We start from the raw sequence: 115,343 nt of genomic DNA on the forward strand, positions 1-115,343 counted from the left end.
TGCTGACGGAAGAAACCAGCTTCAAAGCTGGGATCAAAAGAAAGCAGAAAAAAGCGAACCGTAGCAACAGCTACCTTTCGCAAGTCCTTGCAGGGCAAGGGGTTTCGTAATCTTTCCCTGACGGCATTACCCTTGCTAACGAAATTCAAAACCACACTGAACACGGTGTGCTTTTTGATGGCTTTTACGATGAGCGTTCTTCCGACAGATTGCCAAATTCTGCTTACCCTATTAAAGGGGCAGTTGACCACGCTCTTGAGCGAGCCAAAAAAGGGGAAGTGGATTATGTCTATATCGCAATGCCAATGCACGCAAAAGAACGTATAGCATCGCTTCTTAACCAATTCTCAGACACCACCGCAAATACGTATCTGATTCCCGACTTCTTTACCTATAACCTTTTGCATTCTCGTTGGGCACAAATCGGCCAAGTTCAAACGCTCAGCGTGTTTGATACACCATTTGCTGGAATTTCTTCCTGGGTAAAACGGTTTGAAGACATCTTGTTTTCGAGCATTATTTTAGCCTTGATCTCTCCAGTCCTGCTCACCATTGCGATTGGCATTAAGCTGACCTCTAAAGGTCCGGTCATTTTTAAACAGCATCGTTACGGCCTCGATGGACGCAAGATTGAAGTATGGAAATTCCGTTCAATGACCACTATGGATCAAGGCCCTCACGTGAAACAGGCGACAAAGAACGACCCACGCATTACGCCTTTTGGTGGTTTTCTGCGTCGCACCTCTTTGGACGAACTGCCTCAATTTATCAATGTACTGCAAGGGACCATGTCTATTGTTGGTCCACGTCCTCATGCCGTGGCACACAATGAAGAGTATCGCCAGATTGTTGACCGCTACATGCTACGTCACAAAGTAAAACCGGGCATTACTGGCTGGGCGCAAATTAATGGCTATCGCGGCGAAACAGACACCTTAGAAAAAATGGAAAAGAGAGTCGAGTTTGATTTGGATTACATCCACCACTGGTCTGTTTGGATGGACATCAAAATCATCTTCATGACCGTTTTCAAAGGGTTCACTGGTGCTAACGCTTACTAAGGTTGAGATTATGAAGAAACTGACAATGGCAATAGCATTGAGTCTGTTTTCAACTGGCTTACTCGCAGAACCGATGGCTTACCAAACCGAGTCTGGCATTGAGTTTATTCCCCTCGTAAGAACTTTCTACGAGGGCGATGACAACATCAACAAAGCGGAGGAATCCGGCAATGTAGAATCGGTCAATATTTGGGGTATAGAGCCAAGCTTATTAGCACGTATAGAAAGGAATCGCTATCGCGCAGATATTTTGTACAAGTTGAAAGCAGGTTTTTCATCCGATGACCGCAACGACTTCGACGATCATACCTTTCAGTTTTCCAACTTTTTTGAGTTCAATCATCGTCATCGTTTAGTGGTTGATTATCGTTTTCGCGCCCAGCATGAAATTAGAGGGGAAGACATTACCGAAGGTAATGGTAGCGCAATAGACTCACCAATTGAGTTCAACCGTAACGATATCAAAACCAATTATGTCTTTGGCTCTAACGGTGCAAAAGGCAGACTCGAATTCGGTTTAGGCTACAGTGATAAAACCTATCAAAACTACCGTGACGGCTTGCCTGGGCGCACAAACGCTAAAACAAAATACAACGATTTTCGAGCTCCCAATGCACACTTGGAATTCTATTTAAGGGCGACGCCAAGAACCTATTGGTTAGTTGGGACAAAACAAATAGTAACCGACTATCAGCACCGAAATTCTGCGCAGCCTTCCAAAGATAATAGCACCAGTTTCTATTACACCGGTGCCGAATGGGAAGTAACGGGAAAAACCAAAGGCATCGCTCGACTCGGTTATCAAATCAAAGATTTTGACAGCGCTCAACGAGATACATTTAAAGGCTTCAGTTGGGATATCGGCTTTGAATGGCTGCCTCAAGAACAAACTCTAGTCAGCGTGAAAACCACTCAAGCGGCAGTTAACCCAGATCAAGATGGCGATTACAACCTACAAACTCGTTATCGACTGAACCTCAAGCACGATTGGAATAGTTACCTTGCAACTCGCTTAGGTGCTATTTATCAACAAGATGACTATACGGGGATCACCAGAAACGACGATCGCTACACCCTATCTTTTGGTATCGATTATCAAATTAAACGCTGGATACAGCTGCAAGCCGACTGGCAATACCAAGATAAAACCTCTAACCGACCAGGTTATAGCTTCGAACAGAACATTTGGACTTTAAGCGCACAGTTTTCTCTGTAAAAAGGATTATTAATGAAGGCATTCATCACATTCATGAGTGTAGCGTTGTTGCTATTTAGCACTTTGGTCAACGCTGACTCAAACGAGGAAGATTACTTACTCGACACGGGCGATACCATTTCCGTGCAGGTCTACGGTGAAGAAGATCTTACGATTAAAAATATTCTAATAACGTCAGATGGCTATTTTGATTACCCCTACCTTGGCCGAATCAAAGCAATCAAAAAAACACCGAAACAACTCAAGTACGAAATAGAAACGGGCTTAAAAGGCGATTATCTCATCAACCCAAAAGTGATGGTCACCATCAATAACTTTCGTCTGTTTTATGTCAATGGCGAAGTCAGGAAACCAGGTGGATTTGAATATCGACCAGGATTAACTATCGAAAAGGCCATCGCTTTAGCTGGTGGCTTGACCGACCGAGCCTCACGCAAAGGCATTAACCTCACCAAACATAAAACGGGTCAAACGATGGAAGGGGTCAGTATGCACCGCAACGTGGAACCTGGTGACATTGTATTTATTGACCAGAGCTTCTTTTAAGTGACAGGGAATCAAATGAACGGGACTCATCCAAATAATCTCCAGATGAACAAAGTAGAACTGATTCGTTTTGGTCATCACTTTAAAGCGATTAAAAAGAATTGGCTAAGCATCGCAGCTTTCACGCTTCTGTTTTCATTAACTTGTACTTGGTATATCTACTCCAAAGCATCGATATACCAAGCTACAGCAACGCTACTCATCCAAGAAGAGCAAAAAAGCGCCCTTTCAATCGAGGAAGTATATGGCGTCGACACGACAAAAAAAGAGTACTTTCAAACGCAAATCGCTATTTTAAAATCGAATCATATCGCAGATAAGGTCATTAGAGAGCTGAACCTAACTCAACTACCGGAGTTCACACGCTCAGGTGGATTAAATCAAAAGATCGACCAAATAAAGTCGATCCCTTTTGTTCAAGACCTACTGAATGTGGCACCAAGCCCAAAAGAAACTGCCCAGTTTTCAGAGTCCTATTATCAAGCGCTTCAAGCTTTCAGAAGTAAACTCGATATTGAGCCAGTACGTAACACCCAATTAGTCAGAATTCGCTTTCGTTCTACCGATCCTAAGCTTGCAACGACAATCGCTAACGCGGTCGGCCAAGCCTACATTGACGCAAATTTTGAAGCCAAATTGGTCGTTACACAAAATGCGGCCACTTGGTTGACAAATAACTCACAAAAATTGGAGGAGCGATTACGTAACTCTGAGCAAGCGCTGCAAGAGTTCTTGTTAAAAGAAGGGTTGATCGATATAAACGGTATTGATGAAATTTACGCCAATGAGCTAGAAGAACTCACTCGCAAGCTAAATATCGCTGTTAATAAGCGCATTGAAGCGCAGACGTTAATCCAACTGTTAAGACGTAAATCTTCACAAAGTTTAGACAGCTTGCTGTCAATTGATGAATTCGCTAATCAAGCGCAGATCCGCGACCTAAAATTATCGGAAGCCCAAGCAGCCAAAAATCTCTCTGAGCTGGCACAGCGCTACGGCCCCAAGCATGACCGAATGATTCAGGCGAAAGCGCAGCTTGCTGAAATTCAAGCAAGAACCCAGCAACTCATTCGTGACATTTCCTTTAGCAAACAACAAGACCTTCTTGCTGCAAAAGCGCAAGAGGACATGATTAGAGCAGAACTCGATAACAAAAAGGCCGATTTCCAATCGTTAGGGTCACAAAAAGCGCGTTACGAACAGTTAAAACGCGAGGTTGAATCCAATAAGGCACTCTATGAAGCGTTCTTAAATCGTGAGAAAGAGACCAACGCCACCAGCGACTACAAAAATGTCACTGCACGTTTTACTGACAAAGCCATCATCCCTCTATTTCCGGTAGCACCGCAACGAATCAAACTGGTACTGATTGCCACATTTTTTGGCTTTGCCATTGCTTGCGCTCTGGTCATCATCTTAGAAACGATGCGAGAAGTTATCCGAAGCACAGCCGATGTGCAGGAAAAACTTGGTGTTACGTGTTTAGGTGTGATTCCTATGGTCAAAAAACGCAATTTGCGTAAAAACGGCGTCAGTTATACCGCATATTTAGATGATGAAGAAAAGCTATTTAGTGAAGCTTGCCGCTCCGTCAGAACCTCGCTTCTGCTCAGATTAACCAACACGAAGCAAAAGATATTGCCCTTTACCTCTGCTATTCCAGAAGAAGGAAAAACATCGACCAGTATCAATATGGCGGTGTCGTTTTCAAAAATGGAAAAGGTATTGATCATCGACTGCGATTTACGCCGACCTTCCATCGCAAAACGGTTTGGTATTGCTGAATCAAGCCCAGGCTTAACGCATATCCTGACTATGGATACGCCAATCAAAGATTGTGTTACACATATAAAAGAAGCCAACTTAGATGTATTACCAGCAGGCCTAATTCCGCCAAACCCACAGGAACTGCTAGCTTCTGATCGCTTTAAAAAGTTGCTCGAACATTTTCAAAATAAGTATGACCGGATCATTATCGATACACCGCCCCTACTGTCAGTGAGTGATGCACTTATTCTTGGTCAGTATGCCAATGGTCTGATTACCGTCATTCGCTCAGAATCGACAAAATCATCACTGGTTAACCTTGCGTTATCTAAACAAATACAACACTCAGTTCCATCTCTTGGCGTCTTAATCACACAAGCCAAGACTAAGGAAGGAGAAACGCTTTATGTCCAGAAATACGCCTACTAACTCAAACGCATCTTGGTACCAAACGTTGAAAAGCCAAGAACAACCGGTATTGATCTATCAAATGGGCAAAGTAGGTTCGAGTGCATTAGAGCATTCCATTCCTAACTCGGTTCACTTGCACGATCTCATGACTGTCGATGCGAAAAAACAGATATCCCCTGTCAGAGCGCAATTGCATAAACCTCAGATCAACGCGTTAAAGCGACGACTAAAGCGCATAGCGATGAGCCGTATGTTAAGGCGCAAGAAAAAAGTTCGAATTATCTCACTGGTGCGTGAACCGATCGGACGAAATGTTTCAATGTTCTTTCAAGCACTTCCGTTTTGGATGGCGGACAAATACCTAAAAGATGATAGCGCAATCCGTACTGAACGCCCGCAGTTACTCCAAGAGGCATTTGATAAGCACATGAATCATCAATATGCGCTGCAGTGGTTTGACAACGAAATCAAACAACTAACAGGGATTGATGTGTTTAACGAACCTTTTAATCACGAAGTAGGCTATCAAACATACCACAACAACAACTTCTCACTATTGGTCATTCGAAGTGACAAGCTAGCGAAGGCTAACTCCGCAGTTGAAGACTTTTTAGGTTACCCCGTGGATGTTGTCTATGAAAATCAATCAGACAACAAATGGTACTCGCCACTAATGAAAGAATTCAAAACGCAATTTCAACCTACGCCCGAGTACGTTGAAGAAATGCTGAATTCTAAATTGACGAAGCACTTTTTCTCAAATGCAGAAATCACCGACCTTAAACAGCAATATCTGACCAATTAATCATGAAAACCAAGATTCTACATATTATTAATGATCTTTCTCAGAACGGCGGTGCTCAAAAGTTCTTAGTCGACCTTGTTTTAGAACATAAGCCTGAATACGAAATCAAAATTTTGGTCTTGTGTGATGAAAATGATTACTTACCAATGCTATCCGCCAAAGGGATAGAGTGTTTTAACTGGCGCACTTTGTCATTGAGTGAGAAATTCTCTTTGCTGCGTTGGCCGCATGTCGTTCACGGGCACCTCTACCCTTCCATTTACCTAGCGCTATTGGCAGTAGGTAAAAAACGAATCCAGACTGAGCACTGTTCTTACAACCGTCGACGTGACTATCCGCTGTTTAAGTTCATGGAGTACGTCTTATATTGGGGCCACGACTTGACGGTCAGTATTAGTGAAAAAGTACAAGATGAACTGGTGAAGTTCATGCCTCGCTACCAACATAAATATCACGTGGTGCACAATGGCGTTGATTTAAAAAGGTTTTCTATGACGCCAAGATACGCCAGCCACCTAATCGACAAACCAGTTATCAAGATTGGAATGGTGGGCCGACTTCATCAACATAAAGATCATGAAACGCTTATCCAAGCACTTGTCCATTTACCGAGACGATACGAGCTCCATCTTGCTGGAGATGGCGAAAAAAAATCGTCACTGCAAGCGTTGGCAACAAAGCTAAACGTCACGCAACGTGTTCACTTTCATGGGGTAGTTTCTGATGTTCCAGCGTTTTTGAACGACATGGACATTTACGTGCAATCATCGCATGTCGAAGGCTTTGGCTTGGCGGCGGTTGAGGCCATGGCAGCAGGCTTACCCGTATTATCATCGGACGTACCCGGCTTGGATGACATCACCGGACGTGCCGAATATTTATTTCAGGTTGGTAACTCAAATGAGCTGAGCCAGAAAGTGCTCCAGCTGTGTGAAAGTGTTGAGCGGTATGACGCTGCAAGTCAATACTCAGTCAATAGGGCCTCTCTCTACACCATCGATAAATTTCGTGAAGGTTACTATGGAATCTACCAGCAGCTTTGCGCCAACAAATAGTTCCGCGCCATCGAGCCACCGAGCCTCATGGTTTGCGGCATGCCTACTGGCATTATTCTTTATTCCCATGAAGTTTCGTGCTGGAGGAGTTGCACTAGCACCTTCAGACATCCTAAGTCTTTTGTCCATTGGTTTTACTGCATTAGTGGTATTGGAAGGAAAAGCTGAAAAACTCATGCATCCCTGCATGGGGTTCCTTGTACTGTTCACTGGGTATGTGTTCTTAAATGGCCTGCTAAATCGCGTCCCCTTAATGCCGCTAGTTATAGAAACCGTGCAATGGCTGGCGATTCTCTGCTTGCTTAGCCTAATGTACGCCTATGGCGTGTTTGATGATGAAAGGGTTATGGTTTATTTCACTTACCTGCTGTTTTTGATCTGCACGCTCGTTGCCTTATGGCACTTTGCTCAGGGATATCAAAGCGGGTTTAAGTTACTCGGAGTGAGTAAATACGGGTTCGGTGTACTTTGCTCACTACTATACCTTTATCGGGATAAAATTCGCGCTTTCCACCTTTTGATGCTCGTCGCTTTGATATTACTGGTGTTGTCGCAAGAAAGAAAAGCACTACTTGGTTTTTGTCTGCTTTTCTTCTTTGACCAGCTGCTCGTAAAAAACCTGATGAGAAAATCGCTTAATGAAACGTACACGTGGACGATTTTATTAGCCTTAAGCTTCATTGTGTTTACTGCAATCACAACCACACTCTACGTTGGATTTGAAACGCTAGCGGACACATTGGAAATAACCCAAGAAGACGTCTTATTTGCCAACCAAAGTGAAGCACGCTGGGTATCGAATCTTCATAGAAAGCTATTACTTGCCAATGGGCTAGATATTTTACTTCAACACCCGGTGTTAGGTGTCGGCGCGAAAATGTTACCCAACTTTATGATCAGTTACTTTAACTATGATGAGCTGGCGATCTACACCCACAACTTTGTGTTAGATACCGCAATTGAATACGGGTTGCTCGGTATCGCCCTATTATTTGGTGGTTATTTTCTTTTTATTCGCTTTTGCTTCCGTAGTCTCAATGACAACAGAAAAAGCCTCTTACTCGCGATATACGCCCTCATCATGGTGTTCTTCGTTGCGGTAAATACCACCATCATTTTAATACTCTTATTACCCGTCATGATAAGCATGAGCCGCGAGTCAAAGGTCAACACCATTGCTCATACTTTTCCGGTAAACCATCACCACGAATTTGAATAATCAAGGATAGGATAGATGAAGTATTCAATCTCTCGACAATTTGAAAAGAACCGAGAACTCCAAGCTGACAATTTTGTTTTAGTTTACCAAATGGGCAAAGTTGGCTCATCGTCAATTGAGCACACGCTGGGAGAAAGAAATATCCCAAGCTATCACATCCACACCTTTGATGATCACGAAGAATTTCACATGTATCACAATAAAAAAGACGTGAGTAAATTTTTCGATTTCAAAAACCGTGCGCTCTACCGCTTAGTGCTCAAGCAACGAAAACGTATCTTACAAAAACGCGAACAGATCAAAATCGTCACACTGGTCCGTGATCCAATCGCAACTGTCTTTTCTCGTTTCTTTCAAGACCTCCATTTGCAATTTATCGAAGGCAAAAAGAATGATGCAATTCACCGAGATATGGCAGTCACGTATCAGCACCTCGAACATTGTTTCGATAACTATATCAATCTCAACTATTTTGCGAACTGGTTCGACAACGAGTTAAAGCGTAATTTCAATATCGATGTGATGCGCCAAGAACTGGACAACACTCAACCTTTCTTCACATTCAAGAACGAGCAAGCCAACGTCATGCTAATCAAATGCGAAAAGCTAAGCTCTCTCGATAAAGAAATTGGTGAGTTTCTCGGGCTGCAAGACTTCGTGCTGAAAAACAGCAATGAAGCGAAAAACAAGTGGTACTCCAATATCCACCAGCACTTTAAGCATCACTACGACTTTTCAAAGCTGTTCTATATGTACGATCTTCCCTTATATCGCCACGTTTATTCAGAACAAGAACGTGATGCTTTCAAGCATAAATGGATGCAGACATCAGGAACAAAATCATCATGAAAAAAGTGCTCCATATTACAGAAGCCTTCGGAGGTGGCGTTCAAACCGCCCTCTATAGTTATGCTCACTCCTCTCGAGATGAGCCCTATCAACATTTTTTGCTAGCCAGAGCTCGAGAAAACGACTTAACCAATGAAAACAACCATCATATTTTCACACAGACCAAATGGGTGGAAGGCGGCTTACTTCAATTTGTTCGCGATGCAAACCACATGATTGCATCACTTGCGCCTGACGTTGTGCATTTGCACTCGAGTAAAGCGGGATTTCTCGGGCGATTTCTAAAACTTGGCAAGGCACGCTTGGTTTATACGCCGCACTGTTATGCTTTCGAACGTGAAGATATCTCCGAATTCGCGCGCCAGCTCTATAAAGCGCTAGAGAAAGTAAAACTAAGCAAAATTGATGTGGTGGCAGGCTGTAGCCAACGAGAATGTGACTTGGCGATTAGTATTGGCGCGAAACGTGCTGAACTGCTCAACAACTACGTGTCCTATCAAAGTGAAGAGCGTTTATTGCGAAACAGACAAGAAGCGCTGCGACTTGTTGTGCTTGGTCGTGTCGCGCCCCAAAAGGATCCGCAATTTCTCATCGACACATTGCAACACCTTAATCGATATGCGCTTAACCGCCCATTAGATATCACTTGGATAGGTGGCGGTGACCACACACTCGAACAAAAATTGCGTACAGAAAATGTGGATGTGACTGGCATGTTGCCTCGTGATGAAGTGGTTAAAAAGCTCAAGGGTTCAGACCTTTACTTACATACTGCAGCATGGGAAGGGATGCCGTTAACTATTCTAGAAGCAGCCAAATTACATCTTCCTATGGTGATTCGAACTATCGGCGCGACCCAAGATCTAAACTACCCATTTTTAGCGCTAACACCTGAAGAAATGGCCAAGCAGATCGCGCACTGTGTCAATCATTATGATGAAATTGATTTTTGCCAATATACAACAGCGTTAAACGACGCCTTCAGTGAAGAAAAACAGCGCCTCGCACTCAATAATATTTACGGTTAAATACCTCTATGTTTCACACTATTCAACAAAAATTACTGTTGATGCCCAGCGGTAAAAAAAGCTTGCTATCTACTGGATTGAAAACCGCAATCACGCGTGTGTTGAGTGCGCTATTTGCTTTTTTACTGACACTGATTGTATCGAAGGCCAGTGACGCTTCGACTTCCGGTCAATTTTTCTTTTTATTCAACCTAGTCTCACTACTCGCGATCGTTTCTCAGCTAGGTTTTGATGTCTCATTAGTTCGCTACAATGCGATCGCCTTTAACAACAAAGAGACACTTCAACAAAGCCACAACTATAAAACGGCACTTTATCGAAGTATGGCGTTTTGCTTGCTAGCCATTGCCGTTTTGTTGGTAGGATTTAATCTGTTTCCTGAACAGCTAAACCAGACCCAATCGCCAATGCATGCGATTACTTTAGGCTTGTTCTGCATACCGTTTTTGGTGCTTGCACAGACCAACAGTCGTGTGCTTCAAGCATGTAGAAAGATCGTGTCATCACTGTTTGCTTTACAGCTTGGCGTGAGTATGTTGATGGTCTTTTTTGTCTTTGGCTTGGACTATATCGGTCAGCAAAATATCAACAATCTGATGACCGCACTGCTTCTGGCGAGTATGAGCGTCGCGGTAATATCCAGTGTTAATTGGCTAGGTTCAGGTCAGTATCAGACATCGGCTTTCGTACCAAACAAAAAAATGATCGCTTCTGCCAAGCAAGTCTGGATTGGCAGTATCTTCACGAACGTTCTTCAATGGGGAAGCCTTGTCATTGCGGGCTTTTTTATCTCAACAGCGGAACTCGGTCTATTAGCTGCAGCTCAACGTACATCACTACTGATTGGCTTTGTGCTGATTACCATTAACTTTGTGGTCGCCCCTATGTTTGCCTCTCTCTACAAAGAACGCCAAATGATCAAACTGCAAAGCCTGAGCCGTTTAGCTTGCCGAGCCAACGTTGGTTTGGCCATTGTGCCCGTGATTATTTGCACTCTATTCCCAGAGTTTGTGATGCGGTTTTTTGGTGAAGAGTTTCTTGCTGCTGCGCCACTGTTAGTCGTCCTGTCTTTAGGGCAGTTAGTCAATGTTGCGACTGGCTCTGTAGGGTTTTTATTACTCATGAGCGGTCACGAAAGAACCATGAAATACATTACAATTTCCTCCGGCACAATCTCTATCTGCTTGCTCATTGCGCTTTGCCAAACGTTCGGTGTTATTGGTGCAGCATGGGCGATGGCAATTGGCATGGCAATTCAGAATCTAGCAGCGTTGTACTTTGTAAAACGTTACTTAGGCTTCTTTCCAATAGGTTAATTATGGTTTCAATACTGACACGGATGAGTTTTGTTTTCGTTCTGGTGCTTACGGCTTCACTCTCTTTATGGAAAAGCTCTGACTTACACCATGCCACTTACCTGCAAATGGAAACCTACTTAGGTGGATCGAGTACGCTTCACTTTACCTTCAGTTTATTGATCGGCTTTTTATCGGTCTTCACCTTCCCCTCTTTGGTAAGCTCAAGTAAAGCCGACGTCTTTGGCATCCGCCTTTTGCTACTGCTGTTGGCTATCGTTTCAATGGAAGAAATAAGCCAACTTTTTATTCCAAGTCGCTCATTTAGTTTCGATGATCTCAGTACCAACTGGATAGGCATTATCTTGGGTTACTTTAGTGCCAAGTTGATTCGCGTCCTGCGCACTCGCTCGTTCTCTTGAAATAAGCACCTCAAGGTTATTTGGGTATATAATTACGCCAAACAATCAGACTAACGAGTACATCATGTCATCCCACCCAACCAAGATTACCTTTTTTGAATTCTTAACCCCGTTGATCACATCAGGCAAAAAAACGATTACGATTCGAGATGAATCAGAAAGTCACTACGTTCCAAATACAGAGGTCGAAGTTTTTACGCTAGAGACGGATCGTAAAGTCTGCAACATCAAAATACGCTCTGTAGAACCACTCAACTTTGAAGATATCAATGAGTTTCATGCTGAACAAGAAGCCATCGAACTGCCAAAACTCAAGCAGTTAATTCGAGAAATCTACCCAAACACCGACACGCTATTTGTGATTGAGTACGAGCTAATCAAATAACCCACAACAAAAACTAGACGACTGGTCTAATTCATTCTATAGTACGCTTCATGAACGCAAAGACGAACGACACACGCCAACATATTCTCGACGTCGGATACGAGTTAATCGTAAACCGAGGGTTTACGAGTGTTGGCCTTTCAGAGCTTTTAAAAAAGGCCGCGGTGCCGAAAGGCTCGTTTTATCATTACTTCAAATCCAAAGAACAATTTGGTGAAGCGATGATTCAAGACTACTTTACTAAGTATTTTGAGCGTTTAAACGCACGCTTTACCAATACCGATCTGAATGGCTACCAACGCCTAATGAGCTACTTTGAAGAAATGGTCAAAGTAGAAGACGACGTATGTAATGCGAACAAATGTTTGTTGGTCAAGTTAAGTGCGGAAGTCTCCGATCTCTCAGAGTCCATGCGTCTAGCGTTACGCCAAGGTGCAGACAAAACCATTCAAGCAATGGCGGATTGCATTGACGTAGGCATTCAAGATGGCTCTATCCCAAATGGTGACAGTGCTTTATTGGCAAGGCAGATATACTACCTTTGGAACGGCGCAAGCTTGCTGAACAAACTGTATCAAGATCAGGCAGCATTAACGCAAAGTCTGACCTATACTCAACATCTACTGCAAAACACGCGAACTTGCCCATAGTAGGTAGCGTAAAAGTAAGATGAACACCCTACATGTGTTTCACAGTTGGTAATAACTCCTGTGATTGCACAATACACCTTCCCGCTCTATGAGCGGGATATTTTGAAATCAAAACTAGACGACCGGTCTAATCAATAAGTGAGATAAATATGACTAACGCAACAAATCGCAGAATCGTACTCGCGTCACGTCCCCATGGTGCACCAACAAAAGAAAACTTTCGTCTAGAAGAAGTGGCGAAACCGACTCCTCAAGATGGTGAGATGCTACTGAGAACCGTTTATTTATCTCTCGACCCATACATGCGCGGTCGCATGAGCGATGCCGAGTCATACGCCGATCCTGTTGCGGTTGATGACGTAATGATCGCTGGCACAGTTTGTCAGGTAGAAGCATCGAACCACCCAGATTATGAAGCGGGTGAATGGGTTCTTGCATACACTGTTGGCTGGCAAGACTACGCGCTCTCAACTGGTGAGATGGTAATTAAACTAGGCAAAGAACCACAAAACCCATCATACGCTCTAGGTGTTGCTGGCATGCCAGGTTTTACCGCGTATATGGGCTTGCTCGATATCGGTCAACCAAAACCAGGTGAAACCATTGTGGTAGCAGCCGCGACAGGCCCTGTGGGCGCGACCGTTGGTCAAATTGGCAAAATCAAAGGTTGCCGAGTTGTTGGTATTGCAGGCGGAGAAGAAAAGTGCCGTTACGCCAAAGAAGTCCTTGGCTTCGATGAATGTATCGATCACAAAGCTGACGACTTTGCAGAACAGTTGAAAAACGCCTGTGATCAAGGTATCGATGTTTACTTCGAAAACGTAGGTGGCAAAGTATTCGAAGCTGTAATGCCACTTCTGAATACCAGCGCACGTATCCCACTTTGTGGTTTGATTTCTCAGTACAACGCAACAGAACTGCCTGAAGGTACCGACCATCTTCCATTATTAATGGGTAAGCTGCTGACTAAACGAATCAAGGTGCAAGGCTTCATCATTTTTGATGACTACGGACATCGTTACGGTGAATTTGCGCAAGATATTAATCAATGGTTGGCAGAAGAAAAGATCCAATACCGTGAACATCTAGTACAAGGACTGGAGAATGCACCAGAAGCATTTATCGGTCTGTTGGAAGGTAAGAACTTCGGCAAGCTTGTAGTACAGATTAACGACCCATTATAAGGAAGGGATAAATAAATGATTAAACTTCACCATCTCAATCAGTCTCGCTCAAAGCGCATCATTTGGTTACTTGAAGAGCTAAATGTGGATTACGAAATCATGCCTTATGTTCGTGACAAAGTGACCTTCATGGCACCGCCTGAGCTAAAGAGCGTTCATCCGCTCGGTAAATCGCCCCTGCTTGAAGATGATGGCGAGTTCATCATTGAATCTGGCGCGATGACCGAATATTTGATTGAGAAGTACAGTGATGGTGCGTTGGCTCCTGAGCGTGGGACGAAGGCGCACACTGAGTACCTGCAATGGATGCACTTTGCTGAAAGTTCAGCAATCTTACCAATGTTGTTAAAAATCTTTATTAGCAAAGAGCCAAACGAAACTCAATTTCTATCAGGCTATGCTGACAAAGAAGCGATGAACGTTCTGGGTTATTTCGAGCAATCGCTAGAAGGCAAAACTTACCTAGTAGAAGAACGTTTAACTGGCGCAGACATCATGATGTCATTTATTGTCGAGCTCGTGCATAAGTTCGGTTTGGCTGGTCACTTCCCGAATATTGAGCGTTATGGAAAACAACTCGCAACGCATCCAGCGTTTGAAAAAGCTGAGCAAATTGAAGTGAAGTACTCCTAATCATTCCGCCCCTTTGATGTTCAATAAAGCGATATCAAAGGGGCGATTTCCGACGTTAGCCTTGTCAACAAAGCGCAATTCATGCAAATGCCAGCGTGCTCTTTTTACCCTTTTCGCCAATACGTTAATAAACCAATCATAAAAATCAGCTAAGAATTTGATTCTAAGTTACTTTTCATCATCGTTCCCACCTATTGAATTGATAAGCAGTATCAGTTTTTGCTTCCAGCTTTTCCGTAATAATCTTCTCTTCAGTTGCTAAGGTATTGATCCCTGGAGGGGAAGAAAAATGACAAATAAGAAATTAACCACCGCCGCAGGCTGTCCTGTCGCCCATAATCAAAATGTGATGACTGCAGGTCCTCGTGGTCCCCAACTACTGCAAGACGTTTGGTTCCTTGAAAAACTGGCACACTTTGATCGTGAAGTGATTCCTGAGCGTCGTATGCACGCCAAAGGCTCAGGCGCTTACGGCACCTTTACTGTGACTCATGATATCACCAAATACACGCGCGCGAAGATCTTCTCGGAGATTGGTAAAAAGACCGAACTATTTGCTCGCTTTACCACCGTTGCGGGGGAGCGCGGTGCCGCCGATGCAGAGCGCGACATCCGTGGTTTTGCGCTAAAGTTTTACACCGAAGAAGGCAACTGGGACTTGGTTGGTAACAACACGCCAGTGTTCTTCCTCCGTGATCCACTAAAATTTCCAGATCTAAACCACGCGGTGAAACGCGATCCACGCACCAACATGCGCAGCTCGACAAACAACTGGGATTTTTGGACATCACTACCAGAAGCATTCCACCAAGTTACGATCGTTATGAGTGATCGTGGTATTCCAGCGTCTTACCGTCATATGCACGGCTTCGGTAGCCACACATTCAGCTTTATCAACGCAGAAAACGAACGTTACTGGGTGAAATTCCACTTTAAAACTCAGCAAGGCATCAAAAACCTGACTGACCAAGAAGCAGAAGCGATCGTAGGTAAAGACCGCGAAAGCCATCACCGTGACCTTTACGAAGCGATTGAGCGTCAAGACTTCCCTAAATGGAAGATGTACGTACAGATCATGCCTGAGCTAGAAGCGGATGAAGTGAACTTTAACCCGTTCGATCTAACAAAAGTATGGTCACAAAAAGATTATCCATTGATCCCAGTAGGCGAGTTTGAACTGAACCGTAACCCAGAAAATTTCTATGCGGAAGTTGAGCAATCCGCGTTTAACCCGGCAGCTATCGTTCCTGGAATTGGCTTCTCACCAGACAAAATGCTGCAAGGCCGTCTGTTTGCATACGGAGACGCGCAGCGTTACCGCCTAGGTGTAAACCATCACCAAATTCCAGTTAACACGCCTCGTTGTCCGGTACACAGCTACCACCGCGATGGCGCAATGCGCGTTGATGGCAACTTTGGTTCCACACTAGGTTACGAGCCAAACTACAAACAAGAATGGGCAGAGCAACCAGATTACTCTGAGCCACCTCTACGCATCAACGGCAATGCTGATCATTACGATCACCGTGTAGACGAAGACTACTTCAGCCAAGCGGGTGACCTATTCCGTCTTATGAGCGAAGAACAGCGTCAAACTCTATTCGACAACACCGCTCGTGCAATGGATGGTGTGCCAGACTTCATCAAAGAACGTCACGTTAACCACGCCTACCAAGCGGACGAAGCTTACGGCAAAGGCCTTGAGATTGCGCTAGGCTTAAACAAGTAAACGGACACTGCACCAGCAAATGCTGTGATAAGAAGACATAAAAAAGGAGGTGCCCCACAAAGCACCTCCTAATTCAAGTTCGTTAATCACACACTAATGTTCAAGGGGAGCGATCATGATCAACTTAAATTTCTTCAAGCTCTTTGATACCAAAGAACTGTTTATCTACTACTGATTCTTAGCAACGGCTTTAATCAGAACAGACGTATCCATGCGGCCTAAACCATCGCGTTGAAGGTCAGCGTATTGCTCATCCACTTTCTTAGTCAGTGGAAGCTCTAGACCCACTCGCTCTGCTTCTTGCAGACAGAAGCCTAAGTCTTTGCGCATCCAATCAATCGCGAATCCAAAATCAAACTTATCTTCCGCCATCGTCTTGGCGCGGTTTTCCATTTGCCATGACCCTGCAGCACCGTGCTTGAGTGTTTCAACTACTTGTTCAATATCCAAACCGGATTTCTGCGCGAGTAACAACGCTTCGCTCAAGCCTTGAAGCACGCCACCAATACAGATTTGGTTTACCATCTTACAACGTTGACCTTGGCCATTTTCACCCAGAAGCGTCATTTGCTTTGCATATACGTCCATCGCTGGAGACACACGATCAAAAATGTCCTGCTCGCCACCACACATGATGGTTAGTACACCGTTTTCTGCGCCTGCTTGACCACCAGATACCGGAGCATCAATGAAGTGATTGCCATATTTGGTACAAGCATCGGCCAATTCAACAGCTAAATCAGCGGAAGTCGTGGTGTGATCAACCAGTACTGCGCCTGCTTTTAGACCGACTAGAATGCCTTCTTCACCGTATACAACGCTACGCACGTCATCGTCATTACCGACACAAGTAAATACGATATCGCAACCCTCTGCCGCATCTCGCGGTGTCTCACACGCAATGCCGTTGTATTCTGCAGCCCATTTATCAGCTTTGGCTTTGGTGCGGTTGTATACTTTGGTTTCATATCCCGCTTTGCTCAAATAGCCCGCCATTGGGTAACCCATAACACCCAAACCAATAAATGCTACTCGTTGTTTTTCCATTGCACGCTTCCCTTAGTTCACCTGACTGAAATGTTTTGTAACATGCTACTAAAGAATTGAAAACATTACTCGTAATTTATCCTTCACTCGCGGCACAAATAAAAGCGAACCGCGATGTTGGAGTAAATACCAAAAGCATTCATCAGGGTCATCGAGGAGACATTTCTCAGAAGTTAAATGTTAAGACACTCTACGAGCTTGCAACAAAGCCGTGGCGTTCAACATGGCATCCTTGGTACTGACATCCAAGACTTGGATTTTTCGAAAGCGTTCCGGTTCTTTAATCGCCACATCGTGAGCAAAAATCACAAACTTGGCTTTCTCGATGTCTTTCTCGGTAATTCGGTTGATGACGCCATTCGCGCCTTGGGTTTCGACTTTAATCTTAATGCCGAGTGCACACGCTGCTTTTTCCAATGACTTCGCCGCTAAGAACGTATGTGCCACACCTGATGGACAAGATGTGACCGCCAAAACATCCGCCTCACCTTCGCCTTGAACGGAGCCATATACTTGAGAATGACCAGTGTAACTCTCATCTTCGGTGATGGTTTTCTTTAGTGCAATCACGATCAACGCGGTGGTAACAGAACCAGCAATCGTGCCGATGATGTAACCAATTTTTCCATCCACAACAGGGAGAACAATCCAACCGCCCCACGGTGCATGGTTCATTACGTGGAACATAAAGCCAATCACGTTACCGACAATGCCACCCGCCACAATAGCGGGTAACACTCGTGCAGGGTCGCCAGCGGCAAAAGGAATCGCACCTTCGCTGATGCCGATCATCCCCATAATACCTGCGGCTTTCCCCGCTTCGCGTTCATCTCGCTTGAATTTACTCGGCGCCAAAAACGTGGCTAGTGCCATACCCAATGGCGGCGTACAAATCGCAATACCGACCCCGCCCATCAACCATGGTTGCGTGTTCACTTGGGTTTGAGCAAACAACGTCGCCACTTTGTTAATTGGGCCGCCCATATCAAACGCGGTCATTGCCCCAAGCACAGTTCCGAGCATTACTTTGCCTGAGCCCGCCATGCCCGTCAGCACTTCGTTCATGGTGGTCATTGCGCTGGCAATCGGAGCACCTATCACCCACATCACCGCGCCGCAAGTAACAAACGTACCGACTAGCGGATAAATAAAGATCGAGCCAAGCGAACTCATGCTGTCTGGTAGCCGAATTTTCTTTAATAGCCAAACGACAAAGCCAGCAAAAAAGCCGACCACAATTGCACCTAAAAAACCCGTATTGTAATGACTGACCGCAATCCAAGATCCAATCATACCCGGCGCAAGGCCCGGCTTGTCGGCAATGGAATAAGCAATGTAACCGCCAAGCACGGCAGTAAACAATGTCAGGCCAGCAATCCCCATTTGGGCAATATCGGCCAGAATGCCCTCTTGTGGTACACCACCGTGACCAGAGATCATCACCGACAATGACAACAACACACCGCCCGCAACGATAAACGGGATCATGTGGGATGTGCCAAACAGAAGGTGCTCTTTAATGCGACCAAGTTTTTGCGCCCAAGGGCTCAGGGGTTCTGATGCAAATTCTAAAGAAGTTGGGAGAAATTCATTGGATTGGGTTTGAATATCAGTCAACATCTCAAGCGCTTCTTCTCGCGATTGAGCCTGTTTGAGCTTTTCAACAAAGCCGTCTTCGATAATTTTGGTGGAAATTTGTGCCAATACTTCAATGTGATGATGATCATCACCATCTGGGGACGCCAGCATGAACAACACATCGGACAGCTCGCCATCTTCGGCGCCATAATCAATCCCATTACGGCTGATCCCGACCGCGACAGCCGGTTTCGCTACAGCATCACTTTTGGCATGAGGGATCGCAATACCATCATCAAATCCTGTGTTACCGATCTCTTCTCGTTTCCAGATATCTGCCAAGAACTGGCTTTGACTATTGAGCTTGCCGGCGGCCTCTAGCATCTCGACCAGCTCTTTGAGCGCTTCATCTTTGGTTTGAGCTTTTAGATCTAAACATATCGTTTCCAGCTCAATTAGGTTTGTGATGTCCATTGTTTTACCTTCCAATATTCACGCTCGAATATATACCCAAGTGAGTTTGAGATACAGGATCCCCCTGGCTCGTATGCGTTCCTACTCATTTTATTTGGGCATAGATTAACCAGTGCCTCCCCTTTGATATATAGGACTAAAAGTGCATTAACTGGATTAATGTAACATGAGATTCAAACTGTGATAGAGCTCTTGCGTTAATCCAGCTCAAATCAATTCAATCTGCGGTGGCTGTGCTAATATCCACAAAAAATAAAATGGATAGAACATGAAAATCGTAGCGGTGACAGCATGCCCTACAGGCATCGCTCATACTTATATGGCAGCAGATGCACTAATGAAAGCTGCGCCAAAACATAACGTGCAAATTAAAGTAGAAACGCAAGGTGCGATGGGGATAGAAAATCAGCTCACTCCTCACGATATCGCTCAAGCGGATCGGGTTTTGATCGTGTCGGATATTGAGATAGAACAACCAGGCCGATTCGAAGGGACGCGCAAAATTCAAATCCCCATTGAAGAGGTTTTGCTGAACGTCGACAAAGTATTCCTCGTCCACTGCCGCGACTAAATTTGCAGATGAACGAATACCAAATCACCTTTTTCGTCGATAATGCAAATGCCAGTGCGCACCTTGCTCAGCCACTCAATCGAGTGGCAAAGAAGTTCAAAAGTACCTTACATATCATTAATGTAACGCAAAATCGTGTTGCGGAACTCACCAAGTCCGTGGCGATTTTGCAAGCAGGTCTACAACAAGGTGATTTGTGTCAAATCACAGCGATTGGCATTGACGCAGAGCTGGCCTGCTTCGTCATCAAAGACATGATTGCTGAGCACTTTACTGTGGTGGGATCTCATATCAACTATGAGTTTTCTAGCCAACTGGCCGAGCGTTTACCACAAATTTGCCCACCTTGTGAAATCAAATGGCACTACGCCAAAGCGCATACCGAGCTCACCAAGTTTGAATGCCTTAAAGGATTGGCTCAGCTGATCCACCCCATTCATCCCGACGAACTGATTCTTGCTTTTATTAAACGCGAAGAACGTTCATCAACTTGCGTGACTCCGGGGATCGCTCTCCCACATGTGATGTTTTCAGGTGTTGACCACATTTCCATTGCCGTTATTGCAAATGAAAAGTCGATGGATTGGGCTTCAAAGATGGGTGATGTTCATCTGGCTATAGCACTGGTGATGCCAGAAAGGCCGACCCGAGATCAGATCATTGCGGCTACTAACCTCACACGAAATCTGCTTACCGATCAAATGGCGGAACGCCTACTACTAACAAAAAGCAGCGTCGACTTACAAGCGCTGCTGATGTACGCCATGTCGAGGCTGCTCGCCTAAACTTCTCTATGATTTACGCTCTCTGACTGAAGGCTTAAATCGAACCGCGATATTCCGTCGGCGTTCTACCTGTACGGTTCTTAAATACTCGGCAGAAATAGTTCACGTCTTTAAATCCACAGCGCACTGACACGTCATTGAGTTTGAAGTTGTATTTCTTGAGCATAAACTTCGCGCGATCCACACGTACCCAAGTAATGTAGTCTGCCAAGGTCATGTGCCCCTGCTGACGGAACAAGCGCGACAAATGGTTCGAGGAAATACTGAATCTCGACGCAATGCTGTCACGCGTGATTGGGCGATGGAAGTTCTCTTGAATGTAGATGCAGATCCCTTGATAGAGATCTTGCACACGGCTATGTGACTGCTGCTCGACTGGCGCATCCAACATCGTCTTCGCGTATTGCAGCAATGCTTGCAGTAAAAGCTCATCCATTGGTTTTTTAGTATTCTCACGAGCCAGTGAGCTCAACGCTTCTAAGATGTTATCTATCGCAAATCCTGAGCGCGTTTGGATGCTATGCTTTTGAATATCGTAAAAGTTTGCCTCACCTTTGCGTTTGCTCACCAAACTCAACCCAAGTTGTCGACGCCCAAACAAAATACTTAACACTGAGCAATCGGTATCCCAGTCTGGTTTATTCCAACAGTTAGGTGGAATAAATATCGCGTCGCCTTTTTTAGCAACGATGTGCGTTACTTTTCGATCATGACTTTCCATTTCATTAATATATTCCCCATCCAGAACTAACTCTAGGCGAGGGAAATTAACTTGATAGCTAAATTCAGGCGGCGTATGAAAATCTCCTGCAAACCAAATATCATGAAATGGCTCTCTTTCATTTAATACAGCTGAAATTAAATCATGAAAAATCATTGTCTCACACTCTATATATGCATCAATGATGCTATTTACTATAGATATACACCGGACTGGACTTTTGTGCTATTGAGCAAAATCACGCTTCCATTTTAATGTTACAAAAATCCAGTTAACGCATCAAATCTCCAGTAACAAAAACTCTATCAACAACACTCAATCCCTTTTCAAGTGGGAGCGAGGCCACATTTCACTTATCGTTTAGCTTCTTATCCATCATGTCACAGATATGCAGCTAGATTTGTCCAGTGAACGATCTAAATCACACTATAGTGAGTCGGTTACAATCCTCCAGTAAATGCATTTTTTCTTCACTACAGTCTTTTTCTCACTAATTTAAAAATATCCCTGAAATAAAAATTATATTTATAGGGGTTCGACAATGATCACCAAACTAATAAATGAAGACTTAATTAATCTTGATCTTAAAGCGTCTTCAAAAGAAGACGTATTTAAAGAACTGGTTGCCGTTCTTCATGCCCAAGGTCGTATTTCTGACCAAACACAATTTCTTGCAGATATAAAAGCACGTGAAGAATTAGGAAATACTGGATTTGAAGATGGCGTGGCAATTCCACACGCGAAAAGCACAGCTGTGATTGAACCAGCGGTTGTGATCGGCGTAAGCAAATCAGGTATCGAATACGGCGCGGAAGACGGCTTGCCTTCAAAACTGTTCTTCATGATAGCTTCTCCAGACGGTGGCGATAACCACCATATCGAAGTACTTGCAGAACTGTCTTCAAAACTGATTGAAGATGGTTTCATCGATGCGTTCTTAGGCGCAACAAACAGCCACGACGCACTGGCACTCCTTCTTGCTAAAGAAGAACCGCAACCAGTGACAGACGCACCAGCAAACCAAGGCTTCATCATTGGTGTGACTGGTTGTCCTGCGGGCGTTGCGCACACTTACCTAGCAGCAGAAGCGTTAGAGAAAGGTGCAGCGGCGATGGGTTACGAAATCAAGGTTGAAACGAACGGTTCAATCGGTGTGAAAAACAGCCCAACCGCAGAAGAAATCGAGCGTGCAGATGCAATCATCGTGGCATGTGACAAACAAGTCGACATGAACCGCTTCGCGGGCAAACGCGTGGTTAAAACCAACGTAAAAGCCCCAATCCGCGATGCTCAAGGACTGATTAATGAAGCGTTAAACGCACCGACGTACCAAGCTGAGTCCAATGGCAATACGCAAGCATCGGTTGCCGACAAAGCTTCTCAAGCTCGTTCTGACTTATATCGCTACTTGATGAACGGCGTATCACACATGATCCCATTCGTCGTAACGGGTGGTCTGTTGATTGCCCTTGCTCTTGCCGTCGGTGGTCAGCCAAGTGAAGCGGGCATGGCGATTCCTGAAGGCAGCATGTGGAACCAAATCCTCAATGTCGGTGTGGTTGCCTTTACGCTGATGATCCCAATCCTTGCCGGTTACATTGCTTACGCGATTGCTGACCGCCCAGCTCTAGCTCCTGGCTTGATCGGTGGTTGGATTGCAAACAACGGTTCTTTCTACGGCGCAGACGCTGGTACAGGCTTTATCGGTGCCATCATCGCAGGTCTGCTTGTGGGTTACTTCGTGAAGTGGATTACGTCGATTAACTACCACAAATTCATCCAACCTTTGGTGCCAATCATGATCGCACCAATCACAGGTTCGCTATTCATCGCAGGTCTATTCATCTTCGTTATCGGCGCGCCAATCGCAAGCCTAATGGACGGTCTGACTGCGCTACTAACTAGCATGAGTACAGGTAACGTCGTTCTACTGGGTATCGTACTTGGTGGTATGGCTGGCTTCGATATGGGTGGTCCATTCAACAAGGTCGCATTCCTATTCTCTGTGGGCATGATTGCGAGCGGTCAAACTCAATTTATGGGTGCGATGGCGTGTGCAATCCCTGTTGCACCTCTAGGCATGTCACTGGCAACGGCGTTTGGTCGTAAGTTCGAACTGTTCGAAGAATCAGAAACCGAAGCAGGTAAAGCAGCAGGTGCAATGGGTCTGGTTGGTATCTCTGAGGGTGCTATTCCATTCGCGGCGCAAGATCCAATGTCAGTGATTCCTGCAAACGTACTTGGCTCAATGGTAGCAGCAGTAATGGCGTTCTCATTCGGCATTACCAACAGTGTTGCTCACGGCGGTCCAGTTGTCGCTCTACTTGGTGCGATGAACCACCCAGTACTTGCTCTGATTTGTATGGCAGCTGGCGCAGTAGTTACCGCAGTAACGTGTGTAACTCTGAAGAAAGTTCGCAAAGCAAAAATGATGCAAGCAGCCGCTTAATCACCCCTACCCCAAATGGCTCCTATGGCTTGGGCAATGTCGCCCAAGCCATGATTTTCTCTCATGGTGACACTCTATGTCTGATTTAACGATGTCCGATACACAAACGATTCAAACTCAAGCTAAGCATCCGATGTTTTTCCTGATGAACAACGTGATTCAAAACTACGCTTGGGGCAGTACTACTTCTGTTAACCAACTGTTTGGCATTGAAAACCCAACGGGCGAACCACAAGCCGAAGTATGGATGGGCGCGCATCCAAACGGTTGCTCAGTGGTGATGGTAAACGGTGAAGAGACCAAACTCTCTTCACTGATTGCTCAAGACATGAACGCCTTTCTGAGTGAAGAAGTCGCAAACCGTTTTGGTGAACTTCCATACCTGTTTAAAGTACTTGCCGCTGAGAAAGCGCTGTCGATTCAGGTTCACCCAAACAAACAACAAGCAGAGCTAGGCTTTGCACTGGAAGAAAAACAAGGCATTCCCCTAACCGCTGCAAACCGTAACTACAAAGATCCAAACCACAAACCAGAATTGGTTTACGCGCTAACCGAATACCAAGCGATGAATGGCTTCCGCCCAACAAGTGAAATCATCAGCTTCTTCTCTGAGCTGGCGATTCCTGAGCTGCAAGGCTTGGTGGGTGACCTTATCGCAAACCAAACGCCAACGGGCTTAGCGACCTTCTTCTCCGGTCTACTGTCACTAGAAGGCGAACAGAAAGAGATGGCGTTGACGGTGCTATTGGCACAAGCTCGCATCACCGACTTACCTCTGTTCAACCTGATCTTGGAGTTAGAAACGCAATACCCGGGTGACATTGGTTTGTTTGCGCCCTTGCTACTCAACGTCATCACGCTGAAACCAGGCGAAGCGATGTTCTTGAATGCAGAAACGCCACACGCGTACTTGAAAGGTACGGGGCTTGAGATCATGGCGAACTCAGACAACGTGCTACGTGCCGGTTTAACGCCGAAGTATATGGACGTAAAAGAACTCGTTGCATGCACACGCTTCGAAGAAAAGCCATTCGACACTCTACTGCTTGCGCCAATCGAAAACGACGACATGTTGGAATACCCAATTCCCGTCGACGATTTCAAATTCGCGATTGTAAAACAAGCCAACCAACGAACGCTTGATGTAAGAACCGCAGAAATCCTGTTGCCGCTAGATTCCCCGCTCGTGATTACACACGCAAATGGTGAAACGTGTGTAGTAGATAAAGGCCAATCTGTTTTCATCCCAGCTTACGCCAAACAATACAGTTTGAATTGCGAAGGTCGTGTGGCGCGGGCTTACAGTTAATATCGCTGATTAAGTTTGCATGTCGTTACTGCCAATAAGCAAAAAAGAGCAGAGAAACGTCTCTGCTCTTTTACTTAATATGCGCTTTTCCCGATAAATTCACGCAATAATCAAATTGTCTAGAAAGGTTTACTGCTTAGCGTGGAACATCGCTTGTCCACTTTTATCTTTATTCGACCAAAAGTTAATATTGAACTGTGCATCATCGCTCATTTCAATACGATGCCAATACTGTGGCGGGCTTGTCGCGAACTGACCTGCGTTGATCACGACGACCATTTCAGGCTCTGTCGTGAATTCATCAGCAAAACCATAGTAGGTGACTTGCCCCTCCATTACGCATAACTGCCCAAACACGCCTTCGGCTGTGTTGTGATGAGTTAGAAGAGCAGGAGGCACACTGCCTTTGGTGAAAAATGGCGTCGAACGTTGAACCGTCCAGTCTTTCGGAATACGAAGATGTGATATGGTTATCCCCTCTTTGAATATAAAATTGTGCCTCTTGAAGCGAGTTACGATTGCGCGACTTGAGACAGTTCACGCAGTAACGGAAAAGCCTGAGCCACTTGCTCGCCCGTCACAACAAACCCAGTCAATATGCTTTGTTCATTTTCAGCTTTTGCCACGATGCCAGATTGAGAAATCTGCACATTCCAATTCGCGACAGCACTGAAGTCCCCGGCAAGCTGAATTGGGTAACTCGGCGTTTTGACTTTTACCATCATTGGCGGCAACTTCAATTGCGCTTCCTGCCCAAGCAACTGCTTACCTAAAACATTAGCGCTCAACACGATTGGCTGAAGGTATGGAAGCATGCGCCCTTGTATCTCGGCGCAATCGCCCAGAGCGAATACATTGTTCGCAGAAGTCTGCAGCTTAGCGTCGACAGCAATGCCTTTCCCAACCTCTAGTCCACAAGCATTCGCTAATTGAGTGTTTGAACGCAAGCCAGCGGCAGAAATCACTACATCAATCTCGCTCACTTCACCGCTGTTCAAAGTAGCTACCAACGAATCGGCGGTACGATTCACCTCAACAACCCCATTTCCCAACGCCAATTGAATGCCTTGCTGCTTAAGTTGGCTTTCCAGAGGCAACGCCACAAACTCAGGAATAAGATTGGCAAGCAAGCGTTGGTTTGATTCAACCACCGTAACGGCTTTACCGCTGCTCGCAATATCCATTGCAATCTCAACGCCAATCAAACCACCACCGATAACCATTACGCGCTTTGCTTGACTGACTCTCTCTTCTGCGAGCTGATACTCTTGTAACGAATTGAGCGTTAGGACATCGCCAGAAGCATCACCTCGCATTGGAGGAACAAAAGCTTTCGCGCCCGTTGCAAAAACCAGTTTAGAGTACGCATAAACTTGTCCATCGGCTACCACTTGTTGGGCTTGCGTATCCACACTCTCAATTTTAGTGTGGGTTAATAACTCGATATGGTGCTCTTGGGCAAACGCTTCTCCCGTTGTTACTACCAGATCCCTCGCGGTCTGTTTTCTACTGAACACATGGCTCAAATCGGGCTTGTTATACTCCGCACCGTCATCAGCGGTGAATACTTGAATTGACACCTGTGCATCCATTCGACGCACAGTTTTAACCAGTTGATAGGCAGCAAAGCCACTGCCTATGATTACAATTGGTGCTTGCATCACAGCTCCTTACCCCTTGAACTCAACAAATACATCTTTACCCAAGTGACACTCCGGGCAAAGGAAGTAATCCGGAACGTCTGACCACGTGGTACCCGGTTCAATTCCTTGGTTAGGCTCACCCTGAGCAGGGTCATACACCCAGTTACAAACGGTGCAAATCATGCACTGGCAATCTGATGGATGTGCTTCTGAGCTTGGATTAATAAGCTCCCTTTCGACCACTGCTGGCGTTTCTACTTGTACAACGGGCTGTGATCGAACTTGCGGTGCAGACGCAGCCATCATCGGAGCCGTAACAGGACTTGTTAGTGGATGTTTCGCCCACAGTTTCGCGATGCTCTTGCCATGTTCACGACACTCACGCATCGCTTTACCATCTGGTCGCCATTTGGTTTTCAGGCTGACTGCCGTTTCAAAACCCGCATCGGTCAACCGTGCGTGGATACGGTCTACCGCACCACCATTCCAACCGTAGCTACCAAAGGCAGCGGCTTTCTTGGCTTTAAAGCGCAGACCGGTAATTTCTTCTAGCATGCCTGCGATCTTCGGCATCATGACGTTATTCATGGTAGATGAACCAACCAATATGCCTTTTGAGCGGAACACATTGGCGAGAATTTCATTCTTATCGTGCTTAGACACATTGAAGACTTTAACTGCGACACCCGGGTCAACATCGTGGATGCCCTGTGCAATCGCGTCCGCCATCATTCGGGTATTGTTCGACATAGAATCGTAGAAGATGGTAATACGATCTTCTTGGTAGTTATCCGCCCACTCTAGATACTGTTCGATGATTTGGACTGGGTTATCGCGCCACACAATACCGTGTGAAGTTGCAATCATGTCGACAGGTAAGTTGAAGCTCAACACTTCTTTGATTTTAGCGGTTACCAAGCTGCTGAATGGCGTTAAGATGTTGGAGTAGTAACGCAGACATTGTTCCATCAACTCATTTTGATCCACTTCATCATTAAACAAACGCTCATCACAATAATGCTGTCCAAAGGCGTCATTACTAAACAGCACCGCATCGCCGGTTAAGTAAGTCATCATACTGTCAGGCCAGTGCAACATCGGCGCTTCCACAAATACCAATTGTTTACCGTTGCCAATATCAATGCTGTCGCCCGTTTTTACCGTTTTAAAGTTCCATTCGGGATGGTGGTGATGACCCACAATCGAATCAATCGCCGCTTCTGTACAGTAAATTGGCGTGTTCGGAATCTTCTCCATCAATGCAGACAATGCGCCTGAGTGATCTTCTTCAGCATGATTTACTACGATAAAGTCGATAGACTTAAGGTCGATTTCCATTTCTAAATTTTGGATGAATTGTTGACTGAATCGATGATCGACCGTATCAATCAATACGGTTTTCTCTTCACGAATTAGATAACTGTTGTAGCTGGTACCTTTTGTCATTTTGTATTCTGTACCGTGGAAGTCTTGAACTTCCCAATCGCGTTGACCTACCCAGTGGATATTGTTTTTTACGTGAATTGTCATAATTACTACCTTGAATGACGGGATAAACAAAAATAATTTCTTCTTGTGTTGCACTGGGCATGCCAACTTTTAATTGCTATATATTTCAATAATTTAATTAAAACACAACCTTAACAACTGTCATTAAGACACAGTTGAAAATTGTCATTAAGACACTACAATAGTCATATTGACACAATTGGTATTGGCTATGACTTCTTTAATCGCGCAATGGCTACACATCACGCAAGACCTAAATTCAGCGCTCACTCGGCAAGCTCGATTTGATACCTTATTAACAACGATTCGCGAGATATTAAAATGTGATGCTTCTGCTCTTCTTTTGTATGAAGATCAGCACTTTAAGCCGCTGGCTATCAATGGCTTAGCAAAGGAAGTATTGGGACGCCGTTTTTCTATAAACCAACACCCGAGATTGGAAGCCATTGCACGCGCTGGCGATATCGTACGGTTTCCATCGAATAGCGACTTACCCGATCCCTATGACGGGTTAATTCCGAACCACGACGACAATCTGCACGTTCATTCATGTATTGGTCTCCCTTTGTTGATCGACGATCAATTGATTGGCGCGATCACTATTGATGCCTTCGACCCGAATCAGTTCGATGGTTTACTCAATCAAGAACTACGCTTTGTAAGTGCGTTAGCCGCGGGGGGCTTGCACACTGCTCTACTACTGGAGCAGTTAGAAACACAAGCAAGCTTGCCACGTGAGTCTTACACTGAGAAACGCACCTTGAGCAACGAAATCATTGGCAAATCGGCTGGGATGAAAGCACTTCAAGAGCAAATCGATGCGGTGGCAGATACCGAGCTATCAGTGTTGATAATGGGTGAAACAGGGGTTGGTAAAGAGCTCGTCGCAAACGCAATTCATCATCGCTCTCACCGAGCCAATAATACCTTGGTGTATTTAAACTGTGCCGCGTTACCTGAGTCTGTCGCAGAGAGTGAGCTTTTTGGTCATATCAAAGGTGCTTTTACTGGTGCTATCAGTAATCGCAAGGGTAAGTTCGAACAAGCAGATGGTGGCACACTGTTTTTGGATGAAGTTGGCGAACTGTCGTTAGAACTGCAAGCTAAGTTACTTCGAGCTCTCCAATACGGCGACATCCAACGTGTGGGTGATGACCGCCATATTCGAGTCAATACGCGCATTGTGGCGGCAACGAACCGTGTTCTGCATGAAGAAGTAAAAGCTGGCCGTTTCAGAGCAGATTTGTACCACCGTTTGAGTGTATTCCCTCTTCATGTTCCCCCACTTCGTGAACGTGAAGACGATGTCGTGCTACTGGCTGGTTTCTTTGCAGAGCAACTACGCAGCAAGTTGGGGCTGAACAGTGTTCGACTCTCTCCCACTCTAGTTCAAGCACTTAAAGATTACTCTTGGCCGGGCAACGTGCGTGAACTGGAACACGTCATCAAACGAGCGGGCGTGCTTGCCAAAGCTAGAACTCAATCGCTGGATATCGAATTGGTGGAACAAGATTTCGATATCAAAGCGTCGAACAATCAGCCCATCACTGAAGAGCCAGGTATACCTAGCTCTTCATTTGAACTGTCAGACGCTGGTTTAAAGCAAGCCACTGACACCTTCCAAAAAGCCATGATTCTAAAAGCACTAGAGCAGAATCAAGGAAACTGGGCTGCAACAGCACGTCAGTTAGAACTCGATAATGGTAATTTACACCGCTTAGCCAAACGGCTAGGTATAAAGTAAAAAAGGATACGGACGGTTTGAATTCCACAAGAAAATCTATCTCGCTTATGTCAAAATGCCCCATCACAATCGAAAAGTCTGTAATGTAATGAACTACCAAGCTGCTATTTTTGATATGGATGGTTTGCTCCTTGATACTGAGCGCGTCTGTATGCGTATTTTCCAAGAAGCATGTGAAGTCCAAAAACTTCCGTTTTATGAAGATGTTTACCTGTCGATCATTGGTCGCAATGCGGCAGGTATTGAAGCAATTTTCCGCAAAGCCTACGGTGAGAACCTAGACCGCCTGCATCATGAATGGCGTACTCGTTACAATGCTGTCGTCAAACACCAAGCCATCCCAGTGAAAAATGGTGTTGTTGAGCTGCTAGAATGGCTGAAAGCACAAGGCTTACCAATCGCAGTAGCGACTTCTACGGCAAAAGAGGTGGCGAAAATCAAACTGGAATTAGCGGGTTTGAGTAAGTACTTCGACAACCTCACCACAGGCTGCGAGGTAAACCACGGCAAACCCGATCCAGAAATCTATTTGCTGGCAGCGAATCGTCTGGATGTAGAACCAAGCCAATGTTTGGCCTTTGAAGATTCCAATAACGGTGTTCGCGCAGCCGTGGCAGCGAATATGGTTACTTATCAGATTCCGGATTTAGTTGAACCTTGCGAAGAGGTAAAACAATTTGGTCATTCCATCGTGCCGTCATTACATGAAGCGTTAGATGCGTTGAAGCAAAATCGCTAAACGTAAACTGCCGCTCTAACTGTTAAAGCTCAGCAATTTGGCTGAGCTTTTTTATGCTTGAGCCTCTCCTCTCACCTTCTCTAATCTACTTCTAATAAATGCCAAGATACTGCTCCAAAGCTTAATAAGATAGACCTTATCTCTGTACGGGGCGTGTTCCTTTCTTTTTTGATTTACCTCACGCCATCGCATGAAATAGGGCCTATGAGTGATCAAATAGTGGAACTAACCAGTACAACTTTGCAACAAAACGTCAATATACCGCTTGAAGCACGTTTTTCGAGTGAAAATTGGCTGATAATGAGAACTATTGGATGAGATTAATCCAAGTCAGCCCAAAATATAAAATGGAGAGTGTTATATGTCTTTACGTTTATTAGCAGCAACCTTCGCATTAGTAGGAATGAGCTTTGGTGCCCAAGCCAGTGCCGAGTGTGAAGTGTCCCTAGATGCTAACGATATGATGCAGTTTTCTACTAAAACACTGAGCGTTCCAGCCACTTGTAAAGAAGTAAAACTGACGCTAAACCACACAGGTAAAATGCCTGCACAATCAATGGGTCACAACGTCGTTATCGCAGATACCGCTAATCTACAAGCAGTAGGTACGGACGGCATGGCAGCAGGTGCAGAAAACAATTACGTGAAGCCAAATGACGACCGTGTATACGCTCACACAAAAGTGATTGGCGGCGGTGAAAGCACCAGCATTACTTTCAGCACTGAAAAAATGAAAGCTGGTGGCGACTACTCATTCTTCTGCTCGTTCCCTGGTCACTGGGCGATCATGCAGGGTAAATTTGAGTTCAAATAAGAGCTAACAAAGTCAAAACAAGACTCACTATAGGGAAGCCATCGCTTCCCTTTTTATTGCACCTTAGTTAAGCACGTCGATGGATAATCTCATCCAAAGGTACAGGCCTTGCTAAGTAAAACCCTTGAACTTTATCAACCCCACTTGACCGCACAAAGTCATAGTCAGACTGCGTTTCCACCCCTTCCGCTACGACCTCGCAATTTGCAATATGTCCTAACTTAGCAACCAATCGATACAGTTGCCGTCCACGATGATCGTTAGCGTCCAATAGCAGCGATCTGTCTAGCTTAATCTTGTTAAATGGATACTTGAACAAATGAGGAAACGATGCGTAGCCCGTACCAAAATCATCCATTGTGATACGAACTCCCATACTCTGTAGAGCTTTCATGGTGTTAGTTAAAGAAACTTCATTGTCTAATACGGCTTCTTCAGTAATTTCAATTTCAAGCCATTCAGCCGGGATTCCAAAATAGACCAACCTGCCTTGTAAATGCTGAACAAAATCCACTTGTTGAATGGTAGCAACAGAAACATTAATGGCCACTCTTCGCTGCTCAGATAATCCCATTTCCTTCATATCCGACAACACCTTTTCGAGTACTAATTTATCGAGCAGTGGCATGGCATCTAACCGGTGAAAATCTTCAATAAACGTTGGTGAAAGTAAGTTTCCATCTTCATCTTTATATCGAATAAGCGCTTCGTAAGAATACTGTTCCGCATCCTTTGTTGAATGCTGCTTTTGATAAAACATCACCAACTCGCCTTCACGAAGAATGGAAGTTAAACGCTTCTGCGCGGATGACTTGCTGATACTCGATGTGTTCGCATCTTTCACACTACTGAGTAGTGATTTAAATAGGGATTGTTCTAAACCATTGTAAGTATTACTTACACCAAGCTGCCCCACATATTTGCCTGCATAGGCTAGATAAAAAGGTCGATAAATTAGTACACCAATCGCAATCACCACCAGTTGAAGTATCGCCCCCTGGACCTGATGCCCCATTGCAACATAACCACTCAACAGAGGCGGTGTCATCCAGTTCACAATATTTTCAACAGGCGCAATTAAGCCGGAAGCAATTGCGCAGTAGGTGATGATAAAACTTACCAGCGGCACTAATACAAATGGGACGACCAGAATAGGATTAAAGATGATAGGCAACCCAAATAGCAGCACTTCATTGATGTTGAACATCACCAATGGTGCTGCCGCTAACGCCAGTAAAATATGATTGCGCTCTTTAGCGAACAATAACAGACACAGGAGTAAACTAATGCTATTCCCTGACCCGCCCATGGATAAAAATGCGTCGTAAAAACCTTGGCTAATGACGTTAAGCGACGCTTCGCCTGTTTGCCAAGCAGCCATGTTGGCTTCGGTCGCAGCGTATATTTGCTGCTTGATAGCAAACAACATGTTGTGACCATTAATGCCCGCCGCTCCTAATAAGCTCAAGATGGATTGATAAAATAATCCTCCTGTGAACGTCAGCGGATCAAAGTTAAGTCCAGCCACTGTTGTAGTAAAAGCATCCATCACCGCTGCGGTGACATGAGATAAGCTAACCGCAAATAAAACGAATACGAAAAAATGTAAGACATCTTTAAAAAGACGAGAAGAGAAGTCCATTGCTTGAGGATCAAGCAGCTCAATTCGGAAACTTTTACAATAAACGTATGACACCGTTGCACTAAAGAGTGCTAATAACGGGTTATTCGGCAACATGTAATTACTAGAAAGGCTGTCATTCTCTATTGAAATTAAATAGAACATGACCAACGAATAAATGATGATAATCGCGCTCGACACGTTCACTTTATGCGATAAATAGTAACCAGCCACAATGCAAAACGCTGTGGGATATAAGTTGATTAAAATATCAGAAAGATGGAACAATAACTGAGAAGCCTCTGACACCCCTAGGATTCTAGAAGCGTGACCAAGAAAGATGGCAAGTGCGTTAGATAGCGTCAGCGGTAACAGCAATAAGGCAATAGATGCGAGATCAGTAAGATAAGATTTAGATCCAAGTCGCCATTTATCTGTAAATACCGTTAGACGATGAAAGGGATCAAATACGCGTTCACGACGAGTGTGCATGGTGAGTTCTTATATTAAGTAATAATCATCGGCTGCGAAATAGGCAGCCGTAAATGCAACGGCCAGACTCAGTAACGTATTATTTGGTGGATAATTTTTAGTGTTTCTATTGGCTAAAACAATAGTTTGAATTGCCAGTCATAGCGCAAAGATGTCGCAAGTGCAATTTAACGATTATATACCCCTTGATCCAATGAGATTATTATCCTTAACGATAAAAGCCATACCAAGCATCTCGATATGGCTATCGTTAAAACTGATGTATATACCCAAATGACTTCAAGAAGGAGGCTTCGGTGACACGCCCTTAACGAGCGAGTTGATTTGGCTCACATACACTGTGAACGATTTTTGATTTAGCACGAGTAGAACTTCAAGTCGTTGTCTCGTCTGTAAAACAAATCATTTAATCCCGTGTAGCTCTTTCCAGTTTCCTGGATGAACCACATAGCCGAACAGGGCATGCCCACCATAAACCAGCTCGGTTCCTTCCGGGATCCACAGCATTTGACCTGGGTGAACAAGATGTGTTTCACCGTTTGCGGTCAACTCGAAACAGCCTTCAATCACAAAAATAACCTCATCATAAAGCACCGTCCAAGCCACTTGAGCGCCTTCCCATTTAGCAAAACCTACGCCAATGTTTGGTGAAATTTCCGGGCTTAACGCTCGGGCTACGTACGCCATTCCCGGCGTATCACCACGAACATTAAAATCTAGGTTTTTACTGTCAACGAGTTTGACTTGCTTCATAACTCACTCCTGCTTTGCCATTTTGCTAATTGGATACGCGTTTTTACTCCCATGCCTAAAAAAGGCTCTGGCGGATTCAAACAAGGCATCCCTGTCACTTGCTGTATGTCATCCAATGATTTAGATGTCGCACCTACGACATAGTCAGCTAACAGCGTTCCAGAAATAGTTCCCCACGCAGCACCAACACCATTGTCACAAGCGCTGGCATAAACACCTTCATCTAATTGACCAAAAAAGTTAGTAAAGTTACGAGAGATGGCATATACCCCACCCCATGTGTGAGTAAATGGTATGTCGGCCAGCTCGGGGTAACGCGCCAAAAAGACTTGACGATGATCGTCTCGGATTTGCTCTCTGACTTTATCGTTCATGCTTGAGCCATATTTCGGCACGTGTTTGTAAGTATTTCGGATCAAAATACGTCGATCGGCGGTCATACGTAACGTCGTTCCCGCATGATCTGCTGGAGTTAAACCCCAATTCAGCTCACCTCCGTATCGTTGCATTTCTGCGTCGGTCAATGGACGCGTCCAGCTTGCAAACGTCATCACTGGCAGTAATCTGTTTTTAAGGTAACCAAACTCACGAGTAAAAATGCTGGTGCCAAGTAACAGTTCAGTGGTTTCAACAGAACCACTATCTCCATGTAATACCCAGTAACCGTTTTCTTTACTGAGTTTGCGGATTGGCGAGTTTTCTAACACCTCGACGTTCTCTGGAAGGCTTTCCCCTAGCCCACGCACCAGAGCAGCAGGTTGCATTAAATAACCACCTGGCGTGTAAATTGCGCGGCTGTAGTAATTTGTCCCTAAGACTTTCGCCAGCTCACTACCATTAACATGGAAGTATGGTTCGCCAAGGTCTTTCATTAGGTGCTCAAAGTGATCGAGATACGCTTCACCGCGCGCCCCTACGGCTCCTTGATATTTGCCCTTTGCTGACCACTGACAAGAAATACTGTGCTTCGACACTAAAGTGTCTAGCTGAGCAATCGCAGAACGGTTGAGCGATAATAACTTTTGTTTGTGCTCAGGATCGGGATGCTCAAGTGAAAACTTATGAGGCAAATCGATCACAAAGCCCGAATTTCTCCCTGACGCCCCTTGGCCGATACGTTGCGCATCAATCAGTATAATTCGTGCGTTAGGCTGAAGCTCAGCTAAACGTCTTGCCATAGCTAGTCCAGCGAAACCGGCACCTAGCACGGCATAGTCAGCAGTTTGTTTACCTTTTAACGCTGGTTTTTCTGCAATACTTGGCAACGCATGGTACCAACCACATGTTGCATCATCATTGGGTAAATGAATCATCTTCTTTCTCCGTTACGCTGCTGACAGTTTCAATGACAATTGATCTAGCCAAGGACCACGTAATGACTGTACTTTTCTTCCTAGCAACGCAAAGCCAAGCATCGTTCCCTCAGGAGAATAAAACGCAGCGGTCAATTCATCTGCCTGACTCTCGATATACCATTGTCCCAGTTCGTTCGGGGCAACCGGGAAAATAGTGAGTGGAAGAATCGGCGTTTTCACAATCACTGGTGTTGGCGTTAAAGAGATAGGCGTAATATCACCTAGCAAGCTTTTCGCCACGGAAGGAATCATTTGATTAATCGGCGCAATATACGGCTGCCAACCTTGCTCCGTTTCAACACAATCACCTAGCGAGTAAATGTTCTCATCACTCGTCTGGCCGAATTGATTCACTTTAATGCCTCGGCCTACTTCAAGCCCCGCGCGCTCAGCTAGAGAAACATTTGGCTTGAGTCCAACCGCGCTTAGCACTAGGTCTGCTTCAATCTGCTTGCCACTGTTCAGATGTAAAACCGCACTGGATTCGGACCTTGGCTCGATTCTGGCGATACTGTCTTGTAGAGCCCATTGCACGCCTCGATCTGCAAGTGCGCTTTGTAATGATTCACCCAACTGTTGCGGGATCAAACGCTCCATTGGCCATTGACCTAACCCGATAACTGTTACTTCATAACCGCTTTCGATCAGGTCATTCGCGAACTCACAGCCAATTAAGCCATCACCTAGGATTGCGATGCGCTTTTTGTCTTGCAGCTCCGCTCTGAAACGCCGGTAATCAACTAAGTCGTTCACACTCATAACACAAGAGCGATCACCCTCAATTGGGATTTCAATCGGTGATGCACCTGTTGCCAGTACCAAGCGGCTGTAGGCGTATTTGCCGATAGAGGTGTGTAGCGTTGAATTGGCACGATCGATCTTTTCAACGCGGGTATGCGGGTAAACGCGGACATTGAGACGGCTTTCCCACTCCAACGCGCTTTCACTTTGTAGCGCGTCGCCGTCTTTATTCATGACCAGTGCATTAGACAAGGCAGGCTTGCTGTACAGTGCGCCATCATCAGCGGTAAAGACAGTGATCGGAACCGTTTCAGATTGCGCTCTAAGTGCCGCTGCCAACTGGTAACCACTGTGGCCACTACCGATGATAACGATAGGGTCAGCTGAAAATATAGGCTGAGTGACTTCAGATGGAAGTGGCTGAGCCGCATTTGGCTGAACAGACGATCCTACCGACACCGAAGACACTGCCGCGACCTCTTCTACTGGCGCATCATCGGTAATTTCGATCATTTCAAAATCGGCCTTACCCACTAAACAGTCAGGACATAACCAGTCATCCGGTACATCTTCCCATGCTGTTCCTGGTGCAATGCCATCGGATGGCCAACCTTGTGCTTCATCATAGATTAAGCCGCAAATAATACAGAGCCACTTTCTCATCACTTATACTCCAACTACCTTGTTCAGAATTTCCGTGTTTACAAACCGCTGTCAGGTTTGTTGTGATTCCATCAACCTCGCCCTAGCTTGTGGTCTGAAATCCAAGCCGGTACGAGGTGATGAAAATACAGTTACACGGTAGCTATACGTTGCTGTCTTGCTGCAAACGAATGGCAATATTGCGTGTCTGGACGTAGCTATATATCGCTTCTTGCCCTTTTTCTCGCCCAAACCCGGACAAGCCCACGCCACCGAATGGTGTTTCGATGCCACCAGCAAACCATTCATTGATGAACACTTGTCCACCACGCAGTTGCTGTGCCACACGCAATGTTTGGTTTAGGCTTTCACCAAAGACACCAGCAACCAGGCCAAAATCAGTGCCATTCGCGATATCGATCGCTTCGTGTTCAGTTTCAAACGGTGTAATTACCAGTACAGGGCCAAACACTTCTTCTTGAGCAATACGCATATCTGGTGAGGCTTCAATCACCGTTGGTGCCACAAAGTAACCCGATAAATCAGGTGCGTAGCCACCCGTTAGGATATTCGCGCCGTCGGCTTTTGCTTGTTCTATCATTTCAAGCACGCGTGCTTGTTGATCAGCCGATACCAACGGTGTGATGTCCGGCTGGCTTTCGCCTTGACCAATGGTTAGGCTTTTTGCCATTTCCACAACCGCCGCTTTTACTTCTTCATAACGCTCTTTTTGAATCAGCAAACGAGACATTGCCGAACACACTTGACCAGCGTTAAAGAAAATACCGACCTGAATGCTTTTCAAAAGTGTTTCGAGGCTCGCGTCTTTCAGCGCGATAGCAGCCGATTTACCACCCAGCTCCATCACCGATGGAGTAGCGCGTTGCGCTGAATCTTGCAGGATGCGTTGGCCAGTTGGAACGGAACCCGTAAAGACAATTTGATCGACCTCTTGGTGCTGCACCAAATGACTGCCAACGACTGAGCCTTTGCCACATAGCAAGTTAATCGTGCCTTTTGGGAAGCCCGCTTTTTCAATCGCTTTAATCAACAACGTCATGGCAAGTGGAGAAATCTCTGGCGATTTGATCACCACTGCGTTACCTGCGGCTAATGCAGGTGCCAATGAACGTGCACAAATAGAGACAGGGAAATTCCACGGCACAATCTGCACTGACACGCCAAACGGCACATATTGAGTGAAGTCGACATAGTCTTTACCCAACGGAATTGACGTGCCTTCCAGCTTGTCGGCCATGCCAGCGTAGTATTCGAAGTAACGTGCCGACTCTAAAAACTCATCTTTGGCATCTTGCAAAGATTTCCCATTTTCACGACAGGCAACTAACCCACCTTCATCAACCATTTCACGAATAGCTGCGGCGGCTTTTAACATCCACTCGGTTCTGACGGCTGGACGAACGTCCGAAAGAAGGCCTTGATTGACTACTCGACGTGCCGCTGCCATTGCGCGATCGGCATCGGTGATAGTGGCTTCTGCAACCGTCGCATACGCTTCGGCTGTGCCAGGGTTCATGACGGTCAGCGCTTGCTCTGAATCGCACCACTCACCATCAATATAATTAAGGTAATGCATCATATTACTGCTCCAGGGCCGCTTTCACTTGCTTTGCCAACCAGGTTTGGAAGAAATGCGTCGGAACATCCATTTCTGGTGAGAACACACCACCACCAAAGCCAGGTGAGTAACGACCTTCCTGCATGCCCTCGACCGCTCCAATATCTTCGCCGAATACGACTCGCCATGACTCAACGGTAGCAGTACGGCACGCAGCGAACTCATCTTTCGTTGCTTCATCACCCACATAGAAAACACGTAGGTGCTCAACACTCTTATTCGCAGTGATTGGTTCAATCATCATCGCAAAGGCATGATCGGCTTGAATACCAAGCAACACGTTTGGAAAGAGTGCAACATATTCTGCATGACGCAGTTTATCTTCTGGCCAGCTTGGAAATTTAGGTAAGTGTGTTCCTGCAGTATCAGAGAGGTTGTATGCGAGACTACCTTGGCCAGCAAAACGCTCTGCAAACATGATGTTGTAGTGATCCTCTAGGCGAGAATAACTGTTCAAACTCGGATGCACCCAAGGTAAGTGGTAAGCTTCACAGTAGTTTTCTACGGCAAGCTTCCAGTTACTTTTCACTTCTATCTCTAAGTTGCCACCCATGTTCACGCGGCGAAGAAGCCCTAATCCTTCTTCACCTAAGAATTGCTGCCAACGTTGCTCTAGCGGCGCGATATGCTCTTCAAAGCTTTCTGCATTGCCCGATAAGTTGACGAATACCATGTCCATCCAAACGGCTGAACGAAGTGGCTTAAGGCCGTGTTTTTCACACTTAAATCGGTCATCTTTGTGTTTTGCGATACCACCGATGTGTGGTGTGCCTTTTAGATTACCGTCAAGATCGTACGTCCATGAATGGTAAGGACAGCGAATCATGCCTTGAACTTCGCCTGCCTCATGCACCAGCTTCATACCACGATGACTACATACGTTGTGGAAGACTTGGACTTCACCTTGACGATTTCTCATCATGAGTAGTGGAAGATTCATGAAATCAAGTGGCATCACATAGCCATTTTTAAGCAGGTCTGATGCAAAACCAATGCATACCCAAGTGTTACCAAACACCTGATCACGCTCAAAAGTAAAATACTCTTCGCTGGTGTAGGCCTGATTCGGCATTCCTGTTGCTTCACTGATTGGGTTCAGTACATTATCAACAAGTTCAACAGGAATAATGGTTTGGTTGACATTGCTCATATTCTTATCTCCGAGAGTCGAGTTGCATCCAGTGCGTACAACATCGTGTTGTGTTAGTGGAGATGATTTTGATTAACAACCCAGCAACAAACAAACGACTTTTTCGCCGGGTTTGGATGAGTTTTTGTCATTCATGCATTGATCTCGAACAACAAAATAACCTTTTAATTAACAAGGTTCTTCTTGTCATGATTAATACTCATTAACCGATGAGTATTAATCAGTTGAAACACAAAAGCCCTCTCTCTACTCTCTTTCAAAAATTAACAATAACGCAACAAACAATAACGCTAAAACAAAAGCACTGTGAGGGATGCCTATGAGAGCAACATCTGGGATATTGAAAGGACTCAATCCGACTGTGACTATCGCATCAAAGATCGTCGTTATCGGTTTTGTACTTTTCTGCGCCATTCTCGCCAACCAAGCGGGCCAATACTTCGAAACGATTTCCGGCATTTTGCTGCAGAATATGAAGTGGTTTTACATCGGACTTGTTTCACTCGTTGTCGGTTTTCTTCTTTATCTTATGGTTAGTCGATATGGACATATTCGTTTGAGTAAAGATGACGAAAAACCAGAGTTTAGTTATTTGTCTTGGGTATCCATGCTTTTTTCCGGAGGCATGGGGATAGGCTTAATTTTCTGGTCGGTCGCCGAACCGATGTGGCATTACGCTGACAACCCATTTACTCAAGGCCTGACCAATGAAGCCGCAACAACATCAATGAAACTGACATTCTTTCACTGGGGTCTACATCCTTGGTCTGTCTTTATCATTGTTGCACTCGCATTAGCCTACTTTTCCTACCGTAAAGATCTGCCTTTTACCCTACGCTCTATCTTGTACCCTTTGATTGGCGATCGTATTTATGGGCCTATCGGGCACACGGTTGATATCCTAACAGTCGCGGTGACTGCTTTCGGTATCTCTCAAACCTTGGGGATGGGAGTTATCCAAATAAACTCTGGTTTGAATCAAGCCTTTGGTCTAGACATTAGTTTGGGGATTCAACTCTTTATTATCGTTTCCCTTTGTACTTGTGCGGTTGCGTCGGTGCTATCTGGTGTAGGGAAAGGTATTCGCCGTTTATCAGAATGGAACATGCTGCTTTCACTCGCACTCGTGCTGGTCGTACTTTATATTGGCCCAACTCGCTATATCTTAAATACGCTACTTGAAAGCACGGGGCTTTATGCACAAAACATTGTCGGTATGAGCTTATGGAGCGATGCACAGAATGACTCTGGCTGGCAAAACTGGTGGACGGCTTATTACTGGCCTTGGTGGATGACTTGGGCACCTTTCGTTGGCATGTTTGTAGCTCGTATTTCTAAAGGGCGCACAATACGTGAGCTTATCGGCGGTGCTCTCATCGTACCCACGCTGATCACGTTTTTATGGATTTCAGTATTTGGTGGCGCAGCGTTGAAGGTAGAGCAAGACGCTCGTGTTTCTCATCAAGAGCAAGTCACTGCGGCACAAGAAGCAAAACAAACACCACCTGCAGATTTTTCTGGCGGCCCGATTCTTGAAGCGACTAAAGCCGATACGACACGCGCTTTGTTTACGCTATTCGACAACCTAGATACAGGTATGTTTGGTAAACTCCTTAGCGTGCTTGCGTGTTTATTACTCGGTACTTATTTCATTACCTCCGCTGACTCAGGTACCTTAGTTCTATGTACCCTCGATGCCGCTGGACACAGTGAGCCTCCTACGTCTATACGCGTATTGTGGGGAATCATGATCGCTGCCATTGCGGGAGTGCTTCTATATGCAGGAGGGTTAAAAGCAATGCAAACGGCCTCCATTATTGCCGGTTTCCCTATCGCGATTTTTATCGCGGTGATGAGCTTAACGCTGTTCCATAGTATTCGACGCGAACCTAAGCCATGGGCAATGCTTCCTGAGCATGTTCACCCAGAGCAAGAGAAACTTGATGGTCCTGTTGAACCGCTTGTTGAAAGCAAAACTGTGGCTTCCGAGCCTATCGCTTCAACATCCTCGCTGAAAGATGATTCCACACTCAATCAAGGACCAGCACTAACTTAGTGCGTCGTTTCATCAATCAATTAAAAAAGCGGGAACTGATATTCCCGCTTTTTTAACATTACCAAACTCTGTTATTTTCTCTGCTTATTGATTTAAGCTAAGCCTCGATCACCTACTTCATCTGGCAACTGATGCAAAAGCCATTCTCTAAAACGTTTGACGCTTGCTGGGATTAAACCTCTATTTTTAGGTTCAAGCATAGAAAAATTGGAGGGAGTTGAAAGAACGTGTTCGACTGGCCTAACCAAAGCACCGCTTTGTAAATAGTCGTCCACTAATGAGCCCCAAGCTAACGCGATGCCCTGACCATTAATTGCCGCTTGTAACAGCATTGGATAGTTATTGATGTTCATGCGATTGCGAGGCGAAATATTTGGCAATCCTACACTCGCAAACCACTGCTCCCAATTCACCCAATCTCTTTGAGACTCTTCCAGATAGAGTAACGTTTTATTGAAGATTTCTTCTGGCTCACTAGGCTGGCCTATTTTCTCTAAATAAAGCGGGCTACACACAGGGAAGACTTCTTCCGAAAATAGCGTTGTCACATCCATTTCCGCAGGTGGAGTGCGACAATAAAACAAAGCGATATCGCAATCTAATCGGCGTAAGTCCAACACATTATCTGAGGCCAAAATCCTTATATCGATGTCATCATGTTCATTTTGAAATTGAGCAACCTTAGGCAACAACCACAAGGCTGCCATTGCATTTGTCGTCGCAACCGTGATCTTTTGTTCGCCCTGCCATTTCTTCACTTCACCCGTGATTTGAGCAATATCGAGCAAAGATTGGCTGACAGCTTGATAATATTGAAGACCTGTAGGCGTTAAGTTAATGCTTCGATTGGCTCGCGTGAACATAGCCTTGCCCAAGTATTCTTCTAATTGTCTAATTTGGCGACTGATAGCACCTTGGGTCACGTTTAGCTCGTCAGCGGCTAACGTAAAACTCAAGTGCCGCGCCGATGCTTCAAACGCAACGAGGCTATTTAAAGGTGGGAGGGGTTTGATTTTCATGTATCTTCCAGTAAGGCAGTATTGTAATTATTTTTATTCCCGGCAATCTTATGTTGCACGTGGATAATGCCATTCTGGACAACACCCCAAAAACGACAATTTATAAATGATAAAAAATAGAGATGAATCATAAATTGTTGTGAGAGAGACTGCCGTATACAGTTTCGTGGCTACAACGAGCACAAAAAGAGGAGCAGTTACTCCTCTTGTACCCAGCCTTTGGGTCATTTGTCCGAGTTAGCCCATTTACCCTATTGCCAGTTTAGTGCTCGCGTAACGCGCTTTTTTCTTTCTTGGACTGGCTAAGAAGTACGCTAAAGTAAGAGGCCCTAATCGTCCCATAAACATCATGAAGATGATCACTAACTCACCCGGTTCGGACAAACTGCCCGTTAAGCCTCGCGATAACCCAACCGTACCCAGTGCCGAGACCGCTTCAAACATAATGTCTAACATAGACGCTTTCTCTGTCAGTAACAGCATGAAGATGGCAAACCAAGTCACGCCCACCGAGATCAGAGTCAGCGCCAATGCCTTGCTGATGGTCTCTTTGGGAATCTCGCGTTGAAACGCATAGGTTGCTTCATCGCGACGCAAATAGCTGTAAGTTGCCAAGACTAACACCATAAATGTCACAACTTTGATGCCACTTGCCGTGCTCAATGATCCACCGCCGATAAACATCAACACCAGAATGATCGCCGTTGTGGCATCTTCCAACTGATCGATAGCTAAAGTATTGAACCCCGCCGTTCTTGGCGTCACCGCTTGAAACCACGATGCCCACCATTTCCCTGCTTCGCTCAAAGGGGCAAGCGTGTTGGGGTTATCATATTCAATCAGGTAAATGGCGATAAGTGCCACCACGTTAATGATCACCGTGCCTAAGATCATCATTCGACTGTAAACGGTGAGTCGGTGCCAACGGCGATTGCGTTTTAAGTCAATCCAAACCGAGAAGCCTAAACCACCAATAATGAACAAACTGGTAATGGTGAAGTTAACGACCGGGTCGTCCACGTAAGGCATTAAGCTATCGGCACTCAACGCAAAACCTGCATTGTTAAACGCACTGATGGTGTAGAAGAAACCATGGAACAAACTGGTTTTCCAGCCCAGCTCTTCACTCCAATAAACGCTCAAAATAGTAAAACCAATAAGTTCAACGAGCAGAGCGAACATCAATACAGATTTAGCGGTGGCAATGAGTGTCGATGAGTCAGTTTGGTTAAATGCCTCTCTCGCGACGGCTCGCTCCAAAAAGCCAATTTTTCCGCCCAGAGCCAGCAAGGTCACGATGGCAAACGTCATCAAACCTAGGCCACCACATTGAATCAGGAAGGCAATAACCACTTGCCCAAAAGGCGTAAACGCCGTGCCCGTGTCTACCACAACTAATCCCGTCACCGTAATGGCCGATGTTGCTGTAAACAGGCTTTGAATCCAAGTGATGGGCTCTGTGGTGGCAATCGGCAGTTTGAGTAAGACTGTGCCGAGAATGATCAAGCAGGCAAAGCTGAGGCTAAGTATCAGCGGCGGTGCGCCCAACAATTTTTTGCCCGCTTTGGGTTTTCGCTCGATCGGGATAATAGAGGGATGCCACAAAACCATGTTACACCAACCTTGGAGCGACGTATTTCAGCTCAGCGCGACTACCGCAAAGCAACAGCGTGTCGAACTCATTAAGCACAAACTCATCATTGATATTGGTGTAGACGGCTTCTTCGCGCTTCACCAAGATAGGCTGAATGTTGTAACTGCCTCGGCTGATCAACTTAGAAAGCGGCGTATCGTGCAGATTGGATTTAACGTGGATTTCCACCACATACAAACCATGCCCCATTTCTAAGTAGTTGTTCACCATCGGATAGTTGAGTGCCTGCGCGACTCTTACGCCCATCTCCTCTTCCGGATGAATAATGCGTTGTACACCAAGCTTAGACACGATGGTATGGTGCGCTTTGGTGCTCGCTTTGACCCAAATGGATTTCACACCCAGATTTTTCAGCGCCAGCGTACACAACAAACTGGCTTGCATGTCTTCGCCAATCGCCACCAACACCACATCACTGTTCGCCAACGCTAACTCCCTTAGTGCACCTTCGTCTGTTGCGTCACATATGACCGCTTGCGTTAACTCTTCGACGTATTTTTCGACGATTTTCGGGTCGCTATCCACCCCCGTTACGGTGTGTCCAAGATGAATAAGTTCTAAGCTGGCGGCAACGCCAAATCGCCCTAAACCAATTACTGTAAAGTGAGCCATATCAATACCTAACTGTGTTCTATGTATAGAAAATGCTAATGCGTTAAGGGCTAGACTGATTTTCCGTCACGGAAAATAGGCAACACGAATCCTGTTCGAGTGCCGACAACCAGCACTAAACCTTGGCATTAACGTTGATTAAATTTGGAATTTAGTGGTGCTTGGACGTCTCAAGCACTAAACGATAACCCAGCCTCGGCTCGGTTTTTAATAGTCGCTGTTCGTCAGCACTATCGTTCAGTTTTTTGCGTAGTTGACTCACTAACACGCGTAAGTAGTGAGTATCTTCGACATGACTTTTTCCCCAAATCACCGCTAGCAAATGAGTTTGCTCAATGAGTTTTCCCGGCTTGAGAATCAACTGTTCAATGAAAGAAAACTCTTTCTTGGTGAGTGGAATTTCCCTCTGATCCAACCAAAATTGGTGAGTACTTTTGATGATTTTGACTCGGCCAGCCACCAGCTCATCAGCGATGGATTGCTCATCCACCAAATCTCGAACCAGCACTTTGATGCGCGCGATGAGCTCTTTTACGCCAAAAGGCTTGCTCAAGTAATCATTCGCGCCCGCTTCTAAAAGGCGAATTTTTTCCTCTTCTTGATCGCGAGCTGTCAGCACTAGCACTGGCGTTTTATACGTCTGACGAAGCGTAGTGAGAAACTCCGTTCCATCGCCGTCGGGCAAGCCTAAATCTAGCAGAATGACATGCGGCGAATACGCTTCGAAACACGCTTTGGCTTCTGCAATGGTACTCGCGCCAATGTAATCAAACCCTTCAGCAGACAGCGAAATACGAATAAAGGTATGAATGCGAGGCTCATCGTCCACGACTAAAACTTTGTAACTCACGCCTGCTCTGCTCCTTGATTGAGTGGAATTCGAATGCGGATCAACGTCCCTTCTGATACTGGCATAGATTGAATCTCTCCTTGGTGCGCAGTGATGATGCCTTTGGCAACCGCGAGTCCCATTCCGGTGCCTGAATCGGCCGATTTGTTGTTCGCGCCGGAATAGAAAAGGCTGAATATTTTTTCCGCATCTTCAGCTTTGATGCCAATCCCCATGTCCCGAACATCAATCACGCACGACGAACCCTGCTTAGAAAGAGAAACCTCAACAGGTTCATTCTCTGGTGAAAATCGCATGGCATTATCCAACACATTAAAAATCGCTTGTTCGATGAGCGAACGACTTACTGATAAATAACCAACGGCATCATCTATATTCATGGATACTTTCTCGGTGTAGTTTGGCAAACGAGAAACCGCATCCCGCACAATATCCGCAATAGGCTCATCTTTTTGGGTTATTTTTAATGTGCCGTGCTGGAGCTTAGTCGCCTGTAACAAGTTCTCTATATATTGATGCAATCGGTGGCTTTCTGAAGTCGCACTGTCGAGCAATTCTTTGCGCTCTAAGTCATTGAGTTTGGTCATGTACTCGTTGAGTGTGGTCAATGTTCCAATAATGGTTGCTAGCGGCGTGCGTAGGTCATGGGACACCGATAGCAGGATGCTGTTTTGCAGCTTGGTTTGTTTTAACTCGCCCTGCTGGCGACGATAAAGATCCGCAAAGGTGCTAGTGATAAATGCCACCACCATAAACACGACTAGATTAAAAATGTCTTCCGGACGAAACATCTGCAAAGAGTAACGAGGCGTCGTGAAAAAGAAGTTGAAGCTCAACGCTTCGATCACCGCCGCCGCATAAGCGAATCGCGAGTTGCATTGAAACGCCACCACTACGACTGCTAACTGCAAAATCAGCAGGACCGCAGCTGTAGAGCCAAACAATTGGTCCAACAGCCATGAGGCCACAACCGCGCCAACAATCACGATGGCAGAAAAGAGAAATGTGTTATCTCGCCAATGAGCAAACATAAAGTACATCAACCAAAATTCGATGCAGAAACTTTAGCAAAAGCCTATTCGGAGTTCGCGTAAAAAAAGCGTAAAAAATGCAAGAACGACAGTGAGTTATAGACATAACCATCATTAAGTTGGCCTAACTTAATGAATAATCACAAGTAAACGTCACCCATTGACGCCTACTCACTCGGTATAAACGGCAGACACAAAAAAGAGGAGCATTTGCTCCTCTTTCGTGTCGCGTCATATTAGATGACTTGCAATTGAGCATCACCTTGCTCAGACAAAAAGCCGCCGGTTTGATGCTTCCACAACTGAGCGTAAACACCACCCAATTGCAGCAGCTCGTGGTGTGAGCCTTGCTCAATGATTTTGCCGTCATCCATCACAATCAAACGATCCATCGCGGCAATCGTTGATAAACGGTGAGCAATTGCAATCACTGTTTTTCCTTCCATCAGAACTTCAAGGTTTTCTTGAATTGCCGACTCCACTTCTGAATCAAGTGCAGACGTCGCTTCGTCCATGATCAAAATTGGTGCGTTTTTCAGCAGCACGCGAGCAATCGCCACACGTTGACGTTGACCACCAGACAGCTTCACGCCGCGCTCCCCAACTTCAACGTCATAGCCAACGTTACCTTGCTCGTCTCTTAGAGATTGAATGAAATCATGAGCGTGTGCTTTTTCAGCAGCTGCGATAACGGCATCCATTGAAGCATCTGGATCACCGTAAAGAATGTTTTCCTTAATTGAGCGATGCAGCAAAGAGGTATCTTGCGTGATCATGCCGATATGTTGGCGCAGCGACTCTTGTTCAACTTGAGAAATGTCCTGTCCATCAATACAAATTTTCCCCATATTTACGTCGTAAAAACGCAGCAACAGGTTAACCAACGTGGATTTGCCTGCCCCAGAGCGACCGACAATGCCGACTTTTTCGCCCGGTTTGATGGTCAGGTTCAAGTTCTCAAATACCGCCTTTTCATCACTGTAGTTAAAACCTACGTGATCAAAGCAGATCTCACCTTGAGAGATTTGCAGAGGCTTGGCATTTGGTATGTCTTTCACTTCAACGTCGTTTGAAATCGTATTAATACCGTCTACTACCGTACCGATGTTTTCAAACAGTGCGCTAACTTCCCACATGATCCACTTCGACATTCCTTGTACGCGCAACGCAATACTAATGGCAATCGCAATAGCACCAATTGTTACAGCGTGATCTAGCCATAGATAAACCGAAATGGCACTGATAGACATCAGCAGTAAATAGTTGATGGCATCGACACTAAACAGCAAACAAGTCACCATGCGCATTTGGCGGTAAACCGTCACCAAAAATTGCTTCATGCTGCTTTCTGCGTATTCCAACTCGCGCTGTGAATGAGCGAATAGTTTTACGGTAGAAATGTTGGTGTAAGAATCGACAATGCGCCCAGTCATTACAGAGCGAGCATCCGCTTGCTCTGTCGCTACTTGTTTCATTTTAGGGATAAAGTAGAACTGGATAACCGCGTACATTCCTATCCAAATCACAATAGGCAACATCAGCAGACCATCGGCCTCGCCCATCATCCAAAGCATCGAAAGAAAATAAACGCTGATATAAACCAGTACATCCACCAGCTTCATGACCGTTTCTCGTACCGCTAACGCACTTTGCATCACTTTGGTCGCAACTCGGCCTGCAAAGTCACGCTGGAAAAATCCAACCGCTTGTTTTAGCAAGTAACGGTGAATCAACCAACGGATAGACATCGGGTAGTTACCCAATAACGTTTGGTGCATCACCATTGAGTGGACAAAACCGAGAACTGGCATCACAACCGCCACTAAGAACAGCATCATTAGCATGCGATCACCCTGGTCTTGCCAGAATGTTGCGCGATCTTGATTAGAGAGAATATCGACGAGCTCGCCCATATAACGCAACAGCGTCACCTCAGTAATGGCAATAAGCGCACTGAACACAGCCATGACAAATAAAGGGGCTTCAAAGCCACGAGTGTAAAAGCGACAGAAGCCAAAAAGTGTCTTCGGTGGCTTTTCGGTTTCCATCTGGGGAAAGGGTTGGGTCAGTTTTTCAAACCAATTGAACATAACAACGACTTTAAGTACCGCGAATGAATTTGCGAACGTTTTACTATCTTTTGATACAAAAGTCAGTAAAATACCGAAACAAAAGTTCAAATGATAATAATTACAATTAAGCTTGGCGTTAATCATAATTGTCGGGAATATATTTATGACAAAGAATAACTTACTGACCATCGCGATCCGTAACGCGTTGGTCTGTGCTTTGGCACCAACAGCAGCAGTGGTTGCATTCACAGCACAAGCTCAAGAAGACGTTGTACAAGATGACATTATTGCAATGGAGACTATTACGGTCACCGCGCAAGCACTTAAAGTAGAAACCCCTGCGGCAGAAACACCGCGCAGCGTATCTATCATTTCTGAAGATGAACTTCGTGTTCGTGCACCGCAAAAATTGGACGAAGCATTACGCTACACATCTGGCGTAACCGCTCAGCCTTATGGCGCCGACAACGACACCGATTGGTTCAAAGTTCGCGGTTTTGATGCTGCTACTTACCTAAACGGCAACCGCCTATTCCGCGATGGTTACTACACATGGTTGGTCGAACCTTACGGCCTAGAAAGTGTGGAAGTGGTTAAAGGCCCATCAGCTATTCTGTTTGGTGAATCGGCACCAGGCGGTATCGTGAATGCGGTGCAGAAAAAACCAACGTTTACGCCTCAAGGTGAAGTAAAAGTCGAAGTAGGCAACAACCAACACCAGTCTGTAGGTTTTGACATTGCTGATGAAGCAAACGACGCTGGCACAATCCGCTACCGTTTGGTTGGCCTGATGACAAGCCAAGATGGCGAACTGGACGGCACTAACAACGAGCGTTTTTATCTAGCGCCAAGCGTCGAGTTCGACATTTCTGACCGCACAATGCTGACCGTTTTGGCCACTTACCTTCGTGATGACGGTGTGCCAACCAACCCATTTTTCCCAGCGGCAGGCACTCTGATTGGTTCTAACTTTGGCAAAATCGATCCTTCGACTAACCTTGGTCAGCCAAACTACGATAAATACGAACGCACGCAGTTCTCTCTAGGTTATTTGCTAGAGCACGACATCAATGACACGTGGTCATTCTCTCAAAACCTCAACTACGGCTCCAATGAGTTGTACTTGCGCAGCTCTTACGCATTCTCAAACAACGATCCTGCGAAAGAAGAATTAGCGCAAGGCATCGTATTCCGTGACGGCAAAAACCAGAGCATCACATTCGACAATAACGCTGTCGGCAACTGGATGACTGACAACGCAGAGCACACGGTGCTTGTCGGTATGGATCTGCAATTCCACAAAACCGATGGCGACGAGCAGGACAACTACGCGTTTGGCACCATCAACCCGTGGAACCCAGTTTACGGTAACTTCACCCCTCTTGATCCTGCCAACAACGTGAAACGTGAGATTGAGAAATCTCAAGCAAGTGTCTACTCACAATACCAATTGAAACTGCATGAACAGTGGATTGGTAACATCGGTGCTCGTTACGACTGGGTGAAAACAGAAAACTCTGGCAAAGGCGCAGGCGTTGATCAAAACGAGTCTCGTGATGATGGTCAGTTGTCTCTCAGCGCGGGTGTTATGTTCCTTGCAAACAATGGTCTGTCACCTTACGCAAACTACTCTCAGTCGTTTGAAGTGATCAGTACAATTGATACAGCAACCAATGAACTATACAAACCGCTAGAAGGCGAACAAGTAGAAGTAGGTGTGAAGTATGAGCCAGGCTTTATGGATGGCTTTATCAACCTTGCATGGTTCGACATTACGCAAAAGAACGCGTTGGTGACTAACCCTTCAACATGGATCGCGACACAAACGGGGGAAGTGACTTCTCAAGGTATTGAGCTTGAAAGCACGGCGCAGCTAACCGACGATCTAAAACTGATGGCAAGCTACACCTACACTAAAGCGAAAACAGATGAGAGTTTTGGCCAAGGTAAAAAACAAGCCGCACTTATTCCTGAACACCAAGCTTCAGCATGGGTAGACTACAGCGCCTACAGCCTGATTCCAGGCCTCAATATCGGTACTGGTGTGCGCTACGTAGGTGAGTCAAAAGATAACCCTAAGAGCTCGAACCTAACTGTTCCTTCAGTCACTCTTTGGGATGCGTCAGTCACTTACGACATCACTTCACAGTGGCAAGCACAGCTAAACGTTAACAACATTCTGGATAAAGAGTTTGTTTCAGGTTGCGATTACTGGTGTTACTACGGCCAGTCTCGCTCTGTCATGCTAAACGCAAACTACCGCTGGTAATTGAACTTTCTACTCCCCTCTCTTGAGGGGAGTTTTCTCCTAAGAGTCATCCATGTTTCAACTGTCTAATATTGAGATCGTTCGAGGTGGACGTCAGATCCTCGTCATCGACCAACTTAACATCCCAACGAATGAACTAACTGTCGTTTTGGGCCATAACGGTTCAGGCAAATCGACACTGGTGAACCTGCTTTCTGGTCAAATGTCACCAGATAAAGGCACGGTAGCATTAAACGACACTTCCCTTTCATCACTCAAAACCAAAGAGCTGGCAAAGCAGATCGCCTATTTGCCACAAAAGCTGCCCTCCTCGGCTGGTTTAACGGTAGAAGAGCTAGTGCGCTTGGGCCGCTTTCCGTGGCGTGGCGCACTTGGTCGTTGGAAACCTGAAGACAAACAGATCATCACGCAGGCTATGGAACGAACAGGAGTTACACCTTTTGCTCAAGCATTAGCGGACGATTTATCGGGCGGTGAGCGCCAACGAGCTTGGGTGTCTATGCTGTTGGCTCAACAATCGCCGATTTTGATCCTAGACGAACCGACCTCCGCGCTCGATGTTCACCATCAATTTCAACTGATGGCGCTACTGTCAGAGCTGAATAGAACCGAGAACGTAGGCATTATCGTGATCCTGCACGATTTGAACTTAGCACTGCGCTATGCAACCCACATTGTTGCGCTCAAGAAAGGTCAAATTGCGTTCGAAGGCAACGCCGACATGTTGCTAGATGAGGATCGCCTTTCTGAGTTGTATGAGTCACCGATTAAGCTCATTGATCATCCAACTCCAGCCAACACATTGGCGAGCCAAAAGGTGGCTGTTGTATGCGCATAATAGCTCGTTTACTTACTGTGGTTACACAATCTGCTTTTCTGTTGGCATTTTTTATGACTAATGCAAATGCAGTCATCACCGTTACCGATGAATATGGTGAGCATAGTTTTGAGCAAGCGCCACAACGCGTTGTTGCCTTAAACTGGGACATCTTAGAACAAGTTTTGGCGCTAAACGTAGAACCAATCGCAGCCCCAAATTTACCAGGCTACCGCCAATGGGTCGTCAATCCAACTGCACCAGAGTCAATTGAAGATATTGGAACCCGAGCAGAGCCCAACTTAGAAAAAATCGCCAGCTTGAAGCCAGATGTCATCCTTGCTGCGTCTCCACAGCAAGACTTGATTCCGTTACTCAAACAAATTGCTCCGGTTATATATTTACCTAATTTTTCTGAAAATGAGGCTGCGGCCGAGACTGCTATTCGTCACTTTCGTACGCTCGGCAAGCTATTCAATAAAGAGGCACTTGCTGAACAGAAACTGGCAGAATTAGATGCTTCATTTGCGCAGATGCGCCAGCGAATTCGCCACTATTACTCTGAGCCACTCAGTGTTCTGGTGATGCGTTTTTCAACGCCGAATACGGTGTTTCTTGCAACCGAAAATTCCACCACAGACTACGTGGCCAGAAAGCTGGGATTACACGCTCCAATTAAAGAGGCTCCACGCGCGTGGGGCGTAAAGCAAGATCGGATTAATCGACTTCAAAACCTTCAAAACAGCTACGTTCTCTACGTACAACCTTTCCCAGAAGAACGCAAACTGAAAGATTCGCCACTTTGGCAAGCGATGCCGTTTGTAAAGAAGCAGCGGGTAAATTCAGTCAGAGCAGTGTGGGCGTATGGCGGTGCTATGTCTTTGCAATACACCGCTGAAGCGATTACCGACAGTCTAATAGAGTTGGCACCAAAGCAATGAGAACGAAACATTATATTGGTTATCTGGCGCTGATTACGTTGCTTAGCGTCTTTAGTCTACAAATTGACACTAATTTATCACTCTTCGAACAATGGCAATTATTAACAAAACCAGAGGTAGCGAGCGAATTTCGTGACGTATTTTTTACGCAAGCTCAGCTTCCTAGGTTAAGTATGACCCTGCTTGTTGGTGCCATGCTTGGTCTCACCGGCAGCTTAATGCAGCAATTAACGCAGAATAACCTCACCTCGCCGTTAACTCTTGGCACCTCTTCTGGTGCTTGGCTTGCATTAGTCGTGGTAAACATTTGGTTCGTCGATTGGGTAGCCGATTACTCTGCATTAGCCGCAATGGCGGGGGCTTTAGTGGCGTTTGGCCTGATCGTATCAATTGCTGGTGTGCGTAATATGACAGGTTTGCCGCTGGTCGTTTCGGGGATGGTGATTAATATCCTGCTCGGTTCTATCGCCACAGCCATCATTATTTTAAATGCTCAGTTTGCGCAAAATATTTTTATGTGGGGAGCAGGCGACCTCTCACAATACAGCTGGGATTGGTTTGAATGGTTGCTGCCACGCGCTGCTATTGCAATCGTCATTTTGATCGTCGCACCACGTATTCTGACTCTAATGAAACTAGGGCAAGAAGGCGCAGCAGCCCGAGGCTTAGCGGTATTACCTGCTTTTGGCACGTTAATGGTGATGGGTATTTGGCTGGTATCAGCCTCAATCACCGCCGTTGGGATCATCAGTTTCATCGGATTATTGACCCCCAATATTGCCAGAGCAATGGGGGCAAGAACACCGCGCGACGAATTGATCAGCAGCATGCTTTTGGGCGCAATGCTGTTAATCATCACAGACTCTGCCGCCATCTCATTAAGCTTATGGTTAGAGGAAACCATTCCTAGCGGCGTAGCGGCTGCAGCTATTGGCGCTCCCGCTTTAATTTGGTTTACTCGTAAAAAGCTGACGGCAACCGATCAACTTAACCTTTCAATGAGCCAAGGAAAAACGGCGCTTTCTAAACGCGCGGTATGCAGCATTGCGCTATTCAGTCTGGTTGGGATTCTAGCTTACTCATTCGTTACCCATGGTATAAACGGGATCCAATGGTCCGTGCCAGGGGAGTTCCAATGGCAATTACGCTGGCCGCGAATGCTAACCGCACTTTCTGTCGGTATTGCGCTATCCGTTGCCGGAATCATTTTGCAACGCATTGTTTACAACCCTCTGGCCAGCCCAGATATTCTCGGTGTGTCTTCCGGAGCCACGTTTGCCATTATTACGACAGGAGTCATCGCTGGGTCACTTCTCTCCGCATTTAACTGGGGTATCGCTTTTTTCGGAAGTATGTCCGTATTGATGTTATTGCTGATTATCGGTAAACGAAGCCATTTTAATCCATCTAACTTCGTGTTGTCCGGCATAGCACTAACGGCACTATTAGAAGCCCTTGTTCAATTTTCGCTAGCTCAAGGTTCTGGTGACAGTTACAAAATTTTATTGTGGCTAACTGGTTCAATTTATCGAGTCACAGCCGACACCGCACTGATGCTATGTTTGGCAATAATGGTTCTGCTTACCGCTGTATTCGCGATTTCTCGCTGGCTAACATTAATTTCCATCGGACGACAATTCTCAAATGCACGAGGACTTAACCCCACCGTAGCCAATACGCTAATGCTCACCATCGTTGCTTTATTATGCGCCTTTTCTACCGCTACAGTTGGTCCGATATCTTTTGTTGGCTTGGTCGCTCCCCATATGGCGATGATGTTAGGAGCAAGAAAAGTGAAAGAGCAACTAAGTGTCGGAGCCTTAATTGGTGCAACCCTAATGTTGTGGGCAGATTGGCTGGGACAAATCGCTATTTATCCAAGTCAGGTCGCAGCTGGCACATTGGTCGCTATTTTAGGCAGTACTTACTTTCTGTTTTTAATGCTGAAAAGTAAATTCAGCTAAGTATTCAGGGAATATAGTTAGAGCTGGAAATACCGTTAGAAAAACAAACCCCGCTATGTTTGATAGCGGGGTTTGTTTTAACTGGCGTACGACACTTCTCTATTTTTCACTCACCACAGGAAAGCGCTGCTCATAAAGTTCCATAAAGTCTTTACGAATCAAATGCTCCAAGTGGTTAGCTTTATCGGTCGGGCAGAAAATCATAACATGCAAAATCTGCTCACCATTGATATTACTAGAAATATGCATATGTGGCTCTGCACCGGGAAGATCGACCCCCGCGTGTTTTTCAATCATCGCATTGTAGCGATGCGCAACATCACTGAAGTAGCTACAATGCTCTTCAATCTTGTCGGTCAAGATTGGTAACAGAGGATACAAATTAACGAAGTCTTTCACCACGATAGAAAAATTGTGGTAGACGTAGCGCTTCATAAAATTGAGGTTCTTTACTGGGTAAGTAAAAAACATACTATTGGGTAAGGTCGCGGTTTTTCCGGTGTAGTGATATTGCCCATGGTGCAGGTCGATCTCTTGAATCACCGTCGCCATCATATTGTGCTCGATCACTTCGCCGCACAGTTTACCGACCTCAATCCAGTCACCGACACGAAAAGAACGTGAGCTTGCTCTTTGAATCGAGCCTGTAAAACACAAAATTATCTCTTTGGATGCCACAACAATGGCAACCGCTATCGCCGTGACACTTAGAGCAAACTCGTTTATTTCTGATTGCCATAAAATAAATAAAATCAGTAATGTAACGGCAAAGGTGCCGTTCTTAGTTCTGGACATCCAGCTGCGCTGATCTTCAGAAAGAAAGGCATGGTCACCACGAATCATCGATAAAATGGTACGACGAATTAACCACATAATCACAAAGATCAGTGCGGTAAAAATCAGTTTATGAGTGAGAAGAAAATCGACGACTAACTGCACTTTCTCCATTCCACGGCTCCCTTAGAATTAAAATACGGCCTAGTAACGGGTAACCATAACAAATTATTTTGTCAGTTGTCCGTGTTCACTCAAGTACTTTTGAGATTACTCCTCTCTAAAAGCGCGATTCATGCTTTCAGTGATTGGCTTTATTAAATAACTTAAAGGCGTTCGCGGTTCAGATAAAATAAGCACTTCCGCGTTCATTCCTGAAGTTAAGCGGTGTTTGGCTACATCTTCTTGCGAAATTGCAATTCTAGCGAGGTAAAAATCCTCTTGGTTTTCTTGTGAAAGCTTATCCGCAGAAATCGTTAACACCGTGCCGTCTAATGGTGCCAACGTTCTAGCATTCAGAGCGGTCAGACGAACATGCGCCTGCTGACCTGGGTTAACTAAATCGATATCCTGGGGATTCACGCGAGCCTCGACTAACAACTTATCGTCTTGAGGAACCAACTCTAATAGCGTTTCACCCGAACCAATCACACCTTTTTCGGTAAACACCTGCATGTTGACCACACGGCCTGCAATAGGTGCATTGATGGTTGTTCTCGCTACAATATCTTGGGCTGAGCGATACTCTTCACGGATAGCGACGATTTCCTTTTTGGTGTTTCGTAGCTCCTCGACAATCTCATTCAGTCTTTCAAGCTTCAACTCTTCAATTTGCGCTTGGTTTTCATCCAACCTTTTGCTTACTGTGAGTGATTGTCTGTCTAACTGACTTAAGGTACTCCGCACTTCCGCCGCAAGACGTTTGAGTTGAAGTAAGGTGGATTTACCCGAAAAGCCTTTTTGAACTAGAGCTTGGTTACTGTCTATTTCTTCGGCGATAAAATTGAGTCTTTCTCTCTCAATTACTTTGGTTTGCTGGAGGTTTTCCAGCTCCAAATTTGCCCCAGAAATACTCTGCTCAATGATGCTCAGCTTACTATCAAAGAATCGCTTTCTCGCTTCAAAGATCTTGTTTTGAACCAGTTGAGCTTCTTGGACGATATCGACGCGAGGAATACTTTCAAGATCATCAGACCATACGATCGTTGGCAATTCATCTAGTTCTGCACTTAGACGGTTTTCCTTCGCTAGAGTATGAATAAACTGACCACTTAATGAATCCAACTTCGCCATAGCTTGTCGCTTAGAGAGTTGAATTAATAATTGACCTTTTTCAACTAAGTCCCCCCTCCTGCACGTACAGCTTTTCAATAATGCCGCCTTCTAGATGTTGAATTTCTTGGCGCTTAGTGAGAACAGACAAATCGCCATAAGCAATCGCAGCACTCTCTAATTTCGCTGTCGCAGCCCAGTAGCCTAGACCGCCAAGAAAAACACTTAGCGTCACCACACCAAGTAAAATTGGCTTTCGAAAGCTTAGTTTCGCTTGCGGACTAAAACGATAAACGGTTTCAGACGGATGCTGATTAACGGCTGGCAGTTGATTGCTCATTTCTTACCCTTGGAATATCTGTTCTTTCTTCGCCCATCAAGCGTTTTAATACTTCATCTTTATCACCGTATAATTTGACTCGACCTTCAGCCAAATACAGCAATCTATCCATTTGTCGTAATGTACTCGGATTATGGGCAATGACGATAATCGTTGATCCTTGCGCCTTTAAATGGGCAATCAAACGTTGATATGCAGCCTCTCCTTCACCATCAAGGTTGGCATTAGCTTCATCGAAAATCACAATAGATGGATCGCCATAAACGGCCCTTGCAAGTGCGATTCTCTGCCTTTCTCCTCCAGATAAACCACGGCCATTTTCGCCAATAACGAAATCATAGCCTTTGTTTTTCTTGAGTATTAATTCATGACATCCTGCTAGTTGCGCCGCCTTGATGACTTTAGCGGGGTCTTCCTCTTTGAAGCGCGCGATGTTCTCCCGAATTGTGCCAGGAAACAGCTCTACTTCTTGAGCGAGATAACCAAAATGGGCGCCGCGATCTTCCGATGCCCAAGTAGACACTTCCATACCATCAAGCGTAACCTTACCTGCTAATGGCTTGATCGTACCTAATAACAACCGAGCAAACGTCGATTTACCAGTACCAGAAGGGCCAATAACTCCGACAGCGACTCCGGGAGGAATAGATAAGCTGATCGATGAGAGTACAGGCTCTGTTGTGCCAGGATGGCGATAAGCAAGTCCAGTAAGTTCATAGTGTCCTTTTGGCTTTGGCAGTGGCATATTCGATTCATCTTGACGCACGATTGCGTCGATTTCTTTTAGCCGTTTATACGCGCCTTTAGCAGACATAGCACTTCGCCATGTACCAATCGCCTGCTCCATCGGTGAGAGTGCCCGACTCATTAAAATGGAACTCGCGATCATCGCTCCCGCAGTAATCTCATGTTGGATCACTAACCATGCTCCGCCTCCCAGCAAAAAGATCTGTAGTGAACCACGTACAAACTTAGAAAAGTTAGCCATGTAAATGGACTTACCTGCCACTCGCTCTTCGAGCACATTGACTTCATTCACGCGCGACTGCCATTTCTCTAAAAACGCGTTCATCATCCCCATCGCAAGAATTGAATTGGCATTTTGCGTGGCTAGCTCGGCGTTGTTGATATGAGAGATCGCCCTAACTTCACTTTCTTGCATGGTTTTACGCGTCATTAGCTCATTGAGTAGCCCGAGACTAAACAATACGATAGACCCGAGTAACGCGATGTGACCCAATACTGGGTGCAATAAATATACGAACAAAATAAACAGCGGTGTCCAAGGCGCATCCAATAGTGGATAGGGTGCTTGGCTGCTCAAAAAGCTTTTGATGTTCTGAATGTCTCGCAGCGTTTGCGAGGTGTAACTCTTCCCTGTGTGCGATTGGTATTGAATGCTGCGCTTAAGCATAAAAGTGGACAGTTTGGTGTCCATCCAATAACCAAATGATTTACTCATTTGCGCGCGAGCGATATCAATAATCGACATGGTTAGTAACGCGACAATCACGATAATAGTGAGCAAAAGTAGAGTATCGGTTGAATAGGAGGATATCACTCGGTTGTACACTTGAAGCATGTACAAGGGAATCGAGAGGACTAGTATGTTGATAAAAAGGCTAAAAGCGATTAGCAAGCCCGCAAGCGTGCATAGTTTTTGTCTCACTTCTTTGAAAACCGTTTTTTGCACGATTATTTCCGTTTAAATTGAAAATGTAGGCGCTAGCAAAAGCTAGCACCTAACTTAAGACAGCCTCAAATACACTCTAGAATAACCGAGTTAGTTCACCTCAGCGTGACAGAGCCACACAAACTAATCCCATTCTGAGTGATTTAGGTCATTTAGATTGCAAATAAATCCGCACCGTAAGTATTGATGTCAGTTTCGGTAACGCCAATGAGTTTCACGGTTAGATCAGCACCATCGGTAAACACGGCATTACCTACAGCATCATAGCTAAAGCTTAAATCACCGAAGTCTGTGACCGAGTCGCTAATAATGTGCAAAGAATCTTCACCAATGGTGAAATCCACAACTTTTGCTTCGCCATGGCCACCAAACTTATCCGTGAACACAAACTTATCGCCATTGCTGCCGCCAACTAGAACATTATCACCAGAACCAGCTACAAGAATATCTTCACCGACGCCGCCATTTAGTTTGTTGTCACCCAACAAACCCAAAAGCAAATCATTACCTGTACCACCGCCGAGGTAATCGTTTCCTGTACCAGCCCTTAGGATGTCATCACCAGCACCACCAGTTAGGCGATCATCACCGTCGCCGCCGATCACATAATCGTTACCGCCACCGCCAACAAACGAATCATTACCACCAAAACCAATAAACAAGTCATCGCCGCCATCGAAATCAGCAAATTGGTTATTTACACCTGCATCGCCTAGATACGTGTCATTGTCACTTGTGCTCATTTTTATTCCCTCTTGTCTTAATAATTGAATAGACCTTTTATTCTATGTCTGAGTAGATTTGTAACAGACATGAGAAGTCTAATAGTCAACCGAATAGGAATAAGTTTGAATATGGGATGATATTTCAGACTGACATTTTAATAATAAATATAAAACTTAGTACTTTATAGAGTATTTTCTTTTTATTACAGTAAGTTAATACTAGTACTACAAATTTCGCCTAGCCCAACTTGTTGCTTGCGTACGGTTCTTTACTTCTAACTTTCTAAAAATATTGTATAGATGTGATTTAATAGTATGCTCACTGATAAATAAAGAATCAGCAATTTCCATATTTGAGCCTCCTTCTTTCAACATTTTTAAAACTTGAATTTCACGCCGAGTAAGCTCTACCTCGATAGCAGGCTCAATAATGCTATTCGCTTCTTTTCCTCGATAATAATTAACCAGCTGATCCAGTAATCTTCGAGACAGCCAATTATCCCCTTTTATTATTGCTTTTAACCCCTGACACACCTTGTCCATGGAGTCTCCCGGACCGAATATACCCTTTACATGCGGCCATGAGGCGAGTTCTTCTGTGTCTAAGTCATAACCTAAATTAAGCATTATGGTTCCTAGCACTTTATTACTATCTTTTAAATAAACTAAAGTTTCGGATGGAATCTCAACTGAAAAATCAACAAGCAAAAAGTAGCGTTCCGGAATGAGTTCGTGATAGCTAGGGTTTTTAGTATCTATGATCGTTATTTTAGTTTCTATATTTTTAGAAAGCATTTCCTTAAAGTTTTCACTCTGTAAACTTTGTTGAGTGAGCATTAGGACTTCAGGCTTTTCCATATACTGTTCCATAATGTTTCTCATACTTTCAGTGACTTAACATTCTTAAATTAGTCGTTAATCGTCCACACTTAGTGTGATATGTAAGTGCTAGTCCACAGAGTAAAGTTATTTGCTACTTTTTTAAATTCCAAAGTTATTAAAAAGAGAATCAAAAAAGTGTTTCTCATAAAAGAAACACTTTTAACACATTTAGGTCACAGTAATGATTAAGAATTCACTAAATTAAATAACGCAATATTTCAAGGACATTACACTGTTAACGAGTTATCCGAAATATTTTCTTTCGCCCAAATAAGTGCTTGGACTCTATTTTTTACTTCAATCTTCTTGAAAATATTGTGTAAATGAGTCTTTACCGTATTCTCGCTCACAAATAGTTGTTCGGCAATTTGTTGATTGGAAGCCCCCATAGAGAGAAAGGTAATTATTTGTTGCTCTCGTTTGGTCAAAATAGCGGGAACATTCTTATTTATAGGTTTGCAGTGGCGACGAAGGTGAGTAATGTATTGCTGAGAAAACTTACGGCTGAACCACATATCCCCCTGAAGTACCTTACCAATCCCAACTTGCAGCGTTTTTATATCATCAGAGGTATAGAAAATACCTGCTAGAGTACGCCAAGCAAAAAGATCTTCAGTTGAAATGGATTGATCACAATTAATTAAGATTTCGAGCGTATCTTTCTGTTGCGACTCTTTAAACTCCGAATAACGCCGAAATATTTCATCAGTGATCACGCTGCAATCAACAATAATGGCTGACGCTAAAGGCGAATCTAACGCTCCTTGAATAAGAGAGTCTGGTGTGATTAGAGCAACACTAATACCGAGTTTGGTCTCCAATACATCTTTCAGCAGAGATGACTGCAGACTGCCCTCCGTGATTAAAATGACATTTCTTGTTTTTTGTTGCTCCATCCTGATCGCATTCCCTTGGTCGCTTTTATTGAAATACGCAATAGATTTAGATAGAGCGGTAGTCTTGTCAAGTATGAAAATAACTAGTACTAATTAATAACTCATTGAAGTGTCAATAATTTTTAAGTGGCAAGTATGTAAGGGGTATTAGCATTTTTCAGGCATTAAAAAGGGAGCATACACTCCCTTTTTGTATTTGAGTTGGTGATTTTGTCGCGCCCGTTAGAGCCGAAACCTCACCCTAGCTTAGTGAACTGGAACAGAGTTTTTTTGGTTAAATTTACCAAAGTGTTGCTCTAACACTTCTGGCGTCAACTTACCTTCTGCTTCCAGCTTTTTTAGCTCAGCGACGATCGCTTTTTGCTCTTCTAGCGACGGCAGTTTTACTTCTGGCTCCTGAGCGGCTTCCTGAGAAATCTGCTCTAGTTCTTTTTCGAAGTCATTCATAGTACTTACCTAAATTTAGTTAGTGAACTTTTAAACTTCGGCTATTCTATCCAACTCTATAGCTTGAAGCTACCAACCATCTTGTCCAGACGTGAAGAGAGCGCTTGAAGATCACGACTTGCATCCGCCAGTTCTTCTGCCGTTGCCGTTGTCATTTCATTGATCGCGTTGATTTCTTCAATGTTTTGGTTAATGGTATGCACTACAGTGGATTGCTCTTCCGTCGCCGTCGCAACTTGCGTATTACGATCAGAGATGTCTGTAATTCGCTCAGAAATATTGACTAACACTTCCACTGCTTCATCGGTTGAAGCGACCCCTTCAATAGTGACCGCTTTACCCGCTTCCATCGCACTTACCGCATCTTGTGCGTCACTTTGAAGTTGGTTGATCATCCGTTGGATCTCTTCTGTTGAATCAGCCGTGCGTGACGCTAGGTTTCTTACCTCATCAGCAACAACCGCAAAACCACGTCCCTGCTCACCAGCACGAGCAGCCTCAATTGCAGCGTTTAGCGCAAGTAAATTCGTTTGCTCAGAGATGTCACGAATTACACCCAGAATCGAGCCAATATCTTTGGTTGTCGATGCCAACTGCGTAACAACAATATTGGTTGTTTCAACATCATCGGCTAGGCGGCTGATCACCTCTTTTGCTTTCATCACAACTTCTCGACCAGTTTGAGTGTTATCTGAAGCCTGATTTGCCGTATCAGCAGCGGTAGCAGCGTTCGATGCAATTTCACTGATGGTCGCACCCATTTGGTTGATAGCTGCAACTACTTGAATGGTTTGATCACGCTGCTCTTGGCTGTTGTCGTGTGTGGATGTTGCTTTCGTTGACACACTTTCTGCCGCTTGACTTAATGAGCCACTGGTTAAAGCAACCTCTTTCATCGTGGCATGAATCTTCTCAATAAATCCATTAAAGCCTTTTGAAAGCTGAGCAATTTCATCATTACCCTTAATTTCAATACGCTGCGCCAAATCGCCTTCACCTTGCCCAAGGTCGGTAAAACGATCGGCAATCAGTCGGATTGGTTTCGTAATGCTGTTTGCTAACCATACGCCCATGAGGATGAATACAACGGCAACAATGATGGTCGTAAACAGCATTTTTTTAGCTGTCGCATTCAGGTCTGCGAATACTTCATCAACGGGAACCACGCCAATAACAAACCAGTTCATTGAAGGAACATACAAACTAGAAACAAAAGTATCCTGCCCTTCAAACTCCACATTAATTAGGTTGAAGCTATTTTTGTTCAACAGCGCACTTGCGTCACTACCAAATAGTTTAGTGATAGAAGTTTGGTTCTTACCTTGTTGGCGGTGTATTTGAATCTGGCCTTGTTCATTAGTGAGGAACACGTAACCCGTATCTTCAATTTTAAACCCATTGAGCAAAGTAACCATGTCTCCCATAGATTTAGAGAGACCTGACATTGATGTACCATTAAGATCTTGGAAATTGGCAAACATTTTCACTTCGCCATTTGCCTCTTGGAACACACTCACGGACGTTTCTTGACCAGACGACGTAAATCCAAAGAACCAAGCATCTTGCGTTCGGTTAAGTTGACGTAAGAATCCGTTTTGATTCCAGTAATATGCCGTTTGACGATTCGCTACCGACGCATCATTAAGACCATACTGTGATTTAACGTTATTGAGCTGCTGAACCAACTGAACTTCTACTGACGGATCACGGTCTGTATTAGATAGGGCTTCAACAATAAATTCGTTTGTAGCCAGCTGTTTTGCCGCTTGTTGCATTTCGACAACTTCGCGGTCAATTTCGGTATTGATTTGCTGCAACATCGCAGGTAGCTCGATGTCAATAAGACGATGGCTCAATACATCTCTCGCATGACGCTGAGCCATAACACCAACGATTATTGTTGATGCTAAAACAGCAAACGTAATACCAAGTACAACCTTCTGTTTGATGCTCAAGGAATGAAGTTTCAACATATTCGGACCTTTTAAAAGAATCACTTGTTATTGGCCCCATAAGGGGAATCTGGTGCATATCTCATGACACGCACATCACAGAAACTTTATCGGCTCACATATACAAAACTAGAGGCATTTCTCACTATATTATGAAAAATAAATGTAACGCTCTGTCAGATAAGAACTTTCAGTGATAGCAAGTACTTGCAATTCTCTGCAGCGTCCCAATATTGAAAAGATAAATTGCGAAAGCGCATTGGAACTTTTTCCATCTGGAAAATGACCAATACTCAACACAAAAATCAAATGGATATCGAGAGTCCAAAGCATGCATAAATCTAACTTCGAAACTCTTCAGCAATACCTAGAGTCGCAGATCATTGGTCAGCAAGATCTAGTCAAACAACTGCTTGTTGCCCTTTTGGCAGATGGACATATTTTGGTTGAGGGCCCTCCTGGGCTGGCAAAAACCCGTGCAGTAAAATCACTCTCAGATTGTGTTGAAGGCGACTTCCACCGAATTCAGTTTACCCCTGACTTGCTGCCAGCCGATTTAACCGGCACCGATATCTTCCGCCCCGAAACCGGAGAGTTCACTTTCCAATCTGGTCCTATCTTCAATTCTCTTATCCTTGCGGATGAGATAAACCGTGCACCGGCCAAAGTACAAGCAGCGATGCTTGAAGCAATGGCAGAGAAACAAGTCACAGCAGGTCGCCATACTTACCCGTTGCCAGAGTTGTTTTTGGTCATGGCGACTCAAAACCCGATTGAACAAGAAGGGACTTATCCACTACCTGAAGCGCAGCTAGATCGCTTTTTATTACATTTAGAAGTGGAATACCCAGATGCGGAACATGAGCTATCTATCTTGCGTATTAACCGCGGTGAAGCAAAAGGCGAAACTACCGTCGAGCGCCCAATGTTAAGCCAACAAGATATATTCACTGCGCGTAAAGAAGTGTTGGATATTCATATGGCCGAAACGATAGAGCAGTACATCGTCCGTTTAGTTATGGCAACACGTCGAGCCAGCGAATATGACACTGAGCTGGATAAGTGGTTGTCAATGGGCGTTAGTCCACGTGCCACCATCGCTCTGGATCGTTGTGCCCGTGCGCACGCTTGGCTTGCAGGTCGTGATTTTGTGTCCCCAGAAGATGTTCAAACCATGGCTTATCCGGTTTTGCGCCACCGTTTATTACTGAGTTACCACGCTCAAGCGGAAGGCATTACAGCAAACCAAGTCATTGATAAGCTGCTAAACCTCGTTGGCAGTGCATAAGACGAGGGAGTGATATGTCCACAACGCATCCACTGCCACCTCATGCGAATGGGGTGACATTAACCCTTGAAGAGCTGCTGCAATACCGCACTCAATCTGTACGTTGGTTGCCACCAGCACAAAGTATCTGGTCGCAAATGAGCGGTAACCATACCAGCCGCCAAAAAGGGCGAGGTATGGATTTTATGGAAGTACGCCAATACCAACCTGGCGATGATATCCGCAGTATTGATTGGCGGGTAACTGCTCGAACAGGGAAAGCGCACACAAAGTTATTTGCAGAAGACAAAGAGCAAGCTGTGATTCTTTACCTTGACCTGAGCTCTAGCCTGCATTTTGGGTCTAAGTATATGCTTAAGTCGGTTCAATTGGCTCACTTTGCCAGCGTGTTGATTTGGCTCACTTTGGCTAAAAAGGATCGCATCGGTGCGGTGATTGACGATGGACATCAATGTTTTGAGTTTCGCCCTTCCTCTCTACAAAAACAGGGGCTGCGGATTCTTAATGCTATCGTCGATACACATAACGCGCAGGTGGCTCGTACTGCCAACAACGAGGCTCGTACACTGCCGTATACTCAGGTGTTAGAAACACTTCATACACTGACACCTAAGGGCAGCGAACTGATTATGCTCAGCGACTTTGCCCACATAAGCGCGGCAGAGTTGACGCAGTTACGTCGACTAAAACAGCACAACAGTGTGAGGGCTATTCAGTTTTATGACCCTTTAGAAAGAGGTGAAACAAACTTTAGAGGTCAAGTAAAAGCCTCGGATGGACAACGTAGTCAATGGTTCAACTTTGGCTCCAAGGGCCAAAGAAAGGAACTCGAAACACACTTTACTCAACACCAAGAAACCATTCAACAGCAATGCCATTCGATGGCGATTCCATTTAACACGCTATCAAGTGGTTGGCCCTTGATTTCACAATTAAGCTAACAAACAGTACAAGCAGCATTTATTAAGCAGTAATAATAATGACAACAAACAACCAAAGCCTAGACCTTGAACCTCTGATTTTACCAAACGCTCCGGATTGGTTTCCGCTCGCTTGGGGATGGTGGGCAGTGCTTGCGGCCACCGTACTTTTCGTTTTCAGCATTTATCTTTATACGAAATGGCGTAAAAAACGCCTACGCGCGCAAAAGGCAGCCTTAAAACTTTTAACTCAATCTGTCACACCTCATACCCCTTCCTCTGCTCTAGAAATATTGCGTCAGGCGGCATTGAGTTACTTTCCACGTGAAGAAATCGCGCCATTAACTGGAATCGCTTGGTATGAATTTCTCGATAGCCATACCAAAGAAACTCGATTCGTAGACAAACAACATCAGTGGCAAGAAGCGCTGTATCAGAAATCCTCTCAAGAAAATCATCAAAGCTTGGTCGATGATTGTGTCTTTTGGATAACTCACGCTTTGCCACCAAAGAAAAAGGCAAATAACCGTGACTGAGCAAACACTCATAACCGATCTTGCCCAATGGCTAAACATTGAATTTGTCTGGTGGTGGGCACTATTTTTGCTGCCTGTCCCCTGGCTGGTATACAAGCTCCTGCCACAAGAATCTCAACAAGCCGAGATCAAATTGGCGTACTTACCAGCTAATGAGAATGGCAGCAAGCCTAAGCAAGCCCTGCAAAAATCACTATCAGTGGCGATCTGGGTTCTTCTTATCATTGCTTGTGCGCGTCCAGTTTGGTTTGGTGATCCAGTTGAGTTCCAACCCAAATACCGGGACTTGATGTTAGTCGTCGACCTATCTGGCTCGATGCAGCAAGAAGACATGGAGCTCAACGGCGAATACATTGACCGCCTCACCGCTGTAAAAAAAGTTCTATCGGATTTCGTGGCAAAAAGAAAAGGTGACCGTCTCGGGGTTGTTTTGTTTGGCGATCACGCGTATTTGCAAACGCCACTCACTGCAGACCGTAAAACCGTCATGCAGCAGATTAATCAAACAGTCATCGGCTTGGTTGGTCAACGAACCGCCATTGGTGATGGTATTGGTCTAGGCACGAAAACTTTTGTAGACAGTGATGCTCCGCAACGAGTCATGATTTTGCTTAGTGACGGCAGCAATACTGCCGGTGTGCTCGAACCGCTCGAAGCAGCGGAAATTGCAAAAAAATACAATGCGACCATTTACACCGTAGGCGTAGGTGCTGGTGAAATGATGGTGAAAGAGTTTTTCATGACTCGCAAGGTTAACACCGCAGCCTACTTGGATGAGCAAACACTAACTAAAGTGGCAGAGATGACTGGTGGACAATATTTTCGGGCGCGAGATACTGAACAGCTCGAAAAGATCTACGACACGATCAACCAGCTCGAGCCCGTGTCAAGCGACACGCAAACTTGGCGTCCGCAGTCAGAATGGTTCCCATACCCATTAAGCGCTGCATTCGTACTGTCGGTATTTTTATTCCTACTGAGGAGAAAACATGGCTGAGTTTATTTTCCTTAACCCTTATTGGCTTTTGGGGCTTATCGCAATCCCTATTGCGCTCTTGCTCAATCACAAATTTAGAGCAAAAAAATCGACACTGATTGCCCCTCACCTAGCTAAAGTGCTCGGACAAAACACGCAGTCCAAACACTATTTTATTCTCTGGGGCGTAGCTTGGGCGATTGCCTGTATTGCGCTAGCGGGACCAAGCTGGCAATCCAACGCTCGCCCAAGCTTTGAGTTAAACCAAAACCGCATTTTAGTGCTTGATATGTCTCGCTCGATGTTCGCTACGGACATCAAGCCTAATCGACTCGCGCAAACACGTTATAAGGCGCTGGACTTACTTCCTAAATGGAAAGAAGGGGCTACGGGTCTTATTGCTTACGCTGGCGATGCCTATAACTTAAGTCCACTGACGACTGATTCCAGTACGCTTGCCGTCATTATCGAGAATTTGTCACCAGAGCTAATGCCTTTTCAAGGGGCAAACCTGCCTTCCGCAATTGAATTAGCGCTCAACCAGTTCTCTCAAGCAGGTGTGCAACAAGGCGACATCATCGTGTTAGCTGATGACCTTGATGAGTCAGAACTGTCTCGGACGTTGAATTTGGTCGAAGGTAAAAACATTCGCATCTCAGTTCTCGCAGTAGGAACCGCTAATGGCGCTCCCATCGCCCTACCCGATGGTTCTCTTTTAAAAACTGCACAAGGCACAACAGTCGTAGCGAAAACAAATCTGAAGAATTTACAAATACTAGCAAAGAAAACAGGTGGAATTTTTGTTCCTATTCAGCACACCAATCGCGATGTTGAGAACATTTCAGCCTTTACGAACAACGTTGGCAGTCAACTTTCGGCCAAGCAGAGTGAAGAAGTGAGCACTGACTCTCGCTTAAACGGTGGCTTTTGGTTGCTGCCGCTGTTACTTCTGCCTGCAGCTTTACTGTTCCGACGCGGCCTGATTTGGATGTTTGTGGCAACAATAATACCGATGACTTGGACACAACACGCCGAAGCAAATCCGTTCTTAAATGCCGACCAACGAGGAGCGGAACTCTACAAGCAAGGTGAGTACGAACAGGCGCAAAACCTATTTACAAACCCAAGCTGGAAAGGAGCCGCCAGTTACCAAAAAGGTGACTACGAAGCCGCTATCGAAGCATTTTCTCATGACGCCTCTCCTAACGGCCGCTATAACCTTGCCAACTCTCTGGCGCAAAATGGTCAATTAGAAGAAGCAGCAGAGCTTTATAAAAAACTGCTTGAAGAAAAGCCCAACTTTGAAGCTGCAAAGAAAAACTTGTCGGTTGTGGAACAGAAGCTGAAACAGCAACAGCAACAGCAACAGCAACAGCAACAGCAACAGCAACAGCAACAGCAACAGCAACAGCAACAGCAACAGCAACAGCAACAGCAACAGCAACAGCAACAGCAACAGCAACAGCAACAAAAGTCTCAAAACGGTGAGAAGGAAGAGCAAGGACTACAGTCACAAAATCAGCAAGAATCTGAAAATAAAACAGAAAAGCAAAAAACAGAGCAACATCGACCGAAACGAGGTGAAAAGCAGGCTCAGGAACAAGGTGAGCCAATGCAGGCTCAAGTGCAGCCAAAAAACACGCATCGGGATGATCCTGAATTCCGTCGTCTAGAAGCAGTCGAAAGCGCTCGCGATCCAAGCTTTTTGATTCGTGCACAAATGCAGCTTCAAGCTCAACAAAAACAACCTCCACAACAATCTCAAAAGGAGTGGTAAGCCCATGATGAACAAAGGCGTACAACTGATCTTTATTCTTGTGGCCAGCCTATTATCCAGCTTCTCGGTGATGGCACAGACGCTTCAAGCAAGCGTCAATAAAACACAAGTTGCTAAGAATGAAGTGATCAACCTCAGAATCATGGCAGATACTGAGCTCAGCTCAGATGCAATTGACTTTAATGTACTTGAGAACGACTTTTTCTTGGGTCAACCTCGTTATGGGCGCTCCAGCAATAACATTAACGGAAGAAAATCTGTACGTACTGAGTGGAGTATCTCGATTGCGCCGATGAAAGAAGGTGTTCTGACTATTCCGAGCTTTTCCGCAGATGGTATGAGAACGGAGCCAATAAAGCTTCGTGTCACCGCAAGCCAAGCTGAACCCAATCTCGATAACCTATTTAGCTTTAATATCAGTGTCGACAACAGCACGCTGTACCCTCAGCAATCTGCGACATTACGTATGCAGCTTTTGATCAAAGCGGATACCCGCCGTCTTGATAACCCACAAATTGTGCCTCCACAGATTGAAGGCATGAAACTTGAAGCTATTGGTGGCTTACAGCAGGGACAAAAGATCTTAAATGGATTAGAAGTAGCGGTCATTGAACAGTCGTTTCGCTTAACGGCGAATCAGCCGGGTACTTACACCTTGATAGGTCCTAGACTGACAGGCTCTTACATTTATGGCGACAGCTTGACGGGCTCTACCAAGATCATGCCAATCAACACCAAAGCTGAGCAAATGCCTATCGAGGTAAAACCAATTCCAAGTGAATTTGAAGGGGAATGGCTTCCAGCTTCAGCGTTAGAAATGACGCAGAGCTGGCAAGACGATCAAGGTAATCCACTGTCGGTTAATGCGCTCAACACTGTCAAACAGGGCTCTTCACTCACTCGAACCATTCAAATTAAAGCTCGCGGAACACAAGCCGAATACCTTCCACGAGTAAGTATTGATTATCCAAGTTCGCTGCGGGTCTACCCAGAACAGCCTCAATTCGACAGCGCGAGAGATGGCACCGTTATCATGACAGTGAAGCAAGTCATTATCCCCACTGAGGCTGGGTCATATACCTTGCCGGGATACCATTTGAACTGGTGGGACAGCCAAAATGATGAAGCGAAAAAAGCGACGTTACCAGAGCTACAATTAGAAATAGAGCAAAGTGACACCGGGCTTATCACGTTGCCGGAATCGCCTCTGCCAACACCACCTAAGTCCGCCATCAGTCCCGAACCAAACGGTGGAGTGAACAGTCTCTGGCAAACCCTGACCTTTGTTTTCGCTGGGCTTTGGGTGGCGACGTTAGGAATCGCGATTTGGGCATGGAAGAAGCGTCCTATGACGGCGAGTAAAACGGTTTCGAATACCGAGCAACCTCTTTGCGTTGATGCGTTGAAAAAAGTCATCAATGAAGGGGACGCTGCTAAAATTGAACGCTCAGTAAACGAGTATCTAAACACTCACCGAGACAGATTAAGCCCTGGTGATGCGCAAGCCGTAAAACAAGAACTTGATGCTATGAACCAAGCGCGTTTTAGTGCCAATCAACAACCTTGGCGTCCAGACTCGCTACTGGCAAAAATTCAAAACCTTAGCAAAGCAAACGTAACGAAAACCGACCACCAGCTAGAAAAACTATAAAGCAAAATGGCAGCTCACGAGAGCTGCCATTTTTCTTGTGCGACCAAACACACTTTAACAGTTTTATCTAAAAATCAACCAAACTGTCTCAGTAACTTTGATGTTATGAGCATCACTTATTCAACAAAAGCTTGATGCTCGTACTCATATCGCCTTACGCAATTTCGACCATGGCTCTTCGCTTGATAGAGAGCCTTATCCGACAACTGGTAAAGATGGTCGAAATTAAAGTCTTTGCCTTTCGTTTTGTAGCAAGAATAACCGACTGACACAGTGAGCAACTCCCCTTCTGGGTTGTGTTGGTGTTTGATGCCTTCATCTTCAATGCATTGACGAATACGTTCCGCTCTCTGCTTTACCGCCTCTTGATCAGAGCCGATCATTAGTAACACAAACTCTTCTCCACCAATGCGACAGAAAACCTCGTCTTCACCTTTGGTATGATGATCCAAGATATGACCCACGCGCATTAGTGCGATATCCCCTTCGAGATGGCCATAGTGATTGTTAAACAAGCCAAAGTGATCAATATCAATCAGGATAAGACCAAAGGACATCGCTTCCTCACACTCTAGCGCGCAATATTTCTGCATCACATGTTCTAACATACGGCGATTGCCAAGACGTGTCAGAGGGTCAAGTTTAGAAAGCACCTCAAGCTGTCTGTTGGCTTCCTCCAACTCTTTGGTTCGGTTCTGTACTTCTAGCTCCAGGTTTTCGTTTAATCCGCGAATCGCCTCTTGCGCTTGAGTGCGCTGCAAAACCTCCGCTAGACTGGAAGCGAACATACGAATCACTTCACGTAGCTGAGAAGTCAGCGGCGCGCGCGTCAATAAGTTATCAACGGCAATAAAGGCGATGGGCCCGCTGCTATTCGAAGTCAAAACCGTCATCGCAGCCCAGCCAAAGCCGACAATATTACAGTCATGATAAATAGGAACGGATTCCTCAAATGCAACTTCACTAGGTACGGCGCGAGCTAAATTGATCAACGAAAAGTCTTGTGTCTCACCAAAGAAATAAGACTCATCCACCACATTGCCTTGAATGTCAGTCCCCCAAGTGCCTTGCATGTATGAGCAATTTTCATCGGTCAAAAACACCGCCATCCGATCAATACCAAGATTTTTGATAGCAAAAGTGACGGCCGATTTACATACATCACTGACGGTTGTACAGCGTGATAGCTCAACCATGCTTGAATGCAACATACGCACGTTCTGCTCCTGGCGCTTTCGAATGTAAATTTGTGAGAAAAGGGAGCCAAACGAGTCCAACATCTGTTTTTGATACGCTGTTATCGGCTTGCGATGAATAAAGTTATCAAGCGCGAACCAACCAAATGGCTCATTGCCATCACGTAGGATCAACATCGCGTTCCACCCCTGCCCAACCACTTTACCAGCTGTGTATATCGGCGCATCTTCCACGATCACTAGGTTGCTCTCAAGGCTTGACAGCGCAGCGATGTATTCTTCGCTCAGTTGGCGTAAATCGTATTGCGTGTGGAACTCATCAATGGTGATGCCTGATTCATCCGTGCCGTATGTTCCACTGAAACTGCGCTTTTTCATATCTAGAAGCATCAGTGTGGAGCGATCAAACCCCAACCGTTGACGTAGCGCTTCGACGGCTTTGTAATACAAATCTTTTAAGGAATCAGGGTTGGAGATCTCGAGAGCAACTTGCTGAACTAACTTCATGTTCTCGATAAAGCGCTCGCGTTGGTTAATTTCATCGACATATTGCGCTTCACGAATGTCTCTGTGTCTCATCTCTTGCGACGCATTTTTCTCGGCGCGAATGCACTGCCAACGCGCCGCTGCAAGCTGCATTGCATCATAGCTTTCTTCATAGATAATGTGTGCCGTGCGAGCATGAACAGACTGAATCAGTAGGTAGGTGCGTTTGATAGGCGTGTTATCGAGCATCATTATGTAACTATCTCCACCTAAATCTTGGGTGTGATTCCAGTTACAAGTATTGATCGCCAGAGGAATGATGCTTTCAGAAGTGTCAAACTGACTCGCCCACTCCCAGAAGCTGTCAGGATAGCTTTGGATTGGGTAAAGCTCCCCGCGAGAGAAACTCACAGAATAACGGGGATTGATTGAAGGATCTTCAAAAATGGCTAAGGCTTGAGGGGAGAACAAACTCTCTAAATGATCAAATATCGCCTCCGCTAATAAGCGATGATCCCTCGTTGAAGATACTTTTCTTGTAAAACTTCTTAAACTCACCCTACCAACCTAATCTACTTTTTTATTCTCGATAAAAAACTACTTAGGCCATCATATGCAATCAATACAATCAAATTTGAGCTGTTAAGTCATTCGCAAAATTATCAGACTTAGTTTCACATTCGAGAGCTCTTCAGCACTTTTATAACCGTATTTCACATAAGTTACATGTTCTATAAAAAGGGGGGATATTTGTGCTTCCTTGCAAGAATTATTGGTATAGGTTGGTGTTATAAATCTGCAGCTTGAAAAGAAAAAGGCCCCTCAAAAAGAGGGGCAAAGTTACCATCGCTTATAGTTATTTAGTTATGCTTGTAAATATGGCGAATTAACCGAAATCACCATTTACGTAGCCTTGAGTACGGTCATCTTGAGGGTTGCTGAAGATCACTTGAGTATCGTTATGCTCAACCAGTTCACCCATTAGGAAAAACGCAGTGCGATCAGAGATACGACGCGCTTGTTGCATTGAGTGGGTCACGATAACGATGGTGTAGTTCTTCTTTAGCTCTTCCATCAATTCTTCGATTTTATGTGTCGCAATTGGGTCAAGTGCCGACGTTGGTTCATCCATCAGAATCACATCCGGCTCCATCGCGATCGTACGAGCGATACACAGACGCTGTTGCTGACCACCCGATAGACCAAATGCGTGTGACTTCAGACGATCTTTCACTTCGTCCCAAAGTGCTGCGCCGCGTAGTGAACGCTCTACCACTTCGTCAATGTGTTTCTTGTCTTTGATACCTTGAGCACGTAGGCCGTAAGCCACGTTTTCGTAGATGCTCATCGGGAATGGGTTTGGCTTCTGGAACACCATGCCAACCTTGATGCGAAGATCCGCGACATCAATGTTGCCGTAAATGTCTTCGCCGTCCATCGCCAATTTACCCGTGATTTTCACGCCTTCGATTAGATCGTTCATGCGGTTCAAACAACGTAGAAGCGTTGATTTACCACAACCTGACGGACCGATAAGCGCCGTTACTTGGCGAACTGGAATTGGTAGGTTGATCGATTTCAGTGCTTGGTTTTCACCGTAGAATAAGTCTAGGTTTTCAATATCAAATTTGTTCATTTTCTTAATCTCTTAAATCTTGAATTCGTGTCTTTTAACGTGCGTTCTTAATTAGTGTTGTTAGTAAGTTGCGGTGTTAAAACGTCTAGCAATCAGTTTCGTTACCATGTTGATCAGAAGAACAACCACGATAAGCACTGTTGCGGTACCGTAAGCCTGATTCCATTCTTCAACGGTAAACAGTTCGGTAGTCAGTTTGTATAGGTGAACGGTTAATGTACGACCTGAATCCAATAAAGAATCCGGAATACGTGCAACCATACCTGCTGTCAGGAATACTGGAGCAGACTCACCAATGACACGACCAATACTAAGAATGACCGAGGTTAAGATACCTGGCATTGCGCTCGGAAGAATCAAACGCCAGATAGTGTAAATTTTTGAAGCGCCAAGGCCGTAAGAGCCTTCACGATACGTTTGAGGCACTGCCATTAGTGCTTCTTCCGTAGTACGGATGATCACTGGCAGAATAAGAATACTTAGAGTCAGTGCACCCGACAGAATCGAGAAGCCCAGACCAAGAATTGCCACGAAGAACGTCATACCGAATAGACCGAAGATGATCGACGGGATACCCGCCAACGACTCAGTACAGAATCGGATAATTTTTACCAATCGGCTACCGACTTTCGCGTATTCGGTTAAGTAGATTGCCGTCATGATACCCAGTGGCGCCGCTACCGCGATGGATGCGATAACCATGTAGATGGTCGAGACGATCATCGGGAAGATACCGTGCTCTTCACCAGTACGTGTGTAGTTATCAGTAATGAAGTTCCAATCTACGTGTTGTAGACCATTTGATAGGATGTACCAGATAATCCAGAACAAAAAACCTACCGTTAGTGCTGCCGAAATCCAAACCAAAGCGTTAAAGACGTTATCTTTGAACTGGCGAGCTTGTTTTAGTTTTGCGCGATCCATAATAGTCACCTTTAACGAGCGATTACTTCGCTTTTTCTCGGTTTAGGTAAAGAAGTACAGCGTTCAACGACATGATGAAGACCAGAAGTACAACACCAGTGGCGTAAAGAGCGTTGGCGTGAATACCACTTGCGTAAGACATTTCAATCGCGATGTTTGCGGTTAGCGTACGTGCCGAATCTAGGATGCCTTCTGGCATAGCAGGTGCGTTACCCATCACCATGATGATCGCCATTGTCTCACCTAGAGCACGGCCAATACCCAAAATCACACCCGTCATGATCCCTGAACGAGCCGCTGGAACGAGCAATTTGAAGATTGTGTAGATTTTCGAAGCGCCAAGTGCCAAAGAACCTTCTTTGTATGCACGAGGCACAGCTCGAATAGACGTTTCAGATACTGTGATTACGGTCGGTAGAATCATCACACCAAGCACGATGATACCTGCCAAAATCGTGTTACCCGCAGGGACATTAAAGATGTTTTGAATCAGCGGTACGATGATGACCAAACCAAAGAAACCATAAACCACTGACGGGATACCTGCCAAAAGCTCAACTGCAGGACGAATAATATCCGCAAGACGCTTTGGTGCAATTTCGGCAATGAAGATAGCCGTCAGCACACCAATTGGCACACCAACGATTACCGCACCTGCCGTCGATACAATAGATGCCACAATCATTGTCGCAACACCGTAAAGTGCAGGCGGCAGCCAGTTTTGTCCAAGAACGATGCCCGATACACCAGCTTCTTGGAATGCCGGGATACTTTCTCGAACAATAAAGTAAGCAATAACGGCTAATGAGACGATACCGATAACGGCACTGGTTAGGAACAAGCCGTGGAAGATACGCTCTTTCCAGTCTACGCGACGTTTCTCACGCAGGCCGGGCTTGCTGATAGCTTTAGCGTCAGTATTCATAAGCTTTTCACTATTTGTTGCGATGGTCATTTAAAAAATCTCACGGTTCTGGGCGTTTTGCCGGTGAACACTATGGATAGAAAAGGCTCAGCCCTAAATGGTGGGCTGAGCAAACTTAAGAGTCCCGATAAAATTAGTTAACTGAGATGTAACCGTTTTGGTCAACTAGCTTTTGCGCATCTTCAGTTAGCATCCAGTCTAGGAATTTTTGCGTTTCAGCTGATGGCTTGCCTTCTTTGTAAAGCACAAGGAATGGACGAGCTACTTTGTAAGAACCGTTTTTCACGTTAGCCACTGTTGCATCAACACCGTCGATTGCTAGAGCATTAACAGTGTTGTCTACAGTACCAAGAGAAATGTAGCCGATTGCGTATGGGTTAGATGCAACCATTGTTTTTAGTGCGCCGTTACCGTTTGCAACTTGAGCACGTTGAGAGATAGCTGATACCTTCTTACCAGAAATCTTCATTTTAAGAGACATGATGTCTTCAAATGCGCCACGAGTACCTGAAGCCGTGTCACGAGTAATTGCTACGATTGGCTTGTCTGCACCACCGACTTCTTTCCAGTTTGATACTTCGCCTTTGTAGATTGCAGTCACTTGCTCTGCTGTTAGGCCAGGCAGTTTGTTTTGTGGGTTAACAACCACTGCGATACCATCACGAGCAACCACTTCTTCGATTAGTGTTGATTCTTTTTCAGAGTCTTTTAGATTACGAGAAGACATACCAAGGTCTGCTGAACCATTTTTTGCTGCTTTAACACCAGCTGAAGAACCAGGGCCTTGAACTTCGATAAATACGTTAGGGTTCTTCTTCATGTACGTTTCAGAGAAAACTTCCATCAGTGGAGTTACGCTGCTAGAACCCACTGCAGAGATAGTTTCTTTAGCAGAAACAGGAGTCACTGCCATTGCGCCTAGAAGTGCGATTGCACCGATTACTGTCTTTTTCATCACAATTTCCTTAAGTGGCTTTATTGCCGTTGTGTTTCACTTGAACGGTGCTCACTTTAGAATTTGAATATGACAGTTGTGTTTCACTTAGTTGAACCCTCTATGACACGTTGTCATTTCTGTATATTAATTCCGCGACTGATCCCTCTACCGTTTTTAGCTTAGCGCTTTTATAAATTGCCGCGCGTTCAAAATGATAACTCCATCGATTTTGGTACATTTCATAACAATTGGATATGAGTAAGTCATTGATTTGACGAGTATGGCAATTAAAATCGAAATGCTTATTTATAAAAAAGATAATAATCAAACCGATAGAGGGTCAATCATGCGTCAATTTCTTAGTACGCTTTCTATTAAACTTCAGGTCTTTTTACCTGTTCTATTCACCGTTGTATTACTCATCATTGGATTGAGCGTCGGAATCGGCAAGCTCGACCAAGCATTCAATAAGGTTTCCACTTCCACCAACAAGCTGATCATTCATAAAGAGGAACTCAGCGCCATCGTAGACAACACCTACGCTATGCGCATCAAAGCCATTTACAGTCTATTTAGAGCCGAAGATGTCCAATCTCTCAACCAAGAACTGTCTGAACGACAAAACAAAAACCGCGATTTTCTGAATTCCATCGATAGCCTCCCAGGCGTTCAAACCGAAGTGAATACTATGCGCAAAGCCATGGATCACTATGTTGATTTCACGCGCGTCACCATGACACCTCTGCTCACCACCAAACACTCTTCTGGCTACACCACATCCGATTTCAATCAAAAGTACGAATCTGCGATGGCAGAATATCGATTGGCTGGCGAAGCAATGATCAACTCCATCGACAACCTGTCTAAACAATTGAATCAAATCGTCACCGATGAAGTGGAAGCGAATGGCGAACAGCATTCAACCACGCTCACTTACAGTGCGGTTTCACTTGCGGTGATCTTGAGTGCTGCTTCGCTTATTAGTTGGATACTAGCCAGCTATATCGTTGCACCGATTCGTAACCTTCAAGGAACCATGCAAGAAGTCGCGAAGGGAAATCTATTGGTTAAAGCCGAAGCCATCGGAAAAAACGAAGTGTCGCAACTGGCTCAGGATGTAAACCAAACCATCGACAAACTGCGTGAAACCGTGAGTGCATTAGTTCGAATTAGTGAAGATGTGGCATCAGCATCGACCGAGTTAGCGACTGTTATGACTCAAAGCAGCGTTAACTCAGATCAAGAAAAGCAAGAAGTTGAGCAAGTGGCTTCGGCAATCAACCAACTAGAATCGACTGCAGCTGAAGTGTCGACCAATGCACAAGAAGCCGATAGCGCACCAAATCAAGCACGCATGCTTACCTCACAAAGTCTGAGCATGTTTGAGGAAAGCACTCGCGCAAGCGAAAAAATGGCAGAACAACTCAACGAAGCCGCAGCCGTCGTGACATCGCTGAAAGATCAATCAGAACACATTGGTCGCGTGATCGAAGTGATTGAAGGCATTTCTGAGCAAACCAATTTGCTTGCACTGAATGCAGCGATCGAGGCTGCACGAGCGGGCGAAAGTGGCCGAGGCTTTGCGGTAGTCGCCGATGAAGTACGTATGTTAGCGGCGCGAACTCAGGAATCGACGAAAGAGATCCAAACCATCATCGAAGAGCTTCAGCAGCAATCTGGTCACGCGAATGAAAGCATGCACTCTAGCTTAGCCATGTTGTCAGACAACCAAGCTCTGGCACAAGAAGTTAGCCAATCACTTGCTAATATCAGTAATGCTATCGCCGCTCTGAACTCAATCAACACGCAAGTGGCGACCGCATCAGAAGAGCAGAAACAGGTCACGGCCGATATCAACAACAACTTAACGAACATCTATGAACTCGTGAGCCAGAACGTGACTGGCATTACGCAGTCCGCCTCTGCCGCTCAAGAGCTTTCAGACTTAGCGGAAAACCAAAAGCACCAACTTAAGCAGTTCCAAGTTTAAACATTCTGCTCAACACGATAAGTGCCAAAGGTTAGAAAAGAAAAAAGCTCCGCACTGGCGGAGCTTTTTATAAAGGCAAAGCTATCAATCTTTATTAACGTAATAAGTATTATTCATCTGTCACTAACAAGAGAGAGCTTTTGAAACTTGAGTCTAACGGATCTCTATTGAAAACCTCACCATTAGTCGTATCAAGAGTAGCAACATGCTTACCGTCACCATTAGGTGTGTTACTCCAGATATTACGTCCTAAAATATCGTCCTTGTCTGTCAGTGTATAACCGCTCGCAAAGCCTGTACCATTCATCGCTGGGCTATAGCAAGCTTGCTCCGTTAACGATACCAACTCTTTAATATTTGCTAGTCGCCAATTCTTTTTGCCAGCAAAGTTGTGTAGAGGGTGGTTACCGGACGGATTACGAATTTGTTGGGCCGTAGACAGCGCGAATTGCCATGACATCGTAGCTCGCGTTCCGGTGCATTCTTCGTTTGCTGCATTCCATGTCATACCGACTGGACAGCGCATCCATGTAAGACCTGTTTTTAAGTCAGTTACAGTTCCCTTATCTGAATAAGTGTAACGTGTATTAGGTGCTGTTTTAGCAAACTCAGTCGAACACTCTTGTGCTGCCATTGCTACTTGAGAAGCCAACACAAGAGATAGCGCGGTCATTAGTTTCTTCATCTTATTGTCCCTTAACTGCTACTAGACGGATTGGGAATTGGTAGGAATCATAGGCATCTTCACTTGTACTGCTTGAGCGAATCTCAACGAATGAAGTGGCCCCTCTATCTGCGCCCCGAGAGACAATTGCGGGGAAATAAATCTCACCATCCATGAGCTGTGATGATGTGTCCGTATACCTAAAACCATCATGCCAAAACGCACCTTTTTCTAAATAAGGGCTGCCTAAAGTTTGCTGTGGGAAGTATTTGACATTAAAACCATACACATTGTTCGGTTCATATTCTGTGCTCGGCGCAAATAGTGTCTTTTCACCGAAATCTAGTAAGTCATAAGTTTCACGGTAAGTAGGCAGGCGCCAACCAGTGATTCCACATAACGATTGTTTGTTTATGTACTCAACGTATTGGCTCGTAGTACAAATTTCATCGCCCACCTCTTTACAGCCCGCAAGATCTACATCTTTGCTAAATGGCTTAAATGTTTCAGACTCAAACGCAAATAGGCGGTCTTTAAATTGAATAGAGCTCTCATCCGCACTCTTGTTTTCCCAAACAAGACCAGTACGCTCATCCAAAGTGCAAGCCCACTCAGTGGCATCTGCAGCTAAAGCAGCGCCTTGTGAATCTAGCTTAACAAACTTAAAGCCCGCGCCTGTCGACGTTTGCTTGTCCTGTTTGTCGAAGCCGTATTCCGCATCTTGACCAGGGTAAGAAGCTTGGACCTCTGCAACGTCTGCAGCGCCATCAGCAAAGTGAAGAATGGCACCCGTATCGTTACTACCAACCGTTTGTTCAGCAACCGCTGCAATCTCTTCAGCAAATGCACTCACTTCCGCTTCAGACAGAAGATCAGAGGCTAGCGATTTACCTTGGAAGCTAAGACTTTGAGCAAGCAGCGCTACGCCTTTGGTCATTTGTTGTGGTTGCATCGCAGCTAATAGCGCAACCGTGTTTTGCTCTAGCTTGTCCAGCTCGCTGGCTTCTGCGTTAGACATCACCGAACCATTCAGCGAAACGCCTACACTAGCCAGTTGCGCTTTAACAATCTCTTCAGCTTGAGCAACGGTTTTACCGTCAACCACAAGACCTGCGAGCAATGTTGTTACACCATTTACTGTGTTACCCGTGGCTAAGTTTTGGCCTGGAGCCGCAAGACGCAACGTTTGGTTTGAGCCTTGATCAACTTGAGCAAGAATCGTGCTAGTCAAAATGTTCTTGTCGCTTGACGTCAGGGAGAACTTACCAGCATTATCCGTTTTAGCACTCGGTTCAGTAGTATCACAAACGTAGTTCTGGTTTAAATCGATACATACTGGCGTATCAAGAAGTGTACCTGCAGAAACGATGGTGCCAGCTACATTATAGGTCGGTGTTGACGTGTCACCACCAGAACCACCGCCACAACCAGCTAGGGCTAGTGACATAGCAACGAAAGAATATTGAAACTTCATAAATTTTGTCTTCTTTAGATTTTAATTAACGAGAACGAATCACTCTCACCATTGAAAGCAGGAAAAGTCCTAACAAGGTCCAAAGCGAACCACTGCCACCTGAACCACCACTGCTTTCTTTAGTGGTATCAGCACTACACTGATACTGAGCAAAGTGACTAACACCCCACTCTTTCAACACCCCAGAGTTCCCTGACACGCGGTCAGATACTTCGAGACGCCAAGTACCCCAACTCGGTTGACCGACAAGTGCTTGTAACTCCTCGTCATACTGAGCGGTGAAGTAACCTTTAAATCCATTGGTATTGCTTGATTGATGGCTAAGTAGCACAACCGATTTACCTTGTGGAGACACAAGCGTCACTTGCAGATCCTGCAGTGAGTCATGTTCGATGTTCAGGTAAACCGCAAACGAATCATCAATCGTGCGTGACTTGTCCGATAGCGTCTGAGAGAACAATCTGTCACCCTGCTCCGGCAAAGCGGAGTTCACTGGTTGAGGCTGGATATCGAGCTCTGGCGTACCATTAACCAGCATCACCTTTTCGCTCCACTGGTGAGCCTTTAAACCTTTAGCAAATTGGTAATCCAATAAAATAGAGGAATCGAATTGCGTGCCACATGTCAGACCGCTTGGTAACGCCACCTTCATTGAGGTCGAGTCAGAAAGCGTTTCATCAAAGTCGAAAACGGATGCGTTATTTAGCTGCCATTGCCCTTTGATGCTCGCTTCGCGGCCAGTTTGGCTCAGGCTCACTCCCACGTCTTGACCTTGTGCGATGTATCGAGCGTCATAGCGAACGCGAAAAGGCGCTTTAAGCAAGTTGTGTTTGTTGAAGCTGTCCGTCAGGAACTGGGCATAGTCTTTATTTGGGAACAAAGTGCTTGCGGCAAACACGGTGGACTCTGCCAAATCATGCATTTTTACACCACGACCAATACCGTACATGCCTTCAAGAACAATGGCGTCAAACTCGCGGAACACGCTATCGGTATCATCACCATATCGTTCAACCGACGCTTTAAGTGCTTGGAACAGTGGCGTTGACCACAGCTCATCGCCTAGTTCACCGCCCACACTAACGTGCGCTGGATACTCTGAGCTCTCGAAGTAACGCGCTCTTTGGTTCCATAAGCTACGAGTTGTTTTGCGTGTTCCGAACATACCGTCCCAGTTGAACACGGTATCAATCTCAAATTCCTGACCACGGCGAGCTGCGTCCAAATACTGTGTTCGGTAGCTCGCGCTGCCCGCCCAGTAATCACCAACACCTTCTCCAATCGCGCCAGTATGTCCATACGCCCAATCAGGAACGATTTGATAGTGAATACCGTGTCCTAGCTCGTGCAAAATCACATCTGCATCTGCAGCATCTGGAGATACTCCGCCAACGCCTAACATCAGCGCACGCGAACCTGTGTAGTAAGAAGAGTTGTCGAGCGCTAAACCACGCCCATCAAAACGAAGCGGCTCTTCAAATAAGTCATAGCTCAAGCTCGATAAGTACTGCAGTGAGCTATCAAGATGGTAAAACGCCATCAACTGCAAAAAGGCATTGTCGCCAAGTTGAGCGCTTTGCATCGCTTTTACATCCGCAAAAGATTGAACCCCCTCAGGCGGCAAAATACTGCTTGTATCACGCACAGGCTCCGCACCTACCGCAGGTGAAGACAGTAATGCAAGTGCATCCACCTGTTTAACGCGCTCGTTAGCTAGGTAGAACTTGCCACCGGACTGCAAAACTTGAATCTGCTTCTCAACATATTGAAGTGGCTGCGGATAATCCTCTAACGAATTCCACGCAGAATCAGGCGCAGCTTGTTGTTGCATTGTACGTAAATCAGGATCAAAGAGTGAGACGGGAACGGTCACTAACTCACCAGAGCTCAATGCTGGCGGCTCAGTCACTTCCAATCGAACAGGCAGCTCCAGTTCTCCGGCTGGCATCGCCTCACCATTACGAATCACCGTATCTTCAAGGCTTTTGAAAATACGCTCAACTTGGCTGTCTTGGTTAGTCGACAGCACAATGGTGCGTTGCGGTTGATACTGCCCATCGACCCACACATCAAAGTTGTAATGATCTCCGAGCTGAGAACGAGTTTGATAGCGAAACTTAAGTTCGCCAGCGCTAGCGTAATTCGCTTGTAAATAGCGCAGCGCTTCAGCTTGGTTCGTAACCGTAATGGCAGCGCTAGGGTAATCCCACTCGGCAGCGTTCGTCACTTGAACGCCTGCTAACGTAAGAGAAAGCGCCAAAAGTTTGAGTTTCATGCAGGGCTCCTACTAAAAGATGTACTTCGCGTTAACCGTAAAGTAACGACCTGGTTCCGTTGAGTAGCGTTTGCTCTCATCTGCTATGCCAGCAACGTCTTGGTAGCGAATGTATTCTTTGTCGAACAGGTTGATGATGGTCGCACTCAAACGAAAATCTTTGGTGATTTGGTAACTTGCCCCCAAATCGAGCGTGTTCCATGCCTCTGTTTGTGCGCATTCGGTTTTTTGTCCAAGTGACGTTTGGCAACTCGGCACACGCTCCATCGAACCAGCCCAGTTCCACGTCGCGAACGCATTAAAGTCTTGCTGCTGATAGTTCAGCCCAACATTGCCCTCGAAAGGTGTGATGCTACGAACGTACTCGCCTTCGGCGTCCTTTCCGTCCACATAACCAAGCTTGGTACTTAGCTTCCAAGACGAAGTGAAAGCGTACGCGGCAGAAAGCTCAGCGCCGTAGGTCTCAACGCCGTGTAAGTTTTGGTATTGCTTGATGTAGTTACCGAAGTTATCTTGCCCTGTGGTAACAACATCAATGAAGTTTTGGAACTTGTTGTAAAACGCAGAAACGTAAAGTTGCGCGCGGCCATTATCGAATTTGTTACCGATTTCAAAGGAGTCCGAAGTTTCAGCCTCTAGGTCCATGTTCGGTGCAATGACAAACGGCGTTAGCGGCACAAAGTCATGGTTTACGAAGCCATACGCTTTGTCGTATTCCGGAGCACGATAACCGTGGTTATAAGATACATAAGCGATGTTATTGGCAAACACTTCACGAGAAATCGATAGGCTTGGAGATACCTCTGAGCTATCCATGTCTTTTAATGGGAAGCCGCCCACTTCACCCTCACCGTCCGGTGTTAGACGGTGCGCATCAAAGCGCAGGCCGCCTGTAATGGTCCATTTATCCAGCTCCACCATATCTCGAACGTACAGACCAATGTTATAAGCACGAGCAGGAGCGAAAGGTTGTTTGGTCGAAGGCGTTACCCCGTTCCAATCAATCTTGGAATCGCTATCTGTGCGTTCATAATAGTCAGTAGAAAGCTCGATACCGTAAGCCAATTGGTGCTCAGCATTTGCAGCATAAATCGTATTGGTGAAATCACCACGGAAGCCAATTGTTTCATCAATGAAGGTTTTGTGTTCTAGCTCGCGACGTCTAACAGTCAAACCATTGTGGTCAACTTGTCTCATTAAACGATTCGTGTCTTCCACCACTTCGGTGTGGCGCCAGTAGACCTTTGTATCTAACTCTTCGAACCAAGTTGGATTAATCGGTGTAACCTCTGCACCAATGTAAGCGCTGTACTCTTTTGTCGATTCATCTTCTGCGAAGTCTTCGATATGCCATTTGCCATCCTTCTGTATAGATGGCGAACCTTCCAGGCGTTGTTGGTCTTGCCGATAAAGTTCGGCACGCGCTTTGACCATCACTTCATCATTGAAGAAATGATTGATGGCGTATGACGCGCTGTAACCATCCAAATCGCGGTTGTACAAATCTTGGCTGAAGTTACGCGTCTCTTCACCTTGCCAATACGCCGCGTTGACTAAGCTTTCAGTGTCGCCAGAACGAAATGCCAGATTGCTCGCGCCTTTGTATTTATTGCTGATCCCCGTGTACGTGCCCGTGGCATCAACATAAAAGTCACGATCTTTTAAAAACTCACCCGGCTGTTTGGATTTTAGAATCACAGCGCCACCGATAGCACCAGAACCTAAGACTGAGGAGCTCGCCCCTTTCACTACTTCTAATGATTCAAGATTAGAAAGATCAAACGTATCGCGGCCCACTTTGTCATTGCTGTCATTCGCACCGAAACCGTCTGCTGAGCGAATACCGTCACGAATGATCATAATGCGATTACCCGTCATGCCTCGAATCGTGATGTTTTGTGGACGCCCAGCTCCGCCAGAAACACTTACCCCAGGTTCATGACGCAGCGCATCATAAAGCTCTGTTTCGCCCTTTTGTTCAATCTCTTCGCTAGTGACAACTGCGACGCTGCCTGCTAGTTCAGACATTGGTTGTTCAATCCGATTCGCCGTCACCACGACCTCTTCCATAGAGAAAACGTCAGATTTGGCGTGCACTTGGCTGGCAGCTAGTACCGAAAGTACTGCCGCTGACACTGGGGTAAGCTTCATTTACTGCTCCGCTTTAGATGTTTTAATTAGTGATAAAAGAAAGGCGTATTCTTTTGCTTGTTGTTCTTGCGCTTGTCGTGGGTCCATTTGGTGGCCCGAATTAAAATCGGTCTGCAACAAGTACGGCCCATCGCGCTCACTTAGCGCGGAAACCTTGGCGAGATACTTGGCACCTTCCCAATAAGCCACGCGCTGGTCGATCAAACCGACTTGAACCAGCATGGGTGGGTAAGCGTCTTTATGAATGTTGAGAATTGGATCGTACGCTTTCATTAGCGCCAGTTGCTCAGATTTGGTTGGGTTACCCCATTCGCCATACTGCTGTGTGGTCAGCGGAAGTGAGGTGTCCGACATGCTTGCTACCACATCAACAAAAGGTACTTTAAGCACGACACCTGAAAACAATTTAGGGTCTTGATTAACCGCTCCCGCGACCAACGTGCCACCCGCACTTGAGCCGATGGCAAAAACCTCTCTATTGCCACGTTCGAATGTTTGCAGCGCCTTAGCCGCCGCGACAAAATCACCAATAGAATTGGCTTTTCGCACACCACGGCCTTGCTCGTGCCACTCATCGCCAAAATACCCACCGCCGCGAACATGGGCGATAGCGTAAATCACGCCTTGGTCGAGCAAGCTTATGACTTGAGGCATAAAGTACGGTTTCATCGTAAAACCATATGCGCCATAACCGTAAATCATCACAGGTGATTGCGCGTGTAATTTGTCTTTGCGATACGCCAAAGAGACCGGGACAGAAACACCATCGTGCTTGATAAAAATGCGTTGGGAGACATAACGTTGACTATCAAAATCTTGGTAAGCATCTTGAGAATACAAGGTTTTAGTCAGCGTTTTTACATCGAACTCTTCCCACTGAGGAGGCGTAGTCATCGACATGCTTCGTATACGAATCTTGTTTGATTCAAAATCGCCCAACGTGCTCAACCAAGCGACATTGCCATCCTGTTCCAATGGCAGTATCACTTTTTCCTGACCTTGGTATGAATACACCGTCAATGTCGCTACGTTGTTCGGCTTACTGAGTGCCACAACTCCTGCATCATAAAGGTAGAACTGGTCAAGCGGTTCACGAGGGGTAGTAAAGCGTTGCCATGTTGCGCTAAGAGGTGCTAGATCGGTTTGATAAAGTGCAAATGTACCTTCAAGGTTGCTGTTGATGTAAACGCGCCCTTTCGCCACATCCGCGTAATATTCCACGCCCGCTTCCGGCACTCTCAGTGAATCGCTTACGGTGCCCGTTTCTAGATCAACAAGCTTCTGCTCTGTGGTTGACTCGTTGTTGCTTTGCAGCACCACGTAACGGCTATCTGCCGCACGGTAGAAAGAAAGTAACCAATCTGATTTGTATTCGTGCCATACAACAGTTTTAGCCAAAGATTCAGTGGAGATGCGTAGGATCTGATGAGGTCGCTGTGTACGCATTTCCTTCGAAACGAGGTAAGCCATCTTACCATCAGGTGAAAGCAATACACCGCTATCGACGTGCGTTGACAGCTCCGTAGATTGGCCAGAGAGTAAATCAACAACCACGGCGCGATATTGCTCGCTGCCATCAATATCTTCAGTGAAAAGCAACGTGTCTCCGCTTACTTGCCACTGCCCTACTTGATAATACGGATATGCAGATTGACGTTCAGAGAAATCAAATACTGTGTTCTCTTGTGCATACTGGTTCGAACGTGATAGCAACACATAACCACCGTCACGACGCGTTAACGTCCATTCGCGTCCATTTACGATCGACCATGGTTTATCACCTTTATCTGCCACCATGGCTTCCCACTGCGCGAGCAGATCTTGCGTCAACGTCTGATATTTTTTTTGATGCTGTTCAGTCTTACGGTTCTGCTCTGTTAGGTAGGTAAGAACTCGCTCATCTTTACGAGCGTCATCTCGCAACCAATTAAAGTCATTAACGGCAAAGCAAGAACTAGAGGTAATTATGAGCCCTAAAAAAACATGAGTAAATTTCATATAGAGAGCGAATTCATTTATAGGATTAATACAATGGCGCGTATTTTGCCCTTAAATAAAAATGAGATCAATTATCATTTTCATAATCATGTGAAATTTTTATCTAGTATGTGAGGAAAAACGTTTGCTTGGACCGAGGTGATAAAACTTAATATCTCTCTAAATTAGCGATCTATGCTGTTTATATAAAACCAGATAAATATAAAAGCCTAGCAAACACGTTAGTATAGAAAGACATCATTTCGCCTGGAGATAAGCATAAAAAAACCCGAGTGCGAACACTCGGGTTTTGAAAAACTAAAATCAGTTGAAAACTGGTGCGACTTTTACTCTTCAGAGTTTGGTGCCGCTGGCTTTTTCTTCGGGATGAACACATCATCACCCACTGATACGTTTTTGTAGAAACTCTTGTCACGTTTAACAGGTTTCTTAGCCGACTTCTTCGCTTGAGGGCGTGATTTCTTCGCTGTCGCTTTCTTGTTACGGAAATCTGGCTTAGGTGGCTTCAGGCCTTTGAACTTACCTTTCAGATCTTCGAATACTGAAAACTCAAGATCTTGTTGTAGGTAAGCTTCTACACGTTTAAAGCTATCCCAGTCTTTTGGACCAACAAGAGAAATCGCATCACCCTTGTTACCAGCACGGCCCGTACGGCCAACACGGTGTACATATTCTTCAGTATGCTTTGGCATATCGAAGTTAATGACGTGTGTCACTGTCGCAATATCCAAACCACGAGAAGCAACATCTGTTGTCACTAGGATCTTGAATACCGCTCGCTCAAACTGGCTCATGATCGTATTGCGTTGAGTCTGGTTCAAGTTACCACTCAATGCAACGGCCTTCAGTTTCTTCTCGTTTAGCTTCGCTGTTAGGCGCTCAGTATCATCGCGCGTCGCCGTAAAGATGATAACTTGGCGATATTCTGCTTCTGAAAGTACGCGATCTAGAATCGCCTCTTTATGATCAAGATGATCACACAGGTAGAATTTTTGCGTGATATCTTTGTGTTCTTCGTTAGAAACACCGATAGCAATACGTTTCGGAGCATTAAGCATTTCAGCCGCAATGTCATTTACGTCGGCGTGATCCAACGTTGCAGAGAACATTAATGTTTGACGGCGACGATGCTTAGCTGCTTTATGGATACGACGAAGCTCTGGTGCAAAGCCCAAATCCAGCATACGGTCTGCTTCATCAAGGATCAGCGTTTCCAAACCTTCAAGGTAAAGCGAGCGGTGCTCTAAGTGGTCAGCCAGACGTCCTGGTGTCGCCACGATGAATTTCGGGTAACGGCGCAGTGCTTTCACTTGATCATTAAAGTTCTCACCACCCAAAATCAATGCAGCTTCATAAGATAGGCCAGCAAGCATAGAGCGAAGCTCACCATACACTTGTTTCGCTAGCTCACGAGTGGGAGCAAGAATAACTGCGCGAGGGTCTTTGGCAGAAAACGATTTTGTCTTTAAAGACTTGTGAAGCATTGGTAATACAAACGCCAAAGTCTTGCCCGAACCCGTTTTCGAAGATGCCAATAAATCCTTGCCTGCAATCGCAACAGGAATAGCCTGCTTTTGAATGTCAGTTGGTTTTTTAAAATCGTAGTGTTTTAGGTTCTTCAACAATCGGTTGTCTAGGCCTAGATCTTTAAATTGCAAAGTATTCTCCAATAAATCAGTCAGCGTCTGAGCGCTCTGTAATGTCGTTTCCGCTCTAACGCAGCAAAAAAATAAAGCTCGGTATAATACCGCAAATCATAGGAGTATAGATAGAGATCACACAAACTAATTCCCACGGATGAAAACAAAACATCATTTGCGGCTCAATTAAGAACAAACCCTCGCTTTATTGGTCAGCTGCTTGGCTTAAGATTTAGAGAAAAGCGAGCTCAAGGTGCGCCTCTCGTTCTCCAATAAAACTGCGTAAATAGCAGTTATTTGCGCCGAGAAACTTTCATTTGTGTCAATATCGTCTAAATTATTGATATCAGGAACGTGGCAAAAACACCTGCTATGAGAACTGTTGTGGGAATAAGGGAGATGATAATTCACTCACCTTTGTTAAGCTCAGGTAAAAGTTGACGTCAGGTACTCCATGAAATTCTTGGGTTTTTTTGACTTTTGCTACATCATGTACTGATAAAATGTATCCACATTTAACCTCGCTACTGTATAAAATAATAGTTGGTAGCGAGACTTTCACTATAAGCAAGGAGTTCTTATATGAACAAAACGTTGATCGCAGCTGCAGCAACTTCAGTACTTCTACTAGCAGGTTGTGCTTCTTCTGATGATGCAGCAACAGCAAATGCAGCAAAACTAGACGAACTAAGCAACCAAGTTAGCCAACTAAGCCAAGACGTACAAGCTCTTCAATCTGACGTTCAAAAATCAGGTGCAGCAGCAATGGCTGCTCAAGAAGAAGCTGAGCGTGCTAACGAGCGTATCGATAACATCGCTCAGTCTTACACTAAGTAAGATTTGATACCGCGTCTTAACGCCTGTTAAGGCGCGGTTATTTCGACAGGAACCCCATTCTGTGCTGCAATCGCTGCTTTAGCCTTCACATTTTTCAGTCCGAACTCATCCAGCCACCACTTTAACTCTTTTGGTACCTGTAGGTGATCTTTCTCACCATTACTGCGAGTCAATGGCTCATGTGCCTCTAAAAATACACTTCTGTCTGGCTCTAGTGATACTTTCACTGGTTGGTTAATGATATTCACTTCTTCACCGTTACGAACTTTTTCAAACAACCATTCAATGTCGCTTGGGTCCATACGAATGCAACCCGCGCTGACTCGCATACCGATGCCAAAGTCTTTGTTGGTACCGTGAATAAGGTATTCACCATTTCCGTAGGCTAAACGCAATGCAAACATCCCAAGTGGGTTGTCTGGACCGGCAGGTACAACGGTTGGCAAGTCAATGCCCTTCGCTTTGTACTCGGCACGAATCGAGGCTGGCGGTGTCCACGTAGGGTTTGGACGCTTTTGGCTAATACGCGTTGTCATCACCGGGGTGTCTCGCCCAATTCGCCCGATTCCCACGGGGAATACATGCACAATATCTTCCCCTTTCGGGAAGTAGTATAAGCGCAATTCCGCTAAATTGATGACAATGCCTTTGTGGGGTACATCTGGGAGGATCAGTTGTGTTGGAATAGTAAGAACGTGTCCCTCTTCTGGCAAGAAGGGATCCACGCCTTTATTTGCTGCCATTAAACCTAGCATCCCGACATCGTAATGCTTGGCAATATTTGCCATAGTTTCGCCTTCTTGCACGACGTGGTTTTCAAGGCGACCAATTAAACGACTGCCATCCTCTGGTAGCTCGTACATTTTAGCGAATGACAAACCACTCGCTAAAGATAACGATACAGATAACAGCGTACGTTTTGCGAAACTCATTGATCGCTTTTTGCTAAGCATTTCACTTTATTCCTTGGCACTTTTAAAGAGCCGTAAGGTTATCTCTCTTTCTGTCTTGTGATCAACCATCGGCTTGTGATATTCCAGTAAAGAAAATCCCTCCCAAGTCCAAGGTTTATGGATGTATTTATTTGGAACACTCTTGATTTCAGGCACCCAGTGGCGCACGAATTGACCATCAGAGTCAAACTTCTCACCTTGGCTTATCGGGTTGAAAATACGGAAGTACGGCTGCCCATCACAACCCGTCGATGCAGACCACTGCCAACCACCATTGTTTGCTGCGAAATCGCCGTCCACCAGCTTACTCATGAAGTACGCTTCGCCCCAACGCCAGTCAATGTGTAAATCCTTGGTGAGAAAGCTCGCGACAACCATGCGAAGCCTGTTATGCATCCAGCCTGTTTGGTTGAGCTGACGCATTGCTGCATCGACGATCGGGTACCCTGTCGCTCCAGCCTTCCATCGCTCAAAAGCCTGCTCATCATAAGACCACTGAATTTTATCCTCCCAGTCGATAAAGCCTTTGCCTTTAACGAGCTTTGGTTCGAAAACCAACAGATGCTGATAAAACTCACGCCAAATGATCTCACTCAACCAAGTTGCTTTTCCTTCTGTTAGGTCATTTTGTTGGTTTTCAGCATACAAGCGAGCAATACATTGCCTTGGTGACAACGCACCAATCGCAAGATAGGGAGACAGTTGACTGGTGCCATCAATAGCCGGAAAATCTCGATCTTCCTTGTAAGCATCACTGCGCTCACGAGCAAATTCCCTAAGCTGCTTTAAAACATCATTGGTCGAAGCAAACCAATCCTCGCTGGACTCTCGAGGATAGCTAAACGTGAAGTCTGAACTAAATCGAATCGGCTCTAATTGTTCCAATATTTTGCTGCTTAGCGGCGCTTGTTCTTGAGGCTTTGTTACCGCTGGCATTTGAAACTGCGTCAACCAAGCACGTTTGAATGGTGTAAATACCTTAAAATACTCACCTTGCTTATTGAGAACCGTCGTTGGTGGGTGCACACATTTGTCGTGGAACAATTTAAAGTCGATATCATGGGAAGCTAGCGCCTCACTCACTTGTGCATCGAGCTCTCGTTCATTCACTTCATATTGAATATTCGCCATAACAGACGTTGCTTCAAGTGTTTTCGCCCATCCACTAATCACTTCGGTACAATCATAAAACGACGGCACCTCTTTATATAAAAAAGGCACATTCAGGCTTTCCAACTCGTCGTTGAGATACTCTAAACGACGAGCAATGAGATCCGCCTGCATCGGCGCCATGTGGTGTTCTCGCCACTGCTCTGGCGTCGCGATGAAACAAGCGACAACAGGCTGACCTGAATCTAGCGCCGCTTTAAGTGCGGTGTGGTCTAACGTTCGTAAATCACGTCGAAACCATACTAAGATCATGGTGTCTCCTTCGTTTCGTCTACTCTGTTAGGTGCAGTTTCTCAATCACTTCAGAACATCCAATACGTTCTTCAAAACGTGTTTGAAGCAATTTGATGGACTCCACTTGCTTAGCTGCCAGCGCTTTATTGGAAAACAGGTAAATGAGCGAGTAGCTATCAACAACTTCGTGATCCAGTAAACCAGAGACATCATCAACTTTGTCGATCAACGTCGTGTGATACCCTTGCTCACACAACTTCGCCGCTTGAATCCAGCTCTCTGCTTCCCTATGTTGTTCAAAGCTGATAAGCAAGCACTTCCCTTTGGAAGCGGCTTTGTTTTCAGAGTCGATAACAAGGGCAAGACGAGTGATCAAACAAGTTTGAAATAACCCCATCTGCAACGATCTCAGCGATCCTTTGACCATCTCCAGCGCGTCAAATACAGGGTCAATAAATTGTTCAATAACCAAGTTCAATGGATACTCTTTGAGAACAGAAGCAAGTAAGCTTTCCGCTTTGCCTCGATTCAGTTTCGAAAGTGCTGATAACATGGTCTCTACTTCTTCGAGAGTACGTACTTCATTGTTAACTTCTACGTCTGCACTTTTTCCCAACAGTCCCTTTACTTTACCGATGGCAATCCCCTTCGCGAGCCAACTCTGGACTTCACGAATCGTATCGAGATCTTGCTGTCGATAAAGTCTGTGCCCTTTTTCTGTTCGCTGAGGCTGGATCAAATTGTATCTTCTCTGCCAAGCTCTCAGCGTAACTGGCTTCACACCCGTGATTTCTGCAACATCTCGGATCGCGTATAGTTTTTCTTCTGAACTACAAACCATAGCGTAATCTCATCTCCTGCGGATACGGTTCTAAAAACTTCTGTTTTGCTAAGTACTCATCTGGGTAAGTGTTTAAGTAGTGCTTAATCAATGTCAACGGTGCTAATAATGGCAATGTACCAGTGCGGTAGTCATGAATTACTGTTGCTAATTCTTCTTTTTCGTCTTTAGTTAAAGCGCGCTTAAAATACCCTTGTAAATGCATTAGTACGTTAGTGTTGTTTTTTCGGCTAGCACGATTCGCAAGTGCCTTCATAAGACCTAAGCGATACTCTTGATAGAATTCTTCGATTTCATAGCTAGCGACATCGGCAACTAAACGACCAAGAGAGCGGTATGACTCAGGGTGATGCGCCATCAAGGTCAACTTATAGCGCGAATGAAAATCGATAATTTTGCCTCGAGTTGGCTCTCCGTCCATCGAGTCATAAAAGTCGTTCAAGCAAAATACTCGGGTAATAAAGTTTTCTTTTAATACAGGATCGTTGAGTCGGCCATCCTCTTCGACGGGCAACCAAGGCATTTTTTTCATCAGCGTTTGTGTGTACAAGCCGACGCCTTCTTTCGCTGCGTTATTTTTGCTATAAACCTTGACGCGCTCCATACCGCAAGTTGGAGACTTGGCACAGACGATGTAACCACAAAGTTGCTCGCTTTGTAGCTCCTCCACTTTGTTAGCAGAGTAAGCAAGCATATTATCGGTATGGTCATTTTCTGGATTTTTAGTTTCTACCAGCGCCACACGCTCTTCTTCGGAAATCAAACGAATTGTTGGTCGCGGCACTGGCATTCCGACGCCCACTTCGGGACATACCGAAACAAAGTCAAAATACGGGCTGAGCTCTTTAGTCACAAAGTTACTTACTTTATGACCAGAGTCAAAACGAACCCGTTCACCCAAAACACAAGAACTGATACCTACTTTGATTGAAGATTCCATGATGACGCATCCCTATACAAAATGTTTTGTTGTATAACTTATAGCAAGGCTTTTTAGATTGTACAAGAAAATAAACTGTACAATTTAATCGTTTTACTTTTCTCAAGAGCATTTCGATCAGCGCTTTCTCAAAAGTTTTTTATGTTCTCAATGTCCATTTTGTGCGCGCAATCGACAAATCGCTCAAAAGCGAATCGATTGCTCTTTTGCTTTCAACAGATTTAGTTATCAATGATGTTCATGGTTTCTAAAAGCGTGGTTTTTGTGACTAAGCTCTCAAGGGGCCACTGTACGTCCCGATATTATTGCTTCAACGAAAACGAACAAGTTCAACAGAATTGGTAATAGCGTTCTATACTAGAGGCGTTTTATCAAAACAAAACTTTGGAGAGCACTTATGGCAACCCCACACATCAATGCACAACCAGGTGATTTCGCTGAAACGGTTCTAATGCCAGGCGACCCTTTACGTGCTAAATACATCGCAGAAACGTTTCTTGAAGATGTGAAGCAAGTTTGTGACGTTCGTAACATGTTCGGCTTTACTGGCACTTACAAAGGCAAAAAAGTGTCTGTTATGGGTCACGGCATGGGTATCCCTTCTTGCTGTATCTACGTACACGAGCTAATCGCAGAATACGGCGTGAAAAACGTAATCCGTGTAGGTAGCTGTGGTGCGGTACGTGACGACGTTAACCTAATGGACGTTGTTATCGGTATGGGTGCTTCTACAGACTCTAAAGTGAACCGTATCCGTTTCAACAACCACGACTTCGCTGCAATCGCTGACTACGGCCTTCTAGAAGAAGCGGTAAACCAAGCGCGTGCTCAACAAGTACCAGTTAAAGTTGGTAACGTATTCTCTGCAGACTTGTTCTACACACCAGAAGCTGACATCTTCGAGAAGATGGAAAAACTAGGCATCCTAGGTGTAGACATGGAAGCGGCTGGTATCTACGGTGTTGCTGCAGACCTAGGTGCGAAGGCGTTAACTATCCTAACGGTTTCTGACCACATCATCCGTGGCGAAAAACTAAGCTCAGAAGAGCGTCAAAAGTCGTTCAACGACATGATGAAAGTTGCGCTAGAAACCGCAATCAACATCTAAGAACAAGTAGTAAGTAATAATTTGCAGCCAGAGTTATTGCTGGCTGCCCGAATTATCCCGAGGGGGCGATTGTGTCTAACGGCGAACTGCCAAAAGACGCAGATGGGTTACAACTCAACTTTTGTAAAACATTGGCGTGTGACAACTTTGGATTGAGTGATGCAAAGCGTTACGTTCTGCAACATGCTAACCCTAAACGTCCGGCGATGGTATGCCGTGAATGTGGAGCTTTCCCCCCCTTACTTAACAATCGCGATGTCGTGAACGAACTTCATCGCCTGCGACACGTCCACAGTGACGGGTTGCCTGCGTGCCGCAATGATGATTGCGAGAACTTTGGACTATCCGTCCACACACATAAACACCTCTACCACGCTTTCGGTTACAGTGGTGATCGTCAACGTTACCGTTGTAAAGCGTGTCAAAGTACCTTTGTTGATAAATGGTCAGGCGCGAACAAAAAGCTACAATTCCAAGAGAATTTAATGGGCTTATTGTTTACTGGTTACTCTGTGCGCGAGATCTGCCGAAAACTCAGTATCAACCCGAAAACCTTTTACGATCATGTTGATCATATTGCGAGTCGCTGTCGCCGTAAATTAGCCACTATTGATGCTCGTTGGGTAAACCACGCAACGCACTATGAATTGGCCTCAAATTATGTTGCATTGCAGCCAAACAGCAATAATGGTGTCTACTGGATTGTTTCTGGTGAAGCCCACTCAGGCTATATTCTTTGTCAACATGTGAACTATTCTGCTGATGAAGAGCCAATCGCCACGCTAGACCATAACCCGTACGACGAGGTCTCTCGTTTTGTTTCCCAAGAGTACACAGCGGAAGCAAGTGAACCGCCAGCGGAACCTTCGAACCTCCTGCGTGAGCGTATTGACCAAAAATACCAAACCATTTTGGCTCGCGGTAACGTGGAAGATCCTCTTGGTAATCTTTCTGTATTCCATTACCCATCTAAAGGTGCATTAGTTCGTCCGCCTTACACATCATACGCTCATTACCTGCATGTACTTGATATGTGTTGCCCCAACAAACGTGTATCTCTATATATGCCTCAAGACCCCCTACTACGTTCGGCAGCACTGAGCGTTTGTTTGTCTCGAATTAAAGAGAAAAATGTCGACTTGATGTACGTAGAAGAAGACGCAAATTGGGACATGAGCACACCTTTTGGCAAGGTCGATATCGCCTATATGAGCTGGTGGCGAGATCGCTGGGCGATCTCCACTCAAGACGAAAGCCACAAAGGCATTTGCTACCTCGCTGGTGATAGAAATGAGCCCGAGAAATGGTTTAACGTTGCAACAACTCGCCATGTGCAGTTCTATCAAAATCGCTTCCAGATCCTTTTCGAAAGCTTCATTAACGAGCCACGTCGCAAATTACGACCTGCTGGAATTTTACCTCTTTTAGATATATTCAGAGCTTGGCATAATTTGTGCTATCAGGATAAGCAGGGTCTTACCGCCGCACAAAGGCTAGAAGTCACTGATGCTCCTTTGACCATCAAACAGCTCCTATCGTAACTATTGGCATTTAGATGTAGTAATTAGGGGCTGTGACAGTATACATTACGGCACCTAATCGTTTACCAAAGCGTTATCCGCATCGTTTTGGTAATAAAACATGCATCTAACCACGTAATATTAGGTGTGAATTCCAGTTCGATAGTCATGGATGTGAACGTTGGATAAAAACCAAATTCAGCTAGAAGATGAGCTCAAAAAGCTTAAAGGCCAAATAAAAACGGCCCCTGAACACACCTTCAGTATTGCGCAGCAATACCGTATCCGCGCGGAGCAAATTTTATTTGTGGATGGTGAAATCCGAGCATTGCTGATAATGGCGCAGTGCTGTTGGTGCCTAATGGATTACCGACAAGGCTTAAAGCTAGTCAAAGACGCCTACAGCAAGCAAACCCAACTTGAAACCGACGACCACCTGCCCGAAATTCTTCATTTATTTGCTCTCCAATATTGGGGACAAGCAAAGTATTACTCAGCCCAACAATATTGGATTAATGCACTCGAACAATCTGCCCTCGTTGATGATATTGAAATTCAAATCGAATCTCTAATTGGGCTTGGCAACGTATGGCGTATCACAAATGAGCATCAACTTGCCGCTTCCACTCATGAGTTGGCGGTTAAAGTGGCAAACAACGTCCGTATTGCTTGGTTGGAAGGCAAAGCTCGTATCCTGTTGGCTTGGGACTATTACTTACTGAATAAGTTTGTCGAAATGCTCACTGTGCTGGATGGTGCAACCGAAGTACTAAAAGATCATGATGACAGCACATGGCAAGCCGAGATCTGGGACTTTAAAGGCCTAGCGCTACTTGGGCTAGAACGCCTTGATGCCGCAGAAGAAGCCACACAAAAGGCCCATAAGCTCGCTATTGAACATGATCTCATTTGGATGAAAGCACACTCGTTTATTAGCCGCGCAAGGCTCGAACTCTTGCGCAAAAATACGGATAGTGCAGCAAAGTTATTACTCGCAGCAGAAGAGTCCGCGCTTAGTTTTGACAACGGCGAGCTACTAAGTCAGATCTGCTTTCAGCAATCTCGAGTCGCTGAAGAGCAAGGTGATTTTGAATCAGCGTTTAACGCGTTTAAAAAATACCGTAAACATGCACTTAAAATGCTCAAAGAACAGACTCATCGAGTCAGTATGGATAAAGCACGCGGCTCCAAACGCCAACTAGAGCAACGAGCGCGTAAGCTGATTAATCGTATCCGTTCCCAACATGAATATGACCCTGAAAAACAGTTTTCCAATGTTGTGTTCGAGACCTACTGGTGGGAACAGTTAGTTCTGTTTAAAACAGAGCTCAAACGCTCCAACCACGCGATCATTATGATTCAGCATGCAAACCCCGAATTTCTCGATGTTTGTACTGAGCTAGTTCATGCATTGACGACCTCAAGTGATCTCATCTCACGAATTTCCAGTGACAGACTAGCTATGTTAATTGCAGAGAAAGGTCAAGCAGCAGAAGATGTCTATCGCACGGTTCAGGCAATGTTAGACATCTATCCATGGCAACGTCGCGGGCTAAAAGGTCCCAAACCGATACTGTATTTGCAAGATATCCTGACCTTCCCATTCACTTTGGAGCAACTCGAAGAAAGCTATATTGAGGTAATGAAGCATGGAACAACTGCTTAGCAAGGTGACTGACGCAGGCATCGATCCTTCTTCCGTCTCTGGTGAAGAAGCGATTACGCTGTGGGAGCACATCGGGTTACATATTGCATCCACGAACCGAGAAAAAGCACATTGCTATATCATTAGTGCCGAGTATCGACGAGAAATTAAACAGCTCAACGACAGCATCGAAGAACTACGACAAGCCCTTGAGTTGCTCGTTTTACCCGACGATGTAGAAGATATTCTGTCTGTAAAAGCAAGCTTGAGTGATCGTTTAGTAGAAGTAGGTGACTACAACGCAGCATTAACCGAGTATGTCGCTGCAACGAATATCGCCGTCGAATATGGCTATATTGATGAGTACGTACTGGCTATTATTGGAATGGGCAATTTGTGCGATGCCTATGGGGATCACCATCGCGCCTTGCGTTATTACCAAAAAATCGATGCGATCGATCACGCCATTAGCAGTCGCTCTCTACGTCTGCGCTACAAACTTTACATGCTTGCCTGTTACATCAGTTTGAACCGTACCGCAGATGCACAAGAATTATTGAGTGAGTGTGAAGAGCTAAGTATCCTCGTCAGTGATAAAAACCTTGCTGCGCAAATTCATCTTTACCGAGCCAAACTGCATCGTTTGCAAGAGGATTACCCTAACGCATTGCTTGCTATCTCTAATGTCCAGTATACGACGGGCAGTGCTACCACGTACTGGTTATCCACGATGGTCAAAATCGAGACCGCATATTGTCTAAACGGTGTCGGACACACCTCTTTAGCCAACTTAGTGCTGGACTCTATCGGTAAACGAGTTCAGAAGCATTCGTCTCCTCTTGTCGCTCAGCATTTTTACAACGCGATGAGTCAAGTTTACGCTTCTCAAGGGTTATTTCAGAAAGCATTAAACTGTGAAAAAAAAGCGTTTCGCATTGAATCTGACCTTGTCAAACACATTCCAATTGGTGAATTGGGTTCCACTCAATTACGTCGACTTTCTCGTTTTGAGCTACAGCTCAAACTCATTTTGTCAGAACTTGAAAACAAAGAACTCAAGGAAACCACCAAACAACATAAGAATACGGTCGCCCAACTACAGCAAGATGTCTTTACTGACCCGCTAACCTCTTTGCACAACCGGCGCTGGTTAGAAGTCAAACTCAAAGACCTGCTTTTGCACGATACTGAATTTGCGTTGATGGTCATCGATATTGACCATTTTAAGTCCATCAATGATGAGCTCAGTCACCTTGTTGGAGACAAAGCGATTAAACGTGTGTCTCAAGAATTAGCAGGATACTTCAAATTTAAAGGCGCTTCTTGCGTTCGCTTTGGCGGTGAAGAGTTTCTTGTCATTCTAGAGAATAGCAATCTAGAACGGGCAGAAATGCATGCCGAGAATTACCGCGAACGCATTTATCAATATGGTTGGGACGATATTCTTGGCGAGCGGGGGTTGACCGTATCGATCGGGATTACCTTACATCGAGAAGGAGAGAATACCCAACGTACCTTCTACCGCGCCGACAAAGCCTTGTACCGCGCCAAAGCCAATGGCCGAAACCAAGTCTGTACCGAACTTTAAACCATGCCCCAATCTTCACTTGGGGCATAACCGTGGCTTTGATTCTCTATTCCTTCCTTTATTACTACTTAGTTTGAATATAGTCGCCTTCACTTCTTATTGTCCCCGAATAGCAATCGATACGGATATCGCATAAACATAATTCAAGTACAAAATAACTTGATTGAACGATAGTTAAGACAAATACTTAAACTGTTAATTTACGTAAGATTTTCCATTAGGTAACAAGCACAGGCAGGTAAGATGTTTCTAGACTATTTTGCACTTGGGTTACTCATCTTCGTTGCTTTGGTGATCTTCTATGGGATTATCGTTATTCACGATATTCCGTATGAAATTGCTAAAGAACGCGAACACCCTCATCAAGACGCAATTCATTACGCGGGCTGGGTTAGCCTTTTCACTTTACATGCACTGTGGCCATTTTTATGGATATGGGCAACATTGTGGCGCAAGGAGCGAGGCTGGGGCTTCAAACAACTTGAGCAAGAAACACACGACATTCATCACCGTCTTGAAGAACTCATCGACGAAGTCAACGAACTCAAAAACGAAGTATCGATGTTGAAACAACAAAAGATTCAGCAAAAGCCTTTGACTGAACAAAGTAAAGAGGACGAATAATGGATTTATTGCTGATTCTGACTTACGCAGCTCTTTGTATCGCCATTTTTAAAATCTTCAATATTCCTCTAAACAAATGGACGGTCCCGACAGCTGTACTTGGTGGCGTAGTGTTGGTGGGCACACTTGTGCTACTTATGAACTACAACCACCCATTTACTCAGTTAGGTAACCAAGTGTTCCCAACTACGCCTATCGTCTCTGGTGTACGTGGCCGCGTTGTGGAAGTGCCAGTTCAAGCGAACCAACCGCTCAAAACCGGCGATATTCTTTTCAAAATCGACCCTGTGCCTTTTGAAGCGGAAGTCGCTCGCCTTGAAGCGAAAGTCAAAGAAGCAAGCCAAGGCGCGTTGGGTTTAGAGTCTGATCTAAGAGAAGAAGAAGCTGCGGTTTTAAAAGCACAAGCAGATAGAGATAAAGCGCAAAGAGAGTTTAGCCGATATCAAAGAGGCTTTGATCGCGGCGCGTTTACTGAACAAGATTTAGATACTCGACGCCAAGCGTATAAAGCGGCAGAAGCCATGTTAGACGTTGCGATTTTGCAACAAGAACAAGCGCAAATCGCTCTGGACTCTGAAATTGGTGGTGAAAACACTCAAGTCGCGCAACTTCTCGCAGAGCTGCGTAAAGCAGAGTTTAACCTAGAACAAACTATCGTTCGTGCGCCAACCGATGGTTACGTTACGCAATTGGCTTTGCGTCCTGGTGTGATGGCTGTGCCGTTACCGCTTGCTCCTGCAATGACCTTCGTGCATACCGAAGACATTACGTACACCGCTGCGTTCAGACAAAACTCGCTACAACGTTTGAAGGCAGGCTTTGAAGCGGAGTTTATGTTCCGTGCGATACCGGGCAAGGTATTCCGTGGCGAAGTCATCGACGTGATTCCAGCCATTGGTGAAAGCCAAATTCAAGCCAGAGGTGCTTTGCTTGGTACCGATGCCCTGCGCACAAGCGGACGTGTATTTGCGAAGCTGAAAATCACGGACGATTTGAGCGAATACCACCTACCAATGGGTACCGCGGTTGAAGTCGCCGTTTACTCAGACAGCTTTACTCACGTGTCAGTGATGCGCAAAGTGCTGATTCGCATGAAGAGCTGGCAGAACTATTTGTACCTAGACCATTAATGAACAGCTAGCTCATTCATTTATCGATGAAAATAGTATCAGAAAGTGTAATCGGGGGCTGACAATCAGCCTCCGATTTCATTCTAGCCATCCAGACAGATAGCATTCCCACTTTTATCAATATTCTGTATAATGCGCGCCTTATTTTTAATGCTTGCTAAAAAACAAAGCCAGTCAAAGGGATACGTGAATCAAATCACACATTTCCTGAAGAAAAATAGAGCAAACAATAAGCAGCTTGGTTGTTTTGGATATATGTTACACAATCAAATAACCAATGCTTTCCAACAATATAAATGAACGTTCTTTAAAATCGACCATTGAACTGAGGTTATCTATGAATCTTTCTGCTAAAACCGTTGTGGTTATTGCAATTGGTGCTGCTCTTTACGGCATCGGTGGCTTACCTATGTTTGGCATCCCTGTGTTTGCAAACACAACGCTAAAACCAGCCATGGCAGTATTAGCATTGTTCTCAGTACTATTTGGCCCACTTGTTGGCTTTTTGGTTGGTTTTATTGGCCACTGGGTCACTGACCTATTCGCAGGTTGGGGCGTATGGCTCACTTGGGTACTTGGTTCAGGTATTGTTGGTTTGATTATCGGTCTATTCCCTTCTCTAACGCGCTACCGTTTAGAGAAAGGCGATTTCAATATGAAAGACTTCGCGTTATTCGTAGTACTTGCGCTATTAGGCAACGTATTTGGTTACGGTTGCTCTGCATTCCTCGACACGATTTTATACGCAGAACCGTTCACTAAAGTGTTTACCCAGCTTTCAATTATCGCGATCGGTAACACCATTCTTATTGCTATTGTTGGCTTCTTCATTCTTAAGTCTGTCGCTAAACGTAACAAGCAAAGCCGTAACTTAACAGAGGCTTAATGTCGAATGACAATCGAATTTTCTAACTTCTCTTTTAGATATGAGTCGCTGGACAAACCGACGCTAAAAAATATCAATCTAAGGATAGAGAAAGGAGAGAAAATCGTCATTATCGGTCCAAGTGGTAGTGGTAAATCTACCCTTGGGCAATGTCTTAACGGACTGATCCCACACGCAATCAAAGGGGAAACCAGTGGAACATTGACCATCAATGGTCAAGACACCGCCCCTTTCGACATGCACCAATACACTGAGCAAGTTGGCACCGTACTGCAAGATACGGACAGCCAATTCGTCGGTTTGAGCATTGGCGAAGACATCGCATTTGCGCTGGAAAACCAGCTAACTTCTAACATCGACATGTACCCATTGGTCAAAGCCACGGCCAAAATGGTCGACTTGGAACAGATGTTAGATCGCTCTCCCCACGATTTATCTGGCGGCCAGAAACAACGTGTTTCTTTGGCGGGCATTCTCGTCGATGACGTCGATATCCTTTTGTTTGATGAACCACTAGCTGCGCTTGACCCTAAAACGGGTAAAAAAACCATCGAGATCATCGATGATCTACACCGCGAAACAGGCAAAACCATCGTAATCATTGAGCATCGTCTTGAGGACGTTCTGCATCGCTCAGTTGACCGTATTATCTTGATGGAAAGCGGCGAAATCATTGCCGATACAACGCCAGATGAAATTTTAGCATCGCCTCTGCTAGAAGATTACGGCATCCGCGAACCACTTTATATTTCGGCTCTGAAAGAAGCAGGCTGCGCGATTGAGGGCGATGCAAAACCTTCTAGCTTAACTACCTTACCGTTGGAGCAATATAAACCAGCAGTACAAGCATGGTTTGATGGTTCAACAGCACAACCACCTAAAACGCCAGCCGAGACTTTGCTTGAAGTCCGTGGCCTCACCTATTCTTACGACGGTGAGAAAAACGCGTTAGAAGACGTGAGTTTTGACATCAAGCGTGGCGAGTTTGTCTCTGTACTTGGCAAAAATGGCTCGGGTAAATCGACCATCACCAAACTGATTATGGGCGTTATTGAAGCGGATAGCGGCTCAATGAGCATGAATGGTCAAGATCTTAACGAACTGACCATCTTCGAGCGCAGCCAGAAAGTGGGCGTGGTGATGCAAAACCCGAATCACATGATTTCCCATCACATGATTTTCGACGAAGTGGCCTTCGGTCTCCGTAATCGTGGCATTGAAGAGAAACAGATCGAAGCTAAAGTACTTGAAGTCCTTGAGCTGTGCGGTTTGAGCAAATACCGTCACTGGCCAATCGAAGCATTGAGCTACGGCCAGAAAAAGCGCGTAACCATTGCGTCAATTTTGGTCTTGGAACCAGAGCTTCTGATCCTTGATGAACCGACGGCAGGTCAGGACTACCGGAACTACACGTCTATGCTGAGTTTCATCGAAAAGCTCAATCGCGAGTTGGGCGTAACCGTGATGATCATCTCCCACGACATGCATTTAGTGCTGGAATACACCACGCGCTCTATCGTGATTGCAGACAGTAAATTAGTCGCGGATGCACCAATGACGCAGGTATTCAGCAGTTCAGAGCTACTAGACCAAGCAAACCTCACCACAACAAGTCTGTTTGAGTTGGCTACGAAAGTTGGCATCGAAGACACCAATGGCTTTATGCAGCATTTTATCAATGTAGAAAAAGCGCACCGCCAACAAAAAAGCAGCGAAGTAAACCAACCAGAGAAAGCGGTGGCATGAAAGACAATAAGATGAAGTTTGGTATCAACTACATCGATACCCAATCGCCACTTCATAAGTTGAATGGCATTACTAAGTTCTTGCTTTTCATTGCTTGGGTAACGGTGGTGTTGACCACGTTTGACTTGCGAATCATTGCACTGTTGATCGTGCTTGGTTTGGGCTTATTGAAAATGACCAAAGTGCCATTTCATGTCTACAAACCACTTTTACTCGGTACAGGCACGGTATTGCTGATCAATGCCCTGTTTATGTTCGCGTTGGCACCGCAACAAGGTACTGAGTTCATGGGCTCATCAACGGTTTTACTCTCATTACCCGGTAACTACTCGCTCACTCAAGAGACGTTGTTTTATCTAGTAACAGTGACGTTGAAATACTTCAGCATGTTCCCAATCGCGTTAGTGTTTGTATTTACCACTCACCCGACGGAGTTTTCAGCCAGCTTGAACCGCTTGGGTGTGCCTTACAAAATAGCCTATGCCGTAAGCTTAACGCTGCGCTACTTGCCGGAAGTGAAAAAGGACTTTGTTAACATCATGCACGCGCAACAAGCACGCGGAGTAGAACTGAGTAAGAAGGCTCCGTTGTTCACTCGTATGAAGAACGTGGCAAAGATTCTTGGCCCTCTGATTTTCTCTAGTTTGGACAGAGCAGACCAAATCTCAAACGCGATGACGCTACGTGGTTTTGGCCGTCACTCATCTCGCACCTGGTACAGCCTAAAACCCCTGACCAAAGCCGATATGATCTGCATGGCGGGGATTGCAGTGATAGTGATTGCTGCGATCAGCAAGCGTGTTATGGACACACAACTGTTCTGGTATCCGTTTTAAATTCTAAAGCTTCAAGCTGAACATAACGTGGTTAGTGTTGTGACCACGTTATGTTTCCCTCTTTCTCCTCGATAACCCGCTCATTAGCCTCTTGCTTGCAGGTGCTCAAAATAGGCGTGTAATCTCAGCGGCTCGTTGATGTGCCAGAAAGTTGCTTATTTAAGCGACCAACATGAACTAAACTCATCAGTTTTATCAGGGGCTTAATGATCAACTGTGCGCTGCCTACGATGAACAGCCAAGTCCCGCTTTCAATCAACGAATCATTCAAAAAGAAAAAACTACCAATTAAAAACCAAATAGCTATGAGCAGATCGTTGGCAGCACCTAACGCCTCATAGCGACGTTGAATAACGACGTGACGGTTTCCTAGATCTAAATCCAACTCCCTGCCATGTACCTGCACTGTAAAACCCTCCTTAGTGTTTCGACTCATGTTGTATCCGAGTAATTTCAACATACTTAGGTATAAAACCCTAACGGACCCAATAGATATGTACAACCATAGAGGAAACAACATGAAGATAAAGAAAGGGGTGCCTAAGCACCCAAGTCAATAAAGCTATTAACAGTAATTAACTTCTATTACTAGATAGTAAGTACCAACTTAGCTCCACTTTAATAAGCGGGTCTCATTGCCCTCTTCTGGCTTCGCTGGAATATTGAGTGACAGCAGTAAGCTCACAGCCGCCATACCTGCACCGATGTAAAATACGCTAGCAGGAGAAACCAGCCAAATCACACCAAACGTAACGGGTATCACAACCGCCGCAATATGGTTAATAGTAAACGCAACCCCAGCGGTCGACGCCATATCGGCAGGATCGGCAATTTTTTGGAAGTAGGTTTTGATAGCAAGCGCTAGCGCGAAGAACAAATGGTCGACAACGTACAATGCAGCAGCCCACTCTGCGGTTTGCACCAAACCATAACCGACGAATACGAAGATCAAACCGACGTACTCAAACATCAGCGCTTTACGCTCACCAACAACGCCGATGAAGCGGCCGATTCGCTTCGCAAACAAGAAGTTAAAGACATAGTTGATCAAAAACAGCAAGGTAATGTCTGCGGCAGAGTAGCCAAACTTCTCTACCATCAAGAAGCCAGCAAAAACAGTGAAAATCTGACGACGAGCACCACTCATAAACGTGAGCGCGTAGTACAACCAGTAACGTTTACGCAGAATGAGTTTCTTGTTTTGAGGCACTTTTGTTTTAAATTGAGGGAAAGCAAATGCCATCACCAAAATAAGCACAAAACCTAAACCACCTGCCATTAGATAGACCGTTTTAAAATCAAGTTTGAGCTGTTCGAGCGAAACCCAAATGGCGCCGTAGGTAAATAGAGAAGCCAAAGCCCCAACAGAAATAAATTTACCCAGCATTTCCGGGGCTTCTTCTTTCGATAGCCATTGTAAAGACAAAGACTGCTTTAGTGTTTCAAAGTAATGAAAGCCGGTAGACATCAATAAGGTTGTAAAAAGTAGACCGTACAAAGTGGGAAAATAACCTGTTAATGCCGTACCAAGCGTAAGCATCGCCAAAGAGACGAGCATAAAGCGTTGTTCACGGATAAAAAGTAAAACGAATACCGCAGTGAAAGCTAGAAAGCCAGGTACTTCCCTAACACTTTGAAGTAAACCGATATCAGCGCCATCAAAGTTCGCTTTCTCGATAACAAAGTTGTTCAACAACGCCATCCAAGTAGAAAAAGCAATGGGCACGATAATGGAAATTAACAGGAGGAAATTTTGCGGCGTTCTCCAGCCTTGCGATGAGGTAGTCATGATGTTTCCTTTAAATATGAAGGCATCATCATAGCTTCAAATGTAACAAATTCGCAATATCATTATTATTTTCAACCCAAACCAAGCAGATATTGCATAGGGATATTGTTATGAAGATAAACATCGCACTCAATTCCTCGGCTAAGCGCGATGTTGTAATATCGAGAGAAATAGGTAAAACGCCAGTGATGAGGCTCGTAACTTAATCGATATTCTTTACTGTTAGACGATTCTTAAATTCAAACACATGTTCTGGACACACATCCAAACAGCGGCCACAACTAATGCAGTTTTGATCCATAACTCGACGATCTCCCTCTTTCAATGGTTGTCGAAGCACCTCAGGTTCTGGGCAGACGTAAAAGCAATCCATGCATTTGGTGCAATCTTCGCGGCGTACAGCGGTAACGCGCAACAAGCTTTTTCGGCCTATCACGCCATAGGTAGCCCCCAGTGGACATAAGTGCCCACACCACCCATGCTCAACCAAAAGTAAATCCAGTACGAACACCAGGGCGATCAACACCCAACCTGCGCCCATACCAAACACCAATCCGCGATGCAGTGCCGCCACTGGATCTAACCATGTCCAAAGAATCGCGCCAGACAGAGCACTACCCAACATCAAAACAGGGATCAGCCAATAACGAATAGTAGGAGACCAACGATAGCTCGCTTTAATGTTGAGCTTTCTGCGCAGCCAAGCCGCCAAGTCCGTCACGATGTTCAACGGGCACACCCACGCACAAAATGCGCGCGGTGCTAAAATCGCGTAGAACACCACGACAATCACTACGCCTAACAGCGCATTAAACTCCGGAACATGCCCTGTCGCCAAAGCTTGAAGCAAAATTAACGGGTCACTTAACGGCACTGTGTCGAGCAACATACTTGATGACAGATTACCGGTTAGAATTCCCAGCGTCGGCCCAGCCATAAACAGCGCAATGATGGTGAGCTGGCATAGTCTGCGTAAAATCAAAAACCGATGTGCGCGCCACCAGCCAAGCTTTTCAACCGCTTCTTTTCCAGCATTTTGAGCTAAGTTCTTTGCCATTACTTACCTCCTTTTAGCGATTCAAGCGCACCTTCCGGTACAGGCGTCTCACTAGGGAGGATATTTTCGAGTGGTTTGTCGATCTCTTTCCAACCAAAATTGTAGTGACTGCCCACTTTGCCTTTCGCCAAATCCGTCGGGACGACCTTAATAGCAGCGACATCCAACACGCACGCTTGTTCGCACTTGCCACATCCGGTACACACTTCGGAATTCACTGTTGGGATAAGTTTGGCGTGATAACCGGTTCGGTCGTTGTGAACCATCTCTAATGTGATGGCTTCATCAATCAGCGGACAAACGCGATAACAAACGTCGCATCGTAGCCCTTGCCAGTTTAGGCAAGTTTCATGGTCAATAAGAACCGCTGTCCCCATGCGAGCGTCATCAATATCGGTTAGCTTCGGATCCAGCGCCCCACTCGGACAAGCGACCACACAAGGGATGTCTTCACACATTTCGCAGGGAATATCGCGCGCAGTAAAGTAAGGTGAACCAGTGGCTACAGGAGAAAGTAATGTCGCGAGTTTCAATGTGTCGTAAGGGCATGCTTGAACACACAAGCCACATCGAATACAGGCTGATTCGAAATCGCCTTCTGGCAAAGCACCGGGTGGGCGAATAGGCACACCTTTAGTTTCTCGAGCTTGGCTTTGCAGCGATTGTAAGCCCAACACACACGCCGCTGCGCCAACGCCTGCCGCAGTTCGGACAGTATCACGCAAAAATCGACGCCGACTTTGCGATGTTTTAGACTGAGAGGATTTCATGCTATTTCCTCAACGAAACTCCTTTATCAAGTTAAGCATAAATAGCGCTAAACGTACCTCTTCCCCATACCTCATAAGGGGTAACTCCACCCTCAATTGATTCAAGTCAACTGATGTACAGTGCCGTCGTCACAGTTTGAATAATTCCATTTATTTCCTCCAACATGAAATTCACCACGATACTCTGCCGTGCACGCCATTTTCAGTACAATAATTCAACACCTTTGCAATCTATTCGCTAAATTCAAAGATAAATGACTACTAAAATTTAGAAAAACATCGCTATAACAACCTAATTTAAAAGGTGTTTATCTCTCAAACCTCAAAAAATACTATCCAAAATAAGGAACTGTGGTTAGATTGAAAATTAATACTAAAAAGCGAAGGAGAGAAGCATGGAAATTATCGTACGTCCAACAACCGTTGAAGACGCAGCGGCACTCGTAGAAATCTATTCACAACCAAAAGCACAACGTGAAACCCTGCAACTCCCAAAACCTTCGCTCGCAATGTGGGTAGAACGATTGTCAAATATGCCCGCTGGTGTTTACAGCTACGTCGCTGAAATCGATGGTAAAGTAGTGGGTAACATTGGCTTTCATCACTCGCAGCGTCCAAGAACGGCGCACACGGCCGCGTTTGGTATTGGCGTTCACGACCAGTTTCACGGCCTAGGCGTGGGAAGTAAGTTAATTGAAACCATCATCGAGTTGGCGGATAACTGGTTGAATGTAAGACGCATCCAGTTAGAAGTGAATGCCGACAACGAGGCCGCGATTGGCCTGTACAAAAAGCATGGTTTTGAAATTGAAGGAGAGGCGATTGATGGCTCCTTCCGAGATGGCGAGTTCATCAATACCTATTACATGGCACGTATCAGGCCAAGTAAAAAATAAATCAAAGCCTCCTAATTGGAGGCTTTTCTTCTTAAACTTCTACTCACTTTCGTAAGTGAGTCAGCGCTCTGCTAGTCAATGCTTCTGTGTAAGGATTGATCTTCCAGTGATCGGGGCTCCAACCTTTCACAAATCGTTGAAAGTCAGCCCACGCAACCGCAAACAAAGGACGCCATTCGCGCTCGACTTCATTGGGGTCAAGATTCGGCTGATAAACCATTAACGCCTGTTGCAACTGAGCAAAATACGTGTCCAAGCCCCAAACTTCCATCTCTGCACAACGTTCTGGCTTGACGGCACTGCTCATGAACAGTGCTACGTCTTTCATCGCACAGCCATGTCCGATGTATTGAAAGTCGACCGCAGCAACGCTTGATTCTTCTCGATCAAAACAGAAGTTCGCCAATTTGGCATCACCGTGTACAAGCGTCTTGAACTTGGCTTGCGAAAGCGTTTGATCAATTAATTGAGCGGCATCTTTTAGCTCGGTGTCTTGCAGCACCTCAAGCTCATCGGGTCTGGTTGCCAAGTGCCAATACGTGCCGCTATGCCACAGCTTATCCGAGCGAACACCGATGTAGCGCGCATGAAAGTTCGCCAACCAAGCAAGGCAGGCTCGTAGATGCTCTAGCTTTGCATCGGTGATGACTTTTGGAAAGCCCGCCTCGGCGAGATCTTCCATCACGATGAGCCATTCATTCTCCGATTGGAACGTTTTTAGACCTTGTGGTACTCGGCAGCGAGTGCTCACCTCTCTGGAAAAATGCGTATACCAATTCACTTCCACCTGATAAGAGTGCAGCTTTCTTTGGTGAGAGCGGTCCGTATTCCAACCTCTTGGGTGCTCTGAAGGCTTAGGGAGTTTTACATGCTTAATGATCACCGAACAAGTTGAATAATTAACTCGGACTAACTCACCATAGCCTCCCCATAGCGATTGTATGACTTCTACCGATTGATAATTCCCAAGCTTTAGCTCCTGGCCAATGCTTTGGTAACGTTGGTGGTTGTCGTTCATCATCATGCAAGCAGATGTGACCACGCTTGGTTTTTCTCCATATAATGAATGACATATGGACAGACTGGTTTGATTTGGTAACCGAGTGCCTCAATTTCTGGCAATACCGCTTCCATCATCACTTTTCCGTACCCTTTACCTCGTAATGCTTCAGGAACTACGGTTGATGTGATGTGCATGACATTATTCTCAAGCTGATAAACCACCTTGGCTTTATAACCTTGTTCTAAATCAACCCAAAATGTGTTGTTTTCAACTTCATGAGTTACTTTATGCATATCTTGCTCTCTAATTTTTGTTACGGATTGATTGAATCAAACTATATCACTGAATAGAATCAACACCATGCGGAAGTGCTCTGTCACTTCACGCCCTTACCTTCTCAAATCAGGTACGACAATAATAATGAGAAATATGAGCCCTATTGCCAGAGACGGCAAACTACCTCTGCAAAGCAAGAAGGCACCCGAACGTCAGGCAAGTACACTAAATAGCACCGATGCAATGGCAATGGTCGAACATGGCAGTGAAGTAAGTTTAAACGTCACGACACCTGTTGGTACCAAGTTTATTACAACCAGCACATTTGTCGGCTGTCACTCAAATAATACCGCATTGATAGAGGTTCCGAACATCTCCGATGAGGACTTGAAATTCTATTTTCAAGAAGGCTTTTGGATCAATGTAAAAGCGTACTCTCATCGAGGGGAAGGTGCTGTCATTCCATTTCGGGCGCAATTGCAGCACCGACTCGGCGACCCGTATCCAATTTTAGTGCTAAGTCTACCTAACACCATGCAGGTCTTTCAGCTTCGTAAAGAAGTACGTTACGAAGTGAATTTGAGGGCGCGCGTTTGTTTAGAGGCCTATCGAACTGAATGCGAGATAAGAGATTTGTCTCGTAGTGGGTGCCGCTTTGTGACATCACCAATGAGCCGACCACTTCAGGTTGGTGATCGCGTTTCATTGGACCTAACCATGCCCGGTGAAAGCCACATGCTCGCGCCATTGAAAGGTCGTATTTGTAACTTACAAAAATCGACACACCATGCTCGCTATGGAATGGAGTTTGATGAGGTTGGTAAAACCAACGCTAAAAACCTCCTGAGTCACCTAAAATTTGATGGGACTAAACTCACACTGAAAAGGTAGCTTTGATAATGAGCACCAAGTAGCGGCCAGTTTTGATACCCGGAAAACAAGAAACCCCTTACTGTAAAGTAAGGGGTTTTGTTTACTAAGAATAAGGCAGAATCTTAGATAACAGTTTCGACTTAGAAGTCGTAACGTAGACCTAGCGCTAGCTCATCTTTTTCATCAGCGCCTTCGTTATCCATTAGATCGAAGTTGTATGATGCGTAGCCACGGAAGTTAGGCTTGAAGTAGTAAGTAACATCAACAGCTAGGTTTTCTACAGTATCAGCATCTTCTAGCTCACCTTTGTTGAACGTAGAAGTAAATACAGTTTGGCCCATAGTGTATGATGCAGCTAGTTCGTAGCCTTTGTAATCCGCAGACTCACCTGCAACATCCACGTCTGCGCCTGTGTAGTTACCAGCGAAGTAGAAATCACCTACAGAGTATGCAGCAGCAAGCATGAACTCATCACTATCGTTTTGGTCTGCATAACCAGCACCTAGTTCAATACCAGTATTAGCAAATGCGTAGATACCAGATAGAGAGAAGCCATCTTCGTTGTTATCTGCAAAACCATTCACGTCTGTTGTACGGTCAGCAAAGCGGTAGCTAGCACGTACAGCTAGTTGCTCGAATTGGCCTTTGTAAGAAAGCATGTTGTCTGTACGGTCAGATACAGGCAGCTTAAGTGCTGCAGTGTTACCGTGGTAAGCCATAATATCGGTAAAGTCAGTAAGAACGAATAATGCACCGTCGTTTTTACCGTAAGTTACTTCACCGTATTTACCGCCTAGGCCTGCGTAAGCGTAACGAATTTCAAGATCACTGTTGTTATCTACGGCACCTTCTTCTTTTGTTTCGAACTCACCTTCCCAAAAACCAACACCGTATAGGTTTTCATTGATTTCCTGTTTGCCTAGGAAGTTAAGACGGATGCGAGTACGGTCTTTTGCCTTACCATCCATCATAGAAAGACGCGCTTCAGCGCGGCCGCCCATCTCAAGAGAAGTGCCATCTTGGTTGTATAGTTCTGAAGCGACAACTTGAGATCCTGATGCCATTAGCGCCACTGCTACAGCTAAAGTTTTTAATTTCATTGTTATTTTCCATATCATTGTTTTATATGTATTTTCTCACCAGAAAAACAGGACTTTTCTGTACCAACGAGAAAACTGGCGGCATAGTAGCAGCTGTTATTTTTCACGCAACGCGTTGAATAAACAGCACTTATAGAAGAAAACACCAAGTAAAATGACGATATGAATACCTCTCAACCATCAAGTTATCGGTTGAGGTAAAAAAATCGTTCGCGTCAAAAAAATTTTGACGCAAAAAATGTAAAAATAATCTCACTATATGTGATTTTGCTCGCAAAATATTTTCACTAAATGACTGTTTTAGATAGACTTCCTGATTTTAAATCAGTTTCTCACAAACAAAAAATCCCCAAGCAATAGCTCAGGGATTTATACATTTTGTTAGGCGAATAGCGAATTAAAGCTTAAAGAAGCTCAATTGCTCTTTCTGCTTCTCTGCAAGTAATGAAAGCTCAGTGCTCGCGCTTGCGCTTTGACTGATACCCGCCACATTCTGGTTAACCAGTTCAGACATGTTAACCACGTTGCGGTTGATGTCTTGAGTGACTTGAGACTGCTCTTCGGCTGCGGTTGCCACTTGCGTGTTTGAATCGTTAATGTTGGCTACCGACTCGGTAATACCAACCAATGCCTCATTCGCTTGTTGCGTCAGTTCGTTGTTACGACTGAGCATATCAAGGCTGACTTGCATGCTGTCATTCGCAAGCCCAGACTGCGCTTGAAGTTCTTCAATAATCGTTTGGATCTCTTGAGTCGAGTCTTGAGTCCGTGCCGCGAGCATACGTACTTCATCCGCAACAACCGCAAAACCACGACCAGACTCACCAGCACGCGCAGCTTCAATCGCAGCGTTCAATGCGAGTAAGTTGGTCTGCTCAGAGACACCGCGAATCACTTCAATAACGTCGTTGATCTGAACCGACTGCTCTTTTAAACGCAGTACCACTTGTGCTGCATCGTTCAATGCCTGAGACATCTGTGCGCTTGCTTCTGCGCTCTCTTGGAAGATAGCCAGACCTGATTGCGCAAGACCATCAGCTTCGCGAGCTGTCGAATCCGCAGACGTTGCGTTATCGCTCACGTTGTTTGCCGTGCTGGCAAGTTCATTAACAGCCGATGCCACTTGTTCGATCTCAGCGAGCTCTAGCTGAGCATTCGCTTCTGCTTGCGTCATTACTGCGGCAAGCTCAGTCGATGCCGATGCCACCTCTTCACTGATGCGAGTTAGCTGGTCGACCGTGTTGTAAAGCTGTTCTGCTGTTTGGTTAACATCTTTGCTCAGCTTCGCAATTTCGTTATCACCGTCTACATCTGCGCGAACTGACAAGTTGCCCATTGCTAACTGACGCATCACTTCTTGAAGTTTTTGAATAGGCGTAACAATCATGCCTGATAAGATCCACGCCCCCACCAATGAGAACGCAAATACCGCAAGAACTGTCAGCATAGCGTTGTTTTGTACACGCTCATTCTGTTGATGGCTTCTTATGGTTGACTGCTCTGCTTGGTCATTCACATGCTTCGACAGAGTATTGATTTGTTGAACCATTTCTCGGCCAACATTACGGTACTCTTTAATGAATGCACGGTACTCACTGTCCGATTTCAAGCCTTGATCGTACTGGTTAAAGAAAGCCACTGAGCGCTCTGAATATCGAACATAGGCTTCGATCGCTTGGCGAACTTTAATCGCATCTTCACGAAACAGATTACGAGCTTCAATCGCACTTAAATCAGCTTCAACCTGCTTTAAGCCTTCTTTCAATTCATTAAGAAAATT

The 115,343-nt window shown here is 45.2% G+C and carries 94 protein-coding genes and 3 pseudogenes (1 of these 97 running past the window's edge); 47 read left to right on the plus strand and 50 right to left on the minus strand.

Annotated features, from left to right (window positions below; translation table 11 throughout):
* Positions 1-116: 116 nt before the first annotated feature.
* The 16 genes and pseudogenes from NL643_RS15895 to NL643_RS15970 form a co-directional block, all read left to right on the plus strand.
* A pseudogene (locus tag NL643_RS15895) lies at positions 117-1,061 on the plus strand (undecaprenyl-phosphate glucose phosphotransferase); the annotation flags it as partial.
* A gap of 10 nt (positions 1,062-1,071) precedes the next feature.
* Complete coding sequence (locus NL643_RS15900; protein WP_253644790.1) at positions 1,072-2,277, plus strand: outer membrane beta-barrel protein; 1,206 nt, start codon at positions 1,072-1,074, stop codon at positions 2,275-2,277.
* A gap of 33 nt (positions 2,278-2,310) precedes the next feature.
* A complete protein-coding gene (locus NL643_RS15905; protein WP_005385846.1) occupies positions 2,311-2,823 on the plus strand; it encodes a polysaccharide biosynthesis/export family protein in 513 nt (170 codons plus the stop codon).
* Between the two features lie 15 nt (positions 2,824-2,838).
* Positions 2,839-5,019 carry a polysaccharide biosynthesis tyrosine autokinase gene (locus NL643_RS15910; protein WP_253644791.1) on the plus strand — a complete coding sequence of 727 codons (2,181 nt, stop codon included), beginning with the start codon at positions 2,839-2,841 and terminating at the stop codon, positions 5,017-5,019.
* Positions 4,997-5,806, plus strand: coding sequence for a putative capsular polysaccharide synthesis family protein (locus NL643_RS15915; protein WP_048625326.1), 810 nt, complete (start codon positions 4,997-4,999; stop codon positions 5,804-5,806). Before NL643_RS15910 ends, NL643_RS15915 begins: the two co-directional genes overlap by 23 nt.
* A 2-nt stretch (positions 5,807-5,808) precedes the next feature.
* Positions 5,809-6,861 (plus strand): glycosyltransferase, encoded by a 1,053-nt coding sequence (locus NL643_RS15920; RefSeq protein ID WP_048625327.1) that lies wholly within the window; start codon positions 5,809-5,811, stop codon positions 6,859-6,861.
* Complete coding sequence (locus NL643_RS15925) at positions 6,827-8,080, plus strand: O-antigen ligase (protein ID WP_253644792.1); 1,254 nt, start codon at positions 6,827-6,829, stop codon at positions 8,078-8,080. Before NL643_RS15920 ends, NL643_RS15925 begins: the two co-directional genes overlap by 35 nt.
* A gap of 15 nt (positions 8,081-8,095) precedes the next feature.
* Positions 8,096-8,929 carry a putative capsular polysaccharide synthesis family protein gene (locus NL643_RS15930; RefSeq protein WP_134645978.1) on the plus strand — a complete coding sequence of 278 codons (834 nt, stop codon included), beginning with the start codon at positions 8,096-8,098 and terminating at the stop codon, positions 8,927-8,929.
* Positions 8,926-9,957: a glycosyltransferase family 4 protein gene (locus tag NL643_RS15935; RefSeq protein WP_182018238.1), complete on the plus strand. Its 1,032-nt coding sequence runs from the start codon at positions 8,926-8,928 to the stop codon at positions 9,955-9,957. The genes NL643_RS15930 and NL643_RS15935 overlap by 4 nt, the downstream gene beginning before the upstream one ends.
* Positions 9,958-9,965: 8 nt before the next feature.
* A complete protein-coding gene (locus NL643_RS15940) occupies positions 9,966-11,273 on the plus strand; it encodes an oligosaccharide flippase family protein (RefSeq protein WP_048625330.1) in 1,308 nt (435 codons plus the stop codon).
* 2 nt (positions 11,274-11,275) lie between these two features.
* Entirely contained in the window at positions 11,276-11,674 is a 399-nt protein-coding gene (locus tag NL643_RS15945) for a VanZ family protein (protein WP_048625331.1), read from the plus strand.
* Between the two features lie 64 nt (positions 11,675-11,738).
* Positions 11,739-12,059, plus strand: coding sequence for a N(4)-acetylcytidine aminohydrolase (yqfB, locus tag NL643_RS15950; RefSeq protein ID WP_005392475.1), 321 nt, complete (start codon positions 11,739-11,741; stop codon positions 12,057-12,059).
* Between the two features lie 50 nt (positions 12,060-12,109).
* A complete protein-coding gene (locus tag NL643_RS15955) occupies positions 12,110-12,709 on the plus strand; it encodes a TetR/AcrR family transcriptional regulator (protein WP_006742221.1) in 600 nt (199 codons plus the stop codon).
* A gap of 149 nt (positions 12,710-12,858) precedes the next feature.
* Positions 12,859-13,893 (plus strand): NADP-dependent oxidoreductase, encoded by a 1,035-nt coding sequence (locus NL643_RS15960; protein ID WP_048625332.1) that lies wholly within the window; start codon positions 12,859-12,861, stop codon positions 13,891-13,893.
* Between the two features lie 15 nt (positions 13,894-13,908).
* Positions 13,909-14,526: a glutathione S-transferase family protein gene (locus NL643_RS15965; protein WP_048625333.1), complete on the plus strand. Its 618-nt coding sequence runs from the start codon at positions 13,909-13,911 to the stop codon at positions 14,524-14,526.
* A 289-nt stretch (positions 14,527-14,815) separates the two neighbouring features.
* Positions 14,816-16,255 (plus strand): catalase, encoded by a 1,440-nt coding sequence (locus NL643_RS15970; protein ID WP_152813093.1) that lies wholly within the window; start codon positions 14,816-14,818, stop codon positions 16,253-16,255.
* 168 nt (positions 16,256-16,423) lie between these two features.
* Here NL643_RS15970 and NL643_RS15975 read toward each other — a convergent pair whose 3' ends face one another.
* Positions 16,424-17,302: an NAD(P)-dependent oxidoreductase gene (locus tag NL643_RS15975; RefSeq protein ID WP_048625335.1), complete on the minus strand. Its 879-nt coding sequence runs from the start codon at positions 17,300-17,302 to the stop codon at positions 16,424-16,426.
* Positions 17,303-17,482: 180 nt separating this feature from the next.
* Positions 17,483-19,354, minus strand: coding sequence for a fructose-specific PTS transporter subunit EIIC (locus NL643_RS15980; protein WP_253644793.1), 1,872 nt, complete (start codon positions 19,352-19,354; stop codon positions 17,483-17,485).
* Between the two features lie 268 nt (positions 19,355-19,622).
* Here NL643_RS15980 and NL643_RS15985 point away from each other — a divergent pair, with 268 nt between their 5' ends.
* Both NL643_RS15985 and NL643_RS15990 read left to right on the plus strand, forming a co-directional pair.
* Positions 19,623-19,925, plus strand: coding sequence for a PTS fructose transporter subunit IIB (locus tag NL643_RS15985; RefSeq protein ID WP_005463048.1), 303 nt, complete (start codon positions 19,623-19,625; stop codon positions 19,923-19,925).
* An 8-nt stretch (positions 19,926-19,933) separates the two neighbouring features.
* Positions 19,934-20,710 (plus strand): PTS sugar transporter subunit IIA, encoded by a 777-nt coding sequence (locus tag NL643_RS15990; protein ID WP_021484097.1) that lies wholly within the window; start codon positions 19,934-19,936, stop codon positions 20,708-20,710.
* Positions 20,711-20,744: 34 nt separating this feature from the next.
* On the opposite strand, the gene NL643_RS15995 is transcribed toward NL643_RS15990, so the two are convergent.
* The gene (locus tag NL643_RS15995) at positions 20,745-21,587 is read right to left on the minus strand and encodes a helix-turn-helix transcriptional regulator (RefSeq protein WP_253644794.1); all 843 of its coding nucleotides are present in this window, start codon (positions 21,585-21,587) and stop codon (positions 20,745-20,747) included.
* Positions 21,588-21,972: 385 nt separating this feature from the next.
* On the opposite strand from NL643_RS15995, the gene NL643_RS16000 reads away from it, so the two are divergent.
* Both NL643_RS16000 and manA read left to right on the plus strand, forming a co-directional pair.
* A complete protein-coding gene (locus NL643_RS16000) occupies positions 21,973-23,880 on the plus strand; it encodes a fructose-specific PTS transporter subunit EIIC (RefSeq protein ID WP_253644795.1) in 1,908 nt (635 codons plus the stop codon).
* Between the two features lie 76 nt (positions 23,881-23,956).
* Positions 23,957-25,189 (plus strand): mannose-6-phosphate isomerase, class I, encoded by a 1,233-nt coding sequence (manA, locus tag NL643_RS16005; protein ID WP_253644796.1) that lies wholly within the window; start codon positions 23,957-23,959, stop codon positions 25,187-25,189.
* Positions 25,190-25,318: 129 nt separating this feature from the next.
* On the opposite strand, the gene NL643_RS16010 is transcribed toward manA, so the two are convergent.
* The 3 genes from NL643_RS16010 to norV are packed head-to-tail and all read right to left on the minus strand — an operon-like array spanning position 25,319 to position 28,362.
* The gene (locus NL643_RS16010; RefSeq protein ID WP_114322822.1) at positions 25,319-25,657 is read right to left on the minus strand and encodes a DUF1971 domain-containing protein; all 339 of its coding nucleotides are present in this window, start codon (positions 25,655-25,657) and stop codon (positions 25,319-25,321) included.
* 44 nt (positions 25,658-25,701) lie between these two features.
* A complete protein-coding gene (gene norW / locus NL643_RS16015; RefSeq protein WP_253644797.1) occupies positions 25,702-26,850 on the minus strand; it encodes an NADH:flavorubredoxin reductase NorW in 1,149 nt (382 codons plus the stop codon).
* 9 nt (positions 26,851-26,859) lie between these two features.
* Complete coding sequence (norV, locus tag NL643_RS16020; RefSeq protein WP_253644798.1) at positions 26,860-28,362, minus strand: anaerobic nitric oxide reductase flavorubredoxin; 1,503 nt, start codon at positions 28,360-28,362, stop codon at positions 26,860-26,862.
* A gap of 190 nt (positions 28,363-28,552) precedes the next feature.
* Between norV and norR the strand changes: the two genes are divergently transcribed.
* From norR to azu, 3 genes are all read left to right on the plus strand, one after another.
* Positions 28,553-30,085 carry a nitric oxide reductase transcriptional regulator NorR gene (gene norR / locus NL643_RS16025; protein WP_139059215.1) on the plus strand — a complete coding sequence of 511 codons (1,533 nt, stop codon included), beginning with the start codon at positions 28,553-28,555 and terminating at the stop codon, positions 30,083-30,085.
* 88 nt (positions 30,086-30,173) lie between these two features.
* A complete protein-coding gene (locus NL643_RS16030; protein ID WP_054867498.1) occupies positions 30,174-30,824 on the plus strand; it encodes an HAD family phosphatase in 651 nt (216 codons plus the stop codon).
* A 361-nt stretch (positions 30,825-31,185) separates the two neighbouring features.
* Entirely contained in the window at positions 31,186-31,638 is a 453-nt protein-coding gene (azu, locus tag NL643_RS16035; RefSeq protein ID WP_005392455.1) for an azurin, read from the plus strand.
* 67 nt (positions 31,639-31,705) lie between these two features.
* Here the strand turns inward: azu and NL643_RS16040 are convergent, their stop codons facing one another.
* The 7 genes and pseudogenes from NL643_RS16040 to NL643_RS16070 all read right to left on the minus strand — a co-directional run bounded on the left by NL643_RS16040 (position 31,706) and on the right by NL643_RS16070 (position 40,031).
* Positions 31,706-33,751: an EAL domain-containing protein gene (locus NL643_RS16040; RefSeq protein WP_253644799.1), complete on the minus strand. Its 2,046-nt coding sequence runs from the start codon at positions 33,749-33,751 to the stop codon at positions 31,706-31,708.
* Positions 33,752-34,153: 402 nt separating this feature from the next.
* Positions 34,154-34,504 carry an ethanolamine utilization protein EutQ gene (locus NL643_RS16045; RefSeq protein ID WP_006742236.1) on the minus strand — a complete coding sequence of 117 codons (351 nt, stop codon included), beginning with the start codon at positions 34,502-34,504 and terminating at the stop codon, positions 34,154-34,156.
* Positions 34,501-35,817, minus strand: a complete 1,317-nt coding sequence (locus tag NL643_RS16050; RefSeq protein WP_253644800.1) for an FAD-binding oxidoreductase — start codon at positions 35,815-35,817, stop codon at positions 34,501-34,503. Before NL643_RS16050 ends, NL643_RS16045 begins: the two co-directional genes overlap by 4 nt.
* A gap of 12 nt (positions 35,818-35,829) precedes the next feature.
* Positions 35,830-37,113: an NAD(P)/FAD-dependent oxidoreductase gene (locus tag NL643_RS16055; protein WP_253644832.1), complete on the minus strand. Its 1,284-nt coding sequence runs from the start codon at positions 37,111-37,113 to the stop codon at positions 35,830-35,832.
* Positions 37,102-37,263 (minus strand): annotated as a pseudogene (locus NL643_RS16060) (rubredoxin); the annotation flags it as partial. The pseudogene NL643_RS16060 and the gene NL643_RS16055, both read right to left, overlap by 12 nt.
* 142 nt (positions 37,264-37,405) lie before the next feature.
* Positions 37,406-38,842 (minus strand): aldehyde dehydrogenase family protein, encoded by a 1,437-nt coding sequence (locus tag NL643_RS16065; protein WP_253644801.1) that lies wholly within the window; start codon positions 38,840-38,842, stop codon positions 37,406-37,408.
* 1 nt (position 38,843) lies between these two features.
* Positions 38,844-40,031 (minus strand): aromatic ring-hydroxylating dioxygenase subunit alpha, encoded by a 1,188-nt coding sequence (locus NL643_RS16070; protein ID WP_053307899.1) that lies wholly within the window; start codon positions 40,029-40,031, stop codon positions 38,844-38,846.
* A 319-nt stretch (positions 40,032-40,350) separates the two neighbouring features.
* Between NL643_RS16070 and NL643_RS16075 the strand changes: the two genes are divergently transcribed.
* Entirely contained in the window at positions 40,351-42,087 is a 1,737-nt protein-coding gene (locus tag NL643_RS16075; protein WP_253644802.1) for a BCCT family transporter, read from the plus strand.
* Positions 42,088-42,179: 92 nt separating this feature from the next.
* On the opposite strand, the gene NL643_RS16080 is transcribed toward NL643_RS16075, so the two are convergent.
* From NL643_RS16080 to NL643_RS16105, 6 genes are all read right to left on the minus strand, one after another.
* A complete protein-coding gene (locus NL643_RS16080; RefSeq protein ID WP_005392445.1) occupies positions 42,180-43,106 on the minus strand; it encodes a LysR substrate-binding domain-containing protein in 927 nt (308 codons plus the stop codon).
* 246 nt (positions 43,107-43,352) lie between these two features.
* Positions 43,353-44,717: a TrkH family potassium uptake protein gene (locus tag NL643_RS16085; RefSeq protein ID WP_253644803.1), complete on the minus strand. Its 1,365-nt coding sequence runs from the start codon at positions 44,715-44,717 to the stop codon at positions 43,353-43,355.
* 1 nt (position 44,718) lies between these two features.
* Positions 44,719-45,372 carry a TrkA family potassium uptake protein gene (locus NL643_RS16090; RefSeq protein ID WP_005375180.1) on the minus strand — a complete coding sequence of 218 codons (654 nt, stop codon included), beginning with the start codon at positions 45,370-45,372 and terminating at the stop codon, positions 44,719-44,721.
* 151 nt (positions 45,373-45,523) lie between these two features.
* Positions 45,524-46,222 carry a response regulator transcription factor gene (locus NL643_RS16095; RefSeq protein ID WP_253644804.1) on the minus strand — a complete coding sequence of 233 codons (699 nt, stop codon included), beginning with the start codon at positions 46,220-46,222 and terminating at the stop codon, positions 45,524-45,526.
* Positions 46,219-47,253 (minus strand): ATP-binding protein, encoded by a 1,035-nt coding sequence (locus NL643_RS16100; protein ID WP_167394244.1) that lies wholly within the window; start codon positions 47,251-47,253, stop codon positions 46,219-46,221. Before NL643_RS16100 ends, NL643_RS16095 begins: the two co-directional genes overlap by 4 nt.
* Positions 47,254-47,489: 236 nt before the next feature.
* On the minus strand, positions 47,490-49,343 hold the full coding sequence (locus NL643_RS16105) for an ABC transporter ATP-binding protein (protein ID WP_253644805.1): 1,854 nt from the start codon (positions 49,341-49,343) through the stop codon (positions 47,490-47,492).
* A 145-nt stretch (positions 49,344-49,488) separates the two neighbouring features.
* On the opposite strand from NL643_RS16105, the gene NL643_RS16110 reads away from it, so the two are divergent.
* From NL643_RS16110 to fhuB, 4 genes are read left to right on the plus strand one after another with little or no spacing between them, the layout of a single operon-like run.
* Positions 49,489-51,594, plus strand: coding sequence for a TonB-dependent siderophore receptor (locus NL643_RS16110; protein WP_253644806.1), 2,106 nt, complete (start codon positions 49,489-49,491; stop codon positions 51,592-51,594).
* Positions 51,595-51,646: 52 nt separating this feature from the next.
* Positions 51,647-52,432, plus strand: a complete 786-nt coding sequence (locus NL643_RS16115; RefSeq protein ID WP_253644807.1) for an ABC transporter ATP-binding protein — start codon at positions 51,647-51,649, stop codon at positions 52,430-52,432.
* The gene (locus NL643_RS16120) at positions 52,423-53,352 is read left to right on the plus strand and encodes an iron-siderophore ABC transporter substrate-binding protein (protein WP_203343508.1); all 930 of its coding nucleotides are present in this window, start codon (positions 52,423-52,425) and stop codon (positions 53,350-53,352) included. The genes NL643_RS16115 and NL643_RS16120 overlap by 10 nt, the downstream gene beginning before the upstream one ends.
* On the plus strand, positions 53,349-55,316 hold the full coding sequence (fhuB, locus tag NL643_RS16125; RefSeq protein WP_253644808.1) for a Fe(3+)-hydroxamate ABC transporter permease FhuB: 1,968 nt from the start codon (positions 53,349-53,351) through the stop codon (positions 55,314-55,316). Before NL643_RS16120 ends, fhuB begins: the two co-directional genes overlap by 4 nt.
* A gap of 99 nt (positions 55,317-55,415) precedes the next feature.
* Here the strand turns inward: fhuB and NL643_RS16130 are convergent, their stop codons facing one another.
* The 8 genes and pseudogenes from NL643_RS16130 to NL643_RS16165 form a co-directional block, all read right to left on the minus strand.
* Positions 55,416-56,264, minus strand: a complete 849-nt coding sequence (locus NL643_RS16130; protein ID WP_005392418.1) for a mechanosensitive ion channel family protein — start codon at positions 56,262-56,264, stop codon at positions 55,416-55,418.
* Positions 56,265-56,360: 96 nt separating this feature from the next.
* Positions 56,361-57,702: pseudogene (locus NL643_RS16135) on the minus strand (HlyD family type I secretion periplasmic adaptor subunit).
* Positions 57,677-59,395 carry a type I secretion system permease/ATPase gene (locus NL643_RS16140; RefSeq protein ID WP_253644809.1) on the minus strand — a complete coding sequence of 573 codons (1,719 nt, stop codon included), beginning with the start codon at positions 59,393-59,395 and terminating at the stop codon, positions 57,677-57,679. Before NL643_RS16140 ends, NL643_RS16135 begins: the two are co-directional and overlap by 26 nt.
* Before the next feature lie 152 nt (positions 59,396-59,547).
* Positions 59,548-60,138, minus strand: a complete 591-nt coding sequence (locus tag NL643_RS16145; RefSeq protein ID WP_005392412.1) for a calcium-binding protein — start codon at positions 60,136-60,138, stop codon at positions 59,548-59,550.
* Positions 60,139-60,345: 207 nt separating this feature from the next.
* Entirely contained in the window at positions 60,346-61,002 is a 657-nt protein-coding gene (locus NL643_RS16150) for a LuxR C-terminal-related transcriptional regulator (RefSeq protein ID WP_080619247.1), read from the minus strand.
* A 227-nt stretch (positions 61,003-61,229) separates the two neighbouring features.
* Complete coding sequence (locus NL643_RS16155; protein WP_005392407.1) at positions 61,230-61,898, minus strand: LuxR C-terminal-related transcriptional regulator; 669 nt, start codon at positions 61,896-61,898, stop codon at positions 61,230-61,232.
* A gap of 246 nt (positions 61,899-62,144) precedes the next feature.
* Positions 62,145-62,345, minus strand: a complete 201-nt coding sequence (locus tag NL643_RS16160) for a restriction endonuclease subunit S (RefSeq protein ID WP_005392406.1) — start codon at positions 62,343-62,345, stop codon at positions 62,145-62,147.
* Positions 62,346-62,401: 56 nt separating this feature from the next.
* Positions 62,402-64,318: a methyl-accepting chemotaxis protein gene (locus tag NL643_RS16165; protein ID WP_253644810.1), complete on the minus strand. Its 1,917-nt coding sequence runs from the start codon at positions 64,316-64,318 to the stop codon at positions 62,402-62,404.
* A 310-nt stretch (positions 64,319-64,628) separates the two neighbouring features.
* Between NL643_RS16165 and NL643_RS16170 the strand changes: the two genes are divergently transcribed.
* From NL643_RS16170 to NL643_RS16195, 6 genes are read left to right on the plus strand one after another with little or no spacing between them, the layout of a single operon-like run.
* Positions 64,629-65,585: a MoxR family ATPase gene (locus NL643_RS16170; protein WP_005392397.1), complete on the plus strand. Its 957-nt coding sequence runs from the start codon at positions 64,629-64,631 to the stop codon at positions 65,583-65,585.
* Positions 65,586-65,599: 14 nt separating this feature from the next.
* Positions 65,600-66,526, plus strand: coding sequence for a DUF58 domain-containing protein (locus NL643_RS16175; protein ID WP_253644811.1), 927 nt, complete (start codon positions 65,600-65,602; stop codon positions 66,524-66,526).
* 38 nt (positions 66,527-66,564) lie between these two features.
* Positions 66,565-67,041 carry a DUF4381 domain-containing protein gene (locus tag NL643_RS16180; RefSeq protein ID WP_047008481.1) on the plus strand — a complete coding sequence of 159 codons (477 nt, stop codon included), beginning with the start codon at positions 66,565-66,567 and terminating at the stop codon, positions 67,039-67,041.
* Positions 67,034-68,038, plus strand: coding sequence for a VWA domain-containing protein (locus tag NL643_RS16185; RefSeq protein ID WP_253644812.1), 1,005 nt, complete (start codon positions 67,034-67,036; stop codon positions 68,036-68,038). The genes NL643_RS16180 and NL643_RS16185 overlap by 8 nt, the downstream gene beginning before the upstream one ends.
* Entirely contained in the window at positions 68,031-69,794 is a 1,764-nt protein-coding gene (locus tag NL643_RS16190; protein ID WP_253644813.1) for a VWA domain-containing protein, read from the plus strand. Before NL643_RS16185 ends, NL643_RS16190 begins: the two co-directional genes overlap by 8 nt.
* 4 nt (positions 69,795-69,798) lie before the next feature.
* Entirely contained in the window at positions 69,799-71,445 is a 1,647-nt protein-coding gene (locus NL643_RS16195) for a BatD family protein (RefSeq protein ID WP_253644814.1), read from the plus strand.
* Between the two features lie 116 nt (positions 71,446-71,561).
* Here the strand turns inward: NL643_RS16195 and NL643_RS16200 are convergent, their stop codons facing one another.
* The 5 genes from NL643_RS16200 to NL643_RS16220 form a co-directional block, all read right to left on the minus strand.
* Entirely contained in the window at positions 71,562-73,685 is a 2,124-nt protein-coding gene (locus NL643_RS16200; protein ID WP_253644815.1) for a GGDEF domain-containing protein, read from the minus strand.
* Between the two features lie 328 nt (positions 73,686-74,013).
* Positions 74,014-74,763, minus strand: coding sequence for a phosphate ABC transporter ATP-binding protein PstB (pstB, locus tag NL643_RS16205; protein ID WP_005397884.1), 750 nt, complete (start codon positions 74,761-74,763; stop codon positions 74,014-74,016).
* A 60-nt stretch (positions 74,764-74,823) separates the two neighbouring features.
* Entirely contained in the window at positions 74,824-75,687 is an 864-nt protein-coding gene (gene pstA / locus NL643_RS16210; protein ID WP_005397882.1) for a phosphate ABC transporter permease PstA, read from the minus strand.
* Between the two features lie 22 nt (positions 75,688-75,709).
* Positions 75,710-76,642, minus strand: a complete 933-nt coding sequence (pstC, locus tag NL643_RS16215) for a phosphate ABC transporter permease subunit PstC (protein ID WP_006741921.1) — start codon at positions 76,640-76,642, stop codon at positions 75,710-75,712.
* Positions 76,643-76,745: 103 nt separating this feature from the next.
* The gene (locus NL643_RS16220; RefSeq protein WP_006741922.1) at positions 76,746-77,567 is read right to left on the minus strand and encodes a phosphate ABC transporter substrate-binding protein; all 822 of its coding nucleotides are present in this window, start codon (positions 77,565-77,567) and stop codon (positions 76,746-76,748) included.
* A gap of 328 nt (positions 77,568-77,895) precedes the next feature.
* Between NL643_RS16220 and NL643_RS16225 the strand changes: the two genes are divergently transcribed.
* Positions 77,896-79,539 (plus strand): methyl-accepting chemotaxis protein, encoded by a 1,644-nt coding sequence (locus NL643_RS16225; protein WP_253644816.1) that lies wholly within the window; start codon positions 77,896-77,898, stop codon positions 79,537-79,539.
* Positions 79,540-79,648: 109 nt separating this feature from the next.
* Here NL643_RS16225 and NL643_RS16230 read toward each other — a convergent pair whose 3' ends face one another.
* From NL643_RS16230 to NL643_RS16255, 6 genes are all read right to left on the minus strand, one after another.
* Positions 79,649-80,224 (minus strand): DUF1566 domain-containing protein, encoded by a 576-nt coding sequence (locus NL643_RS16230; protein WP_053808314.1) that lies wholly within the window; start codon positions 80,222-80,224, stop codon positions 79,649-79,651.
* Between the two features lies 1 nt (position 80,225).
* Positions 80,226-81,677, minus strand: coding sequence for a DUF1566 domain-containing protein (locus NL643_RS16235; RefSeq protein WP_253644817.1), 1,452 nt, complete (start codon positions 81,675-81,677; stop codon positions 80,226-80,228).
* A 25-nt stretch (positions 81,678-81,702) separates the two neighbouring features.
* A complete protein-coding gene (locus NL643_RS16240; RefSeq protein ID WP_253644818.1) occupies positions 81,703-83,952 on the minus strand; it encodes a proprotein convertase P-domain-containing protein in 2,250 nt (749 codons plus the stop codon).
* A gap of 12 nt (positions 83,953-83,964) precedes the next feature.
* Positions 83,965-86,103, minus strand: a complete 2,139-nt coding sequence (locus NL643_RS16245; protein WP_109169204.1) for a TonB-dependent hemoglobin/transferrin/lactoferrin family receptor — start codon at positions 86,101-86,103, stop codon at positions 83,965-83,967.
* Positions 86,104-88,101: a prolyl oligopeptidase family serine peptidase gene (locus NL643_RS16250; RefSeq protein ID WP_253644819.1), complete on the minus strand. Its 1,998-nt coding sequence runs from the start codon at positions 88,099-88,101 to the stop codon at positions 86,104-86,106.
* A 326-nt stretch (positions 88,102-88,427) separates the two neighbouring features.
* Complete coding sequence (locus NL643_RS16255; protein ID WP_047009779.1) at positions 88,428-89,771, minus strand: DEAD/DEAH box helicase; 1,344 nt, start codon at positions 89,769-89,771, stop codon at positions 88,428-88,430.
* Between the two features lie 552 nt (positions 89,772-90,323).
* On the opposite strand from NL643_RS16255, the gene NL643_RS16260 reads away from it, so the two are divergent.
* Complete coding sequence (locus NL643_RS16260) at positions 90,324-90,578, plus strand: Lpp/OprI family alanine-zipper lipoprotein (protein ID WP_005375145.1); 255 nt, start codon at positions 90,324-90,326, stop codon at positions 90,576-90,578.
* Positions 90,579-90,604: 26 nt separating this feature from the next.
* On the opposite strand, the gene NL643_RS16265 is transcribed toward NL643_RS16260, so the two are convergent.
* Genes NL643_RS16265 through NL643_RS16280 form a run of 4 tightly spaced genes read right to left on the minus strand, consistent with a single transcriptional unit; the run spans position 90,605 to position 94,716 of the window.
* Positions 90,605-91,531 carry a L,D-transpeptidase family protein gene (locus NL643_RS16265; protein ID WP_005394922.1) on the minus strand — a complete coding sequence of 309 codons (927 nt, stop codon included), beginning with the start codon at positions 91,529-91,531 and terminating at the stop codon, positions 90,605-90,607.
* A gap of 6 nt (positions 91,532-91,537) precedes the next feature.
* Complete coding sequence (gene phrB, locus NL643_RS16270) at positions 91,538-92,953, minus strand: deoxyribodipyrimidine photo-lyase (RefSeq protein ID WP_253644820.1); 1,416 nt, start codon at positions 92,951-92,953, stop codon at positions 91,538-91,540.
* A 19-nt stretch (positions 92,954-92,972) separates the two neighbouring features.
* Positions 92,973-93,776: a MerR family transcriptional regulator gene (locus NL643_RS16275; RefSeq protein WP_253644821.1), complete on the minus strand. Its 804-nt coding sequence runs from the start codon at positions 93,774-93,776 to the stop codon at positions 92,973-92,975.
* Positions 93,766-94,716: a DUF523 and DUF1722 domain-containing protein gene (locus NL643_RS16280; RefSeq protein WP_046875782.1), complete on the minus strand. Its 951-nt coding sequence runs from the start codon at positions 94,714-94,716 to the stop codon at positions 93,766-93,768. Before NL643_RS16280 ends, NL643_RS16275 begins: the two co-directional genes overlap by 11 nt.
* Positions 94,717-95,113: 397 nt before the next feature.
* Between NL643_RS16280 and deoD the strand changes: the two genes are divergently transcribed.
* From deoD to NL643_RS16325, 9 genes are all read left to right on the plus strand, one after another.
* Positions 95,114-95,824 (plus strand): purine-nucleoside phosphorylase, encoded by a 711-nt coding sequence (gene deoD / locus NL643_RS16285; RefSeq protein ID WP_005394915.1) that lies wholly within the window; start codon positions 95,114-95,116, stop codon positions 95,822-95,824.
* Positions 95,825-95,895: 71 nt separating this feature from the next.
* Complete coding sequence (locus NL643_RS16290) at positions 95,896-97,365, plus strand: hypothetical protein (RefSeq protein ID WP_005394913.1); 1,470 nt, start codon at positions 95,896-95,898, stop codon at positions 97,363-97,365.
* 160 nt (positions 97,366-97,525) lie between these two features.
* On the plus strand, positions 97,526-99,010 hold the full coding sequence (locus NL643_RS16295; RefSeq protein WP_253644822.1) for a lipopolysaccharide assembly protein LapB: 1,485 nt from the start codon (positions 97,526-97,528) through the stop codon (positions 99,008-99,010).
* Entirely contained in the window at positions 98,994-100,577 is a 1,584-nt protein-coding gene (locus tag NL643_RS16300) for a diguanylate cyclase (protein ID WP_085344179.1), read from the plus strand. Before NL643_RS16295 ends, NL643_RS16300 begins: the two co-directional genes overlap by 17 nt.
* Positions 100,578-100,820: 243 nt before the next feature.
* Entirely contained in the window at positions 100,821-101,201 is a 381-nt protein-coding gene (locus NL643_RS16305) for a DUF3302 domain-containing protein (RefSeq protein ID WP_005478107.1), read from the plus strand.
* Entirely contained in the window at positions 101,201-102,331 is a 1,131-nt protein-coding gene (locus NL643_RS16310) for an HlyD family secretion protein (protein WP_253644823.1), read from the plus strand. Before NL643_RS16305 ends, NL643_RS16310 begins: the two co-directional genes overlap by 1 nt.
* 337 nt (positions 102,332-102,668) lie before the next feature.
* A complete protein-coding gene (locus NL643_RS16315; protein ID WP_005375133.1) occupies positions 102,669-103,217 on the plus strand; it encodes an ECF-type riboflavin transporter substrate-binding protein in 549 nt (182 codons plus the stop codon).
* A 6-nt stretch (positions 103,218-103,223) separates the two neighbouring features.
* The gene (locus tag NL643_RS16320) at positions 103,224-104,963 is read left to right on the plus strand and encodes an ABC transporter ATP-binding protein (protein ID WP_253644824.1); all 1,740 of its coding nucleotides are present in this window, start codon (positions 103,224-103,226) and stop codon (positions 104,961-104,963) included.
* A complete protein-coding gene (locus NL643_RS16325) occupies positions 104,960-105,799 on the plus strand; it encodes an energy-coupling factor transporter transmembrane protein EcfT (RefSeq protein WP_005394899.1) in 840 nt (279 codons plus the stop codon). The genes NL643_RS16320 and NL643_RS16325 overlap by 4 nt, the downstream gene beginning before the upstream one ends.
* A 124-nt stretch (positions 105,800-105,923) precedes the next feature.
* Here NL643_RS16325 and NL643_RS16330 read toward each other — a convergent pair whose 3' ends face one another.
* The 4 genes from NL643_RS16330 to napG all read right to left on the minus strand — a co-directional run bounded on the left by NL643_RS16330 (position 105,924) and on the right by napG (position 109,415).
* Positions 105,924-106,235: a YrhK family protein gene (locus tag NL643_RS16330; protein WP_043884592.1), complete on the minus strand. Its 312-nt coding sequence runs from the start codon at positions 106,233-106,235 to the stop codon at positions 105,924-105,926.
* Between the two features lie 171 nt (positions 106,236-106,406).
* The gene (locus tag NL643_RS16335) at positions 106,407-107,588 is read right to left on the minus strand and encodes an MFS transporter (protein WP_005394895.1); all 1,182 of its coding nucleotides are present in this window, start codon (positions 107,586-107,588) and stop codon (positions 106,407-106,409) included.
* A 202-nt stretch (positions 107,589-107,790) separates the two neighbouring features.
* Positions 107,791-108,645 carry a quinol dehydrogenase ferredoxin subunit NapH gene (gene napH, locus NL643_RS16340; protein ID WP_253644825.1) on the minus strand — a complete coding sequence of 285 codons (855 nt, stop codon included), beginning with the start codon at positions 108,643-108,645 and terminating at the stop codon, positions 107,791-107,793.
* Positions 108,645-109,415 carry a ferredoxin-type protein NapG gene (gene napG / locus NL643_RS16345; protein WP_015313573.1) on the minus strand — a complete coding sequence of 257 codons (771 nt, stop codon included), beginning with the start codon at positions 109,413-109,415 and terminating at the stop codon, positions 108,645-108,647. The genes napH and napG overlap by 1 nt, the downstream gene beginning before the upstream one ends.
* A 395-nt stretch (positions 109,416-109,810) precedes the next feature.
* Between napG and NL643_RS16350 the strand changes: the two genes are divergently transcribed.
* The gene (locus NL643_RS16350) at positions 109,811-110,311 is read left to right on the plus strand and encodes a GNAT family N-acetyltransferase (RefSeq protein WP_046875775.1); all 501 of its coding nucleotides are present in this window, start codon (positions 109,811-109,813) and stop codon (positions 110,309-110,311) included.
* A gap of 43 nt (positions 110,312-110,354) precedes the next feature.
* Here NL643_RS16350 and NL643_RS16355 read toward each other — a convergent pair whose 3' ends face one another.
* Positions 110,355-111,332, minus strand: coding sequence for an ecdysteroid 22-kinase family protein (locus NL643_RS16355; RefSeq protein ID WP_253644833.1), 978 nt, complete (start codon positions 111,330-111,332; stop codon positions 110,355-110,357).
* Complete coding sequence (locus NL643_RS16360) at positions 111,332-111,607, minus strand: GNAT family N-acetyltransferase (RefSeq protein ID WP_006741945.1); 276 nt, start codon at positions 111,605-111,607, stop codon at positions 111,332-111,334. The genes NL643_RS16355 and NL643_RS16360 overlap by 1 nt, the downstream gene beginning before the upstream one ends.
* Positions 111,608-111,743: 136 nt before the next feature.
* Here NL643_RS16360 and NL643_RS16365 point away from each other — a divergent pair, with 136 nt between their 5' ends.
* Positions 111,744-112,481 carry a flagellar brake protein gene (locus tag NL643_RS16365; protein ID WP_253644826.1) on the plus strand — a complete coding sequence of 246 codons (738 nt, stop codon included), beginning with the start codon at positions 111,744-111,746 and terminating at the stop codon, positions 112,479-112,481.
* Between the two features lie 122 nt (positions 112,482-112,603).
* On the opposite strand, the gene NL643_RS16370 is transcribed toward NL643_RS16365, so the two are convergent.
* Together NL643_RS16370 and NL643_RS16375 are read right to left on the minus strand one after the other, a co-directional pair.
* Entirely contained in the window at positions 112,604-113,563 is a 960-nt protein-coding gene (locus NL643_RS16370; protein WP_253644827.1) for a porin, read from the minus strand.
* Positions 113,564-113,960: 397 nt separating this feature from the next.
* Positions 113,961-115,343, minus strand: partial view of a methyl-accepting chemotaxis protein gene (locus NL643_RS16375; RefSeq protein WP_005394881.1) — the 3' portion only. It continues 246 nt past the right edge of the window; 1,383 of the gene's 1,629 nt are visible here — the last part of the coding sequence; its start codon lies off the right edge, out of view; its stop codon occupies positions 113,961-113,963.

The organism is Vibrio sp. Y42_MX_L11, from assembly GCF_024181785.1.
GTDB lineage: Bacteria > Pseudomonadota > Gammaproteobacteria > Enterobacterales > Vibrionaceae > Vibrio > Vibrio diabolicus.

Bases quoted from the DNA above. Each gene is read 5' to 3' on its own strand.
- NL643_RS15900 (WP_253644790.1), top strand. From the start codon at position 1,072: ATGAAGAAACTGACAATGGCAATAGCATTGAGTCTGTTTTCAACTGGC.
- NL643_RS15905 (WP_005385846.1), top strand. From the start codon at position 2,311: ATGAGTGTAGCGTTGTTGCTATTTAGCACTTTGGTCAACGCTGACTCA.
- NL643_RS15910 (WP_253644791.1), top strand. From the start codon at position 2,839: ATGAACGGGACTCATCCAAATAATCTCCAGATGAACAAAGTAGAACTG.
- NL643_RS15915 (WP_048625326.1), top strand. From the start codon at position 4,997: ATGTCCAGAAATACGCCTACTAACTCAAACGCATCTTGGTACCAAACG.
- NL643_RS15920 (WP_048625327.1), top strand. From the start codon at position 5,809: ATGAAAACCAAGATTCTACATATTATTAATGATCTTTCTCAGAACGGC.
- NL643_RS15925 (WP_253644792.1), top strand. From the start codon at position 6,827: ATGGAATCTACCAGCAGCTTTGCGCCAACAAATAGTTCCGCGCCATCG.
- NL643_RS15930 (WP_134645978.1), top strand. From the start codon at position 8,096: ATGAAGTATTCAATCTCTCGACAATTTGAAAAGAACCGAGAACTCCAA.
- NL643_RS15935 (WP_182018238.1), top strand. From the start codon at position 8,926: ATGAAAAAAGTGCTCCATATTACAGAAGCCTTCGGAGGTGGCGTTCAA.
- NL643_RS15940 (WP_048625330.1), top strand. From the start codon at position 9,966: ATGTTTCACACTATTCAACAAAAATTACTGTTGATGCCCAGCGGTAAA.
- NL643_RS15945 (WP_048625331.1), top strand. From the start codon at position 11,276: ATGGTTTCAATACTGACACGGATGAGTTTTGTTTTCGTTCTGGTGCTT.
- yqfB (WP_005392475.1), top strand. From the start codon at position 11,739: ATGTCATCCCACCCAACCAAGATTACCTTTTTTGAATTCTTAACCCCG.
- NL643_RS15955 (WP_006742221.1), top strand. From the start codon at position 12,110: ATGAACGCAAAGACGAACGACACACGCCAACATATTCTCGACGTCGGA.
- NL643_RS15960 (WP_048625332.1), top strand. From the start codon at position 12,859: ATGACTAACGCAACAAATCGCAGAATCGTACTCGCGTCACGTCCCCAT.
- NL643_RS15965 (WP_048625333.1), top strand. From the start codon at position 13,909: ATGATTAAACTTCACCATCTCAATCAGTCTCGCTCAAAGCGCATCATT.
- NL643_RS15970 (WP_152813093.1), top strand. From the start codon at position 14,816: ATGACAAATAAGAAATTAACCACCGCCGCAGGCTGTCCTGTCGCCCAT.
- NL643_RS15975 (WP_048625335.1), bottom strand. From the start codon at position 17,302: ATGGAAAAACAACGAGTAGCATTTATTGGTTTGGGTGTTATGGGTTAC.
- NL643_RS15980 (WP_253644793.1), bottom strand. From the start codon at position 19,354: ATGGACATCACAAACCTAATTGAGCTGGAAACGATATGTTTAGATCTA.
- NL643_RS15985 (WP_005463048.1), top strand. From the start codon at position 19,623: ATGAAAATCGTAGCGGTGACAGCATGCCCTACAGGCATCGCTCATACT.
- NL643_RS15990 (WP_021484097.1), top strand. From the start codon at position 19,934: ATGAACGAATACCAAATCACCTTTTTCGTCGATAATGCAAATGCCAGT.
- NL643_RS15995 (WP_253644794.1), bottom strand. From the start codon at position 21,587: ATGATTTTTCATGATTTAATTTCAGCTGTATTAAATGAAAGAGAGCCA.
- NL643_RS16000 (WP_253644795.1), top strand. From the start codon at position 21,973: ATGATCACCAAACTAATAAATGAAGACTTAATTAATCTTGATCTTAAA.
- manA (WP_253644796.1), top strand. From the start codon at position 23,957: ATGTCTGATTTAACGATGTCCGATACACAAACGATTCAAACTCAAGCT.
- norW (WP_253644797.1), bottom strand. From the start codon at position 26,850: ATGCAAGCACCAATTGTAATCATAGGCAGTGGCTTTGCTGCCTATCAA.
- norV (WP_253644798.1), bottom strand. From the start codon at position 28,362: ATGACAATTCACGTAAAAAACAATATCCACTGGGTAGGTCAACGCGAT.
- norR (WP_139059215.1), top strand. From the start codon at position 28,553: ATGACTTCTTTAATCGCGCAATGGCTACACATCACGCAAGACCTAAAT.
- NL643_RS16030 (WP_054867498.1), top strand. From the start codon at position 30,174: ATGAACTACCAAGCTGCTATTTTTGATATGGATGGTTTGCTCCTTGAT.
- azu (WP_005392455.1), top strand. From the start codon at position 31,186: ATGTCTTTACGTTTATTAGCAGCAACCTTCGCATTAGTAGGAATGAGC.
- NL643_RS16040 (WP_253644799.1), bottom strand. From the start codon at position 33,751: ATGCACACTCGTCGTGAACGCGTATTTGATCCCTTTCATCGTCTAACG.
- NL643_RS16045 (WP_006742236.1), bottom strand. From the start codon at position 34,504: ATGAAGCAAGTCAAACTCGTTGACAGTAAAAACCTAGATTTTAATGTT.
- NL643_RS16050 (WP_253644800.1), bottom strand. From the start codon at position 35,817: ATGATTCATTTACCCAATGATGATGCAACATGTGGTTGGTACCATGCG.
- NL643_RS16055 (WP_253644832.1), bottom strand. From the start codon at position 37,113: ATGATCGAAATTACCGATGATGCGCCAGTAGAAGAGGTCGCGGCAGTG.
- NL643_RS16065 (WP_253644801.1), bottom strand. From the start codon at position 38,842: ATGATGCATTACCTTAATTATATTGATGGTGAGTGGTGCGATTCAGAG.
- NL643_RS16070 (WP_053307899.1), bottom strand. From the start codon at position 40,031: ATGAGCAATGTCAACCAAACCATTATTCCTGTTGAACTTGTTGATAAT.
- NL643_RS16075 (WP_253644802.1), top strand. From the start codon at position 40,351: ATGAGAGCAACATCTGGGATATTGAAAGGACTCAATCCGACTGTGACT.
- NL643_RS16080 (WP_005392445.1), bottom strand. From the start codon at position 43,106: ATGAAAATCAAACCCCTCCCACCTTTAAATAGCCTCGTTGCGTTTGAA.
- NL643_RS16085 (WP_253644803.1), bottom strand. From the start codon at position 44,717: ATGGTTTTGTGGCATCCCTCTATTATCCCGATCGAGCGAAAACCCAAA.
- NL643_RS16090 (WP_005375180.1), bottom strand. From the start codon at position 45,372: ATGGCTCACTTTACAGTAATTGGTTTAGGGCGATTTGGCGTTGCCGCC.
- NL643_RS16100 (WP_167394244.1), bottom strand. From the start codon at position 47,253: ATGTTTGCTCATTGGCGAGATAACACATTTCTCTTTTCTGCCATCGTG.
- NL643_RS16105 (WP_253644805.1), bottom strand. From the start codon at position 49,343: ATGTTCAATTGGTTTGAAAAACTGACCCAACCCTTTCCCCAGATGGAA.
- NL643_RS16110 (WP_253644806.1), top strand. From the start codon at position 49,489: ATGACAAAGAATAACTTACTGACCATCGCGATCCGTAACGCGTTGGTC.
- NL643_RS16115 (WP_253644807.1), top strand. From the start codon at position 51,647: ATGTTTCAACTGTCTAATATTGAGATCGTTCGAGGTGGACGTCAGATC.
- NL643_RS16120 (WP_203343508.1), top strand. From the start codon at position 52,423: ATGCGCATAATAGCTCGTTTACTTACTGTGGTTACACAATCTGCTTTT.
- fhuB (WP_253644808.1), top strand. From the start codon at position 53,349: ATGAGAACGAAACATTATATTGGTTATCTGGCGCTGATTACGTTGCTT.
- NL643_RS16130 (WP_005392418.1), bottom strand. From the start codon at position 56,264: ATGGAGAAAGTGCAGTTAGTCGTCGATTTTCTTCTCACTCATAAACTG.
- NL643_RS16145 (WP_005392412.1), bottom strand. From the start codon at position 60,138: ATGAGCACAAGTGACAATGACACGTATCTAGGCGATGCAGGTGTAAAT.
- NL643_RS16150 (WP_080619247.1), bottom strand. From the start codon at position 61,002: ATGAGAAACATTATGGAACAGTATATGGAAAAGCCTGAAGTCCTAATG.
- NL643_RS16155 (WP_005392407.1), bottom strand. From the start codon at position 61,898: ATGGAGCAACAAAAAACAAGAAATGTCATTTTAATCACGGAGGGCAGT.
- NL643_RS16160 (WP_005392406.1), bottom strand. From the start codon at position 62,345: ATGAATGACTTCGAAAAAGAACTAGAGCAGATTTCTCAGGAAGCCGCT.
- NL643_RS16165 (WP_253644810.1), bottom strand. From the start codon at position 64,318: ATGTTGAAACTTCATTCCTTGAGCATCAAACAGAAGGTTGTACTTGGT.
- NL643_RS16170 (WP_005392397.1), top strand. From the start codon at position 64,629: ATGCATAAATCTAACTTCGAAACTCTTCAGCAATACCTAGAGTCGCAG.
- NL643_RS16175 (WP_253644811.1), top strand. From the start codon at position 65,600: ATGTCCACAACGCATCCACTGCCACCTCATGCGAATGGGGTGACATTA.
- NL643_RS16180 (WP_047008481.1), top strand. From the start codon at position 66,565: ATGACAACAAACAACCAAAGCCTAGACCTTGAACCTCTGATTTTACCA.
- NL643_RS16190 (WP_253644813.1), top strand. From the start codon at position 68,031: ATGGCTGAGTTTATTTTCCTTAACCCTTATTGGCTTTTGGGGCTTATC.
- NL643_RS16195 (WP_253644814.1), top strand. From the start codon at position 69,799: ATGATGAACAAAGGCGTACAACTGATCTTTATTCTTGTGGCCAGCCTA.
- pstB (WP_005397884.1), bottom strand. From the start codon at position 74,763: ATGAACAAATTTGATATTGAAAACCTAGACTTATTCTACGGTGAAAAC.
- pstA (WP_005397882.1), bottom strand. From the start codon at position 75,687: ATGGATCGCGCAAAACTAAAACAAGCTCGCCAGTTCAAAGATAACGTC.
- pstC (WP_006741921.1), bottom strand. From the start codon at position 76,642: ATGACCATCGCAACAAATAGTGAAAAGCTTATGAATACTGACGCTAAA.
- NL643_RS16220 (WP_006741922.1), bottom strand. From the start codon at position 77,567: ATGAAAAAGACAGTAATCGGTGCAATCGCACTTCTAGGCGCAATGGCA.
- NL643_RS16225 (WP_253644816.1), top strand. From the start codon at position 77,896: ATGCGTCAATTTCTTAGTACGCTTTCTATTAAACTTCAGGTCTTTTTA.
- NL643_RS16230 (WP_053808314.1), bottom strand. From the start codon at position 80,224: ATGAAGAAACTAATGACCGCGCTATCTCTTGTGTTGGCTTCTCAAGTA.
- NL643_RS16235 (WP_253644817.1), bottom strand. From the start codon at position 81,677: ATGAAGTTTCAATATTCTTTCGTTGCTATGTCACTAGCCCTAGCTGGT.
- NL643_RS16240 (WP_253644818.1), bottom strand. From the start codon at position 83,952: ATGAAACTCAAACTTTTGGCGCTTTCTCTTACGTTAGCAGGCGTTCAA.
- NL643_RS16245 (WP_109169204.1), bottom strand. From the start codon at position 86,103: ATGAAGCTTACCCCAGTGTCAGCGGCAGTACTTTCGGTACTAGCTGCC.
- NL643_RS16250 (WP_253644819.1), bottom strand. From the start codon at position 88,101: ATGAAATTTACTCATGTTTTTTTAGGGCTCATAATTACCTCTAGTTCT.
- NL643_RS16260 (WP_005375145.1), top strand. From the start codon at position 90,324: ATGAACAAAACGTTGATCGCAGCTGCAGCAACTTCAGTACTTCTACTA.
- NL643_RS16265 (WP_005394922.1), bottom strand. From the start codon at position 91,531: ATGCTTAGCAAAAAGCGATCAATGAGTTTCGCAAAACGTACGCTGTTA.
- phrB (WP_253644820.1), bottom strand. From the start codon at position 92,953: ATGATCTTAGTATGGTTTCGACGTGATTTACGAACGTTAGACCACACC.
- NL643_RS16275 (WP_253644821.1), bottom strand. From the start codon at position 93,776: ATGGTTTGTAGTTCAGAAGAAAAACTATACGCGATCCGAGATGTTGCA.
- NL643_RS16280 (WP_046875782.1), bottom strand. From the start codon at position 94,716: ATGGAATCTTCAATCAAAGTAGGTATCAGTTCTTGTGTTTTGGGTGAA.
- deoD (WP_005394915.1), top strand. From the start codon at position 95,114: ATGGCAACCCCACACATCAATGCACAACCAGGTGATTTCGCTGAAACG.
- NL643_RS16300 (WP_085344179.1), top strand. From the start codon at position 98,994: ATGGAACAACTGCTTAGCAAGGTGACTGACGCAGGCATCGATCCTTCT.
- NL643_RS16305 (WP_005478107.1), top strand. From the start codon at position 100,821: ATGTTTCTAGACTATTTTGCACTTGGGTTACTCATCTTCGTTGCTTTG.
- NL643_RS16310 (WP_253644823.1), top strand. From the start codon at position 101,201: ATGGATTTATTGCTGATTCTGACTTACGCAGCTCTTTGTATCGCCATT.
- NL643_RS16315 (WP_005375133.1), top strand. From the start codon at position 102,669: ATGAATCTTTCTGCTAAAACCGTTGTGGTTATTGCAATTGGTGCTGCT.
- NL643_RS16320 (WP_253644824.1), top strand. From the start codon at position 103,224: ATGACAATCGAATTTTCTAACTTCTCTTTTAGATATGAGTCGCTGGAC.
- NL643_RS16325 (WP_005394899.1), top strand. From the start codon at position 104,960: ATGAAAGACAATAAGATGAAGTTTGGTATCAACTACATCGATACCCAA.
- NL643_RS16330 (WP_043884592.1), bottom strand. From the start codon at position 106,235: ATGAGTCGAAACACTAAGGAGGGTTTTACAGTGCAGGTACATGGCAGG.
- NL643_RS16335 (WP_005394895.1), bottom strand. From the start codon at position 107,588: ATGACTACCTCATCGCAAGGCTGGAGAACGCCGCAAAATTTCCTCCTG.
- napH (WP_253644825.1), bottom strand. From the start codon at position 108,645: ATGGCAAAGAACTTAGCTCAAAATGCTGGAAAAGAAGCGGTTGAAAAG.
- napG (WP_015313573.1), bottom strand. From the start codon at position 109,415: ATGAAATCCTCTCAGTCTAAAACATCGCAAAGTCGGCGTCGATTTTTG.
- NL643_RS16350 (WP_046875775.1), top strand. From the start codon at position 109,811: ATGGAAATTATCGTACGTCCAACAACCGTTGAAGACGCAGCGGCACTC.
- NL643_RS16355 (WP_253644833.1), bottom strand. From the start codon at position 111,332: ATGATGAACGACAACCACCAACGTTACCAAAGCATTGGCCAGGAGCTA.
- NL643_RS16360 (WP_006741945.1), bottom strand. From the start codon at position 111,607: ATGCATAAAGTAACTCATGAAGTTGAAAACAACACATTTTGGGTTGAT.
- NL643_RS16365 (WP_253644826.1), top strand. From the start codon at position 111,744: ATGAGCCCTATTGCCAGAGACGGCAAACTACCTCTGCAAAGCAAGAAG.
- NL643_RS16370 (WP_253644827.1), bottom strand. From the start codon at position 113,563: ATGAAATTAAAAACTTTAGCTGTAGCAGTGGCGCTAATGGCATCAGGA.